This window comes from Ruegeria sp. AJ12, from assembly GCF_056536245.1.
Map to the genome: position 1 here is coordinate 2,440,409 of NZ_JBQFJJ010000001.1, position 112,010 is coordinate 2,552,418.

At 59.1% G+C, this 112,010-nt stretch carries 115 protein-coding genes, 3 tRNA genes and 2 pseudogenes (2 of these 120 running past the window's edge); 64 read left to right on the plus strand and 56 right to left on the minus strand.

Annotated elements, in window-relative coordinates:
* Both ACR3E0_RS12305 and ACR3E0_RS12310 read left to right on the plus strand, forming a co-directional pair.
* A protein-coding gene (locus tag ACR3E0_RS12305) for an alpha/beta fold hydrolase (RefSeq protein ID WP_480479109.1) crosses the window boundary here: on the plus strand, positions 1-897 show its 3' portion. Its footprint begins 39 nt before the window's first position; 897 of the gene's 936 nt are visible here — the last part of the coding sequence; the start codon falls outside the window, past its left edge; the stop codon is at positions 895-897.
* 23 nt (positions 898-920) lie between these two features.
* The gene (locus tag ACR3E0_RS12310) at positions 921-1,610 is read left to right on the plus strand and encodes a glutathione S-transferase N-terminal domain-containing protein (protein ID WP_480479110.1); all 690 of its coding nucleotides are present in this window, start codon (positions 921-923) and stop codon (positions 1,608-1,610) included.
* A 92-nt stretch (positions 1,611-1,702) separates the two neighbouring features.
* Here the strand turns inward: ACR3E0_RS12310 and ACR3E0_RS12315 are convergent, their stop codons facing one another.
* Entirely contained in the window at positions 1,703-2,524 is an 822-nt protein-coding gene (locus ACR3E0_RS12315) for a helix-turn-helix transcriptional regulator (protein WP_480479111.1), read from the minus strand.
* Positions 2,525-2,739: 215 nt separating this feature from the next.
* Here ACR3E0_RS12315 and ACR3E0_RS12320 point away from each other — a divergent pair, with 215 nt between their 5' ends.
* From ACR3E0_RS12320 to ACR3E0_RS12340, 5 genes are all read left to right on the plus strand, one after another.
* Positions 2,740-3,711 (plus strand): ABC transporter substrate-binding protein, encoded by a 972-nt coding sequence (locus tag ACR3E0_RS12320; RefSeq protein ID WP_480479112.1) that lies wholly within the window; start codon positions 2,740-2,742, stop codon positions 3,709-3,711.
* A gap of 169 nt (positions 3,712-3,880) precedes the next feature.
* On the plus strand, positions 3,881-4,912 hold the full coding sequence (locus tag ACR3E0_RS12325) for a quaternary amine ABC transporter ATP-binding protein (RefSeq protein ID WP_480479113.1): 1,032 nt from the start codon (positions 3,881-3,883) through the stop codon (positions 4,910-4,912).
* A 10-nt stretch (positions 4,913-4,922) separates the two neighbouring features.
* A complete protein-coding gene (locus ACR3E0_RS12330; RefSeq protein WP_480479114.1) occupies positions 4,923-6,905 on the plus strand; it encodes an ABC transporter permease in 1,983 nt (660 codons plus the stop codon).
* A gap of 65 nt (positions 6,906-6,970) precedes the next feature.
* Positions 6,971-8,662 (plus strand): choline dehydrogenase, encoded by a 1,692-nt coding sequence (gene betA, locus ACR3E0_RS12335; protein ID WP_480479115.1) that lies wholly within the window; start codon positions 6,971-6,973, stop codon positions 8,660-8,662.
* Between the two features lie 40 nt (positions 8,663-8,702).
* A complete protein-coding gene (locus ACR3E0_RS12340; protein WP_480479116.1) occupies positions 8,703-10,178 on the plus strand; it encodes an aldehyde dehydrogenase in 1,476 nt (491 codons plus the stop codon).
* 41 nt (positions 10,179-10,219) lie between these two features.
* On the opposite strand, the pseudogene ACR3E0_RS12345 reads toward ACR3E0_RS12340, so the two are convergent.
* Positions 10,220-10,570: pseudogene (locus ACR3E0_RS12345) on the minus strand (transposase); the annotation flags it as partial.
* A 135-nt stretch (positions 10,571-10,705) separates the two neighbouring features.
* The gene (locus ACR3E0_RS12350; RefSeq protein ID WP_480479117.1) at positions 10,706-11,077 is read right to left on the minus strand and encodes an OB-fold nucleic acid binding domain-containing protein; all 372 of its coding nucleotides are present in this window, start codon (positions 11,075-11,077) and stop codon (positions 10,706-10,708) included.
* Between the two features lie 127 nt (positions 11,078-11,204).
* Here ACR3E0_RS12350 and ACR3E0_RS12355 point away from each other — a divergent pair, with 127 nt between their 5' ends.
* Positions 11,205-11,528 (plus strand): 2Fe-2S iron-sulfur cluster-binding protein, encoded by a 324-nt coding sequence (locus ACR3E0_RS12355; RefSeq protein ID WP_480479118.1) that lies wholly within the window; start codon positions 11,205-11,207, stop codon positions 11,526-11,528.
* Entirely contained in the window at positions 11,528-12,307 is a 780-nt protein-coding gene (locus ACR3E0_RS12360; protein ID WP_480479119.1) for an FG-GAP repeat domain-containing protein, read from the plus strand. The genes ACR3E0_RS12355 and ACR3E0_RS12360 overlap by 1 nt, the downstream gene beginning before the upstream one ends.
* Positions 12,308-12,397: 90 nt before the next feature.
* Here the strand turns inward: ACR3E0_RS12360 and purD are convergent, their stop codons facing one another.
* On the minus strand, positions 12,398-13,660 hold the full coding sequence (gene purD, locus ACR3E0_RS12365; RefSeq protein ID WP_480479120.1) for a phosphoribosylamine--glycine ligase: 1,263 nt from the start codon (positions 13,658-13,660) through the stop codon (positions 12,398-12,400).
* Positions 13,661-13,734: 74 nt separating this feature from the next.
* Between purD and xseA the strand changes: the two genes are divergently transcribed.
* The 3 genes and pseudogenes from xseA (at position 13,735) to ACR3E0_RS12380 (ending at position 15,867) form a co-directional block, all read left to right on the plus strand.
* Positions 13,735-15,222 (plus strand): exodeoxyribonuclease VII large subunit, encoded by a 1,488-nt coding sequence (gene xseA / locus ACR3E0_RS12370; protein ID WP_480479121.1) that lies wholly within the window; start codon positions 13,735-13,737, stop codon positions 15,220-15,222.
* A 72-nt stretch (positions 15,223-15,294) separates the two neighbouring features.
* Positions 15,295-15,570 (plus strand): annotated as a pseudogene (locus ACR3E0_RS12375) (glutathione S-transferase family protein); the annotation flags it as partial.
* Positions 15,571-15,615: 45 nt separating this feature from the next.
* A complete protein-coding gene (locus ACR3E0_RS12380) occupies positions 15,616-15,867 on the plus strand; it encodes a glutathione binding-like protein (RefSeq protein ID WP_480479122.1) in 252 nt (83 codons plus the stop codon).
* A gap of 9 nt (positions 15,868-15,876) precedes the next feature.
* On the opposite strand, the gene ACR3E0_RS12385 is transcribed toward ACR3E0_RS12380, so the two are convergent.
* Positions 15,877-16,272, minus strand: a complete 396-nt coding sequence (locus tag ACR3E0_RS12385; RefSeq protein WP_480479123.1) for a hypothetical protein — start codon at positions 16,270-16,272, stop codon at positions 15,877-15,879.
* Between the two features lie 155 nt (positions 16,273-16,427).
* On the opposite strand from ACR3E0_RS12385, the gene ACR3E0_RS12390 reads away from it, so the two are divergent.
* The 5 genes from ACR3E0_RS12390 to ACR3E0_RS12410 all read left to right on the plus strand — a co-directional run bounded on the left by ACR3E0_RS12390 (position 16,428) and on the right by ACR3E0_RS12410 (position 20,710).
* A complete protein-coding gene (locus tag ACR3E0_RS12390) occupies positions 16,428-17,066 on the plus strand; it encodes a lysoplasmalogenase (RefSeq protein WP_480479124.1) in 639 nt (212 codons plus the stop codon).
* Between the two features lie 58 nt (positions 17,067-17,124).
* Entirely contained in the window at positions 17,125-18,264 is a 1,140-nt protein-coding gene (gene ftsY, locus ACR3E0_RS12395) for a signal recognition particle-docking protein FtsY (RefSeq protein WP_480479125.1), read from the plus strand.
* 91 nt (positions 18,265-18,355) lie between these two features.
* A complete protein-coding gene (locus tag ACR3E0_RS12400; RefSeq protein WP_480479126.1) occupies positions 18,356-19,258 on the plus strand; it encodes an EamA family transporter in 903 nt (300 codons plus the stop codon).
* 16 nt (positions 19,259-19,274) lie between these two features.
* On the plus strand, positions 19,275-19,880 hold the full coding sequence (locus ACR3E0_RS12405; protein WP_480479127.1) for an inner membrane-spanning protein YciB: 606 nt from the start codon (positions 19,275-19,277) through the stop codon (positions 19,878-19,880).
* A 161-nt stretch (positions 19,881-20,041) separates the two neighbouring features.
* Positions 20,042-20,710, plus strand: a complete 669-nt coding sequence (locus ACR3E0_RS12410; protein WP_480479128.1) for a Crp/Fnr family transcriptional regulator — start codon at positions 20,042-20,044, stop codon at positions 20,708-20,710.
* Between the two features lie 189 nt (positions 20,711-20,899).
* Here the strand turns inward: ACR3E0_RS12410 and ACR3E0_RS12415 are convergent, their stop codons facing one another.
* The 7 genes from ACR3E0_RS12415 to rpiA all read right to left on the minus strand — a co-directional run bounded on the left by ACR3E0_RS12415 (position 20,900) and on the right by rpiA (position 28,262).
* A complete protein-coding gene (locus tag ACR3E0_RS12415; RefSeq protein ID WP_480479129.1) occupies positions 20,900-21,733 on the minus strand; it encodes a transglutaminase-like domain-containing protein in 834 nt (277 codons plus the stop codon).
* A gap of 226 nt (positions 21,734-21,959) precedes the next feature.
* Positions 21,960-23,429, minus strand: a complete 1,470-nt coding sequence (locus tag ACR3E0_RS12420; RefSeq protein ID WP_480481025.1) for a Do family serine endopeptidase — start codon at positions 23,427-23,429, stop codon at positions 21,960-21,962.
* 152 nt (positions 23,430-23,581) lie between these two features.
* Positions 23,582-23,776 carry a DUF2065 domain-containing protein gene (locus ACR3E0_RS12425; protein WP_170435631.1) on the minus strand — a complete coding sequence of 65 codons (195 nt, stop codon included), beginning with the start codon at positions 23,774-23,776 and terminating at the stop codon, positions 23,582-23,584.
* The gene (gene hflC / locus ACR3E0_RS12430; RefSeq protein ID WP_480479130.1) at positions 23,776-24,672 is read right to left on the minus strand and encodes a protease modulator HflC; all 897 of its coding nucleotides are present in this window, start codon (positions 24,670-24,672) and stop codon (positions 23,776-23,778) included. The genes ACR3E0_RS12425 and hflC overlap by 1 nt, the downstream gene beginning before the upstream one ends.
* On the minus strand, positions 24,672-25,817 hold the full coding sequence (gene hflK / locus ACR3E0_RS12435; protein ID WP_480479131.1) for an FtsH protease activity modulator HflK: 1,146 nt from the start codon (positions 25,815-25,817) through the stop codon (positions 24,672-24,674). The genes hflC and hflK overlap by 1 nt, the downstream gene beginning before the upstream one ends.
* 72 nt (positions 25,818-25,889) lie before the next feature.
* The gene (locus tag ACR3E0_RS12440) at positions 25,890-27,350 is read right to left on the minus strand and encodes an FAD-dependent oxidoreductase (RefSeq protein WP_480479132.1); all 1,461 of its coding nucleotides are present in this window, start codon (positions 27,348-27,350) and stop codon (positions 25,890-25,892) included.
* A 123-nt stretch (positions 27,351-27,473) separates the two neighbouring features.
* On the minus strand, positions 27,474-28,262 hold the full coding sequence (rpiA, locus tag ACR3E0_RS12445; protein ID WP_480479133.1) for a ribose-5-phosphate isomerase RpiA: 789 nt from the start codon (positions 28,260-28,262) through the stop codon (positions 27,474-27,476).
* Positions 28,263-28,430: 168 nt separating this feature from the next.
* Here rpiA and ACR3E0_RS12450 point away from each other — a divergent pair, with 168 nt between their 5' ends.
* From ACR3E0_RS12450 to ACR3E0_RS12465, 4 genes are all read left to right on the plus strand, one after another.
* Positions 28,431-29,132: a glutathione S-transferase family protein gene (locus ACR3E0_RS12450; protein WP_480479134.1), complete on the plus strand. Its 702-nt coding sequence runs from the start codon at positions 28,431-28,433 to the stop codon at positions 29,130-29,132.
* Between the two features lies 1 nt (position 29,133).
* Positions 29,134-30,507: an L-serine ammonia-lyase gene (locus ACR3E0_RS12455; protein WP_480479135.1), complete on the plus strand. Its 1,374-nt coding sequence runs from the start codon at positions 29,134-29,136 to the stop codon at positions 30,505-30,507.
* Positions 30,508-30,590: 83 nt separating this feature from the next.
* Positions 30,591-31,007, plus strand: coding sequence for a GFA family protein (locus ACR3E0_RS12460; protein ID WP_480479136.1), 417 nt, complete (start codon positions 30,591-30,593; stop codon positions 31,005-31,007).
* A 43-nt stretch (positions 31,008-31,050) separates the two neighbouring features.
* Positions 31,051-31,965: a DMT family transporter gene (locus ACR3E0_RS12465; protein ID WP_480479137.1), complete on the plus strand. Its 915-nt coding sequence runs from the start codon at positions 31,051-31,053 to the stop codon at positions 31,963-31,965.
* Here ACR3E0_RS12465 and ACR3E0_RS12470 read toward each other — a convergent pair.
* Positions 31,910-32,617, minus strand: a complete 708-nt coding sequence (locus ACR3E0_RS12470) for a thiamine diphosphokinase (protein WP_480479138.1) — start codon at positions 32,615-32,617, stop codon at positions 31,910-31,912. The genes ACR3E0_RS12465 and ACR3E0_RS12470 overlap by 56 nt on opposite strands.
* Before the next feature lie 123 nt (positions 32,618-32,740).
* Here ACR3E0_RS12470 and ACR3E0_RS12475 point away from each other — a divergent pair, with 123 nt between their 5' ends.
* Together ACR3E0_RS12475 and ACR3E0_RS12480 are read left to right on the plus strand one after the other, a co-directional pair.
* Entirely contained in the window at positions 32,741-34,351 is a 1,611-nt protein-coding gene (locus ACR3E0_RS12475; protein WP_480479139.1) for an RNA polymerase sigma factor, read from the plus strand.
* Positions 34,352-34,546: 195 nt separating this feature from the next.
* A complete protein-coding gene (locus tag ACR3E0_RS12480; RefSeq protein ID WP_480479140.1) occupies positions 34,547-35,107 on the plus strand; it encodes an N-acetyltransferase family protein in 561 nt (186 codons plus the stop codon).
* Between the two features lie 2 nt (positions 35,108-35,109).
* On the opposite strand, the gene ACR3E0_RS12485 is transcribed toward ACR3E0_RS12480, so the two are convergent.
* The 6 genes from ACR3E0_RS12485 to nthA form a co-directional block, all read right to left on the minus strand.
* Positions 35,110-35,826 (minus strand): hypothetical protein, encoded by a 717-nt coding sequence (locus tag ACR3E0_RS12485; protein WP_480479141.1) that lies wholly within the window; start codon positions 35,824-35,826, stop codon positions 35,110-35,112.
* A gap of 92 nt (positions 35,827-35,918) precedes the next feature.
* Positions 35,919-36,155 carry a DUF2842 domain-containing protein gene (locus tag ACR3E0_RS12490; RefSeq protein ID WP_480479142.1) on the minus strand — a complete coding sequence of 79 codons (237 nt, stop codon included), beginning with the start codon at positions 36,153-36,155 and terminating at the stop codon, positions 35,919-35,921.
* The gene (locus tag ACR3E0_RS12495) at positions 36,155-37,450 is read right to left on the minus strand and encodes an adenylosuccinate synthase (RefSeq protein ID WP_480479143.1); all 1,296 of its coding nucleotides are present in this window, start codon (positions 37,448-37,450) and stop codon (positions 36,155-36,157) included. The genes ACR3E0_RS12490 and ACR3E0_RS12495 overlap by 1 nt, the downstream gene beginning before the upstream one ends.
* Before the next feature lie 219 nt (positions 37,451-37,669).
* A complete protein-coding gene (locus ACR3E0_RS12500) occupies positions 37,670-38,005 on the minus strand; it encodes a nitrile hydratase accessory protein (RefSeq protein ID WP_480479144.1) in 336 nt (111 codons plus the stop codon).
* Entirely contained in the window at positions 38,002-38,679 is a 678-nt protein-coding gene (gene nthB, locus ACR3E0_RS12505; RefSeq protein ID WP_480479145.1) for a nitrile hydratase subunit beta, read from the minus strand. Before nthB ends, ACR3E0_RS12500 begins: the two co-directional genes overlap by 4 nt.
* Positions 38,676-39,290, minus strand: a complete 615-nt coding sequence (gene nthA / locus ACR3E0_RS12510; protein WP_480479146.1) for a nitrile hydratase subunit alpha — start codon at positions 39,288-39,290, stop codon at positions 38,676-38,678. The genes nthB and nthA overlap by 4 nt, the downstream gene beginning before the upstream one ends.
* A gap of 150 nt (positions 39,291-39,440) precedes the next feature.
* Between nthA and secG the strand changes: the two genes are divergently transcribed.
* The 11 genes from secG to ACR3E0_RS12565 all read left to right on the plus strand — a co-directional run bounded on the left by secG (position 39,441) and on the right by ACR3E0_RS12565 (position 48,099).
* Positions 39,441-39,806 carry a preprotein translocase subunit SecG gene (gene secG / locus ACR3E0_RS12515; RefSeq protein ID WP_480479147.1) on the plus strand — a complete coding sequence of 122 codons (366 nt, stop codon included), beginning with the start codon at positions 39,441-39,443 and terminating at the stop codon, positions 39,804-39,806.
* A gap of 160 nt (positions 39,807-39,966) precedes the next feature.
* Positions 39,967-41,610 carry a CTP synthase gene (locus ACR3E0_RS12520; protein WP_480479148.1) on the plus strand — a complete coding sequence of 548 codons (1,644 nt, stop codon included), beginning with the start codon at positions 39,967-39,969 and terminating at the stop codon, positions 41,608-41,610.
* Positions 41,611-41,714: 104 nt separating this feature from the next.
* Positions 41,715-42,491, plus strand: coding sequence for an isocitrate lyase/PEP mutase family protein (locus ACR3E0_RS12525; protein ID WP_480479149.1), 777 nt, complete (start codon positions 41,715-41,717; stop codon positions 42,489-42,491).
* A 75-nt stretch (positions 42,492-42,566) separates the two neighbouring features.
* Complete coding sequence (locus tag ACR3E0_RS12530; protein WP_480479150.1) at positions 42,567-42,860, plus strand: DUF1330 domain-containing protein; 294 nt, start codon at positions 42,567-42,569, stop codon at positions 42,858-42,860.
* 42 nt (positions 42,861-42,902) lie between these two features.
* Entirely contained in the window at positions 42,903-43,352 is a 450-nt protein-coding gene (locus ACR3E0_RS12535) for a tellurite resistance TerB family protein (RefSeq protein WP_480479151.1), read from the plus strand.
* Between the two features lie 20 nt (positions 43,353-43,372).
* Complete coding sequence (locus ACR3E0_RS12540; protein ID WP_480479152.1) at positions 43,373-43,810, plus strand: tellurite resistance TerB family protein; 438 nt, start codon at positions 43,373-43,375, stop codon at positions 43,808-43,810.
* Positions 43,811-43,815: 5 nt separating this feature from the next.
* Positions 43,816-44,559 carry a phosphate/phosphite/phosphonate ABC transporter substrate-binding protein gene (locus ACR3E0_RS12545; RefSeq protein ID WP_480481027.1) on the plus strand — a complete coding sequence of 248 codons (744 nt, stop codon included), beginning with the start codon at positions 43,816-43,818 and terminating at the stop codon, positions 44,557-44,559.
* A gap of 125 nt (positions 44,560-44,684) precedes the next feature.
* On the plus strand, positions 44,685-45,461 hold the full coding sequence (locus ACR3E0_RS12550) for an ABC transporter ATP-binding protein (protein ID WP_480479153.1): 777 nt from the start codon (positions 44,685-44,687) through the stop codon (positions 45,459-45,461).
* 32 nt (positions 45,462-45,493) lie between these two features.
* Entirely contained in the window at positions 45,494-46,243 is a 750-nt protein-coding gene (locus ACR3E0_RS12555; protein WP_480479154.1) for a transporter substrate-binding domain-containing protein, read from the plus strand.
* 81 nt (positions 46,244-46,324) lie between these two features.
* On the plus strand, positions 46,325-47,212 hold the full coding sequence (locus ACR3E0_RS12560) for an ABC transporter permease (protein WP_480479155.1): 888 nt from the start codon (positions 46,325-46,327) through the stop codon (positions 47,210-47,212).
* Positions 47,209-48,099, plus strand: a complete 891-nt coding sequence (locus ACR3E0_RS12565) for an ABC transporter permease (RefSeq protein ID WP_480479156.1) — start codon at positions 47,209-47,211, stop codon at positions 48,097-48,099. The genes ACR3E0_RS12560 and ACR3E0_RS12565 overlap by 4 nt, the downstream gene beginning before the upstream one ends.
* A gap of 48 nt (positions 48,100-48,147) precedes the next feature.
* Here ACR3E0_RS12565 and ACR3E0_RS12570 read toward each other — a convergent pair.
* Positions 48,148-48,224, minus strand: a tRNA-His gene (locus ACR3E0_RS12570).
* A 47-nt stretch (positions 48,225-48,271) separates the two neighbouring features.
* The gene (locus ACR3E0_RS12575; RefSeq protein WP_480479157.1) at positions 48,272-48,754 is read right to left on the minus strand and encodes a GNAT family N-acetyltransferase; all 483 of its coding nucleotides are present in this window, start codon (positions 48,752-48,754) and stop codon (positions 48,272-48,274) included.
* Positions 48,755-48,831: 77 nt separating this feature from the next.
* Between ACR3E0_RS12575 and ACR3E0_RS12580 the strand changes: the two genes are divergently transcribed.
* Complete coding sequence (locus ACR3E0_RS12580; protein WP_480479158.1) at positions 48,832-49,020, plus strand: DUF6324 family protein; 189 nt, start codon at positions 48,832-48,834, stop codon at positions 49,018-49,020.
* 5 nt (positions 49,021-49,025) lie between these two features.
* On the opposite strand, the gene ACR3E0_RS12585 is transcribed toward ACR3E0_RS12580, so the two are convergent.
* Entirely contained in the window at positions 49,026-49,457 is a 432-nt protein-coding gene (locus ACR3E0_RS12585; protein WP_480479159.1) for an MmcB family DNA repair protein, read from the minus strand.
* Positions 49,458-49,571: 114 nt separating this feature from the next.
* Between ACR3E0_RS12585 and ACR3E0_RS12590 the strand changes: the two genes are divergently transcribed.
* Together ACR3E0_RS12590 and ACR3E0_RS12595 are read left to right on the plus strand one after the other, a co-directional pair.
* Positions 49,572-49,892: an ArsR/SmtB family transcription factor gene (locus tag ACR3E0_RS12590; RefSeq protein ID WP_480479160.1), complete on the plus strand. Its 321-nt coding sequence runs from the start codon at positions 49,572-49,574 to the stop codon at positions 49,890-49,892.
* Entirely contained in the window at positions 49,889-50,314 is a 426-nt protein-coding gene (locus ACR3E0_RS12595; protein ID WP_480479161.1) for an SRPBCC family protein, read from the plus strand. Before ACR3E0_RS12590 ends, ACR3E0_RS12595 begins: the two co-directional genes overlap by 4 nt.
* A 208-nt stretch (positions 50,315-50,522) precedes the next feature.
* On the opposite strand, the gene ACR3E0_RS12600 is transcribed toward ACR3E0_RS12595, so the two are convergent.
* The 6 genes from ACR3E0_RS12600 to ACR3E0_RS12625 all read right to left on the minus strand — a co-directional run bounded on the left by ACR3E0_RS12600 (position 50,523) and on the right by ACR3E0_RS12625 (position 55,273).
* Positions 50,523-51,908: a PIG-L deacetylase family protein gene (locus tag ACR3E0_RS12600; protein ID WP_480479162.1), complete on the minus strand. Its 1,386-nt coding sequence runs from the start codon at positions 51,906-51,908 to the stop codon at positions 50,523-50,525.
* 147 nt (positions 51,909-52,055) lie between these two features.
* Positions 52,056-52,352, minus strand: coding sequence for a hypothetical protein (locus ACR3E0_RS12605; protein WP_480479163.1), 297 nt, complete (start codon positions 52,350-52,352; stop codon positions 52,056-52,058).
* Between the two features lie 59 nt (positions 52,353-52,411).
* A complete protein-coding gene (gene nusB, locus ACR3E0_RS12610; protein WP_480479164.1) occupies positions 52,412-52,894 on the minus strand; it encodes a transcription antitermination factor NusB in 483 nt (160 codons plus the stop codon).
* On the minus strand, positions 52,891-53,448 hold the full coding sequence (locus tag ACR3E0_RS12615; protein ID WP_480479165.1) for a 6,7-dimethyl-8-ribityllumazine synthase: 558 nt from the start codon (positions 53,446-53,448) through the stop codon (positions 52,891-52,893). The genes nusB and ACR3E0_RS12615 overlap by 4 nt, the downstream gene beginning before the upstream one ends.
* Positions 53,445-54,566, minus strand: coding sequence for a 3,4-dihydroxy-2-butanone-4-phosphate synthase (ribB, locus tag ACR3E0_RS12620; RefSeq protein ID WP_480479166.1), 1,122 nt, complete (start codon positions 54,564-54,566; stop codon positions 53,445-53,447). The genes ACR3E0_RS12615 and ribB overlap by 4 nt, the downstream gene beginning before the upstream one ends.
* Positions 54,567-54,685: 119 nt before the next feature.
* On the minus strand, positions 54,686-55,273 hold the full coding sequence (locus tag ACR3E0_RS12625) for a riboflavin synthase (protein WP_480479167.1): 588 nt from the start codon (positions 55,271-55,273) through the stop codon (positions 54,686-54,688).
* Positions 55,274-55,414: 141 nt separating this feature from the next.
* On the opposite strand from ACR3E0_RS12625, the gene ACR3E0_RS12630 reads away from it, so the two are divergent.
* From ACR3E0_RS12630 to ACR3E0_RS12640, 3 genes are all read left to right on the plus strand, one after another.
* The gene (locus ACR3E0_RS12630) at positions 55,415-56,713 is read left to right on the plus strand and encodes a capsule biosynthesis protein (RefSeq protein ID WP_480479168.1); all 1,299 of its coding nucleotides are present in this window, start codon (positions 55,415-55,417) and stop codon (positions 56,711-56,713) included.
* Positions 56,714-56,806: 93 nt separating this feature from the next.
* Complete coding sequence (locus ACR3E0_RS12635) at positions 56,807-57,940, plus strand: polysaccharide biosynthesis/export family protein (protein WP_480479169.1); 1,134 nt, start codon at positions 56,807-56,809, stop codon at positions 57,938-57,940.
* 3 nt (positions 57,941-57,943) lie between these two features.
* A complete protein-coding gene (locus tag ACR3E0_RS12640; protein WP_480479170.1) occupies positions 57,944-59,944 on the plus strand; it encodes a capsular polysaccharide biosynthesis protein in 2,001 nt (666 codons plus the stop codon).
* Between the two features lie 8 nt (positions 59,945-59,952).
* Here ACR3E0_RS12640 and ribD read toward each other — a convergent pair whose 3' ends face one another.
* From ribD to ACR3E0_RS12690, 10 genes are all read right to left on the minus strand, one after another.
* Complete coding sequence (gene ribD / locus ACR3E0_RS12645) at positions 59,953-61,053, minus strand: bifunctional diaminohydroxyphosphoribosylaminopyrimidine deaminase/5-amino-6-(5-phosphoribosylamino)uracil reductase RibD (protein ID WP_480479171.1); 1,101 nt, start codon at positions 61,051-61,053, stop codon at positions 59,953-59,955.
* The gene (gene nrdR, locus ACR3E0_RS12650) at positions 61,050-61,520 is read right to left on the minus strand and encodes a transcriptional regulator NrdR (RefSeq protein WP_480479172.1); all 471 of its coding nucleotides are present in this window, start codon (positions 61,518-61,520) and stop codon (positions 61,050-61,052) included. The genes ribD and nrdR overlap by 4 nt, the downstream gene beginning before the upstream one ends.
* 119 nt (positions 61,521-61,639) lie before the next feature.
* Entirely contained in the window at positions 61,640-62,053 is a 414-nt protein-coding gene (locus ACR3E0_RS12655; protein WP_480479173.1) for a secondary thiamine-phosphate synthase enzyme YjbQ, read from the minus strand.
* A gap of 21 nt (positions 62,054-62,074) precedes the next feature.
* Positions 62,075-62,479, minus strand: coding sequence for a hypothetical protein (locus tag ACR3E0_RS12660; RefSeq protein WP_480479174.1), 405 nt, complete (start codon positions 62,477-62,479; stop codon positions 62,075-62,077).
* A gap of 79 nt (positions 62,480-62,558) precedes the next feature.
* Entirely contained in the window at positions 62,559-63,107 is a 549-nt protein-coding gene (locus tag ACR3E0_RS12665) for a DUF4166 domain-containing protein (protein WP_480479175.1), read from the minus strand.
* Positions 63,108-63,545 carry a thiol-disulfide oxidoreductase DCC family protein gene (locus ACR3E0_RS12670; protein WP_480479176.1) on the minus strand — a complete coding sequence of 146 codons (438 nt, stop codon included), beginning with the start codon at positions 63,543-63,545 and terminating at the stop codon, positions 63,108-63,110. It lies immediately after the preceding gene.
* 199 nt (positions 63,546-63,744) lie between these two features.
* On the minus strand, positions 63,745-65,733 hold the full coding sequence (gene rpoD / locus ACR3E0_RS12675) for an RNA polymerase sigma factor RpoD (RefSeq protein WP_480479177.1): 1,989 nt from the start codon (positions 65,731-65,733) through the stop codon (positions 63,745-63,747).
* A gap of 114 nt (positions 65,734-65,847) precedes the next feature.
* On the minus strand, positions 65,848-67,797 hold the full coding sequence (gene dnaG, locus ACR3E0_RS12680; protein ID WP_480479178.1) for a DNA primase: 1,950 nt from the start codon (positions 67,795-67,797) through the stop codon (positions 65,848-65,850).
* Positions 67,798-67,875: 78 nt separating this feature from the next.
* The gene (locus ACR3E0_RS12685) at positions 67,876-68,172 is read right to left on the minus strand and encodes a hypothetical protein (protein WP_480479179.1); all 297 of its coding nucleotides are present in this window, start codon (positions 68,170-68,172) and stop codon (positions 67,876-67,878) included.
* Between the two features lie 144 nt (positions 68,173-68,316).
* Positions 68,317-69,747: a Glu/Leu/Phe/Val family dehydrogenase gene (locus ACR3E0_RS12690; protein WP_480479180.1), complete on the minus strand. Its 1,431-nt coding sequence runs from the start codon at positions 69,745-69,747 to the stop codon at positions 68,317-68,319.
* Between the two features lie 426 nt (positions 69,748-70,173).
* Here ACR3E0_RS12690 and ACR3E0_RS12695 point away from each other — a divergent pair, with 426 nt between their 5' ends.
* From ACR3E0_RS12695 to ACR3E0_RS12705, 3 genes are all read left to right on the plus strand, one after another.
* Entirely contained in the window at positions 70,174-71,946 is a 1,773-nt protein-coding gene (locus ACR3E0_RS12695; RefSeq protein ID WP_480479181.1) for a pilus assembly protein TadG-related protein, read from the plus strand.
* A gap of 50 nt (positions 71,947-71,996) precedes the next feature.
* Positions 71,997-72,521: a TadE/TadG family type IV pilus assembly protein gene (locus tag ACR3E0_RS12700; RefSeq protein WP_480479182.1), complete on the plus strand. Its 525-nt coding sequence runs from the start codon at positions 71,997-71,999 to the stop codon at positions 72,519-72,521.
* Between the two features lie 109 nt (positions 72,522-72,630).
* Positions 72,631-73,092: a hypothetical protein gene (locus ACR3E0_RS12705; protein ID WP_480479183.1), complete on the plus strand. Its 462-nt coding sequence runs from the start codon at positions 72,631-72,633 to the stop codon at positions 73,090-73,092.
* On the opposite strand, the gene ACR3E0_RS12710 is transcribed toward ACR3E0_RS12705, so the two are convergent.
* Positions 73,089-73,565, minus strand: a complete 477-nt coding sequence (locus tag ACR3E0_RS12710; RefSeq protein WP_480479184.1) for a hypothetical protein — start codon at positions 73,563-73,565, stop codon at positions 73,089-73,091. The genes ACR3E0_RS12705 and ACR3E0_RS12710 overlap by 4 nt on opposite strands.
* Positions 73,566-73,722: 157 nt before the next feature.
* Here ACR3E0_RS12710 and ACR3E0_RS12715 point away from each other — a divergent pair, with 157 nt between their 5' ends.
* Positions 73,723-74,634, plus strand: a complete 912-nt coding sequence (locus ACR3E0_RS12715) for a pirin family protein (RefSeq protein WP_480479185.1) — start codon at positions 73,723-73,725, stop codon at positions 74,632-74,634.
* Positions 74,635-74,661: 27 nt separating this feature from the next.
* On the opposite strand, the gene ACR3E0_RS12720 is transcribed toward ACR3E0_RS12715, so the two are convergent.
* Entirely contained in the window at positions 74,662-75,249 is a 588-nt protein-coding gene (locus tag ACR3E0_RS12720) for a TetR/AcrR family transcriptional regulator (RefSeq protein ID WP_480479186.1), read from the minus strand.
* Positions 75,250-75,350: 101 nt separating this feature from the next.
* Here ACR3E0_RS12720 and ACR3E0_RS12725 point away from each other — a divergent pair, with 101 nt between their 5' ends.
* From ACR3E0_RS12725 to ACR3E0_RS12755, 7 genes are all read left to right on the plus strand, one after another.
* On the plus strand, positions 75,351-75,599 hold the full coding sequence (locus ACR3E0_RS12725; protein ID WP_480479187.1) for a hypothetical protein: 249 nt from the start codon (positions 75,351-75,353) through the stop codon (positions 75,597-75,599).
* A gap of 125 nt (positions 75,600-75,724) precedes the next feature.
* The gene (locus ACR3E0_RS12730; RefSeq protein ID WP_480479188.1) at positions 75,725-77,011 is read left to right on the plus strand and encodes a homoserine dehydrogenase; all 1,287 of its coding nucleotides are present in this window, start codon (positions 75,725-75,727) and stop codon (positions 77,009-77,011) included.
* Between the two features lie 71 nt (positions 77,012-77,082).
* Positions 77,083-78,066, plus strand: coding sequence for a class II fructose-bisphosphatase (gene glpX / locus ACR3E0_RS12735; RefSeq protein ID WP_480481029.1), 984 nt, complete (start codon positions 77,083-77,085; stop codon positions 78,064-78,066).
* Between the two features lie 92 nt (positions 78,067-78,158).
* A complete protein-coding gene (recJ, locus tag ACR3E0_RS12740) occupies positions 78,159-79,901 on the plus strand; it encodes a single-stranded-DNA-specific exonuclease RecJ (protein WP_480479189.1) in 1,743 nt (580 codons plus the stop codon).
* A gap of 109 nt (positions 79,902-80,010) precedes the next feature.
* Positions 80,011-80,085, plus strand: a tRNA-Glu gene (locus tag ACR3E0_RS12745).
* Between the two features lie 22 nt (positions 80,086-80,107).
* Positions 80,108-80,182 (plus strand) — tRNA-Glu (locus ACR3E0_RS12750).
* Positions 80,183-80,408: 226 nt separating this feature from the next.
* The gene (locus ACR3E0_RS12755) at positions 80,409-80,990 is read left to right on the plus strand and encodes a hypothetical protein (protein ID WP_480479190.1); all 582 of its coding nucleotides are present in this window, start codon (positions 80,409-80,411) and stop codon (positions 80,988-80,990) included.
* Positions 80,991-81,146: 156 nt separating this feature from the next.
* On the opposite strand, the gene ACR3E0_RS12760 is transcribed toward ACR3E0_RS12755, so the two are convergent.
* Genes ACR3E0_RS12760 through ACR3E0_RS12790 form a run of 7 tightly spaced genes read right to left on the minus strand, consistent with a single transcriptional unit; the run spans position 81,147 to position 88,533 of the window.
* Complete coding sequence (locus ACR3E0_RS12760; protein ID WP_480479191.1) at positions 81,147-82,988, minus strand: V-type ATP synthase subunit A; 1,842 nt, start codon at positions 82,986-82,988, stop codon at positions 81,147-81,149.
* A complete protein-coding gene (locus ACR3E0_RS12765; RefSeq protein WP_480479192.1) occupies positions 82,985-83,677 on the minus strand; it encodes a hypothetical protein in 693 nt (230 codons plus the stop codon). Before ACR3E0_RS12765 ends, ACR3E0_RS12760 begins: the two co-directional genes overlap by 4 nt.
* 1 nt (position 83,678) lies before the next feature.
* Complete coding sequence (locus ACR3E0_RS12770; protein WP_480479193.1) at positions 83,679-84,356, minus strand: hypothetical protein; 678 nt, start codon at positions 84,354-84,356, stop codon at positions 83,679-83,681.
* Positions 84,356-84,799, minus strand: coding sequence for an ATP synthase subunit C (locus ACR3E0_RS12775; RefSeq protein WP_480479194.1), 444 nt, complete (start codon positions 84,797-84,799; stop codon positions 84,356-84,358). The genes ACR3E0_RS12770 and ACR3E0_RS12775 overlap by 1 nt, the downstream gene beginning before the upstream one ends.
* Positions 84,796-86,592, minus strand: a complete 1,797-nt coding sequence (locus ACR3E0_RS12780) for a V-type ATP synthase subunit I (protein WP_480479195.1) — start codon at positions 86,590-86,592, stop codon at positions 84,796-84,798. Before ACR3E0_RS12780 ends, ACR3E0_RS12775 begins: the two co-directional genes overlap by 4 nt.
* The gene (locus tag ACR3E0_RS12785; protein WP_480479196.1) at positions 86,589-87,194 is read right to left on the minus strand and encodes a V-type ATP synthase subunit D; all 606 of its coding nucleotides are present in this window, start codon (positions 87,192-87,194) and stop codon (positions 86,589-86,591) included. Before ACR3E0_RS12785 ends, ACR3E0_RS12780 begins: the two co-directional genes overlap by 4 nt.
* Entirely contained in the window at positions 87,172-88,533 is a 1,362-nt protein-coding gene (locus ACR3E0_RS12790) for a V-type ATP synthase subunit B (protein ID WP_480479197.1), read from the minus strand. Before ACR3E0_RS12790 ends, ACR3E0_RS12785 begins: the two co-directional genes overlap by 23 nt.
* Positions 88,534-88,777: 244 nt before the next feature.
* On the opposite strand from ACR3E0_RS12790, the gene ACR3E0_RS12795 reads away from it, so the two are divergent.
* The 8 genes from ACR3E0_RS12795 (at position 88,778) to ACR3E0_RS12830 (ending at position 96,349) form a co-directional block, all read left to right on the plus strand.
* On the plus strand, positions 88,778-90,517 hold the full coding sequence (locus ACR3E0_RS12795; protein ID WP_480479198.1) for an ABC transporter substrate-binding protein: 1,740 nt from the start codon (positions 88,778-88,780) through the stop codon (positions 90,515-90,517).
* A gap of 86 nt (positions 90,518-90,603) precedes the next feature.
* Positions 90,604-91,653: an ABC transporter ATP-binding protein gene (locus ACR3E0_RS12800; protein WP_480479199.1), complete on the plus strand. Its 1,050-nt coding sequence runs from the start codon at positions 90,604-90,606 to the stop codon at positions 91,651-91,653.
* A 1-nt stretch (position 91,654) separates the two neighbouring features.
* On the plus strand, positions 91,655-92,731 hold the full coding sequence (locus tag ACR3E0_RS12805) for an ABC transporter ATP-binding protein (RefSeq protein WP_480479200.1): 1,077 nt from the start codon (positions 91,655-91,657) through the stop codon (positions 92,729-92,731).
* Positions 92,728-93,591 carry a carbohydrate ABC transporter permease gene (locus ACR3E0_RS12810; protein ID WP_480479201.1) on the plus strand — a complete coding sequence of 288 codons (864 nt, stop codon included), beginning with the start codon at positions 92,728-92,730 and terminating at the stop codon, positions 93,589-93,591. The genes ACR3E0_RS12805 and ACR3E0_RS12810 overlap by 4 nt, the downstream gene beginning before the upstream one ends.
* Positions 93,588-94,385: a carbohydrate ABC transporter permease gene (locus tag ACR3E0_RS12815; protein WP_480479202.1), complete on the plus strand. Its 798-nt coding sequence runs from the start codon at positions 93,588-93,590 to the stop codon at positions 94,383-94,385. The genes ACR3E0_RS12810 and ACR3E0_RS12815 overlap by 4 nt, the downstream gene beginning before the upstream one ends.
* 8 nt (positions 94,386-94,393) lie before the next feature.
* Entirely contained in the window at positions 94,394-94,801 is a 408-nt protein-coding gene (locus ACR3E0_RS12820) for a DUF2160 domain-containing protein (RefSeq protein ID WP_480479203.1), read from the plus strand.
* A 68-nt stretch (positions 94,802-94,869) separates the two neighbouring features.
* On the plus strand, positions 94,870-95,265 hold the full coding sequence (locus ACR3E0_RS12825; protein ID WP_480479204.1) for a BlaI/MecI/CopY family transcriptional regulator: 396 nt from the start codon (positions 94,870-94,872) through the stop codon (positions 95,263-95,265).
* Positions 95,252-96,349 (plus strand): M56 family metallopeptidase, encoded by a 1,098-nt coding sequence (locus ACR3E0_RS12830; protein ID WP_480479205.1) that lies wholly within the window; start codon positions 95,252-95,254, stop codon positions 96,347-96,349. Before ACR3E0_RS12825 ends, ACR3E0_RS12830 begins: the two co-directional genes overlap by 14 nt.
* 7 nt (positions 96,350-96,356) lie before the next feature.
* Here the strand turns inward: ACR3E0_RS12830 and ACR3E0_RS12835 are convergent, their stop codons facing one another.
* On the minus strand, positions 96,357-97,760 hold the full coding sequence (locus ACR3E0_RS12835) for an MATE family efflux transporter (protein WP_480481031.1): 1,404 nt from the start codon (positions 97,758-97,760) through the stop codon (positions 96,357-96,359).
* Between the two features lie 116 nt (positions 97,761-97,876).
* The gene (locus ACR3E0_RS12840) at positions 97,877-98,569 is read right to left on the minus strand and encodes a Crp/Fnr family transcriptional regulator (protein ID WP_480479206.1); all 693 of its coding nucleotides are present in this window, start codon (positions 98,567-98,569) and stop codon (positions 97,877-97,879) included.
* Between the two features lie 183 nt (positions 98,570-98,752).
* Here ACR3E0_RS12840 and hemA point away from each other — a divergent pair, with 183 nt between their 5' ends.
* The gene (gene hemA, locus ACR3E0_RS12845) at positions 98,753-99,976 is read left to right on the plus strand and encodes a 5-aminolevulinate synthase (RefSeq protein WP_480479207.1); all 1,224 of its coding nucleotides are present in this window, start codon (positions 98,753-98,755) and stop codon (positions 99,974-99,976) included.
* Positions 99,977-100,048: 72 nt separating this feature from the next.
* Here the strand turns inward: hemA and ACR3E0_RS12850 are convergent, their stop codons facing one another.
* From ACR3E0_RS12850 to ACR3E0_RS12875, 6 genes are read right to left on the minus strand one after another with little or no spacing between them, the layout of a single operon-like run.
* A complete protein-coding gene (locus ACR3E0_RS12850; protein WP_480479208.1) occupies positions 100,049-100,333 on the minus strand; it encodes a nitric oxide reductase F protein in 285 nt (94 codons plus the stop codon).
* A complete protein-coding gene (locus tag ACR3E0_RS12855) occupies positions 100,330-100,878 on the minus strand; it encodes a cytochrome c oxidase subunit 3 (RefSeq protein WP_480479209.1) in 549 nt (182 codons plus the stop codon). Before ACR3E0_RS12855 ends, ACR3E0_RS12850 begins: the two co-directional genes overlap by 4 nt.
* A complete protein-coding gene (locus tag ACR3E0_RS12860) occupies positions 100,875-102,797 on the minus strand; it encodes a nitric oxide reductase activation protein NorD (protein ID WP_480479210.1) in 1,923 nt (640 codons plus the stop codon). Before ACR3E0_RS12860 ends, ACR3E0_RS12855 begins: the two co-directional genes overlap by 4 nt.
* A 9-nt stretch (positions 102,798-102,806) precedes the next feature.
* Entirely contained in the window at positions 102,807-103,622 is an 816-nt protein-coding gene (locus ACR3E0_RS12865; RefSeq protein ID WP_480479211.1) for an AAA family ATPase, read from the minus strand.
* Positions 103,622-104,989, minus strand: coding sequence for a cbb3-type cytochrome c oxidase subunit I (locus ACR3E0_RS12870; RefSeq protein WP_480479212.1), 1,368 nt, complete (start codon positions 104,987-104,989; stop codon positions 103,622-103,624). The genes ACR3E0_RS12865 and ACR3E0_RS12870 overlap by 1 nt, the downstream gene beginning before the upstream one ends.
* A gap of 15 nt (positions 104,990-105,004) precedes the next feature.
* The gene (locus ACR3E0_RS12875) at positions 105,005-105,454 is read right to left on the minus strand and encodes a c-type cytochrome (RefSeq protein ID WP_480479213.1); all 450 of its coding nucleotides are present in this window, start codon (positions 105,452-105,454) and stop codon (positions 105,005-105,007) included.
* Positions 105,455-105,787: 333 nt separating this feature from the next.
* Between ACR3E0_RS12875 and ACR3E0_RS12880 the strand changes: the two genes are divergently transcribed.
* Positions 105,788-106,837 carry a Hint domain-containing protein gene (locus ACR3E0_RS12880; protein ID WP_480479214.1) on the plus strand — a complete coding sequence of 350 codons (1,050 nt, stop codon included), beginning with the start codon at positions 105,788-105,790 and terminating at the stop codon, positions 106,835-106,837.
* A gap of 20 nt (positions 106,838-106,857) precedes the next feature.
* Here the strand turns inward: ACR3E0_RS12880 and ACR3E0_RS12885 are convergent, their stop codons facing one another.
* Positions 106,858-108,051 (minus strand): NnrS family protein, encoded by a 1,194-nt coding sequence (locus ACR3E0_RS12885; protein ID WP_480479215.1) that lies wholly within the window; start codon positions 108,049-108,051, stop codon positions 106,858-106,860.
* A gap of 246 nt (positions 108,052-108,297) precedes the next feature.
* On the opposite strand from ACR3E0_RS12885, the gene ACR3E0_RS12890 reads away from it, so the two are divergent.
* From ACR3E0_RS12890 to ACR3E0_RS12900, 3 genes are all read left to right on the plus strand, one after another.
* Positions 108,298-109,974, plus strand: a complete 1,677-nt coding sequence (locus tag ACR3E0_RS12890) for a cytochrome D1 domain-containing protein (RefSeq protein ID WP_480479216.1) — start codon at positions 108,298-108,300, stop codon at positions 109,972-109,974.
* Between the two features lie 145 nt (positions 109,975-110,119).
* Entirely contained in the window at positions 110,120-111,907 is a 1,788-nt protein-coding gene (locus ACR3E0_RS12895) for a NapC/NirT family cytochrome c (protein ID WP_480479217.1), read from the plus strand.
* 53 nt (positions 111,908-111,960) lie between these two features.
* Positions 111,961-112,010: the 5' portion of a cupredoxin domain-containing protein gene (locus ACR3E0_RS12900; RefSeq protein WP_480479218.1), read on the plus strand. It continues 355 nt past the right edge of the window; only the first 50 of its 405 coding nucleotides appear in the window; its start codon is at positions 111,961-111,963; the stop codon falls past the right edge of the window.

A 112,010-nucleotide genomic window follows, 5' to 3' on the forward strand; every position in this document is an offset into this window, starting at 1 on the left:
GAACTGCACCGCAGTCGCCGCCCGGTTCTAAGCGCCTTGCAGCAGGCGCGCGACACCCAGGGCCCGGTCGTTATCATGACCCATGGCTACAAGTACCGCCCAAATGACAACCACGCCTGCCCACACCGCCACATCCTGTCGCTGCAACCGGGGGCAATGCCGTGGTACAGCCCAAGCTGGCCGCAACAACTGGGCTTTGGCGCAGGGTTCGAAGATGAAGGACTGGCCATCGCGTTTGGCTGGGACGCGCGCGGGCCGCTCTGGTCCGCACATCGCCGATCCGTTGCCGCCGGACGGGTCCTCGCCGAAATCATCAACGACCTGCGGCGGTTGACCCCCGACCGGCCGATCCATTTCATCGGGCATTCCATGGGGACCGAATTGGCACTGGAGGCGCTGCACCACATCTCCCCGGGATCGTTGAACCGAATCATCTCGATGACGGGTGCCGCCTATCACACCCGAACGTTGCAGGCCCTGACATCGCCCGCAGGCGAACAAGCCGAGTTCATCAATATCACCAGTCGCGAGAACGACCTGTTTGACTTCATATATGAGTGGCTGATCCAGCCGGCTGAGAAAGGCGACCTCAGCATCGGCAACGGGTTGCAGGCCGCAAATGCCGTGACCCTTCAGATCGACTGCCCCGCGACACTCGATCACCTGTCCAACCTGATTTTTCCGGTGGCCGCGCCGCAGCGCCGGGTGTGTCATTGGTCCAGCTACACCCGCCCCGGCATGCTGCGCGTCTACAACGCGCTGCTGCGCAACCCGGAGGACCTGTGTCTGGCCACCCTTCGCAGGGGGTTGCCCGCACAATCGCCGCGCCGCTGGTCACGGCTTTTTGCGCTGCCCCGTCCGCAACAACTCTTGCCGTTTGCCCAGAAAGCCTCATGATCTGCCCAACCTGAGGAGGCATCATGATCGATCTGTATTTCTGGCCCACACCCAACGGCTGGAAAGCATCCATCGCACTGGAAGAGATGGAGCTGCCTTACACCACGCACCTGATCAATATCGGCAAAGGCGACCAGTTCGACCCCGCGTTTCTCAAGATTTCACCGAACAACCGGATGCCCGCGATTGTCGATCCTGACGGACCGGACGGCGCACCGATCTCGGTCTTTGAGAGCGGCGCGATCCTGATGTATCTGGCCCGCAAGACCGGTCGGTTCTATGGCAAAACCGAGCGGGATCGTGTTGCGGTCGAAGAATGGCTGATGTGGCAGATGGGCGGCGTGGGTCCCATGGCCGGTCAGGCGCATCATTTCCTGAAATACGCGCCCCGAATGGACCCACCGCAGGACCTGCCTTATGCGAAAGACCGCTACCGCGCCGAGGTTGGGCGGCTTTATGGGGTTCTGGATCGGCGGCTGGCCGAGAATGAATACGTTGCGGGTGATTTCTATTCCATCGCCGATATGTCGATTTGGGGCTGGGCCAGCCTGTGGGAAGGTCAGCAACAGGTGTTAGACGATAAACCCCACTTCGTGCGCTGGCTGGACACTGTCAGTGCCCGCCCGGGCGTACGGGCCGGTCGCGCCCTGTACGCCGAACTGCGCGATGATCATCAAAGCAAGCAGGCGCAGGGGGTTTTGTTCAAGCGGTGATATCGGTCAGTAGCCGCTTTGAGCCCGTCACAACCGATGTGGTGAAGTTTACTGAGGTCAGCTTTGTACATTTACCTCGACTTCTGAGACATTCAGATTGCCTGAAGAAACTTGGCGAATAGCTCACCCTGAGAAGATATTCGGAGCTTGGCGTAGATGCTTCTTCGATAGGTTTTGACCGTCGCCACCGACAAGCCAAGGTGTTCCGCAACAGCATTTGAAGAATGGCCCTTGAGTATCAGCGAAACCACCTCGCTTTCTCTGGGTGTCAGTTGGTCACTCAGGAACGTGTCCATGATGTTCTCAACATCCTCTGCACCCATGTCATTCTTTTGGACGTGATCGAAACGCCCCACCACGTCATTCCAACGCTGACAGCCCAGTTGCTGAATAATGGGGTTGATTTCAACAAGGGTTCTGAAATCGGCATTTGTATAGGTTGGATTTGCAATATCCCTCATCAAGGAAATCACCACACCGACACCGGAACTCGGGTAGAGTACAAAACAGGCTTCGTCGGAAAGTTGGGCGTGTTTGTAATATGTCTTGTAGTATTCTGAGTGGCCCATTCTGACCTCAAGCAGATCTCTGATACGATACGGCCCGGGTTCGATGCCGTCCTGGCATGCTTGGTAAAAAGGATCCAGAAGATAGGATCCAAGCACATACTGATCGACCAAAATCTGGCGTTTTGCCTGATCGAAACTGTCGAACAGGCAAACAGGCAAAGTCTTTTTCTGGTAGGCCCAGATCACGCCAAAATCAAATTTGATGACTGTACCAAGCGTTTCATACAGTCTGGTTTCGAATTCCGCGTCCATGAGGCTGGCAATTGTGCGGGATAAAGCGAGATGCCATGGCCGCAACGCCTTGAGTGGACCTGCTCGGACGAGCGGTGGCTCCGTGTTCTCCATGAATACCTCCTTTTTGAGTAGTACTTAAGGTCTAGAGCAACGGTGGTCTATACACCCGGCCCTTTCTTTTGAAGGTTAAAGGAAGGAAGAACTAGTCCTAGAATCAAAATAGAACAACAAAAATACAAAAATAGGGGGCATAGCCCATCGTGTTGCGGGATCAACTGTCGCACATGAGACAAGGCTGTGACGTGCCTCGCAACCAGGAGGTGAAAATGACCAACTCCCACAATGACCATGCGCGGGTCTCTTATCGCCAGGCCTTTAAGGCAATGGTTTTTGTCGGTGCCTGCGCACTGACAACTGGATCGGCTTTGGCCGCCGACGCCGAGGACCCCATTAAGATGACCCTCAACGATTGGACGGGTCAGTTGATCAGCACCAAGATCATGGGCGGCGTGCTGGCCCATCACGGGTACAATGTGGAATTTGTGCAGGCCGATTACACCGCGCAGTTTGCCGGCCTGAAGACAGGTGATCTGCATGTCGCGATGGAGATATGGGAAACTACGTCCCGCGATCTGATCGCCGAAGCGGTTGCGACCGGCAATGTCGAAAACATGGGCGAAACCGGTATGAAGGCGATCGAGGAATGGTGGTATCCCAGCTACATGGAAGAAACCTGCCCGGGCCTGCCAAATTGGGAGGCTCTGCTGGGCTGCCCTGAGGCCTTTTCCACTCCTGAGACGGCACCAAAAGGGCGGTATCTGGGTGCGCCTCCGGGCTGGGGCGGCTTTGACGAAGAGCGCGTCAAGGCGCTTGGCCTTGAGTTCGAGGTGGTGCATGCGGGGTCGGATGGGACCATGTTTGCAGAACTCGATTCCGCCTATCGCCGCAAGGCACCAATCGTGCTTTGGGCCTGGGCTCCGCATTGGGTGCCATCGAAATATGATGGCAAGTTCGTCGAGTTCCCGCCTCATGAAGAGGCCTGCTACACAGATCCGGGCTGGGGCATTAATCCCGACTTGGCCTATGATTGCGGCAAGCCGAGGGGCGGTGTCTGGAAACTGGCCTGGAGCGGTGTCGAGGAGAAATGGCCCGAAGCGCACCAGATGATCCAGGGCTTCAATATCTCCAATGATGAAATGGCCGAACTCATCGGAAAGGTTGACCTGGATGGAGAGGATCTGGATGCCGTCGTCGCCGAGTGGCTGGAGGCCAACCAATCTTCCTGGATGACTTGGTGATCCTGCCACAGCTCAGACCGGATATCCCTCCGGTCTGATGTCAACGCAATGCTCGGCCAGCGCACGCTTTAACCCCTTTCAGTGACTTCCAATTGTCCGTCTCATGCCTGGCGCTGCGCCTGGCGGGGGTCGACGTGATGGAACACCCGGTAAAACAGAAGGCAGCGGGATGGATAACTCTCAGCCAAAACTATCATGTCACAACCTGTGGAAGCTGTACGGTCCCAATGCGGAACGTCTGTTTCAAGAGTTGGGTGGAACGCTGACCCAGGGACAGATCCGAGACCATAATCTCGTGGCAGCCGTGCGCGGCGTTGATCTGGAGGTTTATGAGGGCGAAATCCTGATCGTAATGGGGCTGTCGGGTTCTGGGAAATCGACCCTCGTGCGCCTGATGTCGCGCCTCGTCGAGCCGACAGGTGGCGGCCTGCTTTACGACGGACAAGACCTTCTGTCTGCCAGCCGCAAAGACCTGATCGACATCCGCCGTCATGAGATGGGCATGGTGTTTCAGCACTTTGCCTTGCTGCCACATTTGACGGTGCTGGACAACGTCGCCTTCCCGCTGGAAATCCAGGGCGTACCGAGATCCGAGCGCCGCAGACGGGCGTTGGACGTGGTCAACCTGGTGGGATTGGGTGGGCGCGAATCGTATTATCCGGGAGAACTGTCCGGCGGTCAGCAACAGCGCGTGGGAATCGCCCGCAGCCTTGCCGTGGAACCAAAGCTGTGGTTTCTGGATGAACCTTTCAGCGCCCTTGATCCCTTGATCCGGCGAGAGATGCAGGATGAGTTTCTGCGTCTTCAGAAGATGCTGCACAAAACCATCGTCTTCATCACCCACGATTTCGAGGAGGCCATTCGATTGGCCGACAGGGTGGCCATCATGAAGGATGGTCAGGTCGTTCAGGTGGGAACGCCGGAGGATCTGGTCGTGGCTCCGGTGAATGACTACGTCCGCAAATTCACCGAGCATGTGGTACGCGCCAAGGTCGTTACCATCGGGCACTTGATGTCCAAGCCCGATCCGGCGGCCCGGTACGATGACTCGGTCCGTTTCGCGGATACCATCGCGGATGTTGCCGACAAGGTCGAACGGTCTGCTGGCAATGTCGCCGTTCGGGATCAGGACGATATCATCGTTGGAGCGATCAACCGCCAGAAAATCATCGACGTTCTCATTGGACGCGGGGAAACATAAGGTGGTCACTTTGCAAGATCCGCGGAGGGCCGCCTTCCTCGCCATAGCAGGGGGTGTTGCCGCCCTGCTGGCCGTCAGTGGCACGTCCATTGCCGCTTCGGTCGGCCTGACCTGGCTTGCCGACTACCCGGACACGCCGGTCGTTCCCCTCAGCGAAATCATTAATGGCTTCATGGACTGGTTGATTGGTGAAGCCACTTTCGGCCCGATCTCCGTGCGCGAGGCATTCAGGTTTCTGGCTGCCGCCATGGAGTTGCCATTGGATATCGTCGCAGCCGTGATTTCCGATGGTATCACACAGGGTCAGGGCAGCTTTGCCGTTCAGGTGGTTCCGCCGCTCAGCTGGATCGCGGTCCTGACGATTGTGGTCGCGCTCGGACACTATGCCGGCGGGTGGAAGCTGGCGCTGTTGTCAGGCGCCGGGTTTCTCTATCTGCTGGTGTTCCAGCAATGGGACAGTGCGATGACAACGCTGTCTTCTATTCTGGTTGCGGTACCGTTGGGTGCGGCGGTCGGCCTGTTGATCGGTATTGCCGCCCACAAATGGGTGGTGATCGGAAAGGCAATCTCGCCGCTCCTGGACCTGATGCAGACCATCCCGACCTTTGCCTATCTGGTTCCGGTTCTCTTTCTTCTCGGCTTTGGCCCTGTGTCGGCCATGCTGGCGACAATGATCTACGCCACGCCGCCGATGGTCCGCGCCACGATCCTGGCGCTCCGGTCCGTGCCAGATGAAATCAAGGACTTCGGGCGTATGGTCGGCTGTTCCGAGCGTCAGTATCTGTTCAAGGTTCTGGTTCCCTGCGCCAAACCGACGCTGATGGTGGGCCTGAATCAAGTGATCATGCTGTCGCTGAACATGGTGATCATCGCATCGATGATTGGCGCGGGCGGTCTGGGGTACGACGTGCTTCTCGCTTTGCGCCGGCTGGACATCGGCGGTGGTCTTGAGGCCGGGCTGGCAATTGTGGTGCTGGCGATTGTACTGGACCGGCTGAGCCATGCCATCGCGACCCGCAAGACCAACGTCCACGAGGATCACCCGCGTCCGTTCCTCTGGCGTCATGCACGGGTGCTTCTGTGTTCTCTGGTCGTCGCCGTGACATATGCCGCAGGGCTGGTGTCCGATCTGACGCACAGCTTTCCTTCTGGTCTGCAAGTGTCCGCGGCTGACAGTTTGGATGCGTTCGTCATCCACGCCACGACCGAATACTATGATGTCTTTGAGACGGTGAAGTACTTTCTGCTGCTCAATTTCATGCTGCCGCTCAAGACTTTTCTTGTTCAGCTTCCCTGGATTTGGGTCGTTACGGTGATTGCAGGTCTGGCCTACTGGCTCAGGGGGCTGCCGTTTGCGGTGCTGTGTCTGGGAATGCTGGGTTTCATCCTGCTGGTCGGCCTTTGGGAAAAGGCGATGGTTACCGTCTATCTGTGTGGTTTCTCGGCCTTGATTGCCACTGTGATCGGCATCCCCCTGGGCGTTCTGGGTGCCGAGTATGACCGCCTTGGAAAGCTGCTGCTTGGGTTTGCCGATACGCTCCAGACCTTACCAAGCTTCGTCTACTTGATACCGGTCGTCATGCTTTTCCAGTCCGGGGATTTCTCGGCGATGATCGCGGTTGTTCTTTATGCGCTGGCTCCCGCTATTCGATACGCCCTGCATGGGGTCGCAAATGTCGATCCGCTGCTGATCGAAGCGGGCAAGATCTCCGGCTGTACCAACTGGCAACTGCTCAGAAAGGTCAAGCTGCCGCTGGCCATGCCCGAGATCATGCTGGGCATCAATCAGACCATCATGCTGGCCTTGTCGATGCTGGTCGTAACCGCCCTGGTCGGTACCCGCGATCTGGGTCAGGAGGTCTTCGCCGCCCTGCAAAAGGCCGACACCGGCATGGGGCTGGTTGCCGGGCTGTCCATCGCCTTCATCGCCATCATCTCAGACCGATTTGCCTCGGCTGCATCCTCCCGGATGCGACAGGGCCACCGATCCTAAACGACCGCGTCATCTGCAATGCAACGCACAGAGGCGCGTCAAAGACCAAGAAAGAGGGAAAGACCATGAACCCGGAAACGTTTGATTACATCATTGTTGGCGCAGGTTCGGCCGGCTGTGTCCTGGCGAACCGGTTGACCGAGGATTCCAGCACCACCGTGCTGCTGATCGAGGCGGGCGGAAAGGACGACAGCATCTATGTGCAGATGCCGACCGCGCTGTCTATTCCGATGAGCATGCCGCGATTCAACTGGGGGTTCACCTCGGAACCTGAAAAAGGCATCGACGGTCGCCTTGTTGACGTGTCCCGGGGCAAGGGGTTGGGAGGGTCGTCCTCGATCAACGGAATGATCTACGTGCGTGGCAACGCCTGCGATTTTGACTGGTGGGAAGAACAGGGTGCCAAGGGCTGGTCCTATCAGGATTGCCTGCCGTATTTCAGGAAGGCCGAAAGCTGTGACTATGGCGAAGACGCCTATCGCGGCGGCAGCGGGCCGCTCAACACATGTAACGGCAACAAGATGAAAAACCCGCTCTACCGTGCCTTTATCGAGGCAGGTGAGCAGGCGGGCTACGGCGTCACCGATGACTATAATGGCTACCGGCAGGAAGGCATGTCCAAGATGGATATGACCGTCAAGGGCGGGGTGCGGTGGAGTACGGCCAACGCCTATCTGAAACCGGCCATGCGCCGTCGCAATCTGACGGTTCTGACCCATGCGGTCACCCACCGGGTTCTGCTTGAGGGCAAAAAAGCAGTCGGCGTTGAATACAAGCAAGACAACCGCATGAAGACCGTGCACGCGCGGCGCGAGGTGATCCTGTCTGCCGGTGCGATCGGTTCGCCGCACATTATGCAGATGTCCGGCATCGGACCTGCCCACGTTGTGCAAAATGCCGGTGTTGAAGTGCTGCACGACCTGCCGGGTGTGGGCGAAAATCTTCAGGACCACCTGGAGTCCGTGATCGCTTATGAAACCAAAGAACCTGTGTCGCTCAACCGGCATCTGGGGCCGATCTCCAAATTCCTGATCGGCGCCCGGTGGTACTTCCTCAAGAACGGGCTGGGGGCCACCAATCATTTTGAATCCACAGGATTCATCCGCACCCGCGCGGGGATGAAATGGCCGAATGTTCAGTTCCACTTCCTGCCCGCCGTTATTCGCTATGACGGCAAAGGAACGGCCGGGCCGCATGGTTATCAGATCCACTTTGGCATCAACCGGTTGAAGAGCCGTGGCTGGGTCCGGGCCAGATCACAGGACCCGTTGCAAAGCCCCGAGATCGTCATGAACCACTTCCAGGACGAAGAGGATATCATCGACTACCGCACTGCCTTCAAACTGTCGCGCGAGATCGGCATGCAGCCTGCCTTCGACAAATACCGCCATCGCGAGATTGATCCGGGCGAGGATGTGCAGACCGATGATGAGATCGACGCCTGGGTACGGGCGAATGTCGAGACGGCGTATCATCCGACCTGCACCTGCAAAATCGGAGCCAATGACGATCCGATGGCAGTTGTCGATCCAGACTGCCGTGTGCGGGGGATCGAAAGCCTGCGGATCATCGACGCGTCGATTTTCCCGACGGTGATCAACGGCAACACCAACGCCCCGACCATCATGCTGGCCGAGAAAGCCGCCGATATCGTCCGCGGGCGCGACCCGCTGCCGCGTTCGAACGCTCCGGCCTATGTCGCCCCCGATTGGGAAACCAAGCAGCGTGTCGGCACAGCCGTGCGCCCGATGCTCTGACCAGCCAATGTCGCGAAATGAAAAGATAACCGGAGACAGTATGAACACTTATCACGACACCGCGAAAACCCTTCGCTTTCCAACCCAGGCCCTGATTGACGGCGTGTTTCGAGATGCGTTCTCGGGCGAGCGATTTGACACCGTCAACCCTGCAACGGGTGAGGTCATTGCACAGGTGGCTGCCTGCGAAAGTGCCGATGTTGACGCGGCGGTTGCCTCTGCCCGGCGCGCATTTACCGCTGGTGTCTGGTCGGGCCTGCACCCTGAAGAACGCAAGAAGGTCCTGCAAAAGCTGGGAGCGCTGATCGAGGAGAATCTGGAAGATCTGGCTATTCTCGAAAGCATGGATGCCGGCAAGCCGGTCTCGGATTGTCTTGAGGTCGACGTGCCGGAAACGGCGCGGTGCATCGTCTGGCATGGTGAAATGCAGGACAAGCTTTTTGACCAGATCGCCCCGAGCGATGCTTCGGCGGTCGGCCTGATCGTGCGCGAACCTGTCGGAGTTGTTGCTGCGGTCCTGCCATGGAACTTTCCGCTGCTGATGATGGCCTGGAAGATCGGCCCGGCGCTGGCCACCGGCAATTCGGTGATCGTAAAGCCCGCCGAACAAACCAGCCTGACCGCCTTGCGCCTCGGCGAACTGGCGCTTGAGGCGGGTGTCCCGCCGGGCGTGCTGAACGTCGTGCCGGGCATGGGGCCAACGGCCGGTGCGGCCCTCGGTGCGCATATGGATGTGGATGCACTGACCTTCACCGGCTCCACCGAGGTGGGCAAGCTGTTCCTGATGCAATCTGCGCAGAGCAACCTCAAAGAAGTCTGCCTGGAGATGGGCGGTAAAAGCGCCGCTGTTGTGCTGCAGGACGCCCGCGATCTGGATCGCATCGCAGAACTGCAGGCCAATGCTATCTTTTGGAACATGGGCGAAAACTGTACCGCCAACAGCCGTGTGATTGCCCACACGGATATCTATGACGACCTACTGGCGAAACTGGTGGCCAATGCGACCGAGTGGCAAATCGGTGACCCGCTTGACCCCGGCGTCAGGATTGGCCCACTTGTCACGGCGGAACACCGGGACAAGGTCGTCGGCCTGATCCGCAAAGGCATTGATGAGGGCGCGCGGCTGATGTGTGGGGGCGACGACCACGACGGCTTACATGTCAAACCAACGATCTTTGCCGATGTGTCCGAAGATATGACGATCTTTCAGACCGAGATTTTCGGCCCGGTTCTGACGGTCACTCGCGCGGGCAGCGACGAACATGCCATCGAGTTGGCCAATAATTCGGACTACGGCTTGGCTGCCTCGCTTTATACAGCTGATGTGGCCAAGGCCCATAGCTTCGCGCGCCGGTTGAACGCCGGTACCGTGTCAGTAAACGCCTATGCGGAGGGTGATATCAGTACTCCATTCGGAGGCTTCAAGCATTCGGGTTTCGGCGGTCGCGACAATGGAGTTGAAGCACATGATCAATACACCGAACGCAAGACAATCTGGATCGATCTGACCGGATAGTATTTCACGATCTATACTTCTGTTTCAAAATGCCTGCTGGGGTTTTGTTTATTGGTATCTGCTTCGATCAGGCTGGCATCGACCGCCAGACGCAAGCGGCTGAGCAAACCCTCGGCAATGCACCGTGCCACTGTCGTTTTAGACAAATACCGCAAGAGCTCAGTCTTGCGGAAGCGACCTTTGCGGTTCTTGGAAAAGGTCGCGTGATTTGGCACTTAATCACTCAGATTCAGGCGGCAAAACCAACGATACGTCAGGTTCAGGTACACCTCCTCGCACAAACGCCGCTCCAACCGGGTGCCGGAGCAATGCCCGGCCAGCAGCATCCGGATCAGAAGCACGAGAACAACCGAAGGACACCCGGTATGACGATAGGCCTTCGCCAGGCGGGCGCAGAGAATAGCGGCGTCCGTGCTTCCTGCTTCGACCCCATCATCAATCAACCCTCCCACCCGTGGGGGAGCTGAATAAGTTGTTTACCACTCGGTCAAGGGCGAGATTTTTACCGGACTATCCGCAAAGCAGACCTAGCCTTCCCCCCGCACCAGCAAATCCAGCATGTCTGAGATATCCTCGATCTCTTCGGCGATCACATGCGTTACCGAATGCGCACGCTGCATCCGACCCGTCACGCGCAACAGCCGCCCCGAGATCACCGCGCGGCGGAAGCGTTCGTAGATCATGCGCCACACCACCACGTTCACCACGCCGGTCTCATCCTCGAGCGTGACAAAGATCACGCCCTTGGCCGTCCCCGGCCTCTGCCGCAGGATCACCAGCCCGGCCACCGTCACAAGCGCACCCTCCGGCGGGGCCTCCAGTTGGCTGGCGGGCAGACAGGCGGGCGGGGGCGGCCAGTCCCGGGTTGGAACGACAGGACGAACAGGAGCAATAAGCATGAGAACAAAAATAGAACAAAAGCAGGGAAAGTCCAGAGGCGTCGAGATGAGTCGCAAATGAGGCTGGAAAGACCTAAATGCCTTGACTAAGGAAGAATTCGAACATCGCAAAAGGAAGACGCACGCAATGGCAAAGATCACCTATGTCGAGCATGGCGGTACCGAACACACGGTCGACGTCGCCAACGGCCTGACCGTCATGGAAGGGGCCCGTGACAACAACATTCCCGGCATCGAAGCCGATTGCGGCGGTGCCTGCGCCTGCTCGACCTGCCATGTCTATGTCCACCCCGACTGGGTCGAAAAAATCCCGGCCAAGGATGACATGGAAGAGGACATGCTGGACTTTGCCTACGAGCCCGACCCGGCGCGCTCGCGCCTGACCTGCCAGATCAAGGTCACCGACGATCTGGACGGGCTGGTGGTACAGATGCCGGAAAAACAAATCTGATGATATCCAAGGCGCCGCGCCAAACCGCAGGCCCCTGGCACCACCTGGCCCGCGGCGCGCGGTTGCTGTTGAGCTTCTGGCTGGCCGGGTCGGTCCCGGTGGCCATGGCCGACACCCTCACCTCGGCACGTTTTACCGAGCCCACCACGCGCTATGCCCATGGCGTTCTCGGGGACAATATCGAATATGGCGCGCTGGAACTCACGGTGAGCCGATCATCTTCCGGCAGCACTGAGCGCGAGTCCGCTGTCGTGACTATCCGCCTGCCCACGGATCGCGTTTTCGAAGATCTGGCGCCCCGTTTGGTCGATCTGGATCTGGACGGATCACCCGAAGTCATCGTGGTCGAGGCCCAGAAGGACACGGGCGCTCAACTGGCCGTTTATGACGCGCTGGGGCAAAAGATCACCGCCACGCCGCATATCGGAACCCGCTTCCGCTGGCTTGCCCCAGTCGGAGCGGCGGATCTGGACGGGGACGGGCACATCGAGATCGCCTATGTAGACCGTCCTCATCTGGCCAAAACCCTGCGGATCTGGCGGTTTGAGGACGGGATGCTGACCGAAATCGCCACCCTGCCCGGCCTGACCAATCACCGGATCGGAGAGGATTTCATAACGGGCGGTCTCAGGGACTGCGGATCGGGTCCGGACCTCATCCTCGCCGACGCGAACTGGCGCAACATCGTGCGTGTGCAATATGCGGACGGCTGGGTGCAGACGGACCTGGGACCTTTCACAAAAGCGGCCTTGGAACGGTACTTGACCTGCTCGGGTTGACGCCAATGAAGCCCGCAGCGGCGGGCTGCCCGGCCCAAGGCCGTTGGCGTTGCATCTTTGATGCAGCGACCGGGCGCGGGAGGCTTGCGGTCAGAGGGCCCGCCAGCCGATATCGCGCCGATAGAACCCATCCGGCCAATCGATCCCGTCAACCATGGCATAGACCCTGTCACGCGCCTCCTGCAGCGTCTCGCCGCGCGCCGTCACATTCAGTACACGTCCACCCGCAGCTGTGATCTGACCGTTCACTGCCTTGGTGCCGGCATGGAACACCATGTTGCCGCTGTCTTCAGGAGCGCTGTCCAATCCCCTGATCCGCGTTCCTTTTTCATATGAGCCCGGATACCCTTTTGCGGCCATCACCACGGTCATCGCGTGATCATCCGCCCAGTTCACCTGCGTTTCGCCCAAGCGACCCTCAGCCGCTGCGTGCATCAGATCCATCGCCTGGGCACCAAGGCGCATCATCAGAACCTGACACTCCGGATCGCCAAACCGCACATTGTATTCCACAAGTCGCGGTTGCCCGTCCTTGATCATCAAGCCTGCATACAGGACGCCCTGAAACGGCATGCCGCGCCGTTTCATCTCCGCCATCGTCGGGCGCACGATGTCATCAAGCGCTCGTGTTTCGATTTCCGCGTCCAGAACGGGTGCGGGGGAATAGGCCCCCATACCACCGGTGTTCAGCCCGGTGTCGCCCTCTCCCACGCGCTTGTGGTCCTGTGCGGTTCCGATCGACAGGATGTCCTCGCCATCACACAGGACAAACAACGAGGCTTCCTCGCCCTCCATGAACTCCTCGATCACAACCTCGGCCCCGGCACCGCCAAAAGCGCCTCCGAACATGTCGTCGATTGCGTCCAGCGCGGTTTGTTCGTCCATGGCGACGATCACGCCTTTGCCTGCGGCCAGACCATCGGCCTTCACCACAATCGGCGCCCCCTGCTCCCGAATATACGCCTTGGCCGGCTCGGCTTCGGTAAACCGGGCATAGGCGGCTGTAGGCGCACCCGACGCATCGCAGATTTCCTTGGTGAAACTCTTGGACGCCTCCAACTGCGCCGCCTTGGCGGAAGGGCCAAAAACCAGAACCCCCGCTTCGCGCAGGCGATCCGCCACGCCTGCGGCCAAAGGCGCTTCGGGGCCGACAATCACAAAATCAATCGCGTTTTCCTCGGCAAAGCTGACGACCGCGCCCCCGTTTTCGATATCCAACGCGGCGCAATCGGCAATCTGTTCGATCCCGGCATTGCCCGGCGCCACGATCAGACGGTCACATTTGGGGTTTTGCAGGACCGCCCAGGCCAGGCTGTGCTCGCGTCCACCGCTGCCGAGAATAAGGATATTCATGAAACGCTCCGATCTGCTTGGCCTTGCCTTGCGCGCGTTCTAAGCTGGGCGAGCATTTGACACAAGGCGCTGAAATGTCCGACCTGCTTGACGACCCGATCCCGGGCCAGAACACCCCCGAATACACCGTTTCGGACATCTCGGGCGAGGTGAAGCGCACGCTGGAAGGCGCGTTCGGGCGAATCCGCGTGCGCGGCGAGGTCGGTCGGGTGTTCAAGGCGCGGTCCGGGCACCTGTATTATGACATCAAGGACGACCGGAACGTGCTGGCCTGCACCACGTGGAAGGGCCAGATATCGGGATTGTCGGTTGTCCCGGAAGAAGGGTTGGAGGTCGTCGTCACCGGTCGACTGACCGCCTTTGGGGCGCAGTCGAAATACAATTTGAACGTCGATGAGGTTGCGGTTGCCGGGCAAGGCGCGCTGATGGCACTGCTGGAAAAACGCAAGAAGCAGCTTGAGGCCGAGGGGCTGTTCGCGCCGGAACGCAAGAAACCCTTGCCCTACCTGCCGCAGGTCATCGGCGTTGTCACCTCACCCTCTGGCGCGGTGATCCGGGACATCCTGCATCGTTTGCGGGACCGCTTTCCCCGCAAGGTTCTGATCTGGCCCGTCGCCGTACAGGGATCAAACTGCGCGCCCGAGGTCACAAACGCCATCAAAGGGTTCAACCAGTTCACTTCCGGAGGCGCCCTGCCCCGACCGGACCTGATCATAGTCGCACGCGGGGGTGGGTCGATCGAAGACCTCTGGGGCTTTAACGAAGAAAGTGTCACACGCGCCGCCGCCGCCTCGGAGATTCCGCTGATTTCGGCTGTCGGGCATGAGACAGACACAACCCTGATCGATTTTGTCTCGGACCGCCGCGCACCGACACCCACCGCTGCCGCTGAACTGGCCGTGCCGGTGCGCATGGAACTGCTCGCCTGGACCGGTGAACAGGGTGCCCGCCTGTCGCGGGCCACCACCGACGGCGTGCAAAGACGTTCTCAGCGGCTGCGTGATCTGTCACGCGCGTTGCCGCGAGCAGAGACGCTGTTGGACAGCCCGCGCCAACGGTTGGATCAGATCTCGGAACGGCTGCCAAACGCATTGATCCGGGGTGTACAAACCCGTCGGGTCAGGTTGCTGGATATGTCTGCACACCTGCGCCCGTCGACGCTGCGCGGCGTGGTCGAAACACGCCGCGATCGCTGGCGAAACCTGTCCTCGCGCCTGTCGTTGCGCCCAATTCAACGCGAACTCGATGCGCGTCGCGAGACACTGGACCGCCTGACAGACCGGCTCAATTCGGCTCAGACCACGCGGCTGGATCGCCTGCGCCAGCAGCTCGAAAGCACCGACCGCCTGCGCGAAACGCTCAGCTACCGCGCGACGCTGGACAGGGGTTACGCCGTCGTCCGCGCCGGAGAGCAGGTTCTGACCCGCAAGGCGGATGCGGAAAAGCACAGCGCTCTCGAGATCGAGTTCGCAGACGGCAAACTCAGCACCGGTCCGGGCGGCGCGCCCAAATCGAAGAAACCGCCAAAACCACCCGCGCCCGATCAGGGGTCGCTGTTCTAACCCATGCTGACAATCTGGGGTCGCAAAACGTCATCCAACGTCCAAGCGTTAATGTAGTGTGTTGTAGAGCTTGGCCTCACCTATCGGCGCATTGACGTGGGTCATCATTTCGGTGGACTTGATACAGAAGAGTTCCGCAATCTTAATCCAAACGGAACCATCCCGGTGCTGCAGGACGGCACTAACGCACCCCTATGGGAAACCAGTTCCATCCTCCGCTATCTCGCGGCCCGGTATGGCGATGATTGCTTTTGGCCGAGCGACCCTGTCCAACGGTCCGAGGTGGACAAATGGGCGCAATGGGCGAAACTGAACGTCGCAATGGCTTTCACCGGCCCTGTGTTCTAGCGCGTTGTTCGCACACCACCTGCCGAACAGGACCCGGTTGCCATCTTGGGCGCTGTGAAAACTCTGGAACAAAAGCTTGAGATCGCCGAAACCACACTCGCCAATAACGCCTATATCGCCGGTCCCTCATTGAGTCTTGCCGATATCCAGTTCGGGCATGTCCTGTTTCGATACTACGACATTGAAATCCAGCGCACGCCATTTCCGTATCTGCGCCAATACTACAACGCGCTCTGTGAACGACCCGCTTTTCGGGACCATGTCATGATCAGGTATGACGAACTCAGGGCGATCTGACCCGCGCCATCAGACCCCGACATCTGGCCCGTAACAGACCATTTCCTCACCCAGATCATCGGCCTCATACAGTTCGGTGGCCTGGGGATCGCCCTCGAATTGCGCAATCAGCCCGCCGCCGGACCGGGTAAAGACCCAGCATTGCGGGTCCAGTCGGTCTTCGTAGACAAAACAGATCTGTTCTTCGCGCTGGTACCAGATGCCTTCCTTGCAATCGCCATCCAGAAAGGACCAGATGACCCGGCGATTGGGCAGGTATCGTTCGACCCCGTATATCTGGCCTTCAAAGCCATAGAACAGGGTTTTGCCACGCGTATAGTCATCGAATTCCGTGGCGGACAATGGCGGCTGCGCGGCTACGGTCTGCGCCGAAAAGGTCACAAGAATCATCAGGTATCTGAGCATGGCTGCATTCTGTCAGATACAGTACCCTTCTTCCATTGAACCTTTGCCTGGACAGGTCCCGATCAGGGTAACTCAACGTCACGGCTTGTGTCATATCCGCTGCCGGAGTGACATGGCTCCAACCGGGTAATCCGCAGCAACAACAGAGGGCCGACATGACGGTTTTGGTATTTTGGGCAGCGCTGGCCTGTGCCCTGGCCTACCTGCCGCTGACTGCGCGCCCCGCTGGCGCTTTGCGGTCGGTGCTGAAAACGGCCTCTGTCGCGGCGCTGGCCTTGATTGCCATCGCCCAATCAGCGCCCTGGTTGCTGATTGTGGCCCTGACCCTGTGCGCAATTGGCGACGCGCTGCTCTCGAGAGAGACTGACGCCACATTCATGGCCGGTATCGGAGCCTTTGCCGCCGGGCACCTCGCTTATATCGGGCTGTTCCTGACCTTTCCCCTGAGCGACGTGAGCCTGATCCTGGTTTCGCCAGCCATTGTGTGGTCACTGGCCATTCTGGGCATTGTCATGGCAACCCTGCTGGCACCCCGTGCTGGTGAACTGAAGAGGCCCGTGCTGGGGTACATCCCGATTATCCTTGGTATGGGCGTCACGGTTCTTGCCGTTCCGGATACCGGCGCACTGCGATGGGCCCTGCCCGCGGCCATTGCCTTCATCGCCTCGGACCTGATCCTGGCGACCGAAAAATTTCTGCTGCCTGCAGGACATCCGGCCCTCAAGCTCACCCCATACCTTGTCTGGCCGCTCTATTGGGGTGCGCAGGCGGGTTTCCTGATCGCCTTTTCGTGACCCTTTGCAACTGCCGCCAATCCGCATTAGGTGAGTTGAACACCTGCGGAGACTGAAAATGGCGTTTTTCTCAAAGCTGAAGGACCGGCTGTTCAAATCCTCGTCACGCCTTGAACAGGGGCTTGAGGCTATCGTCGAGGATGGCGGCGAGGAATCCACCGCACCCGATCCCGTTATCCCCGATCCAGAACCCGAGCCGCAGCCGGTTCCCGAGGTTCCGCAGCCTGCACCCGTCCCGCAACCGGTCGAAACACCCACGCCCGAACCCGCTGATCCGGTACCCGCCCCGCCACCGCCCGAGGTTCCTGAATCCAAAGGATTGCTGGGCCGTCTGCTTGGCCGTGGCGACACGCGGACCGAAGTCCGCCGAACGCTGGACGATGACATGCTGGAACAGCTCGAAGAGCTGCTGATCGCCTCGGACATGGGGGTCGACACGGCCCTGCGCGTAACCGCCAACATGGCCGAAGGGCGGTATGGCCGAAAGCTCTCGACCCGAGAAATCAAACAGTTGCTGGCACAGGAAGTGGCCCGCGTGATGGACCCTGTCGCCAAACCGATGCCCCTCTATCCCAAACGCCCGCAGGTGGTTCTGGTCGTTGGCGTCAACGGGTCGGGCAAGACCACCACGATCGGAAAGCTGGCCAGCCAGTTCAAAGCGGCCGGAAAACAGGTCGTCATCGCCGCCGGAGACACGTTCCGCGCCGCTGCTGTTGAACAGTTGCATGTCTGGGGAGAGCGCGCCGGAGTTCCAGTCCTTACCGCGCCGGAAGGGTCGGATCCCGCATCTCTTGCCTTCGATGCGCTGACCAAAGCACAGGAAGACGGCGCGGACCTGTTGATGATCGACACCGCCGGCCGCCTGCAAAACCGCGCCGACCTGATGGAAGAACTGGCCAAAATCGTCCGCGTCATCCGCAAGGTCGACGAAACCGCCCCGCACAATACCCTGCTGGTGCTGGACGCCACCACCGGTCAGAACGCGCTCAGCCAGGTCGAAACCTTCCGCAATCTGGCGGACGTGTCGGGGTTGGTGATGACAAAGCTCGACGGTACTGCCAAAGGCGGCGTTCTTGTGGCGCTGGCAGACAAATTCGGCCTGCCGATTCATGCCATCGGCGTCGGGGAACAGATCGACGATCTCGCGCCTTTTGACCCCGAGGAGTTCGCCGCCGCTCTCACCGGGCTTGAGGCCTGATCCGAACCTTCATCTGGCCAAAAATACCTTCGGGGGGTGTGGGGGGCAGACAGCCCCCCACCCGCTCCACCCAGCAAAAAGGCCCTACGGATTGAGCGACTGGCTGATCTCCCTAGAAGGCACCGAAGCGGGACACACTCTGGCGTTGGGGCTCGCGCTGATGGCGGCCTTCCTGCACGCCATCTTTGGCGCGCTGCAAAAAGGCCGCCACGATCCCTGGCTGTCGCGCGGGGCAATCGATGCCAGCTACTGTCTTATGGCAGCGCCTTTTGCGCTTTTTGTGGTTCCCTGGCCCGAACCCTACATGTGGCCAATTTTTGCGACCGTCTGGCTGATCCATATCGCGTACAAAACCCTGCAGGCCATGGCCTATACCAAAGGGTCCTACACCGTGGTCTACCCGGTTGTGCGCGGGACCGGGCCGCTGTTCACCGTGATCGGAGCCTATCTGCTGTTCGGAGAAGTGTTTTCCGGGGTGCAGTGGTTCGGTGTCGCCGTGTTGCTGGCCGGTATTTTCGGACTGGCGGCATACAATCTGCGGTTTCTGGAAACCGATCGGGACACGCTGCGCATTGCGCTTGTCCTCGCCGTCACAACCGGTTTGTTCGTGGCACTCTACACCACCTATGACGCCTATGGCATTCGGGCGACGGCGGACCCTTTCACTTTCCTGGCCTGGTTTTTCATGATCGATGGGGTCGCAATGCCGATCTACGCGTTCCTGAGATGGCGCGCCATGATCCACCGGCCTGCCATCGGTCCGTTGATGCTCCGCGGATTTGCCGGAGGGATCGTCGCGCCACTATCCTTCGGTGCGATCATGCTGGCCACCCGGCTCGACAAGGTGGGCGAAGCCGCCGTTCTGAGGGAAACCTCGACCGTGTTCGCCGCCCTGATCGGTTGGCTGGTCCTCAAGGAAACCGTGGGCCCCAGACGCATTGCCCTGATGGCATTGATTGCACTCGGCGCTGTAATAGTTGAAATGGGCGGGTAAGCGGCAGGATGGAATCATGACAGGCAAGAAAGAGATCAACCCGTTTCTGAAACAGGTGCTGGAACTGGGCCCGCCGCTGGCGTTCTTCTTCATCTATCTGCGCCTGCGGGATGACAGCTTTCAATTCGGTGCCACCGAGTATTCCGGATTTATTGTAGCGACGATCATCTTTGTTCCGCTGATGCTGGGTGCAATGGCGATCCTGTGGTACCTGACCGGCAAGCTCAGCCGGATGCAAATCTTCACCGCCATCATGGTCATCTTTTTCGGCGGGCTGACGGCCTGGTTCAACGATGAGCGGTTCTTCAAGATGAAAACCACGCTTGTTTACGGGTTCTTCTCACTCATTCTCGGGATCGGCCTGCTGCAGGGCAAATCCTATCTGGCCTATGTGCTGGATGAGTTGCTGCCCATGCGCCACGAGGGCTGGATGATCCTGACACGGCGCCTGTGCGGCTGCTTTGCCGTTCTGGCGGTGGCCAACGAAGTGGTCTGGCGAAGCCTGTCCACCGATCTTTGGGTCAAGATCGAAACATTCGGCTTTCCCATCGCCCTGATGGTGTTCCTGATGCTGCAGTTCAATCTGTTGCAGAGTTACATGGACGATCCGGACAGCCAGTAGGCACGTCATCCGAGGCTGTATCGGACGGTTCGCGCAAACTGGCCTCGGGCGCTGGTCAAAATGCAGCAAAACGGGATTTCCGACAAAAACCTTGGCTTAGCGCTAAACCTGTGAAAAATTAGGACACCACTCACCATTTCCATCTGGAGAACAGTGCCAGAATGACGGCCTTCCCGACCAGCGGCTTTCTGGCCGAAGCGTCAGACAGATTGAGAGCGATGCTGTCCGCGCAAGCATCCGAGATATCTTTGGCCAAAAACGAAATTCTGTTCGAACAGGATGACGAGGGCGATGCGCTCTATGCCATTCTGGAGGGCACACTGGAGGTCTCGTTTCTGGCCATGAGCGGCAGAAAGCTGACGCTCACCCTGATGCGCCCCGGTGAAGTGTTTGGCGAAATCGCGCTGTTTGACAGTGGCCCGCGCACGGCAACGATATCAGCAGCGGAGCCCTCGCGTGTCTTGCGCGTCCGCCGCAACGACGTGATGAACCAGATCCGCCAACATCCCGACCTCGCCGAGGACATGATCCGTCTGGCCGGCCTGCGGATGCGCTGGATGGGGTCACAACTGAACGAGCAGGTGTTCCTGCCGATGCCGATTCGTCTTGCGCGCAAACTTCTGCATTTGTCCGGGCTTCAGGATGATCCGTCAGAGCGCATAACCCTGTCGCAAAGCGAACTGGCAGAATTTGTCGGGGCAACGCGCGAAGCGGTATCCAAGACAATTGCCACGTGGAAGCGCGACAACGTGGTCGAGGCATCGAGGGGCGGCCTGCTGATTCAGGATTTCGAGGCGCTGCGGGAACTCGCGGATTCCGATCTGATCTGACGGCGTGTGATCTGGTTCACATACGAGGGACAGACAATACCCTAAGTTGAACCCGTTACCGTAGGAGGTCAGAGAATCATCCCCGATATCTGTCCACTGACCTCTCCCTGTATCTGAGCCATATGCCTTTTCGGTGTATGGCTCATTTCTTTTGCACAACAGCGCACCGTCTGGGACAGGCGACGTAGCCTACAGACAGGGCACAATTCGAACCGCTATTTCAAGATCCAGCATCTCATTCTCGCGCGAAAAACCAATAGGTTCGCCAAGTATCTTGATCAGACGCGTCCCCAACAATAAGTCGTAGCGATGGCCCATCGAGTGGCTTATTCCAATGCGCTGACCCGGCCTTGGGTTCAATCCCGGTTTCGTTGCGCCCAAGCCCGCCTTGATATGATGGGCGATATCCCATTCCAACACGTCACCTTCATGGCGCGTGATGACCCAACAATGCCCGTCATCGGTAAAGCCGCCACGCTCTTCCGGGAAGAAGAAGCCGTAGATATAGCCGGCTTCGTATCCTGCCGCGCGCAGGCTGGCGACTAGGTAGGTGTTGATGTCAACGCACGACCCCGGTGTTGTCCCGCAAGACAGATAAGGCACTTCATCGGTGTTGTCATTAAAACGCCGTTTGGGATGCGCGTAGGAAAACCGGCTTTCAGCCTCCGCCACCAGCGCGTCGATACCGGGCCGGCCTCCGCCCGCTTTGTGCGCAATTTGTCGGCTCGCAAGGGCTAAATCCGCCGCTGCTGCAGTGAACCGATTTTCCCGGGGAACAAAGGCAGCCTCGGGATAGGTGGCTCCTGTTGGGGCTGTATCAACGTCATAGAGCAACGTCGTTTTTTCGCTGTCAGGTTTGATTGTGCAAGCCGTCAGCCCCAACTCAGGCTCCGACAGTATTTTGGTTATCCCGCCCCCGGTCACCTCCATCGCCGAAATGGCTTCGTAGGGCGATGCGATGCCGCAGGGGACAAGAATAGTCGAACAGGCCGAGCTCTCGATTTCCACTTTCAGTTGTCTCAAAACAACCCTCTACTGTTCTAGGCTCTTGAGCGAAGTTTCAAAGAAATCAGCATGACCGACTGTTCGTCACCTCGCAATAAATCCATTAAACTAATTATGTAAATCAATTTTGACCCCTTCAGAGCTTCATATGATGACCTTGGACCAGCTTTAAACTCACAGAAAAGGAGGCACCTTCCGGAACCTCCTTTTAGCTGTTTCAGTCTTTTGTCGTGTCGACTAGGGACTATTCTTCCAAGCTCAACGCCACAAACCGGGGATCACCTCCGCGACGAACCAGCAAGAGCAATGATTTGCGCCCTGCTTCGCGGGCTTCGTCCATACGGGCCTCGAGATCCTCAATGGACGTGACCTTTTGCTGACCGGCCTCGGTAATCAGATCACCGGCGCGCAAGCCTTTGGCATAAGCCTCAGACGCCTCATCAACATCCGAGACAACCAGCCCTTCAGCCTCGGCATCCAGACCCAAATCCTCGCGCAACGTGTCGGTCAGGGGTGAAATCGTCAGGCCCAGGATATCCGCGTTTTCGTCCGCGGGGGCGTCTGGAGTTTCCTCTTCGCCATCCTCGGCGCGCTCCGCGTCCTCACGGCGACCAAGTGTGACAAGCACGGTTTGCGTTCCGCCGTCCCGCTGCACCACAACCCGAACGGATTTGCCGACCGTTGTCTCACCCACCTGACGGACGAGACCGCGCGTGTCTTCCACCTCGACACCGTCAAAGCTGAGGATCACGTCCCCGGCTTTCAGACCGGCCTCCTTGGCCGGTCCTTCCGGCACATCGCTGATCAAGGCCCCGCCCGGCTTGTCCAGTCCCATCGCCTCGGCCATGTCCTCGGTGACATCCTGAATGCGAACGCCCAGCCAGCCGCGGCGGGTTTCGCCAAATTCTCGCAGTTGGTCGACAACTTTGACGACCACATTCGACGCCATCGAAAACCCGATCCCGATCGAACCGCCGTTTGGCGACAGGATCGCTGTGTTCACGCCAATGACCTGACCGTCCATATTGAACAACGGGCCACCGGAGTTCCCGCGGTTGATGGCGGCATCTGTCTGGATGTAATCGTCATAGGACCCGCTCAGCGCGCGATTGCGGGCGGAAACGATGCCGGCGGACACCGAGAAGCCCTGTCCCAGCGGGTTGCCCATCGCGATCACCCAGTCGCCCACCCGCGCCGTATCGCTGTCACCAAAAGTCACGTATTGCAGCGGGCTTGTCGCTTCGACCTTGAGCAGAGCGATGTCGGTCTTGTCATCGGTGCCAATGACTGTGGCCGGCAGTTCCTTTACCGGCTGCCCGTCACCGGGAAAGAATTCAACAAGGATTTCATCGGCTTCTGCAATGACGTGATTGTTAGTGACGATAAACCCGTCCTCGGAGATCACGAAACCCGACCCCAATGCGGCACTACGGCGCGGACGGTTTTCGTTATCCCCGTTGCGATCCTGAAACTCGCGAAAGAAGTCTTCAAAGGGGGATCCTTCGGGGACAATGCCCTGTGGTCCGGTTTGTCCTTCGATCAGGGTCGAAGTCGTGATGTTCACAACGGCGGGGCTGATCTGTTCGGCCAGCGGGGCAAGGCTTTCACCACGGGCCTGCGCGGCCATTGTCTGCGCCATCACCAGCACCATACCGGCAACGGCCAGCCACATAAGCCGCATGAAAACAACCACTTCGTCCTTTCGGACCAACATACTGCGCGCTTTTGCCTGCACCTGGGCTCTCCTTGTCGATACGCTTTCCGTAACCACGCTCGGGCGGTTTCGCTTGACTTCCAATGTAGTCAGTTTGATCGCTCTAGCAACTCGGGATCGCGGGGAAATCACCGGCAAGTGAGGTCATGGCCTCAAAAGCCCACCTGATATGCGCCCCACAACAGGATGAAGCCACTGACCACGCACAGCATGCCCATCAGGCGCCGGGCCGATTCCGGCAGGGCGCGCAGCGCCTCGAGCATACGTTCGATAAGCGAAGGGGCCAGCGCATAGGCCAGCCCCTCGACAATCAGCACCAGCCCGAAGGCCAGAAGGATCATACCCATTATTCAGAGGCCACAGCCGCCGGTGCCTGCCGGCCGGTTGGCGACGCCAGATAGTTGAAGAACTCGGAATCCGGGCTCAGGATCAACGAACTGTTGCTGCCTTGCAGTGCATTCTCATAGGCGGTCAGCGAGCGGTAGAATTCAAAGAACTCCGGATCAGCACCGTAGGCTGCGGCAAAGATCGCGTTGCGCTCGGCATCCGCCTCACCACGGATGATTTCCGCCTCACGGTTTGCATCCGAGACCAGTTCCACCACGGTCCGGTCGGCCTGCGCACGCACCCGCTGTGCCGCTTCGTTACCACGGGCACGTTCGTCGGTCGCCTCACGTTCCCGTTCGGCCTTCATTCGGTCAAACGTCGCTTCAAGGTTGGCCTGCGGCAGGTCAGTGGCCTTCAGACGCACGTCGATCACGTTCACGCCCAGCGCCTGTGCCTCGGCAATTGCGCTGTTGCGGATGCGCAGCATGAGCGCGGCACGATCCGAACTCAGGATATCGCGGGACGAGACCGAACCCAGCACTTCACGGGTTTCCGCGCGCAGAATGCGATCCAGACGATCCTCGGCCACCGGAATACCCCCGACGCCAACCGCCTGACGGAACTGCTCCAGATCAGAAATCCGATAGCGCGCGAAGGCATCGACGACGAGACGGCGATCATCCAACGGCGTGACTTCCAGAGGCTGCACGTCGATTGACAGGATGCGGTCGTCATAGCGAACAACTTCCTGAATGACCGGGATTTTAAACGCCAGTCCGGGCTCTTCCTTAACGTCCACGACACGACCGAACTGCAGCACCAGCGCGCGTTCGCGTTCGTCAACGATAAAGATCGACGATAGGCCGATGACGCCGAGAATGACGACGGCAATCAGAATAATGGGTGACTTACGCATCAGTTGCTCTCCGCGACAGGGTTGGAACGGCGCAGCTCGTTCAGCGGCAGATATGGCACAACGCCCTGCCCCTGACCGGTCGAGTTCTCATCCAGAATGATCTTGTCCACATCGCCCAGAACCTGCTCCATCCGCTCCAGATAGAGACGCTTGCGGGTCACATCCGGCGCTTTGGAGTATTCTTCCAGAACCGCGCTAAAACGGCTGGCTTCACCCTGTGCGCTGTTGATCTGCTGGGCGCGATAGGCTTCGGCCTCTTCCAAAACCTGAGCGGCCTCACCACGGGCCTCGGCGAGAACCCGGTTCGCGTAGGCATCCGCAACGTTCTGCAACCGGTCCCGCTCCTGCGCAGCGGCCTGAACGTCACGGAACGCGGCGATCACATCCTGCGGCGGGTCGGCCTTGTCAAAGTTGACGCGGACGATGTTCACGCCGGAATCATAGCTGTCCATCGTGGCCTGAATCAGCTCCTGCAGACGGTCTGCGATGATCCCGCGATCCCGGTTCAGGATCGGCGCCAGCTCGCTTTGCGCGATGATCTCGCGCATCGCCGATTCCGACACAGCCTGAATCGTCTGACGCGGATCGCGCAGGTTGAACAGGAACTTGGCCGGATCGTTGATGTTCCAAACGACCTGATAGTCGATATCGACCACGTTTTCGTCACCGGTCAGCATCAAACCATCATCGCTGCCGCGCGCACCGCCCATGTCTTCGTTCTGTTCGCGTGTGACCGGAATGACCTCGGCAGTCACGACCGGCCAAGGAGCGAAGTTCAGGCCGGGATTTCCGACCGCGGAAAACTCACCCAAAAACAGCTCAACGGACTGTTCTTCCGGTTTCACGGTGTAGAAGCTTGCCGCCGCCCAAAGGCCCGCCGCAACCAGCAGACCAATCACAACGGTTCCTCTGGTGAAAACAGGGCCGCCGCCGCCGGCTCCCTGACCGCCACCACGGCCCCCGCCGCCGCGACCGCCCATCAGGACGCGCAGCTGTTCCTGGCCTTTTTTCATCAGCTCATCGATCTCGGGGATCTGCGGGCCATCACCTTCGGGCGGGCGCCGCCCGTCCCCGTTGTTGCCCCGATTTCCTCCGCCTCCGGATGAGCCTCCGCCCCCCCAGGGGCCGCCGCTGTTGCCCGCCATATGTATCAGTTCCTTCGTTTAGGCCCGTGTGATCACGGGGTCCCTTGTAACTTGTGTGCGCGCGCTTGCAAATCAAGCGGTGCGCATAGGTTGCCGCATTGTGACGATTTCTTCAGACATGGTCGGATGAACCGCCACGGTCCGGTCGAAATCTTCCTTGGTTGCGCCCATCTTAATGGCTATTCCGGCCAGCTGGATCATTTCGCCAGCACCCGGTGCGACGATATGGCAGCCCAGGACCTTCCGCGACGCTTTGCTGACAACCAGCTTCATAAGAACGCGGTCGGGTTTTCCCGCAAAAGCAGACTGCATTGGTCGAAAACTGGTGCAGTAGATTTCAACTTCTTCCTGCTCACGCGCCGCTTCTTCGCTCAAGCCCACAGTGCCCATTTCGGGCTGTGTGAAAATCGCGCTTGGGATCAGCGCATGATCGACCGGAGTGGGATTGCCTTTGAAGACGGTTTCGACAAAGGCCATCCCCTCACGGATCGCGACCGGCGTCAGGTTCACGCGGTTGGTTACATCACCGATGGCATAGATTGACGGAACCGAGGTTTGACTGAACTCGTCAACAATCACCTCGCCCCGGCGCCCGATCTCCACGCCGACATCCTCCAATCCCATGTCACGCGCATTCGGGTCCCGACCGGTGGCAAACAGCACCGTATCAAAAACCTTCTCGACACCGTTGGTTGCCTTGACCCACACCGGCCCCTGGCGGTTTCCATCGTTGCTTTGCATCATGGGCTTGTCTTGCACGGCAGCACCCATCGCCGCATCTGACTGTGTGAGCGTACGGCTGATCTCGTGTTCCTCACCTGCGGCTGCCATTTCCACAATGTTGGTCCCCAGATGCAGGTCTATGCCCTTTTCACGCATCGCCTCGGCCACCAGCCCGCGGGCTTCGTCATCGAAACCGCGAAGGATTTGTGCACCCCGATAGAACTGCGTCACTTCGACACCAAGCCCGTGCATGATACAGGCAAATTCACACGCAATATAGCCACCACCGATAATCAGGATGGACTTGGGCAGCTTCGGCAGATGAAAGATGTCGTCCGATACGATCCCGAGGTCTGCGTTCGGCAGATCGGGCCGAACCGGATGACCCCCGGTTGCAACCAGAATGTGCTTTGCCGTGAACTCCTGCCCCGTGGAAAGCGTTACGGTGTGCGCATCCTTTATCGAGGCGCGGGCATCAAATGCGTCAACGCCTGAGGTCTTCAGCAAACTGCGGTAGACGTCTTCCAGCCGGTCCAGCTCAGTGTTCAGCTTGCCGGAAAACGCGGGCCAGTCGAAATCGCCGCCCGTGAAATCCCAACCGTACGAACGACCCTCGGACATCAACTCGCCGTATTCGCTGGCGAACACCATCAGCTTTTTCGGTACACAACCCCGGATGACGCAGGTGCCGCCATAGCGGTCCTCTTCGGCCAGCGCCACTTTGGCCCCGGTTTCGCCAGCCGCCACGCGGGCGGCACGAACCCCGCCCGAGCCCCCACCGATGACAAACAGATCATAGTCAAAGCTCATGCCGGGTTCCTTCGTTCAACTTCCAAAATTTCTCTGGATATCTGGGCGTGAAATGTCACTTGCCAACCCCGCGCCCTGAAAAGTCGACACGTTTGCAGGTGGTCGACTGGAAACCGCCGGCGTTCAATCTGTCAGATCCGAAAACAGGTTCTCGCCGGCTCCGTCCACCAGCTGATCCAGCTCGATCGTGCCGGCATTGATATCCCGCAGTTCGACCCGTCCATCGCCGTGACCGACCACGACCTTGTCACAGATATCGATAAACAGGCCGTTTTCGACCACGCCCGGCACCTGGTTCAGCACCAGGGCAAGTTGGCGCGCATTGCCGATACGCTGTAGATGCAGGTCAAGCACATGGTTGCCTTCATCCGTGACAAACGGCGCCTCGCCGTTCATGCGCAGTGCAGCCGAGGTGCCCAGAACATCCATCGTGTCCAACGCCTCTTCGATCAGGGTGCGTGTGGTCTGCCAGCCAAACGGGATCACCTCGACCGGCAGCGGGAAAGCGCCAAGCGTTTCCACTTCCTTGCCTGCATCTGCGATAACCACCATCTGATCACTTGCGGTTGCCACGATCTTTTCCTGCAGATGTGCGCCGCCGCCGCCCTTGATCAGGTTCAGATCGCCGTCAAACTCGTCTGCACCGTCAATGGTCAAATCCAGCCATCCGGCCTGATCCAGAGAAACCACTTCGATGCCGACCTCGCGCGCCAGTTGTGCGGTTCGGGTCGAGGTGGGCACGCCCTTAATCCGCAGACCCTCGTCCTGCACCCTTTCGCCAAGGCGGCGCACAAGCCAGGCGGCGGTCGACCCGGTGCCCAATCCAACGCGCATCCCCCCTTCGACCATCTCGGCGGCGCGGCGCGCGGCCACATACTTGGCCGTATCAATGGGCGACAATTCTCCGGTCATGGCAGCTTTCCCTGGTGTTGCTGCCGGACTTATACGGAATGCGGCCCGTAACTTCGAGACCCAAATCGCACGGCTTGCCGTCCATTATTGTCGCTCTTATACGCGTTTCCTATCGGAAACGTCGCAATCGGCGCTTCCCGTTCGCGCACCGGTATATAAATAGGCCTCATGACGACACCTTACCGCCTGCATTATGCCCCGGATAACGCCTCGCTTGTGATCAGGCTGGCGCTGGAAGAGATGGGTGTACCCTACGACACAGTTCTGGTGGACCGGAGCCGGGACCAGCAGAACGACGTCTCGTACCGGGCGCTGAACCCGAACGGATTGATCCCCGTTCTCGAAACACCCCAGGGCCCGATTTTCGAAACGGCTGCAATACTCTTGTGGCTGGCAGACACCCATGATCAGCTTGCTCCCGCGCCGGACGCCCCGGATCGCGCCGCTTTCCTGAAATGGCTGTTCTTCGCTTCGAACACGCTGCACGCCGATCTGCGCATTCTGTTCTATGCAGAGAAATACATTGATGATGCACAAGCCGATACGCTGCGTGCAGGTATCCGCCCCCGTTTGCGCCGCCATCTGAAATTTTTGGATGCCGAGGCAGCAAATGCGCCGGGCTGGCTGCACGCGGACAACCCCTCGGTCCTGACATATTACGTTGCCTGCATGATGCGGTGGATGGCTCTCTACCCGGCACGGGTGGACCGCAGCTGGTATCAACTGGCCGATACGCCCTACCTGCAAAAGATCCTGATGCAGCTTGAGCACCGCCCCGCAACGCGTGCCGCCATCGCAGCCGAGGGGCTCGGGGCCACGCCATTCACAGCTCCGATTCACCCTAACCCTCCAGAAGGCTCAGCAACCTGATATGTTCCTTTCTGTCTTTGATATGTTCAAAGTGGGCATCGGCCCGTCCTCGTCACACACCATGGGCCCGATGGTGGCCGCGGCGCGGTTTCTGGACATGATGCGGGCCTCACCCTTTGACTTTACGGGTCTGCGCGGTTCATTGCATGGATCGCTCGCCTTTACCGGCGTCGGCCATGCGACGGACCGCGCCACCATTCTGGGCCTGGCCGGATTTGTCCCGGACACCTACGACAACGACAAAGCCGAGGTGGCACTGGCGGCCATATCGAGCTCGCACACCGTGACGCCCGAAGGCCTGCCCACTCTGAAATTCGACCCCAAAACCGACCTTGTTTTTGACTATGACCACGCGCTGCCGGGCCATGCCAACGGCATGATCCTGATGGCCACCGACGCACAGGGTGACGTCATTTTGCGCCAGGTGTTTTACTCCATCGGCGGCGGCTTCGTCCTGACCGAAGAGGAACTGGCGGAAGGCAAGGCAACAGACGAAGGCGCACCGGTCCCCTTCCCCTTCAAATCAGCGGCCGAGATGCTCGACATGGCCAAAACCAGCGGCAAGACCATCGCGGGTATGAAGCGCGAAAATGAAATCGCCCGCGGGTGTGTCGACAGTTTTGCCAAAGGGTCGGCCCGGCTTTGGCAGGTGATGAATGACTGTATCGAGCGCGGCCTGACCACCGATGGTATTCTGCCGGGCGGTCTGAGCGTGCGTCGTCGCGCAAAAGGTATCTACGATGCGCTGATGGCCGAGCGCGGCATGAACCTGACGGCCCCGCACACCATCAACGACTGGATGAGTGTTTATGCCATGGCGGTCAACGAGGAAAACGCCGCTGGCGGTCAGGTCGTCACCGCCCCCACGAACGGAGCCGCCGGAGTGTTGCCGGCGGTCCTGCGCTATTACCTCGATCACGTGCCCGGTGCGTCCGAGAGCCATATCGAGGATTTCCTGCTCACCGCCGCCGCCATCGGCGGACTAGTGAAATTCAACGCCTCGATCTCCGGTGCCGAAGCAGGCTGTCAGGCCGAGGTCGGCAGCGCCGCGGCCATGGCCGCGGCGGGGTTGTGCGCCGTGATGGGGGGCACACCGGAACAGGTGGAAAATGCGGCCGAGATTGCGCTGGAACATCATCTGGGCATGACCTGCGACCCGGTTGCCGGGCTGGTTCAGGTGCCGTGTATCGAGCGCAACGGGCTGGGGGCGATCAAGGCGGTGTCCGCCGCCTCGCTGGCCCTGCGCGGGGATGGTCAGCATTTCGTCCCGCTGGATACGGTGATCGAAACCATGCGCCAGACCGGAGAGGACATGAACGAGAAGTACAAGGAAACCTCGCTCGGTGGGCTGGCGGTCAACATTCCGAACTGCTGAAACACTCTATTTACAGCGCAATTTCGCGTGGGCACGGCGCTGATTTTCTGCAAGGCTGGGCTCAGCCAGCAGAGGGGTGAGACATGCGCGGTCGGTGTTTATGTGGCAAAATCCGGTTCGAAGTTGAACCTCCGGTCCTGTCCTGCGTGACCTGCCATTGCGAAAGCTGTCGTCGGCAATGCTCCGCCCCGATGACTGCTTATTTTGGCATCCGGGACGGTCGGTGGCGGTGGACCGGAGACGCGCCAAAGATCTTTCATTCTTCCCCGGGCGTAGAACGCAGTTTCTGCCCGGATTGCGGAACACCCATGTCATTCCGGTCCACCTCGATGTCGGATGTCATGCATTTGTATGTTGCCGCTCTGGAGAACCCCGAAGCCCTCGAACCCAAGTTGCACGTCGCATACGAGGAACGCCTGAACTGGCTGAAACTGGATGACGGTCTGCCCCGCTGCATCGGCCCGGACTATACAAAATACCAACCGCTGCCAGAGGTCTGATTCCGGCCTTCCCTCTGCGATGTTACCGCGATAGCGTGCCGGCATGACCCAGGATCGCCCCGTCTTTGGCATCGTTCTGATGCTCGGCTTTTGTGTGCTTGCGCCACTGGGCGATGCACTGGCCAAACTGTTGGGCGAAACGACACCTCTGGGTCTGCTGGTGCTTGTCCGGTTCGCGATTCAGGCGCTGATCCTGATCCCGCTGGTCGCAATGACCGGACGCCCCTGGCGCATGCGGGGACGTATCCTGCGGCTGACGGTAATCCGCACGCTGCTGCACATCATCGGGATTTCAGCGATGTTCAGCGCGCTGCAGTTCCTGCCGCTTGCGGATGCGGTGGCAATTGCCTTTGTGATGCCGTTCATCATGTTGTTGCTTGGCCGATACGTACTCGGCGAAGAGGTCGGCATCCGGCGGCTGATTGCCTGCATTGTCGGGTTTGTAGGCACATTGCTGGTGATCCAGCCCAGTTTCGCCGAGGTCGGGGCGCCCGCTTTGTTACCGCTGGTGGTGGCCGTGGTCTTTGCGCTCTTCATGCTGGTTACGCGGCAGGTCGCCAAAGAAACGGACCCGATCTCTTTGCAAGCCGTGTCAGGAGCTTTCGCCACGATCCTCTTGTTGCCGATGGTTCTGATCGGCACGCAGGCCGGGATCTGGGAGCTTTCGTTGATCGTTCCGGCGGGCAATACGCACTGGCTGCTGATCGGAATTGGGCTGTTGGGCACTGTCGCGCACCTGCTGATGACATGGTCCTTGCGCTATGCACCATCGGCCACGCTGGCACCCATGCAATATCTTGAAATACCTGTCGCGACCCTGATCGGCTGGATGATTTTTCACGATTGGCCTGACGGGCTGGCGGGCCTCGGCATACTGATCACGATCGCCGCCGGCCTCTACGTCATTCTGCGCGAGCGGGCCAGCGCCCGGTCTGCCCCGACAGAAACGCCTGCATAACCTGATCCAGTGCAGGGCGCGGCGCCATCACCACAAGCCCGGGTTCATCCATCTGCAACTCGACCTCGGACACCACCCGGTTGGACGTGCCGATCTGCTTTAGCGGTTCGAACACCAGGTCTTTGATTGGCCACTCCAACCCTTGGCTTTGCCCGGTCACCCGTTTGAGCGGGAACAGCGATACGGTCTCGCCCGGAGTGACGCTGAACTCGATTTTTGGCGGGGCGTGAAAGACGATCTCGTGCTCACCCAGTAAAATGCAGGGGCGGTCAGGCCGGGTCACCAGCGTGTTCAGAGCCGCCAGTTGGTGATCCAGACGTCCCCCCAGAAACCCAACGCCCACGACCAGTGGCGCTTCGACGCTGCGCAACGCCTTGTCGAAATCCGTACTGTCCTGTTCTTTGATCGGGAAAAGGCGGTCCGACGGGATTTGTTCGCGAACCGTGCTTTCCAACGAATCGAAATCGCCAATGACGGCGTCCGGGAGACGCCCTGATTCTAGCAACACGGCCGCTCCGCTATCCACTGCGACGGCGAGTCCGACGCGAATCAGCGCATCAGCCAGGTCGTTTTTTCCGATATGCCCCCCGCCAAACAGGCCAATTGGATCATTTGCCCGCACAATCGGCGCATTTTTTCTAGGATTGATCATTTTTTCCGGTTTTGGACATATTCAGACCACAAAATGATAGGTTGATGTGAACAGTTTTGAGCCGACGGGTGTGCCCGGGCCTGGGTGAGTTGGCTGTCGTAGTTTGTAGAGGACGTGCGTCTGATGGTACAGAATAACAAGGTATTGACCGTTTCTTATGGAACCTTTTCCTGCACTTTGGAAGGATTTGACGATTCCTTTGAAACGATGAAATCCATTGCCGAATACTTTCGGGATCTTGCAGCGGACGACCGGTATTTCGGGTCCGAACCGCCGCAGCCCGATGCCGAAATGCTGACCCGTATTGCACAGCGTGACCCGTCGCAACGCGTCGAAGCCCGTCAGAGTGAAACCGGCCTGTTGTTGCGCGCCACCGATGCAGCCCCGACCCCCGCTGCCGAGCCGCAGGACGAGGCCCCCGCCCGTGCGCCGGATCTGAACGTGGTTGACACACCCGCCTCGTCAGAAGCGCCTGTAGAAAGTTCCGAGCCGTTCTTTGTCGAAGCCGAGCCGGTAGACCCTGTACCAGCCCCCCCCGCCGACAGCATCGCCGCCAAGCTGCAGCGCATCCGTGCCGTGGTGTCCCATTCCGACGACAACGCCGGTGCGTATACCGAAGACGAAGAAACCGCGTTGCTCGACAGTGCCGCCGCCCCTGTAGATGCGGTTACCGCCGCATTCGAAGCAGGTGCGCTGAGCGCCGAGGATCTGGAGCCCAAGGCACCTGACGCGGAGCCGCAAGCGAAGGCCGAGGAAAAAGCAGAAGACGAGATGCCCGCCCCGGCTCCGATCATTGAAGAAGAGCCGGAGGACGAAGCACCGTCCGATGAAGTTCTGTTTTCGGAACTCGACGACGTTGCCGAAGCAGACGTTGAAGAAGACGAAGTCGTCAACATTCTCAGCGAAGATGAAATCGGTGCGGAAGATGACGCGTCCGAAGAGATCCTCGCCAAGGACGCGCAGGACGAACCCGTTCAGGGCGCTCTGACAGCCGAAGACGAAGTCAACCTGCTGAATGAAATCTCGCAGGTCGAGGCGGAAATGTCCGACCAATCCAGCCGGATGCCGACAGAGGACGCTGCCTCGGATCAGGATGTTTCGCGCCTGATGGACATGGCTGGCGCACAAATGGACGATCCCGCGACCAGCGACACGCGCGAGACCTATTCTCATCTGCGCACGGCTGTCGCGGCCACCGAAGCCGAACGTCAGGAAGGCGATGGCACAGACAAGCCGTCTGAAGATCAGGACTACCGCGGTGATCTGGCATCGGTGGTCAGCCCACGCCGTCCGGAAATTCAGGTTACCAGCATGCGCCCCGAGTCGGATTCCTCCGCACCGCTCAAGCTGGTTGCGGAACAGCGCATCGACGACCGTGAGGAAGACGCCGGCCCGGTTACCCCGCGCCGCGTGACCGCTCAGCAGGATGAGGACGGACCCGAAGAGGGCGGATTTGCACAGTTCGCGCAGGATCAGGGCGCACAGTCGCTGCCCGATCTGCTCGAGGCCGCAGCCGCATACCTGTCCTTCATCGAAGGTCAGGCACAGTTTTCGCGTCCACAGTTGATGAACAAGGTCCGGTCGCTCAAGCAGAATGAGTTCAATCGCGAAGAAAGCCTGCGCTCTTTCGGCCAGTTGCTGCGCGACGGCAAGATCGAGAAGGCAGGCGGTGGCCGGTTCGCAGCGTCAAACCTGATCGGTTTCCGCCCCGACGACGAACGCGCGGCTGGCTAACCCTTTCGAGACATTTTCAAAAAGGGCCGAGAGCGATTCTCGGCCCTTTTTTGCTGAGCACACGTACTGACGCGCCCTGAAACCGCCTGTCCAACACGGTGTGAAAGGGTCGCAATGCTGCACCGCAGAAAATATGCTATAGTTAGGGTTAACAGAAGTTCTCGTGTGACCTTACGACCCATCGGAGACCGTAGCATGTACGATATCGCGATCCGCCGTTTGCGAAAATACGATCAATCTCAGATCGTTACACATTTCAACAACCTCGACGACGACGCCTTGGCATCGCGTTTTGGTGTGACTGTGCAACCGGGATATGTTCAGACCTATATTTCACGCATGTTCGATGATGCAGCATTGGTTTTCGGCGCGTTTCCGGATCCGTTCCTGCGTGGCGTCGGAGAACTGCGGCAGGTTCCGGGCGGCACGACCTATATTGCCGAGGCTGCATTCACCGTCGAAAACTCCTGGCAGGATCGGGGTATTGGCGACGCCTTGTTGTCCAGGATTATCGCTGCGGCCCGCAATCGGGGGATACGCGAGGTTCATATGCTGTGTCTGGCCACCAATCAGAAAATGCGGCGGCTTGCGTCCAAGCATGATGCGGATCTGACCCTTCTGACCGGCCAGGTCGAGGCCACTCTGACCACGCCCTGGCCCACACCTTTTAGTCTGGCCGAGGAAATCTCTGGTGAATACTACGCCTATGCCCGCGCCGTTCTGAGTTGGCCAAACTCTGCGCAAACCACTGATTAATATCAGAAATTAAACGCCACAGCCACGTAGGGGCCGGTCAGGATCAGGTCAATGACGTTGCCGCCTTCCTGAAAGTCCACGCTCAAGTGACGGTATCCGCCCGCGATGCTGGTGCGTTCGGTCCACTTCCAACTGGCTTGGACCACGGCCTCCCACTGAAACTTTGAGCCGTAGCCGAACCCTCCGACATTGCCCATCGCGCTGACGCCCCAGCGTTCATTGATCGCTCTGTTGTAGCGCGCTCCAACGATAGGGTCGGTCCAACTTTGATCCGTGGTCGCGGTAAACCCCAGCACCGTGGTCGCCAGATCAAGATCCCAGTGCCGCAGACCGGCAAACGCCTCAACCCGGGACTGATCGTCTTCGAGCACCGAGTACCCGGCCACCAGAGACGACATTGTGCCGTCGAGTTCCCAGTTTGCGAGGTCATTGAACGGCCCGATGGTCACATCGTCACCCAGATTGAGGTAGTTGAATTCCGCCCCGATTGCCCAGCGCCCATTTCTGGCCTCACCCGCGATCAGAAACGCGCTGTTGAGGATGTTGAAGATGGATGTGCTGCCGTCAACCGGCGGGTTCAGGCCAATGTCCAGCGAAGTTCGGAAGTCCGGCCCCCAGATGTAGGGCGCAATGGTGTACTCCCAGTCGTTCGCTTGCGCCTTGTCCGCGACCAAAGCCGCTGCGACCATGGCTGCTGCGCTCAAACCTGTTCTGTTCATGCCTCATGCCTCCCGGATCAAGGCGCGCCACCGCGCCCCTGTTCCGAAAAGCTGTCATGACGCAGCGTGACAGGCAACCGTACCTAGCGATTTCAGGGCTGATCCGGGTCTTCTTTGCCGACGCCCCGGAACACAAACCTGAAAGGCAAAGCCCAAAGAATGCCCAGAACCACGTAAACCAGAAACTCCACCCAGATCGGCGGCCGGTCCAGCCAGTTGACCACCGTCACAACAGCAACAATGTACAGCGGCAACCCGACCAAAAGGATCACCAGCGACCAGCGGCGGCGCGCCTTGTAACTCAGGCCGGGTTTTTGGTCATCGCTCATCAGTCGGCAAACGGGTCGGTCACCAGAATGGTGTCATCCCGCTCCGGACTGGTGGACAAAAGAGCGACGGGGCATTCGATCAGTTCCTCGACACGGCGCACATATTTGATCGCATTTGCCGGCAGATCCGCCCAGCTGCGCGCGCCTTCGGTGGATTCGCTCCAACCGGGTACTTCTTCGTAGATGGGCTTGCAGCGCGCCTGCTGGTCGGTGGCGGTGGGCAGATAGTCCAGATGTTCTCCGTCCAGATTATAGCCGGTGCAGATTTTCAGCGTCTCAAAGCCGTCAAGCACGTCGAGTTTGGTCAGAGAGATTCCGTTGACACCGCTGGTGGCGCAGGTCTGGCGCACCAGGCAGGCATCGAACCACCCACAACGGCGCTTGCGTCCTGTAGTGGTGCCGAATTCGTGCCCCCGCTCGCCCAGCCGCTGACCATCGTCATCATCCAGTTCGGTTGGGAAAGGCCCCTCGCCCACACGGGTCGTATAGGCTTTCACAATCCCAAGCACAAAGTCGATCGATCCCGGTCCAATACCCACACCTGTCGCAGCCTGACCGGCAATCACGTTGGACGATGTCACAAACGGATAGGTCCCGAAATCGATGTCCAGTAACGCGCCCTGAGCACCTTCGAAGAGGATACGTTTGCCTGCCTTGCGCTTTTCGTTCAGCACTTTCCAGACCGGGGCGGCAAAGGGCAGAATCTGCTGCGCGATCTCATCCAACTGCGCCAACAGCGCGTCCCGGTCGATGGGATCAATGCCCAGACCCTTGCGCAGAGGATCGTGGTGCTGCAGCGCGCGATCAACACGCGCCTCGAGCGTGGCTTTATCCGCCAGATCCGCGACGCGGACAGACCGGCGCCCCACTTTATCCTCATAGGCCGGGCCGATACCGCGACCGGTTGTCCCGATCTTGGTGCCCTTGCAGGCCGCCTCTTCCCGGGCCCGGTCCAGTTCGCCATGGATCGGCAGGATCAGCGGTGTGTTTTCGGCGATCATCAGCGTTTGAGGTGTAATTTCAACACCTTGCGCCCGGATCGTTTCAATCTCTTTGATCAGGTGCCAGGGGTCCAGAACCACTCCGTTCCCGATGACACTCAGCTTGCCACCGCGCACGACACCCGAGGGCAGCGCGTGCAGCTTGTAGACCTCGCCATCGATGACCAACGTATGACCGGCGTTGTGTCCACCCTGAAAACGCGCGATAACGTCGGCTCTCTCGCTGAGCCAGTCGACGATCTTGCCTTTTCCTTCGTCACCCCATTGGGCGCCGACAACAACCACGTTGGCCATATCCGGTCCTTTTCGTGCTGAGTAATCAAACTCGGCTCGTATAGCGAGGCACAGTCGACAGGGAAACCGCTATTTCGCCGCAGATTGAAATCGCGCGGACGCGCGATGCCTCCGGCGGAGGTATTTGTCGCCAGATGAAGATCGGATCCCCTGTTCATCTGGCTGAAAATACCTCGGGGGAGGCGCCCGGAACGGGCGGCGGGGGCAGCGCCCCCTTGTCTAGCCTTGCCGCAAACGCACCGGCTGTCCGTGGGGCGTGGTCAAATAGGCCTCTTCCCACGCCTGATGCAGGTTTTGCACGTCCGCCGGTACAGCCGCGCCCTGTTCTGCCAACAGTGCTTCGAGCGTTTCCAGCCAGGCGTTGAAGTAATCGTCGCCTCCATCCAGTTCGCGATCCAAACCGTTGCGCTTCAAAGTCTCCGAGAAACGAGATGCCCAGTCGGGCCAGTCGAACCGACCAGCCTCATTCAGAGCCACGGTGACGGCAAAGACCTGCGCGTGCCAGGGTTCTGCAAAGACCGGTTCAGGTGCTGCGTGTGACAGGCAATCGTTCATGCGGGCTCCAGATAGCTCTGCCAAAGGTCCAGCACCACGTCGTCATCGGGGTGCTCGGGCGCGGCCCAAAGCTCTGATGCGGCGAAAGCGACGGCGTAGAGCGGCTCGGGCGCTTCACCCAGACCATGCGCGTTGGAATCCGGAAGGACATGCGTCCCATGAAGGCGCACTATCCGACCGCGTGCACCAGCAGCATAGATCGGAAGGCGCGTGTGGCCCCCATCCACAAGGCGATTGGCGGCAGGGCGGGCGGTCACAACCTCTTGCCCGACGCTGAACCGTACTGCTACGTTTGACGGTCGATCCGCAGGGCCACCCTTCGCCAAAGCTGCAGAGACGGCCTCGGCCTTGAGGCGTCTGTCCGTCAACGGGTGTGGTTCGTCTCGCCCCTCTCCGCGCAGATCCTCCAAGGTCAGCACGCCTTGCTCGACAAGCAAGTCAGCGAGGCCTGACATCCATTTCTCGTAGTAAGAAAAGCGGGCGTAGTCATTCGGGAACAGACGCTCGCGCGCATGGCGCGAGACGTCAATGTTCCACTGGCCAAGAAAGCCCGAGGCCAGCGTGACCGCCAAGGCCCGTGCGTGCCAGTCTTCGGCAAAGACCGGCGCGTCCTCGCCTTCAGGGGTGATGGGGCCGTCCCCAAACCGGCCGCCCATATCGTGAACGCGGGTCATGCGGGCACCTTGGGCAAGCCCGTGCCGATCATACTGTCGCGAGTCACAAGCGCCGCCAGAGCGTCCTCACGCAGGCCGTCGGTCCCGCCCGGGCGCATGGGCAGGACGAGATACCGAACCTCTGCGGTGGAGTCCCAGACGCGAACCGGGGTGCCTTCGGGCAGGGTCACGCCAAACTCAGCCAGTACTTTACGCGGTTCACGCACCGCCCGGGCGCGGTACGCGTCGGATTTGTACCAACCGGGCGGGATACCCAGCAATGGCCACGGGTAACAGCTGCATAAGGTGCAGACGACCATGTTATGCTGCTCGGGGGTGTTTTCGACCACAACCACATGCTCACCCTGCCGACCATAGTAACCGAGTTCGGCAACAACAGACGTCGCGTCCTCCAGCAAGGCGGCTTTGAACCCGGGGTCGCTCCACGCCTTGGCCACGACATGCGCGCCGTTCTTCGGACCAACCCTGTTCTGATAGGTGTCGATGATCTCATCCAGCGCAGCCGGGTCTATCAATCCCTTTCGGGTCAGAATCGTCTCAAGCGCTTTGATCCGCAACGCGGGTTCAGGCGGCAACAGGCTGTGCGGGTGGTCAGGGTCATCATGAGGCATGGGCGCAGCCTGCGTCACCGGTCACCGCCCTGTCCAGTCCCTTTGACGTGATCTCGAACATCAAGGTCTGTGATGCCAACTCGTCCCTTGCCCCCAAGATCAAACTTGCATAAGTACCACGCGATACACGCCACCCTGTACAGGACCACCATGGAAAACGTCGTTCTCATCATCCACCTCCTCCTGGCATTGGCCCTGATTGCCGTTGTGCTGATGCAGCGATCCGAAGGGGGTGGTCTGGGCATGGGTGGTGGCGGTGGCGGTGCGATGACCGGCCGCGCGGCCGCGACGGCATTGGGCAAAGTCACGTGGGTCCTGGCGGCGTGTTTTATTGTTACGTCGATCACGCTGACGATTCTGGCTGCGCAAAAATCATCCGGCAGTTCGGTTCTCGACAGGCTGGGCGTTCCGGCCCCGGCCCCGACCGAGCAAAGCACACCTGCGGTTCCGGGGGCGGATGACCTGTTGCCGCCTACCCAGGGTGACAACGCGCCACTGATCCCGCAGGCCGACTGACCCACAAAACCTAGAAATCTGAAAGAGAACGGCAACAGCATCTTGCGGTTCTCTTGCGCCATGCGCGCGAATCCTTTATATGTGAAGTCCCGTGGTGCAGCGGTTTTTTCAAGCCGCCGGGCAGCTGATAATGACGTCTCACGGGAGCAGCCGAAAAAACATGGCGCGGTTTATTTTCATCACTGGTGGTGTGGTTTCGTCCTTGGGCAAAGGGCTGGCTTCGGCGGCCTTAGGCGCCTTGTTGCAGGCCCGGGGATATTCGGTGCGGCTGCGCAAGCTGGACCCCTATCTGAACGTCGATCCGGGTACGATGTCGCCCTTTGAGCATGGTGAGGTGTTCGTCACCGACGATGGCGCCGAGACCGATCTGGACCTTGGGCATTACGAACGGTTCACCGGAGTGGCGGCCCGCAAGACCGACTCGGTCAGTTCGGGGCGGATTTATTCCAACGTATTGGAAAAAGAACGCCGTGGCGACTACCTCGGCAAGACCATTCAGGTGATCCCGCATGTCACCAACGAGATCAAGGATTTCATCGCCATTGGCGAGGATGAGGTTGATTTCATGCTCTGCGAGATCGGCGGCACCGTGGGCGACATCGAAGGCCTGCCCTTCTTTGAAGCGATCCGCCAGTTCAGCCAGGACAAGCCGCGCGGTCAGTGTATCTTTATGCATCTGACGCTGCTGCCCTATATCAAGGCCTCCGGCGAGCTGAAAACCAAGCCGACCCAGCATTCGGTGAAAGAGCTGCGCTCGATTGGTCTGGCGCCCGACATTCTGGTCTGCCGCTCCGAAGGTCCGATCCCGACCAAGGAGCGCGAAAAGCTCGCCCTGTTCTGTAACGTCCGCCCGGACAGCGTGATCGCGGCCCAAGACCTTTCCACCATCTATGACGCCCCGCTGGCCTATCACCGTGAGGGCCTGGATCAGGCAGTTCTGGACGCGTTCCAGATCAGCCCGGCCCCCAAGCCCGATCTGGCCAAATGGGAAGACGTCAGCGACCGTATCCACAACGCCGAAGGCGAAGTGAAGGTCGCCATCGTTGGCAAATACACCCAGTTGGAAGATGCCTATAAGTCGATTGCTGAGGCGTTAACTCATGGCGGCATGGCCAACCGGGTCAAGGTCAAGATCGAATGGGTCGATGCCGAGGTATTCGACAATGAAGATGCGGCCCCGCATCTGGAAGGCTTTCACGCCATCCTCGTGCCCGGCGGCTTTGGCGAGCGTGGCACCGAGGGCAAGATCAAGGCCGCACAATACGCGCGTGAGCACAAGGTGCCCTATCTCGGTATCTGCCTTGGCATGCAGATGGCGGTGATCGAAGCGGCGCGGAATGCGGCTGGAATCACCGAAGCGGGGTCGGAGGAATTTGATCACGAGGCTGGGAAAAAGCGTTTCGAACCCGTTGTTTACCACCTCAAGGAATGGGTGCAGGGCAACCACAAGGTCGAGCGTAAAGTGGGCGATGACAAGGGCGGCACCATGCGCCTGGGCGCGTATGATGCCGTGCTGGCCGAGGGTTCGAAAGTGGCCGACGTCTATGGTGGCACCAGTATCGAGGAGCGCCATCGTCACCGGTATGAAGTGGACATCAAATACCGCGACAAGTTGGAGAAGGCCGGCCTGAACTTTTCTGGCATGTCACCGGATGGCCGCCTGCCGGAAATCGTTGAATGGTCGGATCACCCGTGGTTTATCGGGGTTCAGTATCACCCAGAACTCAAATCCAAGCCCTTTGATCCGCACCCGCTGTTTCGCGACTTTGTCCGGGCTGCGAAAGACACGTCGCGTCTGGTCTGATCTCCGCGGCGCGACACTGCAAAAACGACCGGTTCTGCGGAAAACCTCTATCCGGAATCCCGGCATAGGGTTAACTGTTAGGCACGTTCTGACAGGAGGGATTCATGACCGATCAAGTCCAACGCGCCTTGACCTTTGCCAGCCTTCACAAAAAGGGCGACCCGATCATCCTTTACAACATATGGGACCCCGGCAGCGCCCTCGCGGTCAGCGATGCCGGCGCGCAGGCTATTGCCACGGGCAGCGCACCTGTCGCAATGGCTCAGGGGTTCTCTGACGGCCAGGACGTTCCGATCGACACGGCCCTGGACAATGCCCGCCGGATCGTCGAAGCCGTAGATCTGCCTGTGACGCTGGATTTCGAGGGCGGCTATGCGGAGAAACCCTCTGATATTGCACTCAACGCCCGCAAGGCTCTGGCGACCGGTGTGATCGGCTTCAATTTCGAAGACCAGATCGTTGGAACGAATGACTTGTATGACGCGGAAATCCAGGCCGCGCGCGTCGCCGCATTGCGTGAAAGCTGTGACGCGACCGGCGTTCCGGCGTTCATCAATGCCCGCACGGACATCTTCCTGAAGGCTCAGCCGGACACACACGATCAGGCAATGCTGAACGACGCCATCGCGCGGGCCAAATCGTACGCCGATGCCGGCGCGAGCGGATTCTTTGCCCCGGGGCTGAGGGATGAAGGTATGATCGCGCAATTGTGCGAAGCGACCGCCCTGCCGGTCAACATCATTGCCCTGCCCGGCACGCCTGACACGCCAAAGCTTGCTGAACTTGGTGTTGCCCGCGTCAGCTATGGCCCGGTGCCGTATCGCAACATGATCAAATGGCTGACCGAACAGGCACGGGGTGCCATTCACTACCGCGGCTGATCGACTGCGAGAGACAGGATTGCATTTGTCGCAATTTCCCAGCACGCTGCCGGTAATTCTGAGCAGGAGGGGCACGTGACCAAAGGCTATTGGGTTGCCCATGTCGATGTGGACGACATGGAGAGGTACAAGGACTACATTGCAGCAAATGCCGAACCGTTTGCGGCGTATGGCGCGCGGTTTCTGGTGCGCGGCGGTGAACGGGAGGTGAAAGAAGGCGCCTCGCGGTCCAGAACGGTCGTCATCGAATTCCCCAGCTACGAGGATGCCCTGGCCTGTTATGAAAGCGAGGGCTATCAAAAAGCCAAAGCACTGCGCGATCCGGTGTCGATGGGCGATCTTGTGATCATTCGAGGCTATGACGGGTAGTCTGCGCTTGGCGGGCCACAAAATATGGAATAATCTTGACCCATGTTGAAAAAGTTTTTTCAGGCGTTCCGTCCGCCGAAACACGACAATCTGCCCGATCCGGACGCTGAATTGGCTCTGGGGGCTCTGATGGTGCGTGTGGCACAGGCGGATCGTGACTACAAACTGGAAGAAATCAGCTTGATCGACAGGATCCTCGCCCGACTTTATCAGCACAACGCAATCGAAGCCGCCAAGGTCCGGGCCACCTGCGAAAAACTGCATGCGGCAGCGCCTGAGACAGACACGTTCGGCAAACTGATCCGCGAAACAACCGGTCTGCAGGAGCGTCTGGCCGCATTGGACGCTCTGTGGGAGGTTGTGCTGGCCGATGGAAACTCGGATGAGGGCGAGATGAAAATTGTCGAAGAGGCCCGGGTTGCGATGGGTCTGAGCTATAATGACAGCCAGAAGGCCCGTGAACGTGTGCAATCCCGCTTGGATGCGGACTGAGCCGGGGCTATATCTGTCTCATGTTCAGCGATTTCCTAGCAAAGCTCACCCAGCCTCAACCCGATCCGATCGTAGATGAGGACGCCAGACTGGCCTTGACCGCCCTGTTGGTGCGCATTGCCCGGTCGGACAATGACTATGCCGACACCGAAATGTCCCGGATCGACCGGATATCTGCGGAACGCTACGGGTTGTCACCGTTCGAGGCCGCCGCGCTGCGGTCGCGTGCCGAAGATCTTGAGGCCGAAGCGCCGGACACGGTGCGCTTTACCCGGGCCATAAAAGAGGCGGTGGCCTACGAGGATCGGCTTGCGGTGATCCAGGCGCTCTGGTCCGTGGTTCTGGCGGACGGTCAGCGCACCGGTGAAGAGGATGCCCTGCTGCGGCTGGTTGTCAGCCTGTTGGGAGTCAGCGATGTCGATTCCGCGCTCGCCCGGCAAAAGGCGTCCAGATCTTGATCGCAATGCTGGGCATGTACGACATGCCCGCGCTTCAACCGGCAAATGACCGGTTCTGGCAATCCATTCGCGCCCGCTTGGGGTTTGGACCCGAAAGACTGATACGTGACCGGGATGTCTGGGAGGTCTGGCAAGACCCCAACCTGGTTTTTGCCCAGACCTGCGGCATGCCGTTTCGGACCCGCCTGCACGGCAAGGTGCAGTTGGTCGGCACACCGGATTACGGTCTGCCTGGGTGTCCGCCCGGGTATTACCGTTCGGTTTTCGTTGCACGCGCAGATGACCATCGCGAACTGACGCAATTGTCGCGCGGAACATTCGCTTACAACGAACCTTTGTCGCAATCAGGCTGGGCGGCGCCTATCACGCATCTGACCGAGTTGAGCCTTACCCCTGACGCGCTGCTGGAAACCGGCGGCCACGCCCAGTCGGCATGGGCGGTGGCAGATGGACGTGCGGATTTCGCATCGCTGGATGCGTTGACTTGGCTCATGCTCAAGGATCACACCGACTTGGGCTACAAGCTGCGCGACGTGGCAAGCACGGACCCAACCCCGGCGCTGCCTTACATCACCTCAATTGGGCAGAATGCTGGCCATGTCGCGACTGCTGTGCGAGCTGCCATTCGGGATCTGTCGCGCGAAGACCGTACGACGTTGCACCTCCGTGGGTTGATCGCCATTCCGGCCGACCACTATCTTGCCGTTCCAACTCCGCCTGCGCCGCAGGCAGTGCAGCGCAAGACCTGACCAAATTGGCAAGAACGTCTGGTCAATTTGGCGGTTTGATGAGCTGAATCTGTCATTTGCGCATTGCATTGCGCTGAAATATCAGCCCTAGTACCGCATCAACACCACAGACTACTGGACCGCCCGTGACAGACACCGCTCCCGTCATCGAGATCAAGAACCTGCACAAAAGCTTCGGCAATCTCGAGGTCTTGAAAGGGGTGGACATCACCGCCCATCGGGGAGACGTCGTTTCGCTGATCGGTTCGTCCGGATCGGGAAAATCCACACTTCTGCGGTGCTGCAACCTTCTGGAAGACAGCCAGCAGGGCGAAATCATCTTCAAGGGCGAACCTGTTCAGTGGACCGGCAGCGGAAATGCACGCCGACCTGCTGACCCCAACCAGGTTTTGCGTATCCGGACAAACCTGTCCATGGTGTTTCAACAGTTCAATCTGTGGGCGCACATGACCATATTGCAGAACGTTATGGAGGCGCCGGTAACCGTTCTGGGCCGCGACAGGGCCGAAGTCGAAGACAGCGCACGCGGGTATCTGGACAAGGTCGGCATCGGAGACAAATGCGATGTCTATCCTGCGCAGCTGTCCGGTGGCCAGCAGCAACGCGCAGCGATCGCCCGTGGTCTCTGCATGGAACCCGAAGCCCTTTTGTTCGATGAGCCCACCTCGGCACTGGACCCGGAACTGGAACAGGAGGTCATCCGGGTCATCAAGGATCTCGCGGCCGAGGGTCGTACCATGATCATCGTGACCCATGACATGAAAATGGCGGCTGAAATCTCCAGCCACGTTGTCTTTCTTCATCAGGGTCTGATCGAAGAAGAAGGCACAGCCGAAGATATCTTTACGTCCCCTGAATCCGAACGGCTTCAGGGCTTTCTCTCCGCCACTAAGGCGGCTTAACCTCAGGACAGAACCAAAAAGGGGAGTAACAAATGAAAAACCTGATTCTGACCACAGCAGCACTGGCCCTGACAGCCGGTTTGGCCATGGCCGACACCGTTCGCATGGGCACCGAGGGCGCCTACCCTCCGTACAACTTCATCAACGATGCGGGCGAAATCGACGGGTTCGAGCGCGAAGTCGGTGATGAACTGTGCACCCGGGCCGGTCTGGAATGCGAATGGGTCAAGAACGACTGGGATTCGATCATTCCGAACCTCGTCTCGGGTAACTACGACACCATCATTGCAGGCATGTCGATCACCGACGAGCGCGATGAAGTCATCGACTTCACCCAGGACTATTACCCGCCGACCGCGTCGGCCTATGTTGCCACATCTGACGCCGCCGACGTGACCGGTGGAATTGTCGCTGCCCAGACCGCAACCATCCAGGCAGGTCACGTGGCCGAATCCGGTGCAACTCTGGTCGAATTCGCAACACCCGAAGAAACCATCGCAGCCGTCCGTAACGGCGAGGCAGATGCGGTTCTTGCCGACCGCGACTACCTGGTTCCGCTGGTCGAGGAGTCCGGTGGCGAGTTGGTCTTCATCGGCGATCCGGTTCCGTTGGGTGGTGGTGTCGGCATGGGCCTGCGGGAAAGCGACGGTGAACTGCGCGGCAAGTTCGACGCAGCGATCACCTCGATGAAAGAAGACGGCACGCTGAACGAGATGCTGAAAAAGTGGTTCGGTGAAGACACCGCCACCTACGGCTCAGACGGCTCGGTTGTCACCAACTAAGCCATTCGTCTTTCGGTTCGGCGCCCCTTAGCGCCGAACCCATCCCGACCGTGGTCGGGAGCGACGTTCGAAAAACGCCATATGTTCTCCTTTTGCACTGATCCCGACACGCTGGGCACGTTCCGCTGGTTTTCGTGCTACCTGACCAACGGCGTCCATTGGTCGTTCTACCTGTCCTTCGTGAAAGTATTGGCGCTGCTGGCCGTGACTGCGCCCGTCGCGCTCAGCTTTGGGTTTGCCGGCGCCATGGCGGCCCGGTCGCATTTCTTGCCCCTCAGTTGGCTGGGAAAGGCCTATATCGCCATCGTCCGCGGCGTTCCGGACATCGCCTTTTTCCTGTTTTTTGTCATCGCACTGGATCAGGGGTTTGAGTGGATCCGCCACAAAGTGCTCTGCTCCGACTGGACCGATCCGATCCGTCAGGGCAATGATTTCCTGGTTTGCCAGGCTGCCAAGCTGCCACTGGGGACCGCACCGGAATGGGTGCATGAAACCTACGGGTTCTTCCTGGCAGTGATCACTTTCGCCATTGTTTTTGGTGCTTTTGCCGCAAACGTGCTGTTCGGTGGCATGCGCGCGGTGCCTTACGCACAGTTGGAAACAGCCGAAGCCTATGGCATGACGCGCCGACAGACCTTCTGGCGCATCCTCGTGCCGCAGATGTGGGTCTACGCCCTGCCCGGCCTTTCAAACCTGTGGATGGTGCTGATCAAGGCCACGCCTCTGCTGTTCCTGCTCGGCGTCGAAGACATTGTTTACTGGGCGCGCGAACTGGGCGGTACCAAAACATCCCGCTTTACCGACTATCCGCATGGCGACTGGCGCATGTGGTACTTCCTGTTTTTGCTGGCCTTCTATCTCGGCATGACCCGTGTCTCTGAAATTGGTCTGGAACGCCTGATGCGCCGCCTGTCCCATGGTCAGGCCACATCCGGCGGTGAGCTTCTCCGCAAGGAGACCACGGCATGAGCTGTTGGCAAACCATTCAGGATTATGCGTTCCGCTCGATTGCGACCAAAATCGAGCTAGCAGACTATGTGCCCGAGCGAGCACCTAAGTGGATATCGGAGTACTTTGCCGACAAGGAAATCTTCATAGATGCCGAACGTCTGCTGCCGCGGTCCGATTTCACCCTATGCGAACAATTCACCCTGATCGGGTCGGGGATGATCTGGAACGTGTATTTCGGGTTGATGGCGCTGGCGACCGGTTTTTTCTTTGCAACCGCACTCGCTGTTGGCAAGGCGTCCGCCAACAAGTGGCTGCGCAAACCCTCGGAATGGTTCATCTTTATCTTCCGGGGATCGCCGCTGTTCATTCAGTTTTTCTTTGCCTATTTCTTCTTCCTATCGCTGAAGAAATCCTACCCGATGTTCGACGCGTTCACGTCAGCGTGGCTCGGCGCGCTGATCGTGTTGTTCCTGAACACCGCCGCCTATTCGGGCGAGATCTTCTATGGCGCGCTGCGTTCCATTCCCAAGGGCGACATCGAAGCCGCCGACGCCTATGGCATGTCCGGCTGGTCCCGGTTCCGCCGGGTCGTCTGGCCCACAATGCTGCGCCTGGCCTGGCCGGCTTATACAAACGAAGCGATCTTTCTGTTCCACGCCACAACGCTGGTGTTCTTTTCCGCCTTCCCGGCCTGGCAGCAACGCGGCGATGCGCTGTATTACGCAAGCTACTTCGCGGACAAGACGTTCAACCCGTTTGTGCCCTACCCAATCCTGGCCTTTTACTTCATCCTGTTGACGCTGATGATCGTCTGGGTCTTTGGCGTCGTGAACAAACGGCTGAACCGGCATTTGCCAACCGCCAATCGCGCCAAAATGCGGTTCAGGCTCAATCTGGCCCGGTGATAACCGGTCCGTGTCTGAGCTCGCGTCGTCACGTGATCGTCCGGGAAATGGTACCGCCTCCCTGGCTTGAACAGGGGACCTCTGGATCCACAATCCAGCGCTCTAACCAACTGAGCTAAGGCGGCACTCGTGAAGGGCGATGTAGCGAACGCGCCCCGGGAATGCAAGGGGATTAAAGCTGAATTTCCCAGCTTTGTTCGACAAGATCGACGCCAAAAGAATGCACCGGTTTGCTGTCTGTCAGCTGCCATCCGTTTGCCCTGTAAAGGGCACAGGCCGCCCTGTGGCTTTCATGGGTCCACAGGGCTATCTGCCGATACCCGGACGTTCGGGCGAACTCGGTGCAGGCGGCCAGCAGTCGTTTTCCCAGACCCAGACCGCGCGCCTCCGGCACCAGCAGAAACAGTCTCAGCTTGGCTGTATCGTCATTGAGCGAGACACAAAAAATGCTGCCCAGCCGTTGCCCTGCCCGTTCGGCAATCCAGCCGCGTTCCCGCGCCGGATCGTGATTGGCGGTGAAATCCTCAAGAATCTGGGCCACAAGGGCCCCAAAACTGCTGTCGAACCCCTCGTCTTTGGCGTACAGAGTCCCGTGCTGTTCGACCAGCCAGGGCGCATCATCGGGGTGAAACGGTCTCAGAACAACATCTTCCATACCCTATCTGACCGCAAAGGTGACTTGATTCTCAACCCCGCGCGCGCTAGCACGAACGCTCAGTCCCGGAGGCACCTATGGGCATCAACACCGAACGCGACATTCAGGCAAACCTGCAGATCGGGCCGACGGATCAGGGCATGGTTCGGCTTTTTGTCGAAGCGGACAACGTCGAAGTTCCGATGGATTTCGATCCCGAAGAGGCCGAAGAAATCGCAGATGAACTTCGTGCAGCCGCACAGGCCGCTCGCGCCCTGCGCGACTGATCTCTTTAAAGTCTGGGATCTCTTAACGTCTGCAACCTGCGTGCCGCGTCCATCGCGAATTTCTGAACCATTTTTTTGCGCCGGGCCGGGGCGATCTTGTCCTCTGGCGCCATCCGTATGATTTCGGCATCATAGGCATCCGCGATGATCAGCCCTGTTTCATCGGGCAGCAGATCGGTTGGGAAGTCCGTATCCACCGCCCAGAAGAACCGGTCGCACCACTCCAGATAACCGTGCCACTTCGAATCCGACTGGTAATCAGCGCGGCTCGATTTGCACTCAATCACCCACAGCTCACCTTTCGGGCCCAGCCCCATGACATCCACCCTCAACCCGCGGGTCGGCACAAATTCTTCAACAGAGACAAAGCCATGCGCGGTGAGATGGCGCGATACACCACGCGCCAGTTTCTGTCCGGGCTGTAGATCCAGGGTCATGCGTCGAATGTGAACAATTCATGAACAAAAGTAAAGCGTGTCCACCCGCTTGACATGATACCTTATGGTATCTTATTAATGTGACACCAAATGGTATCACATCTGAGGTTACCAATGAACACACGAACCCAAAACGCGTTTCGCGCCCTTGCCGACCCCACCCGCCGCGACATCGTGCAGATGCTCGCGGGCGAGGACATGACAATCGGGCAATTGACGGACCGGTTCGACATGACCCGCGCCGCCGTCAAAAAGCATCTGACGGTGCTGTCGGACGGCGGCCTGATCACAGTCGAGGCCCGTGGCCGCGAGCGCATCAACCGACTGGAACCCAAGGGCATGGCCCCTGTGCTCGACTGGCTCAGCTATTTCGATCAATTCTGGGACGAACGCCTTAATTCTCTGAAAGAAGACATTGAAAGGAATAAGAAATGACGAATGCCGTTTTGCAAAAGACGATCTTTCTGCGGGCCACGCCTGACACCGTTTGGGCCTATCTGACGGAACCCGAACGGCTGGCGGAGTGGTTCCACAAACCAGAGCGTCCCCTGGCCGAAGGTGAAAAGCTGGAGATGTTCGGGACAACCAGTGGCGATCTGCTGATTTGGGGGGACGTGCGGGTCGCGCGACCACCTGAATATCTGGAGTACACGTTCACCGTCAAACCGATGGGACAGGCTGTCAGCGTCGTCAAATGGACCCTTGAACCGGTTGCAGGCGGCACACGCCTCGGCCTGCAGCATGAAGGCCTGCCCCAAGGCGCAGAAGCCTTTGGCCTGATCCTGTCGCTCGACAATGGTTGGGATGAGCATTTCGGCAAGATGCGCATCGCGCTGCACGAAACTGTTAATGCCTGACCCCTTGTGCGAACCCGTCAGACGCCCTAACTAAGCGCTTGGCGGGTTCTGCCCTTCTTGTGACAGGTAGCATTCTGGTGGCCTTAAGCAATTCCGAGGGGGCTGGCTCTGTTCAGGTCCTGGCCTGATTACCCGGCGCCCACCTGTACATACAGGTCCTCGGGAATCAAACCGCACGGATGACTGGCGGTCCCGCCACACTTTCACCTCAGCTTTGTTCGACTGAGGTGTCCAAGATCACAAAGCTCTCATCAGCCAAAGCAAAATCATACTTCTTCCTACCGTCCCAATAAGGCAGGTATTCGTTGAAGAGTTGGCCTTTTTCTTCCGGCAGAGATGGCACGATTAAATCAACCTCTGTCAACCCAACTCCAAAGTTCAGCAGCCGTCCCGCCTGATATCTCCGAGCTGCTTGCAACACCGCATGGTGCAGCAAGACATGCTCTATGTGGCCATATTCTCCAACGCGGTTGTGCGTGACTATCGTCGCTGGTTGAAGTTGCTCCATCAATGCAAAGGCGGACCCGCTCAATAGGTTGAACAAAGGGTGACGATGCAGCGGGCGTAAAAGTTCCGGAAAGGCTTGCCGCGGATCGGATGGCATTTGAATGAAGCGTCGCAGTCTTCGGTGGTCGCGCTCGACGGCAAAAGGAAATTGGATTCTTTGCGCTCCAAGCGAGTCGCACACGCGCTGCATCGCTGCCTCTCGCGTTTCGGTATCTCGCCGGTTCTTGGCTGGCCGAAAGAAGCTTGCGATGCTCACATCCGCATTGCTTTTCAAGTGGGACAAAGTAGATCCAGAAAAAAGTGTTTCATCATCCTGATGACAGACACAAAGCAGAATCCGATCATCTTTCAGGCTATCTAGGCTTACCTTCCCGGCTAGAACCTCTGGGCCTGTTTCCAACAAATCAAAATTCGCGCGGCCAATAGGTGGGAATCTAGAAGCCGTAATCGGTCGAGCACGCCCGTCCGCGACCAACTGCTCTGTGCTGGCGCTTACCTGACCGTTCTTGGTATCCCCTTGCAGCAAGTAACAACGCCCTGCCAGCCCGGGCCATGCCGTTTCCAGTTCAGTGATCCTGTTGTCTTTCATCGCGTCGAGGTGAAGCAAGTCTATCGGACCGAACGGGCATTCTGTCACGGCTCTTTTTAGTCCATCTAGTGCATCCGCCTGATACAGCTTTACACGACCGGGAAATTTGTCCGACAACCATTTGAACACAACTGGAACATAGACATCCACAGGCGGCCAAAATGGTCGCAATCTTTGGCCAAGATCGATTCCGATGAACTTTAGAGACGGGTTGGAGTGCAGGGCAAGCAGCGCAGCGTGCCCACCGGCGACACCGACTTCGGTAAAACACGATGCTTTCTGTGAAATCTGGTGCAGCGCCCGCCTTTTTGGCTCAAGCGCAGGTTCCATCTCGCCTAAATGAAAGTCTTGCTGCTTGTGGCCGTAACACACGTTTCCGTTTATTGCGACGGGTTCGCCTGCCTGTTTCAAACAATCCGCAATGGCTTGATTGAGCTGACCTAGATGCTCGCCAAAGGCCTGAGAGGTAACGACATCTTCGTATGAGGGTGTATTCAATGGCGTGCGCTTTCGGGTCCAAAATACGGATTGTCAGCCATCTGATGTCAATAACATTGATTTTTCAAGTGGCTGGCAGCGGCCACGCCAACGCCGCGCTCAATTTGGATCGAATTACCTCAACAACCGCCGTGATTTGGCGGAAACTCAGGTTTTGTCTGCCTTGACTGGTACTGGCTCAAGTCGCGAGATCACAGATGTCCCGCGACGCGGGCCTTGCGGCTTTTCCGCCATGCTCATGATCGCATAGGCGAACTGTACGCCCGCAAATACAATGCCGTTCATGAACCAGATCATGACCAACGCGATCAGGCCAATTTCAGAGCCCATTATCAGATGGCGCAGATTGGCGACGTTGAACGCCAACAATATCCCGACGAAGACTGCCGAGATCACAAATCCCCAAGCAACCTGAGTGATGTATAGGCGGATCAGTTTGGGCATCGCAGACCTCCTTGCGCTATGATATTCACCTTAGCGCATATCTGGTCCCGGTAAACGTGTCAGAACGCCTCGGGTTTGGCCTCGCGCGCCATGTGATCGAGAACCGCGTTGACGAATTTGGGTTCTTTTCCTTCGGGGAAAAAGGCCCGCGCCACATCCACAAATTCGGTGATAACCACTTTAGGCGGCGTCTGGCTCTGGGTCAGTTCCGCACCGGCAGCGCGAAACACGGCGCGCAGGGTCGGGTCGATACGTGCGATCGGCCATTTGGCGACCAGCGCCCGATCGGTCATCTGGTCGATGGGGGCCTGATAATTCACGGCATCCTCGACCAGTTTTCGAAACACCGGAATGTCCCCATCCAGCATCTCATCCCCCTCGTAGACGGCACCAAACCGGTGATCCAGAAACTCTGCGACAACCTGATCCGTCGTCTGGTCGGACTGCTCCATCTGGAACAGAGCCTGCACGGCATAGAGCCGGGCGGCGGATTTCATCAGGCGTTTCTGGTTGGCCGGTTTCGGCGCGTCGGTCTGGGTCATGCGGTCGTGGGTCCGTTGCTGTCGCCCGCCACTAGGATGGACTCGGACGGCGGCTTGAAACCTACGCCCTTTTGCGAAGAGCCCCACTTACGGCTGAGTGCGATCAGATGCAAGGCCGCAGCAGCCGCACCGCCGCCCTTGTTCATCTTTTTGGGGTTGGCGCGCACCTCGGCCTGATCGTCGTTCTCGACGGTCAGGATGCCATTGCCGATGCACAGACCTTGCAGACCCATCAACTGGATGGCGCGGCTCGAGTCGTTGCACACCGTCTCATAGTGGGTTGTCTCACCCCGGATCACACATCCCAGCGCCACGTAACCGTCGAAATTGCACTGTCGGTCAGCCATGGCGATCGCTGTGGGGATCTCCAGCGCGCCCGGAACCTCGACAACCTCACAGGTGCCACCCGCAGCTTCGATCTCTGCCGTGGCGCCAGAGATCAAGTCATCGGCAATTGCACGGTAAAATGGCGCCGCTACGATCAGAAGCTTCACCGGCTTGTCAAAGGCCGGCGTCGGCAGGACACCATGTTTGTCTTGTTCAGCCACGATCATCCCTCCTTGAGAATGGAACGGGTTCCAACGATGGACAGGCCAAAGGCGTCCAGACCCAGATATTTTGTTTCCGGCGAATCCGTCAGCAGGATCAGTTCCTGGATGCCCATCTTGGACAGCATCTGCGCCCCAAGACCGGTTTGCTTGATGGTGCGCGGTCCCTCATCTTCCAATGCGTAGAGCGAGTTGCGCGGCTGGCGGAACAGGCAGACGACGCCGCGACCCTCGGCCGCGATCTTCTCCATGGCGCGGGGCAGTTCCTGCGGTGATTTCGGGCCAAGGCCCAGGATATCGGGCGCTTCGTGCAGCGCATGGGTCCGGGTCAGAACCGGCTCGGGAGTGGTGATATCGCCCTTGATCATGACGACATGCTCGATGCCATGCGTCTGGTCGGTGAAAATCCGCATCTCCCACGCGCCACCATATTCCGAGGTAACGGTTTCGCGCGATGTCTCGACAACCAGATTGTCGTTGCGCGACCGGTACGCGATCAGGTCGCTGATCGTGCCGATCTTCATGCCATGCTCTCGGGCAAAGGCAACCAGATCCGGCAGACGCGCCATGGTGCCATCGGGTTTCATGATCTCGCAGATCACGCCCGAGGGGTTCAGCCCCGCCAGCCGCGAGATATCCACGGCGGCCTCGGTATGACCCGCACGCACCAGCACCCCGCCCCGCTTGGCCCGCAGCGGGAAAATATGGCCGGGCGTCGCGATATGCGCCATGGTGTTCTGTTCGTTGATAGCCGTTGCGACGGTCAGGGCCCGGTCACCCGCAGAGATGCCGGTCGACACGCCCTCGCGCGCTTCGATCGAAACCGTGAACGCCGTCTCGTGACGGGACGAGTTGTTCACCGCCATCATGGGCAAACCCAGACGGTCGATCCGCTCGGCCGTCATCGGCAGGCAGATCAGTCCACGCCCATGGGTGGCCATGAAATTGATCGCTTCGGCATCGGCAAATTCAGCCGCTATCACCAGATCGCCTTCGTTCTCGCGATCTTCATGGTCAACAAGGATATACATCCTGCCGTGACGTGCCTCGTCGATGATCTCCTCAATCGGGCTGATCGCTTCGCGCAGTTGCGCCTCGACGGGTCCGGGTGTTTCAAAGCTCATGAGGCAGCCTTTCACAAGAGCATTTCTGCAGCGCGGGATAGACCAACCTGTGCCCAAAGACCAGACCGCAAACCGCACCCGAGGGTTGCGACGCGGCGTTGCCGCAGGTTCCGGGGCCGTCAGGACATCTCGGCGAGGCGCGCGACATAACGGGCCAGTGTGTCGATCTCAAGGTTGACACGGTCGCCGGTTTTCACGTCGCCCCACGTTGTGACCTCTTTGGTGTGCGGGATGAAATTGATCCCAAAGTCACAGCCGTCCACGTCATTGACCGTCAGCGACGTACCATTCAGCGCAACCGATCCTTTCGGTGCAATGAACCGCGCAAGGTCTTTTGGAGCGCGCAATGTAACGCGGGTGCTGTCGCCTTCGTCCTGAACGGCCACGACCTCGGCCACACCGTCCACGTGACCCGAGACGATATGGCCGCCCAGTTCATCCCCGACTTTCAGCGCACGCTCCAGATTGACCCGGCTGCCCACCTGCCAGGTGTCCAGATTGGTTTTCGAGACCGTCTCGGCGCTGATCTCTACATCATACCAGTCGTCACCCAGCGCGATCACGGTCAGGCACACGCCGTCGCTGGCGATTGAGGCACCAATGTCGATGGTTTCGGTGTTATACGCGGTCGCAATCCGTGCCCGCAGATCCCCCCGTTGCTCCAGCTCGGTGACGGTACCGATGTCGGTGACAATCCCTGTAAACATTCCGTTAACCCTTAATTCCTAGGCTGTGCGATACAATTCACGCCGAGGTAAGCCCAAGTGGCGGTCCGGGCAAGCCCCACCTTGCCCGGAATGGACCAAACCGGCATAGTTTTGACAAAAAACACAACTAAAGCAGGTGAGATGCAGCAATCGCCAACGAATTCGAGCACAAAGGTTTTCCTGTTCTTACAGGGGCCACATGGGCCGTTCTTCAACGCGCTAGGACGCATGTTGCGCGCGTCTGGTGCCCAGGTCTGGCGCGTGGGGTTCAATGCCGGCGACAAGGCGTTTTGGTTCGACAAGGCGTCCTACATCCCGTTTTATGGCACACCCGAAGACTGGCCGGGGGCGCTCATCGACCTGATTGTCGGGCGCGGCGTGACCGATATTGTCCTGTACGGCGACACACGCCCGATTCACGCCCGCGCCGTTGAAATCGCAAGGTCACGGGGCGTGACCGTTCATGTGTTCGAAGAAGGGTATCTGCGACCCTGGTGGGTCACCTACGAACGGGACGGTTCGAATGGCCATTCGCGCCTGATGTCGACGGATGTCGATCAGATGCAGCGCGCGCTAGCACAGTCGGACACGCAAACACCCCCGCCGCCATCCCATTGGGGAGATATGCGGCAACATATATTCTACGGCGCGCTGTATCATTGGTTTGTTCTGTTCCTGAATGGCCGCTATCGAAACTTCCGCCGGCATCGGGAACTGCCGGTTTCGCGAGAATTCTTTTTGTATTTCAAACGGCTGGCCCTGATGCCATTGCATCGCATTCAACGCGGCTGGGCAAATGCGCGGGTTCGTAAAGGGGGTTTCCCATACCACCTTGTGCTGTTGCAACTGGGTCATGACAGTTCGGTGCAGTCCCATTCCGAGTATTCCGGGATGTGCGAATTTCTGGAGCAGGTGATCGCGGGATTTGCCAGGGGTGCGGCGCCCCATCACCGGCTGGTCATCAAGGAACACCCGCTGGAAAACCATCGTGAGCCCTTGCGCCGCAGGGCGCGTCAGTTGTCGCGGGAACATGGTATTCAGGACCGGGTCCACTATGTGCCGGGTGGCAAACTGGCCAGGTTGCTGGACGAAGCAAGCTCGGCCGTCACAATCAACTCAACGGCGGGTCAGCAGGTCTTGTGGCGCGGAATTCCCCTGCGCATCTTTGGCCGGTCCGTCTATGACAAGCCCGAATTTGTCTCGCAACAGCCGATCGAGGCGTTTTTTGCGGATCCGACCCCGCCCAACAGCGAGGCTTATCGCCACTATCGCCGTTTCCTGCTGGAAACCAGCCAGGTGCCGGGTGGATTCTATTCGCGCCGTGGCCGCCGCCAATTGCTGCGACGCGCTGCAGACATGATGCTGAAGGACAAAAACCCCTATCAATTTGTCCTGAAAGGCAACGAGGCGCAGACGCCACAGTTGAAAATCGTTAAGTAAGCAACTGCAACCGTTGCTGGAATACAGGCCTCAAAACGGATAGCCTGCGCCAAACAGAATACCAAAAACAACGACGATTGAGGATACTCGGCAGTGCAGTGCTTTCCAATCCGATGGATACGGGGGGTTTCCCTTGTGGCCGCAATTGGCGTGCTTGCCGCGTGCCAGCTTCCGAAATCCGGCCCGAACAAGACCGAAATTCTGGCGGGATCGGTCGAAAACGGCGGCAACGCCTTTGTTGTCGAGGTTGATGACCGCGTGGCAAAAGCGACCTCTGCCGTTCCGCAGTTTGGCTTTTCGTCCTCCTTCAGCAGCGCGCAGAGTCTGACAGCCGATACCGTACGTCCGGGCGACGTTCTGGGGCTGACAATCTGGGAAAACGTCGATGATGGCCTGCTGTCCGGCGAAACCGGAGTGGCCACCGTGCTGGAACAGGTTCAGGTCGACAGCGAAGGGTTTATCTTTGTGCCCTATGCCGGGCGCTTGCGGGCCGCCGGCAATACACCCGAGCAACTGCGTATCCTGATCACCAACAGATTGCAGGAACAGACGCCGGATCCTCAGGTCGAAGTACGCCGTGTCGCCGGCGACGGATCGACCGTGTCGCTGACCGGCACCATCGGGGCGCCCGGCATCTATCCGATCGAACGGCCCACCCGCACCCTGCTGGGCATGCTGTCTCAGGCCGGCGGTGTTTCCGTCGCCTCGGACATCGCGCTGGTGACGCTGATCCGCGGGGATCAGAGAGGGACCGTCTGGTACGAGGATCTGTTCCGAAACCCCAAACTGGACGTCGCGCTGCGCGGGGGTGACCGGATTCTCGTGGAAGAAGACAGCCGCTCATACATTGCGCTGGGTGCCACCGGGGGTCAGTCGCGTGTGGCCTTTGACAGCCAGGACCTGACCGCGCTGGAAGCATTGGCGCAGGTGGGCGGCCTTCTGACACTGTCGTCAGACCCGACAGGCGTGTTTATCCTGCGCGAGGAACGTCAGGATGTTGCTCGCAACGTCATGGGCCGCGCGGACCTGCAAGGGGACCAGCGGATGATCTACCTGCTGAACCTGACCGCCCCCAACGGCCTGTTCATCGCGCGTGATTTCGTCATCCGCGACGATGACACGATTTATGTGACCGAAGCACCCTATGCGCAGTGGAGCAAATCGATCTCACTCATCGCAGGTGGGCTGACACCGCTTGCAAATGTTACCACACTGACCGGAAACTGATCCGTGGCTCATGGCCCGGACACCGTGGCCAAATCTGAGCGTGCCCGGCTGTTCGTTTACAACGGCGGTTTCCTGACCAGCCGCCGCATTCGCCGCATCCTGTCGCTGGTCGGGTATGACATGCGGTTGGGTCTTCCCCAGACGGGCGATTACGTCGGCGTCTGGGGCAACAGCCCCACATCTCATCGCGGATGGCGTATCGCGGACAAACGAAAGTCTCCCGTCCTTCGCGTCGAGGACGCCCTTCTGAGATCATTGCATCCCGGGCGCAGTGGCGAGGGACCCCTCGGCCTGCTGCTGGATCGGTCCGGATTGCATTTCGACCCGGAAACGCCATCGGATCTGGAACACCTGCTGTCCACACACCCTCTGGATGACACTGCGCTCTTGAACCGGGCGCGCAGCGCAATCGAACGGCTGAAAGACCTGCATCTGAGCAAATACGCGGCCATTGATCTGGATATTGCGCCACCAGACCCCGGTTACGTTCTTGTGGTCGACCAGACACAGGGCGATGCCGCTGTGACGGCCAGCGCGGGAGACCCTGCGCGTTTCCGCGAGATGCTGGTCATCGCACAAGAGGAAAACCCCGGTGCGCGGGTGCTGATTAAGACCCACCCGGAAACACTGGCCGGTCATCGCATGGGGTATTTCTCGGATCGGGATGTGTCGGACAGGGTGGCGATTTTGCAGCACCCGATCAGCCCATGGCCACTGCTGGACGGGGCAATCGCAGTCTACACGCTGTCGTCGCAACTGGGGTTCGAGGCGATATTGGCCGGACACAAACCCCGCGTCTTTGGTCAACCGTTTTATGCTGGCTGGGGGCTGACACAGGATGAACAGCCTGTCCCGCGCCGGCAACGCAGCCTGACCCGGGCACAATTATTTGCAGCCGCAATGATCCTCTATCCGACCTGGTACGACCCGTATCGGGATCAGCTGTGTGATCTGGAAACGGTCATGGACACGCTAGAGGCGCAGACATGCGCATGGCGTCAGGATCGCAACGGGTGGACCGCGTCCGGTATGCGCCTTTGGAAACGCAAGCACCTGCAGCAGATGTTTGGTCAGCATCGAAAGGTTGAGTTCACCACAACGCCGCCTTCTGACCCAAGCAGACCGCATATGGTGTGGGCCAGCCAGGCGCGCGATACAAGCAACGCTGTTCGGGTCGAAGACGGTTTCCTGCGCTCGCGCGGGTTGGGGGCCAACCTCGTGCCTCCCTTGTCGCTCGTCACGGATGATCTGGGCATTTACTACGATCCGACACAGCCCAGCCGGTTGGAAGAGCTGATCAGACTGCGCGAGACCTTGCGTCCCGATCAGGCCCTGCGTGCTGAACGCCTGATCACCAAACTCCTGACGGAAGGTGTGAGCAAGTACAACACCGGGCAGACCTGCCCGCCCCTCCCCGACGGGTATCGCATTCTGGTGCCGGGTCAAGTCGAAGACGACGCCTCAATCCTGTTGGGCACCACTACTGTTCGCACGAACCTTGACCTGCTGCGCGCTGTGCGCGCGGCAAACCCGGATGCCGTTGTCATCTATAAACCTCATCCCGATGTCGAGGCAGGCCTGCGCGAAGGCCGGATCGAAGCCGAAGAGATGGCCGATGTTGTTGTCACCGGTACGAATCCCGCCGATCTGCTGCCACAGGTAAACGAAGTGTGGACCATGACCTCGCTGCTGGGATTCGAGGCCCTGTTGCGGGATGTCAAAGTCACCACGCTGGGCGCGCCCTTCTACGCCGGATGGGGGCTGACAACGGATCTCGGCACGGTTCCGGCGCGGCGCGGGGCCCGGCCATCGTTGGCGGGGCTGGTTCATGCATCCTTGATTGACTACCCGCGGTACATTGATCCAGTCACCGGACTGCCCTGCCCCGTCGAAGTGGCGGTGGAGCGATTGGCGAGTGGCGAGACCGCACAATCCGGTCCGGTAAATCGGATCCTGTCAAAGTTTCAGGGGGCATTGGCGACACACGCGCATCTTTGGCGCTGAGACCGGCCTTAGCGCGTCGTCCGCCGCCAGCGGTGCAGGATATCATCCCCAACCGCCTGAGTTTCGATCAGCTCGAACCGCGGCGCGGCATCCAGATTTTCCAGACCCAGCGCTCCGACGGCGGACAGCCCTTCGGCCCCGATCGTCAGACCCGCTGTGAACCCGACGAGCTCGTCCACCAGATCCTCGGCCAATAGCGATGCGGCCAACGCGGCGCCACCTTCGCAGAACACGCGCGTCAGACCCGCCTGTCCCAGTTGTTGCAACAGGTCGACTGCGTCGATGTGATGCTCCTGCAGACCACAGGGGATCAACCGTGCTCCGAGCCCTTCCCAGGCGCGCGCACGCTCTGCATCCGGGGATGGGCCATGACACAACCAGACCGGTATCTCAGCCGCTGTGCGAGCCAATTGTCCCAACAAGGGCAAATCCATATGGCGCGATACCACAACCCGAACAGGCTGATGGGCAATTCCCAGATCGCGCACCGTCAGCGACGGGTCATCCGCCCGGGCGGTTCCTGCGCCAATCATCACCGCGTCATGACGTGCGCGCATCGCATGAACGGCCCGACGCGCGCCGGGACCGGTGATCCACTGGCTGTGCCCGGTCGCCGTTGCGATCCGGCCATCGAAACTGCTGGCCAGCTTCAAAGTCACAAAAGGACGGCCCTGCTCGGTTTTCAAAAAGAACCCGGCCAGATCGCGCGCGGCCCGTTCCGCCAGGACCCCGGTCACCACCTCGATCCCCGCTTCGCGCAGCATCGCAAAGCCCTGTCCGGCCACACGCGGGTCGCTGTCTTCGATGGCAGAGACCACGCGCGCAACACCTGCGGCAATCAAGGCCTCGGCGCAGGGCGGCGTCTTGCCATGATGGGCACAGGGTTCGAGTGACACATAGGCCGTTGCGCCGCGGGCTGCGGGTCCGGCCTGTTTCAAAGCTTCGGTTTCGGCATGAGGGCGGCCACCCGGTTGCGTCCAGCCGCGACCGATGATGCGGCCGTCCCGCACGATGACACAGCCCACCGAGGGGTTGGGCCAGCACATGCCCTGTCCGCGCTGTCCCAAAGACAAGGCCAGCGCCATATATCGCTTATCTGTTTCGCTCACTCGTCCGTCGAAGGCTGCGGCGGGCGCAGCTCGTGGACAAACTCCTCGAAGTCATCGGCCGCCTGGAAATTCTTGTACACACTCGCAAAGCGAACATAGGCCACGGTGTCGATCCGCGCCAGAGCTTCCATAACAATCTCGCCGATCTTATTGGAGGGAATATCGGTCTCGCCCATGCTCTCGAGCCGGCGCACGATGCCCGAAATCATCTGGTCGATCCGATCCGGGTCTATGGGGCGTTTCTGCATCGAAATACGGATCGAGCGTTCCAGCTTGTCGCGGTCGAAATCTTCCCGTTTTCCGTTGCTCTTGATGACGACCAAGTCGCGCAACTGAACACGCTCGTAAGTGGTGAAGCGACCGCCGCAAGCCGGACAGAACCGCCGCCTGCGGATCGCGACGTGATCTTCCGCCGGGCGTGAATCCTTGACCTGAGTGTCGATATTTCCGCAAAACGGGCAGCGCATTCGCCGTCTCCTCGTCCCTAGTTCGGCCTCTTTTGTAAGCGCTGCGGCTTACTTATCCACAACTATAGGACAGCCGCTAGGGTTTGGGTAGTCGGAATTTTCCACCGCTAAATAAAGGGTCATCCCAGATGCGCCGCGACACGGCGTGTATGCGGCGCGCTGCGGTGTTCCACCAGATAAACGCCTTGCCATGTCCCCAAGACGGGCCGGCCCTTGGACACAGGTATCGACAAAGATACGGGCATCATCGCAGCCTTGATATGGGCCGGCATATCGTCCGGCCCTTCATAGGTATGACGCAGATATGCCATCGACGGATGATCGGACGGCGGCACAAGCCTATCGAAAAAGGCCTGCAGATCGGTTTGCACCTCGGGGTCCGCATTCTCCTGTATCAAAAGCGAACAGGATGTATGGCGAACGAACAGTGTCAAAACGCCATCCGCCGCCGCGTCATGCAGCCAAAGTTTCACGTCAGTTGTGAACTCGTACAGCCCTGCCCCTCGGGTCTGAATCGTGAACTCAGTTTGCATTCACCCTGTCTCAGCTTTCCATCAGTTATTGAAAAACGGTCTGTAGTTGCACCGGGCATTGGCCGCTGACACTGACATACTTGAGCCAGGGGCAAAGCTGGATGTGATAATACTGGATTGCTGCGGTGTTGCACCTGTTGGCTGCTTGATTGAAAACTGAACGGCTGTCCGGCGACCGGTTGTGACGCTGGGACCGTAGCCGCGCAACACATAGATCTGCTGCTGCCAGCCAACCCCAAGCGTGCGTCGCGCGAAATCTGCTGCCGCGCACCAGTACCCGTCAACGAACTGATCGGCTCTGGGAATGACTTCAAAATCTGTGCTGTTAATCGGCTCTGTCCGGTATCCGTTCGGAGCGGCCTCAGCAGTGGCAGGAATACCCAACGCAAATGCGGCGAGTGTGGCGGTGATCATCATCTGTTTCATCGTCAACATCTTCCTTATTTGATTGTCCAGCTTATCTTAGACCTTTGGCATCGCACGCACAGATCGCATCACAATCATTTCAGGCGCGGGCAGAGGCACCGTGATCGGGCGTGAGCCACCCGTCATACCGGATCAACACACCCAGACCCGGCGCATGTGCCGAGACATCAAACCGGAACCGGCCACGGTCGTCCATCCACTCAGCCGTCGCGGATCGCGGCAACAGGAAGGCCGGGACCGGAATACCAAACACGCTCAGACGTTTGATTTCAATCACCAACCCGCGCCTGTTTGAGACCGGCTGCAACCATACGGCAAACGGGCCGAACTGTTCCCGAACACATCCGGTTTTGCGATCAAAAGTCAGTTTGGATCGCGTTTTGTAGCCTCCGAAATTGCGCTCCCATGACCAGCGCGATCCAGTGCGTTGAATCGTGAGGCGCACGTGCACATCCTCGCCACTCGGAGGAAACCGCGCGATGCACAGCACCATTGCAACCAGCCACCCTTTGCCGCGTTCGACCCGGCATCGCCCGGTGTAGACGCCTTCCAAACTGTGCAGCGCTCTCACCGGATCGGGCAAGGGGGCCTCGGTGGGCAAGGCCTGCAAAAAAGGGTCTGGCGTCACTCAAAATCCCTCCGGGGCAAATCGTGACCGCGTGGTCTCATCAGGCACAAGACACAGGTCGGCACGCCCGAAGATGGCATATCGGTTACTGGCAATTGTGCGATACAGCGGGTCTTTGAGGAACGCGGGAAGGAAACGGCAGAGCGACAACACCGGCCACAGTCCGGGTAGACTGCGCATCGCAGCAGCAAACGCATCCAATCGCTGAAAAACAGTGCCGTTCACGATCACCAGGTTGGTCAGAAAATCATCTGTCGGAAGCCCAAGCTCGCGATACAGCCGTTGACCCAGACGGGATTGGGCTGTGGCAAACTGAAACCGTTTGTCCCGGTCATGTTTCAGCATGAACTGAAAAAAGCCCGAGCACAGGACACATTCGCCGTCAAAGACAATCAAAGACCGATCTCTGAACAGGCTGGAGCTTGCAGAACCCGGCATCATCCTCACGCAAATTATCAAAATGCTGTCGCGAAGGTGTCACGCGGGCTGAAAAACGACAATGCGACATACCGGGTCATGGCTAAAGAGGCAGCGCATATAGTGTCGGATGTCAGAGACGCCGCGATCTCATTCGCAGGTCACCAAAAATTATTTGCGGCTGTAAAAAAAGGCGCCTCAATCTGAGGCGCCTTGATCTTTACTGGTCCAGGAAGGATCGCAGCTTGCGCGATCTGCTGGGATGTTTCAGCTTGCGCAACGCTTTCGCCTCGATCTGACGAATACGCTCGCGGGTCACGCTGAACTGCTGACCGACCTCTTCCAGCGTATGGTCGGTGTTCATCCCGATACCAAAGCGCATCCGCAGCACACGCTCTTCACGCGGGGTGAGTGACGCCAGAACCCGTGTTGTAGTCTCTTTGAGGTTCTCCTGAATGGCACTGTCCAGCGGCAGCACGGCATTCTTGTCCTCGATGAAATCGCCCAGTTGGCTGTCTTCTTCATCGCCAATCGGCGTTTCGAGTGAGATCGGCTCTTTGGCGATTTTCATCACCTTGCGCACCTTCTCAAGCGGCATCTGCAGCTTTTCGGCCAGTTCTTCCGGCGTCGGCTCACGGCCGATTTCGTGCAGCATCTGACGACCCGTGCGAACCAGCTTGTTGATCGTTTCGATCATATGCACCGGAATACGGATCGTGCGGGCCTGATCCGCGATAGACCGCGTGATCGCCTGCCTGATCCACCAGGTCGCATAAGTCGAGAATTTGTAGCCGCGGCGGTATTCGAACTTGTCCACCGCCTTCATCAGGCCGATGTTGCCTTCCTGAATAAGATCAAGGAATTGCAGGCCGCGGTTCGTGTATTTCTTGGCAATCGAGATCACCAGACGCAGGTTGGCCTCGACCATTTCCTTCTTGGCCTGACGGGCTTCTTTCTCGCCCTTCTGAACCTGCTGCACGATGCGGCGGAATTCGCTGATGTCCAGACCGACATACTGACCGACCTGAGCCATGTCGTTGCGCAGTTCCTCGACCTTGTCGGTCGAGCGTTCGATGAACATCTGCCAGCCCCGGCCCGGCTTTTCCGCCATCTCGGCCAGCCAGTTCGGGTCCAGCTCGCGACCACGATACGCGTCAATGAATTCCCTCCGGTTGATGCGGGCCTGATCCGCCAGCTTCACCATCGCGCTGTCCAGCGACATGATCCGGCGGTTGATGCCGTAAAGCTGGTCGATCAGCGCCTCGATCCGGTTGTTGTGGAGATGCAGACCGTTCACCAGTTCGACAATTTCAGCCCGCAGCTTCTGATAGGTCTCTTCGTCCTTTTTGCTGAACGAGCCGTCTTCGTTCAGGGTTGCCGATATCCGGCTGTCCTGCATTTCCGACAACTGCGAAAAGTCGGTCGAGATGCGTTCCAGAGTGGTCAGAACCTGATCCTTCAGCGCCGCTTCCATCGCGGCCAAGGACATGTTGGCCTGATCGTCCTCGTCGTCATCATCATCGCTGACAATCGGATTGCCGTCGGCGTCCAATTCCGGCCCGGTGTCATTGGCAGGCTTTGCGGCCTGTACCGCCGACGTATCGACAACCGGCTCTTCGACATCGCCGTCCTCGCCCATCTGGTTCCCGAACGTGGTCTCCAGATCGATGACATCGCGCAGCAGAATATCCTCGGACAGCAATTCGTCATGCCAGATGGTGATCGCCTGGAAGGTCAGCGGGCTTTCGCACAGGCCCAGGATCATCGTATTCCGGCCAGCCTCGATCCGCTTGGCAATGGCGATCTCGCCCTCGCGGCTCAGCAGTTCGACGGACCCCATCTCGCGCAGATACATGCGCACCGGGTCGTCGGTGCGGTCCAGCTTTTCGGTTTGTCCGCTCGACAGGGCAACTTCGCGGTTGCTGTCCGTGGTGACCAGTTCGGTCGAGCCTTTGTTCTCTTCCTCTTCGGCCTCTTCATCTTCGATGATGTTGATGCCCATCTCGGACAGCATCGACATCACGTCTTCGATCTGCTCCGAGCTGACTTGGTCAGGCGGCAGGACCTGATTAAGCTGGTCGTAGGTGATGTAGCCTTTCTCGCGGGCCTCGGCGATCATCTTCTTGACCTGGGCCTGGCTCATGTCCAGCGAGATTTCCTGTTCCTGCTCGTCGGATTTGCGGTCTTCGTTCGTATCCTTGGCGGCCATTCAATGCTCCTGCAGGGATGGGTGATTCGTTAGGGGCGAATCATTAGCGCGTAGAAGTGATTCGGCCACCCGTTTACCCGTTTTTCTTTTCAAGTGCCTTACGAAAACACCAGTTTATCGGCGTTTTCGTTCGAAATTGATACCGGATGTGATTGCTTCGAACGCGTCTTTCTCGTCACGATTGATTCGCGCGCCGTTATCCGCGATGTCGAATACGGCCTTGTCCTCGTTCTTGCTGCGGCTCGCACGGTTGCGCTCTTCGGCGGCCTGAGCCAGCCGATATGTCAGCGCCTCATCGGCAAGATCGGACAACTCCTCCGCGGCTTCGGCAATCTCAGCATCCAACCCCCGGAGCGCTTTGATTTTTGCGAGTTCCTCGGCCAGTGTCATCTCGGCCTTTTCAACGTCGCCCGGTTTGAACACACAGGGGATGACTGCCACATGGCGAAGACCCAGCAGCTTTTCAAGGGCATCTGGGCCCAAAGTTGCATCGATGTGTTCTTTCAGGTTTTCGGGGTCATCAATCGCATGGCGCAGGACAACCTGCCTTAGAGCCGCGTGATCGGGATGGTGGCAGTCCATGTCTTCCAATTGATGCTCAAACTGGACGACGACTTCTGGGTTGAGAATGGCAATGGCCAGTATGGCCGCTTCCCGCAATTGGATTTCCGCGTTGTCCGAGGATGCCAAAAATGACGCGCGCGCGCCGGGCGTCGCCGGTTGTTTTGGCGGCTGCCACTTGCCGCGCGGCTGCCACGGGCGATTTGGGGACGCGCGTTGCGGACGGAATAACTGCCAGCGCAGGTCCTTGATCTCCTGACCGTAATGCGACCGGATCGACGGATCCCGGATCAGTTTGATCTTGTCGCGCAGGGATTTGTCGAGGGCAGCCTTTCTTTCGGGGCTGTCGAACACCTTGCCTTCGGTTTCCCGTTGCCAGAGCAGCCTGACCATCGGGATTGCGCCTTCCAGCACGGCCTGAACCGCGCCGGGCCCCTCGGCGCGCAGCAGATCGTCCGGGTCCTGGCCTTCGGGCATCAGCGCAAAGCGCAGGGATTTCCCCGCCTCCAGCAAAGGCAGCGCCAGATCAACCGCCCGCATCGCAGCGCGCAGACCCGCCGTATCGCCGTCCAGAGCGATGATCGGCTCGTCCGAGATACGCCAGAGCAGGTTCAACTGGTGCTCCGTAATCGCGGTACCAAGCGGGGCAACCGATGCGCCAAAACCAGCCTCGGCCAACGCGATCACATCCATGTACCCTTCGGCCACGATCAGCGGTTGGCCCTGACCCGCCGCCTGCCGGGCCGGTCCGTGGTTGTAGAGATTGCGCCCCTTGTCGAACAGTTCGGTCTCGGGCGAGTTCAGATACTTCGCATTGTCATTCGGGTCCATCGCCCGGCCGCCAAAGGCGATGCAGCGCCCGCGCGGATCGCGGATCGGGTACATGATCCGGTTGCGGAACGTGTCATAGGGGTTCTTACCCTTGTTCGACGGTTTGGCCAGACCCGCCCCGAGGATCAGATCCTCGGCCACGCTTTTGCCCTGTAGATGATCCCACAGGCCCTGCCAGCCGTCCGGAGCAAACCCGATCTCCCATCGGTCCAGCGCCTGTTCATCCAGTCCGCGCCGCATCAGATAATCGCGCGCCTCTGCCCCGCCCTGCGTCTTGAGCTGCAAGCGAAAGAACTGGACTGCCTGCTCCATCACCTCAGCCAGTTGCGACCGTCGATCCTGCTTCTCCTGCGCCTTGGGATCACGGGCGGGCATTGGCATTCCCGCTTCTCGCGCCAGAATCTCAACCGCTTCGATGAACGAGACATTCTCGGTCTCTTTCACAAAGCTGATCGCGTCGCCTTTGGCGTGGCACCCAAAGCAGTAGTAGAAGCCTTTGCGATCGTCCACGTGGAAGGAGGCTGTCTTTTCCTGATGAAACGGGCACGGCGCCCACATGTCGCCTTTGCCCTGATTGGATTTGCGCGGGTCCCAAATGACTTTGCGCCCGACGACCTGAGACAGGCTCAGCCGGGTGCGCAGCTCATCCAGAAATCCGGGGGGCAAAGACATGTGTCAAACCTGCCAGAAACAAAAACGCGCGCCAAGAGGATGGCGCGCTTTTCCACAGAGAAATAGCGAGGCTGTGGATTACTGCTGCAAACACAGCTCCAGCCAGGCCGCGCCAAGGTCCTTGTTGCGGACGTCGCGCATCTTTTGCTCATAAACCCAGGGCGTGATCAGAGGGATCGCCGCATTGTAGTTCTCGGGCCAGGCCGGGCTGCTGTCCGCAACAGCCTGCGGTACATCCCGCTCTCTGACTTTGTCCAGCCGGGCCTTCTGGATCGCAGCCACCACGTCGGCCTGATACTGACAGCTTTGCTCTTTGGTTTCGGCAGCAGCCAGAGGGGTGGCCAGTACGGCGACGGCGATGGCAATACGCAACATTGGGGACTCCCGGATTCGTTTCTTGACCGACAGCTTAGCCGGGCCCGGCAAGGCCTGCCATCATCCTTTTCCGAATTTTGAGTGGCGCCGGCTCGAAGCCGTGAGGACAACCCGGCCAGGCCGGGTTGCCGCGTCGCACATTACTCAGAGTCCTTTGGCCCGATAGCTTTTCGAAACCCGGTCAATGGCCACGATATACGCCGCCGTCCGCAGATCTTCGACGTCATCACGACTGTGCCAGACTTCGCGCATGGACTGATAGGCGATACGCATTGTGTCATCGAGACCGGACCGCACCAGTTCAAGTTCATCCGCACCCTTCAGGTATTTGGATTTGAAGTCCGGCGACATTGTCCATGCATCGCCCAGATAACGGTCCAATCGCTCCAGTTCACTGACGATCAATTCGTGCCGCGCTTCTTCCTGGCGGCGCTGCATGCGGCCAAAGCGGATATGGCTGAGGTTTTTCACCCACTCAAAGTAAGACACCGTCACACCGCCCGCATTCGCGTACATATCCGGTATGATCACCGTGCCCTTTTTGCGCAGGACTTCGTCCGCGCCCGCCGTTACGGGGCCGTTTGCGGCTTCGATGATCAGCGGCGCTTTGATGCGTTCGGCGTTTTCGAGGTTGATGACCCCTTCCAAGGCGGCCGGAACAAGAATATCGCATTCTGCTTCAAGGACAGCTGAACCTTCGGCGGAATGCGTCGCATCGGGATAGTCGCTGACACCACCATGCTTGACGATCCATTGGCGGACGGCTTCGACATCGATGCCTTCCGGATTGTACAGCGCGCCATCCCACTCAATGATGCCGACGATGATCGATCCGTCTTCTTCGCTCAGGAATTTCGCGGCATGGTAGCCCACGTTGCCGAGACCTTGCACCACGACGCGTTTGCCATCCAGCTTGCCCGACAATCCCGCCTTTTGAACATCTTCTGGATTGCGGAAGAACTCGCGCAGCGCATATTGAATTCCGCGCCCTGTGGCCTCAACCCGCCCTGCGATACCACCCGCATTCAGGGGCTTGCCGGTGACACAGGCCCGCGCGTTGATGTCGGTAGTGTTCATCCGCGCATATTGATCCGCCATCCAGGCCATTTCACGTTCGCCCGTGCCCATATCCGGGGCTGGGACATTCTGTGACGGGTTGATCAGATCCCGCTTGGCCAGCTCGTAGGCAAAGCGCCGGGTGATCTGTTCGAGTTCGTATTCTTCGTATTGCCGTGGATCAATACACAAGCCACCCTTTGAGCCACCAAACGGCGTCTCGACCAGAGCGCATTTGTAGGTCATCAGCGCGGCCAGCGCCTCAACCTCGTCCTGGTTCACCGCAGTGGCATAGCGAATACCGCCCTTGACGGGCTCCATATGCTCGGAATGGACCGACCGATACCCTGTGAACGTGTGTATCTCACCACGCAGACGGACACCGAACCGAACGGTGTAGGTTGCGTTACAGACCCGGATTTTCTGCTCCAGCCCCGGCGGCAGGTCCATCAGGGACGCTGCCCTGTTGAACATCAGATCAACACTCTCGCGGAAGCTGGGTTCTTTGATGCCGGTCATGAATTCCTCCGTGTCGGTAACTGACAAACGTCATGACGTTTTGTCGCACCACAGAACGATCCCTGCAATCTCCTATTGCGCTTTTTTTAGGCATTTCATGTAGAAGCGGTTATTGGTAAACGCGGTGAGTCGCAGGCCCGCTCGCGACCCCGATATTGTTTTCCCTGATGAAACAAAGAGGCCGAAGTTCTCAAAACTGCGGCCAATTTTCATTCAATAATAGCATCATAGTGGCGATGGTGCCCAAATCTCGCCACGATCCACGTCTAAATTATTAAAGCTGCGAACAACTGGATTCAGCGTGTCTGACCAGTAGAGGGACTCGTTATGAACAATTCTGTTTTGAAGTCGGTAATTAAAAAGTCGAAGCGTGCGGACACCACCCGACGCGCTGCGGAATCCTTTGCAGAATCCGAAGACGGCTTGATGACTCTCCTGGCTTTGGGCCTGATCATGGTCGTGTTCGCAACGGCAGGTTTTGCCGTCGACATCATGCGTTTCGACCACGAACGCGCCAGACTGCAGTATTCTCTTGACCGGGCTGTTTTGGCTGCGGCCGACCTGGAACAGGACCTTTGCCCAAAGGTCGTGATTGAGAGTTACTTGGAGAAAGAGGGCCTTAAAGAGTACCTCGTTGGTGATCCAATTGTCACGCCAGACCTCTGCGGCTCGCAGGCGGTGACGGTAAACGGGTACCGGCGCGTTGAAGCCAGCGCGCAGATGGACGTCAAAATGCACTTCATGCAGTGGTGGAACGTAGACCACATCACTACCTCTGTGGTCAGTGTCGCTGAAGAAGCGATTGGCAATGTTGAGATTTCCCTGGTCCTTGACGTGTCGGGATCAATGAATAACAACAACCGACTGACCACTCTGAAATTGGCCGCCCAGAACTTTGTACAGGAAATGGTCGATAAAACCGAGGACGGCAAGTTGTCGATCTCGATCGTCCCTTACGCGACACAGGTTGCGCTGCCGGACTATCTGATGAACGAATTGTCCACCACCGGCGTGAACGACCACGCGAACTGCATCAACTTCGACACCACAGAGTTTTCAACATCCACGTTCGACTTGAACTTGATCCGCGAGCGCACGATGCACTTTACGCCGTGGGGCGACTACGACAGACGCCCTGACGATCTGATAGTCTACAGCGAAGTTTGCGAAAACTCAGCCAACCGTGAAATCATGGTGCATCAAAAGGATGCCGAGGTCCTCAAGCAGAAAATTGCAGATTTCAGCGCGGCCGGAAACACGTCGATTGATCTTGGTGTGAAGTGGGGGCTGACCCTTCTGGATGAAAGCTTCCGACCGGTTGTTGCCGCGCTCGCTGCAAATGGCGATGTCCCAGCCGAGTTTGCGACCCGACCTGCCAATGTTGCGACGGGTGACACGATGAAGGTCATGGTCCTGATGACGGACGGGGCAAACACATCTCAGTATTGGATCAATGACCCATACCGTTCAGGTGAGTCCGGCATCTGGTGGAATGACAACTTCGAAGAATATGTATCCTACGCCCAAATTGTAGATGGTGACATCTATACGGGACTCGGCGCCAAATACTACTGGCCCAATGTCGACATTTGGGAGTGGGACAGCAATCTTTTCTTCTATTGGGCGCGTGAGCAACTTCAATCCAGCGGGTACGGCAATACCTATGTAGATCCGAGCAACATGACCGTCGTTGCGGATCCTGAAAATATAGACCCTGCAGACGGTTATGTAAGGGGATACATTCAGTATCGCTGTCTGAATTTTAGCAATGGGCTTTGCAATCAGTTCGACTACAGCACATCTCGCATTGTTGAATATGCCAATCTTGATCCCGTTGTTACGCCCTCGGTTCATCTGACATGGCCGGAACTGTGGGAACAGACGACCCGGTATGCAATCTACGACGATTTCCGCGACTACTACGGATCTTCCTTTGCATATGACTGGTACTATGACGCTGTGTCTTCTAGCGGTCGCTCAACAAAAGACCCGCGCGTCGAAGTCATGTGTGCGCAAGCAAAGGAAGATAACGGTGTCGTGATCTTTGCAATCGCATTGGAGGCGCCCACCGCCGGCAAGAACATTCTTAAGAAATGCCAGAGTGACGACGGTGCCTACTACGAGGCCACGCCGACCAATCTCCCGGATGTGTTCGCTTCAATTGGATCGAGCATCCGTAATCTGAGGCTGACCCAATGATCAGACGCCTGTCAAAGAAACTACGCCTGTTTCGGCGCGATGAAGAGGGCATGGCAACCATCGAGTTTGTTATGTGGTTCCCAATTTTCATTATGACCACCTACTCCGGTGTCGAACTGGGAATCGTCGCTTACAATCATGCGAACCTCGAACGCGCCCTGGATGAAACGATTCAGGATGTGCGCATGAACCACATCTCAAAATACACCGCTAACCCGGAGGAGGGATGGACGCACAGCTTGCTCAAGGAAATCGTGTGCGACAAAGCCGGTGCAATTCCAGACTGCTTCGAAAACCTGGCGCTTGAGATGACGTCCATCGATCCTTTCAAGGGCAACCCCATGCTGTCGGAAGAATTCATAAACCCGTTCTGCGTCGATACACCCGAAGATGTTCGCGGGAAAGACGACCAGTTGTTTTCGCCAGGGACGGCAAATCAACTGATGGTCATTCGCGCCTGTGTGGAAATCAAACCGCTGTTCAACGGCACTACATTAGGAAAACTGGCGGCGCGCGACCCGGATGGTCAGTACGAATTGCATGCAACAACGGTGTTTGTCCATGAGCCGGCTTAATCAGATATTGCCCCGGTCTATTTCGGGTTTCTTCACCCGCTTTTTCCATAGACAGGAAGGCGTTGTTAGTATTGAGGCCATCATTGTCTTTCCCCTGCTCTTTTGGTCCATGTGGACCGCGTATACCTACTTCGATGGCTACCGTCAGGGTGCGCGCAATCTAAAAGCGGCCTTTGCCATAGCTGACATTCTATCGCGAGAGAAAAAAGAAGTGAACGAGCAGTACATTACATCGATGTATGAGTTGCAGCAATTCATGATTGCGGACCGCTCAGACGTCTCGATGCGTATTTCGTTTATCCATTGGGATGAACCCGACAAACGCCACTACTGCCTCTGGTCGTTCGTGCGCGGCGAAAGCTTCGAAAAACTGAACAACGAGACCGTTCTGGACTACGCTGATCGGCTTCCGGTCATGGCCGACAATGCCCGGATGATTATGGTAGAGACCAAAGACCTGTACACGCGCCCGTTCAAAATTGGCTTTGGCGACCATCAGTTTGCGATCGACAAGTTCATTTTCACCCAACCGCGCGGATACACCAACATCAACGCGACGGAGGACTGCTAGGCCCCGTCCCTTTCCGCCAACATCGCGGACAGCATCTCTGACATGAATTTGGTTTCGGCGGCGGCTGTCATGCCGCCGACGCCAACGCGATGACCCAAGCGCCACCACAGTCCCGGCTCCCACGTGTTGGCACCTTTAGTACCTGTCCGGACCAGAAATCCATTTGACGGTTTGAACGCAAACACGCCTCGGTCGACAGCCTCAACGTCTTCAACGTACGCGATCAGGCGCCCCGATCCCGTGCGCAACTCCAGGCGTGTGAGTTCGATCCGGTCCAGGGTCGCATGCCACATGCGGTAGGCCAGCCAGAACGACGCCCCGCCAACGACAAACAGGAACACTTGCCAGACCGGTTCAGGGGGCGATGCAAGGGCGACATAGATCACCAGTGTTCCGACAATGAACAACATCCCCACCCCGGCCCACCGCCGGGGCGACGACGCCTGAACCGTCGCAAGCACTTCATCCTGCATTAATGCCTCCTGTCCGTTTCGCCCTCACTTACCGGCTTTTTTCTGGGAACAACAGAGCCGCCAATCATGATCAAATGCGCACAGTGAGGGTGTTTCTACGCAAATTGACTGCCAACATGCAGGGCTTACATCCCGTCCAAGAAGTCAGGAGGCCATCATGTCCCTAAGACCCACACTTGAGACCCGCCAAGCCATGCCCACGATGGAAGGCGCCGGCGTCAAGCTTCACCGCGCATTCGGATTTCAGGATCCGTCCGAACTCGACCCGTTTCTGCTGTTCGACGACTTCAGGAACGAACGCCCGCAGGATTATCAGGCCGGGTTCCCCTGGCATCCCCATCGCGGGATCGAAACCATCACCTATGTTCTGGCCGGAACCGTCGAACATTCGGACTCGCTGGGGAACAGTGGCACCCTGGGGGCCGGAGACGTTCAATGGATGACCGCCGGGTCCGGAATTCTGCATCAGGAGATGCCACACGGCAACGCATCCGGTCAGATGCACGGGTTCCAGTTATGGGGCAACCTGCCCTCGGATCAGAAAATGACGGCCCCGCGTTATCAGGACGTGCAAGGCAAGGATATTCCCGAAATCATCGATGACGACGGGACATCCGTGCGCGTCATCGTTGGTGAGTTTTGGGGTAAAACTGGCCCGGTCGACGGGATCGCGGCAGATCCGCAATATCTGGACATTCATGTCCCTGCCGGCGTGAAAAAGACGTTTCGTGTCGACACCTACCGGCGCGCCTTTGCCTATGTGTTTCAGGGCGAGGCCGCTTTTGCCGATGCCTCTGCGCCAACCGGCGTGTTGTTGGAGAAAGAAGTGGCCGGGCAAGAAGTCAACATTCGGGATATGTCCGGTGATCGCACGCTTGTCCGGTTCGGAACGGGGGATGAGATCACCGTGCAGGCCGGTCCGGACGGCGTCCGTTTCCTGCTGATCTCGGGCGCGCCGATTGACGAACCCGTAGCCTGGCATGGCCCGATCGTTATGAACACCAGATCAGAACTGGAACAGGCCTTCCGGGAATTGCGCAACGGGACTTTCATTCGTCCTGCGCATTGAGCGCAGTGCGGCCTGGCGCGGATAGCGTCAGGCCGTCACCGCCCGGCGCACCATGTCCCAGTAGATCTGCTCGACTTCGTCCAACGACAACCGCCCCCCCGCCCGATACCAGGTCATCACGCCATTCAGCATGGCAATCACAGCCAGCGTTGCAATCTTGGTATCCGTGATCGAAAACAACCCTGCCTTCTGTCCATCATTCAATATGGATTCGAGCGAGTCTTCGTACCTGCGTCGCAGGCCTTCAATCTCGGTGAAATTCTCGGGCGTCAGGTTTCGCAACTCCATATAGGCAATGAAAACCTCGTCCGGACGCTGAAGATGGAACCGGATGTGAAACCCGACAAACCGGCGCAGGTTCTCCTGAGCATCTGCGCTGTCTTCCAGCGATGCATAGGCTTCCAGCAGCTCTTGCATGTGGTCGCGCATCAAACGGTACAGAAGGCTCTGTTTATCTGGGGTGTAGTTATACAGCGCACCGGCCTGAACGCCGACGTCAGACGCGATCTGCCGCATGGACACGGCTGCATAGCCCTGCCGTGCAAACAGCCTCAATGCGGCCTTGCGAATACGCGGCCCCGTGATATCCGAATGTGAACCCTGTGTACGTGCCATGAACTCACCGTATATGAACAATTGTTCATATAGAACCCTGCTTGAACCGGTATCGTAAAAGGTGCATCACGGACGTGCAGTTGCCCGTGAAAAGGTTCGCCATGAAGCCCCTGACCGTGTTGATGTTGATCTTGACCTGCGCCGGATGCACCGACTTCCCGGAACTGGACGGCAGTGAACCCCCTTCGGTCCAGGCCGCGCCCTACCCACGCCTCATCCCATTGCAGGACACGCTTGGGCCCCCCATCGACCCCATTAATGAAGCCGCTGAGGTCGAAGACGAGCTGACAGCGCGCAGCAAAGCGCTCGCGGCCAAAGCACAGGCGCTGCAAAACGCACAAACCAACTGAGCGATTGCGCCTTTGGCCTTTGTTGGGCCTTGACGGATTGCACCATCGGCCTGAACCGGCTAAGGCAGCGCTGAACGGACAAGACGTTCGAAAACAGGCAGGTCGAGCGGAAAGGAACCCACGGAATGACACAGGCGTTGCGGCTGGGAATTGCAGGCTTGGGCACTGTTGGCGTGGGCGTTGTAAAGATTGTCCGCCGTCACGCAGACCTGCTGCAGGCGCGCACAGGGCGCCCGGTCGTGATCACGGCGGTTTCGGCGCGGGATGCTCACAAGGACCGCGGCGTAAACCTGTCGGACTATGCGTGGGAAACTGATCCTGTGGCCTTGGCACAGCGGGATGATATCGACGTTTTTGTGGAACTGATGGGTGGCGAAAACGGCCCGGCCAAAGCATCGGTCGAAGCGGCGCTGGCCAGCGGCAAGGATGTTGTCACCGCCAATAAGGCGTTGCTGGCGATCCATGGTCAGGAGTTGGCGGAGCAAGCCGAAGCGGCAGGCCGTGCCATCCGCTTTGAGGCCGCAGTCGCGGGCGGAATCCCGGTGATCAAATCTCTGACCGAAGGTTTGGCCGGAAACGAAATCACCCGTGTGATGGGCGTTATGAACGGCACCTGCAACTACATCCTGACCCGGATGCAATCGCAGGAACTGGGCTACAATGCCCTGTTTGAGGAGTGCGCGCAGCTTGGTTACCTCGAAGCTGATCCGAACCTCGACGTGGGCGGCATCGACGCGGCGCACAAGCTGGCCCTGTTGTCCTCAATTGCGTTTGGCACGAAACCGAATTTTGACGGGATCGAGATTGAAGGCATCCAGCAGATCAGCCTGGACGACATCCATCAGGCGAGCGACATGGGATACCGCATCAAACTGCTGGGTGTCGCGCAACGCACACCGCGCGGCCTTGAACAGCGCATGCAGCCGTGTCTGGTGCCAAGCGACTCGCCGCTGGGGCAGCTTGAGGGCGGCACCAACATGGTTGTGATTGAGGGAGACGCGGTCGAACAGGTTATTCTGCGTGGACCCGGTGCCGGCGAGGGTCCAACCGCCAGCGCCGTCATGGGAGACATCTGCGATCTGGCGCGCGGCCTTCAGATTCCCACTTTCGGGCGCCCCGCTGCGTCCCTGCAAGAAGCGAGACCGGCCCGCACAGGTCTGCCCGCGCCCTATTACCTGCGCCTCGCTCTGCTCGACAAACCCGGCGCGCTGGCCAAGGTCGCGGCCATTCTGGGCGACGCCGGCGTCTCCATCGACAGGATGCGCCAGTATGCGCACCCCGAAAGCACGGCCCCGGTTCTGATCGTGACGCACAAGACCACCCGCACAACGCTGGACCACGCTCTGGATGGGTTGCGCACAACCGATGTGGTATCGGGTGACCCGGTCGCCCTTAGGATCGAACAGGTCTGACCCCTTGCGGCCTGCGTCGCGGGCAGGCTATGCCAGACACAACGTCTTTGCTGACCAAAGGATTGCATCTCATGACAGCCGCCAAGATCGACTTTAACGACCGCTTGCTCTCGCTTGGCCTCGCGCGGGTTGCGGAACAGGCCGCCCTTGCCTCGGCTTCGCTGGTTGGGCGCGGAGACGAAAAAGCCGCCGATCAGGCTGCTGTCAACGCGATGCGGGAACAGCTGAACCTGCTGGATATCGCTGGTGTTGTCGTGATCGGTGAAGGCGAGCGGGACGAGGCACCGATGCTGTATATCGGCGAAGAGGTTGGCACCGGCAACGGCCCCGGCGTGGACATCGCTCTGGACCCTCTGGAAGGCACCACGCTGACCGCCAAGGACATGCCCAACGCGCTGACCGTGATCGCCATGGGCCCGCGCGGCTCGATGCTGCACGCACCGGACGTCTACATGGACAAGCTGGCCGTTGGTCCGGGATACGCCGAAGGCGTGGTCACGCTGGACATGAGCCCCCGCGAACGGGTCGAGGCGCTGGCCAAAGCCAGAAATTGTGCCCCGGCCGATATCACGGTCTGCATCCTGGAACGTCCGCGTCACGAGGCGATGATTGCCGAAGTGCGTGAAACCGGCGCGGCGATCCGCCTGATCACCGATGGAGATGTGGCCGGTGTGATGCATTGTGCCGAAAGCGAAGTGACCGGCATCGACATGTATATGGGCCAGGGCGGCGCACCCGAAGGTGTGCTGGCTGCCGCAGCCCTGAAATGCATGGGTGGTCAGATCTTTGGTCGCCTGATGTTCCGCAACGATGACGAACGCGGCCGCGCCGCCAAGGCAGGCATCGCCGATCTGGACCGTGTCTATGCCCGGGACGAGATGGTCACTGCGGATGTGATCTTTGCCGCAACTGGCGTCACCGGAGGCTCGCTGTTGCCGCGTATCAAGCGAGAGCCGGGCTGGGTCGAGACCACGACGCTGCTGATGCGTTCGAAAACCGGGTCCGTGCGCCGCATGTCCTATCGGACGCCGATGTGGCCGCACAATGCCGGATAGCGGCTTGCGCGGCGGTCTTCGGCGAAAGTATCTGTAGTAGATAAAAAGGCCGGGTCCGATGGGGTCCGGCCTTGACCGTAAAGGGGAACAGGTTGAGCTTTCTGGGAGTCGAGCAATCCCTTACGGGGCGGCGCTGGGTCGGGCCCACGCCCGAGGTCGAACGCGCGGCCGCGATGCTGGCCCAACAGGTCGACCTGCCCCCAGCCCTTTGTCAGGTTCTGGCCCGGCGCGGCGTGCCACCTGTGGAAGCCCAAAGCTTTCTGGACCCCAAGCTGAAAGAGCTGTTGCCTGACCCGCGCACTCTGAAAGACATGGAAACAGCCGCTGCGCGGTTTCTGACCGCCGTACGCCAAAAGCAACGCATAGCCGTTTTTGCGGATTACGATGTCGACGGCGGCAGTTCCGCCGCATTGCTGATCGTCTGGCTGCGTCACATGGGTCTTGAGGCGACGCTCTACGTGCCTGATCGCATCGATGAAGGGTACGGGCCGAATGTGCCGGCCATGAGGGACCTGGCGCAAACCCATGATCTGATCCTGTGCGTGGATTGCGGAACGCTCAGCCACGAGCCCATCGCCGCCGCCAGCGGTGCGGATGTGATTGTTCTGGATCACCACCTAGGTGAGGAAACCCTGCCCGATTGCGTGGCTGTGGTGAACCCGAACCGTCAGGATGAAAGCGGCGATCTGGGCCATCTCTGCGCGGCCGGTGTGGTTTTCTTGATGCTGGTCGAGGCCGGGCGGCAATTGCGTGAGGCCGGAACCAAAGGCCCCGATCTGATCTCTCTGCTGGATCTCGTCGCATTGGCCACGGTCGCTGACGTCGCCCCCCTGATCGGCGTCAACCGGGCACTGGTGCGGCAGGGCCTTAAGGTGATGAGGGCCCGACAGCGCCCCGGTTTGGTGGCCCTGTCGGATGTGTCGCGGCTCGATACTGCACCCTCCAGCTATCACCTCGGCTACGTGTTGGGTCCGCGGGTGAACGCAGGCGGGCGGATCGGTCAGGCTGATTTGGGCGCGCGTCTGCTCAGCACCGAGTCTGCGACCGAGGCCGCCGCCCTGTCGCAACGGCTGGACGCGTTGAATACAGAGCGCCGGGACATCGAAAACACCGTGCGGGCGGCGGCGCTGCAACAGGCCGAAGGCCGCGGTCTGGACGCCCCGCTGGTCTGGGCCGCTGGCGACGGCTGGCATCCGGGCGTGGTTGGTATCGTGGCCGCGCGCCTGAAGGAAGCCGCGAACCGCCCGGCCATTGTCATCGGCTTTGATGAGGATGAAGGAAAAGGCTCTGGCCGGTCCGTATCCGGTGTGGATCTGGGGGCTTCGATCCAACGCCTGGTAACCGAGGGGTTGCTGGCCAAGGGCGGCGGTCACAAAATGGCGGCAGGTCTGACCGTCATGCGGGATCAGTTGGAGCCCGCAATGGCGCGTTTGAGCGAGTTGCTGGCCAAACAGGGCGCAGGACAAAGGGGCCCCGCGGACCTCAAGCTGGACGGCACACTGATGCCCGGCGCAGCGACCGTTGGCCTGATCGAACAGATCGAACAGGCGGGCCCGTTCGGGGCCAGCGCCCCTGCCCCGCGCTATGCCTTGCCGGACCTGCAGGTCCGCTTCGCCAAGCGCGTCGGCGAGACACATCTGAAACTATCGCTGTCCGATGGGCTGAACGGTGGCCTGGATGCCATTGCCTTTGGCGCATTCGACGGTCCGATGGGGGAGCGTCTGTCCAATCACGGCGGCGCGCGGTTTCATTTTGCCGGCCGCCTCGAGGTCAATTCCTGGGGGGGTCGCCAGAGCGTCCAGTTGCGCCTGGAGGATGCGGCAGAGGCGAAATAGACCGTGTTTCATCACGGCTTGACAGACGCCAAAAAACTTTAACACCGCTGCATTTTTCGGCTTGCGGGGGTCCCGGCGAAACCGTAAAAGGCCCTCCACAAGCCAGCGTGGCCCGTTCGTCTATCGGTTAGGACGCCAGGTTTTCAACCTGGAAAGAGGGGTTCGATTCCCCTACGGGCTACCACTTGTGCTTGATTGGTCCAGTTGGCCCGTTCGTCTATCGGTTAGGACGCCAGGTTTTCAACCTGGAAAGAGGGGTTCGATTCCCCTACGGGCTACCATTCGTTCATGATTTTCAAATAAAATCATATACTTAGAGAATAGGCGCCTTCTCCACCTAAGTATTGCCTTGGAAAGCGAAGGCCCACAAACGGCCCCAAAGGCACGCGCAACCGCTCACGAAGGTGTGGTTGAATATTTCGGAACATCCGATCAACTGATGTGCTTCGGCAGTGATTGCGGTAGGAATAGGTTATGAGAACCGGCAACATACCCTTTCGCTTTGACATGACGGACCTGCTGGCGCGCGCGCGTCGCAGGTATACGAAGCACGTAGGCAACTTAACTATCAAATTGCCATTCGTGAGCATTGCGGTTGATCCAACCGACATAGAGCAACGGGTTGCGCGTGAACTCGTTATTCGGCTGGCAGATCGCCGCGTTCTATCTGCATGGGAATGCTGTGACAATTGTATCGACAACGCGTTGACGTCCCTGCGTGAGATACGCTCGATACTCGTGGATAAACAGGTCGAACTTTCAAACCTGCGTGACGGATCATTGTATCTTCTCATGGAAGCTATGGCATTGGGAATTCGTCAGTTCTTGACCTACGAAGAACTCTTGAACCGATCCGACGATGCGCCGCGGAATCCGCAGTTTGGCGAGTTCTACAGGCCATCGGACACGCGACAAGCCTACTTCGACGCCTTGGAAGTGTTGCGCGGCCATCTAAGCCGGTGCTTGGGCCAAGTCGCCGCTATCGGTGCGATGGACTTGCCACAAGAAGGGTTGGTGAAAGAGTATCAAGGCAAGTGGCAGATAGAAGCATACGAAGGTTTACCCGTCGAACATCAAGACAAGACGTAGCAAGGCCACGGCTCCGTTGGACGCGGCCTCGGCGCGGTCGATGCGATGGGGCAATTGCCGCAGAGAAACACCGCCTCGATTGGAACCAAACCCAAAGGCGAAAACGGCACGCCACAAGTGCGCAGGGCATGGCCCAGACCGATGGGGCGCAAAGGGTCAGAAACTGAATGTCTTACGGCACAGATCCTCGATCTGTTGCCAGATCGACTTGTATTCCGGCGTGTTTTCAGCCGCGTAGTGGAAGTTCTTCATCAAACCCGTCAGCTGTGTGAATACCTGCCGCACCTCGGCCTTGTCTGCAAATTCGGCTGTAGATTGTGACACGCCATAGACCAGTTTAAAGGTCATCTTCTGCCGCTCCAGCGGCACGGTGGCGTCCACCTTGTCGAACGCGTCCTGCTGAAGATAAACCATATCGACAAACAGCGCCTTCTGCTGCGTCACGAAATCCTCGATCGTGACACCTTCCTCCCCGGTCACCTGCATCATCTGGTCGACCTGTTCCCCTTTTTCGATCAGGGCCAGCAGATCGCGCACCTTGCCCGTCCAACCGGGTTCGGCATTCTTGTCGTACCAGTCCGACAGTTGGTCCAGATAGCGCGACCAGCTGAGCATCGGATCGACCGCGGGATAAAACCGCTTGTAGGCGCGTTCGGACGACAGCCCGAGAAAGCACTTTACCGTCGAAAGCGTCGATTGCGTGACCGGTTCGTCAAAGTTGCCGCCGGCAGGTGATACCGTACCGATCAGCGTCAGGCTGCCGAGATCTCCGTCATTGGTCTTTAACGCCCCGGCGCGCTCGTAAAGACCCTTGATGGAACTTTCCAGATAGGCTGGAAACCCTTCCTCTCCCGGTATTTCTTCCAGCTTACCAGATGTTTCGCGCATGGCCTGCGCCCAGCGGCTGGTGCTGTCAGCGATCAGCAGAACGTCGAACCCCATCTGTCGGTAATACTCACCCAGCGTGATGCCCGTGAAGATCGAAGCCTCGCGGGCGGCGACCGGCATGGACGAGGTATTGCAGATGATGATCGTTCGATCCATCAGGCTGCCGCCGGTGGTCGGGTCGGTCATCTTGGGAAACTCGGAAATGGTTTCAACGACTTCCCCGGCCCGCTCGCCACAGGCCACAACGATCACGATGTCCACCTTGGCGTTTCGTGCGATCAGGTTCTGCAGCACGGTTTTGCCGGCGCCAAACGGCCCGGGGATACAAGCGGTGCCCCCGCGCGCAATGGGAAAGAATGTGTCGATCAACCGTTGCGATGTCAGCACTGGCTCGGTCGGATACAGACGTTCAGACAGGGCTCGCTTGAGGATGCTTTCAGGCAATGGCCGCCGGACCGGCCATTTCTGTAACAGGGTCAGGGTGTGTTCGCCGCCCTGTTCGTCCTCGAGCCGGGCGATGATGTCGTGGATCGTGGCTGCACCTTTCTGCACCCAAACCACCTTGTAGTCCCCGGACCAGTTGAACGGCAGCATGATCTTGTGGGTAAAATGCCCCTCGGGCACCGTTCCGATAATGTCGCCCGCGGTGACCGTGTCTCCGACCTTGACCGCAGGGGAAAACGACCACTTGGCCTGATCGTCGAGCGGTGCAACATCAGCACCGCGGGGCAGAAAGGTCCCGAACTCTGCCGCAACCTTCGGCAAAGGCGACTGCAGGCCGTCGAAGACCTGACCCAGCAGACCCGGTCCCAGTTCGACAGAGAGGAGCTGCCCCGATTGCTCGACCGGATCGCCAACCGCAATACCGTTGGTGCTTTCGTAGACCTGCACATCAGCGATGTCGCCGCGAACCCTAAGAACTTCGGCTTTCAGACGTTCTTGCCGACCGCCAGGGCCCGGGCGCGTCGGCAGAATGAAGACGACTTCGTTCTTGACCAGCTGCCCGGGATGGCCGGACGCGTCCTTGTCCGCCTGTATCTGCACAAGCCCTTCCTGAACGGAAACCACGCGCGCGGTGGCGGTGGAAGAGGATGACGTTGGGGCGGTCATGCGCTTGCTCCCTCAAAATCGATATCGGCGACATCGGCCATCGCCTGCCGGGCCAGTTTTTCAAATCTGAGCGCGGCGTCCTGCGCGTTGCTTTGCGCCCAGCGGTCGAAGATGCTCCAGATCAGGACGTAGATGGCGACCGCCTCGAAATCGAACATGTGACGGGCCGCATGCCGCTTTAGCTGTCTGTGGCTTACCGACAGAAGGAGACGTTCAAGCCCCAAGGGGTCATCGTTGTCCAGTAATTGATGTGCCTCTTTCACCCAGGGCATTGCGCGCTCAAGTCCGAAGCCGGGATCGGACCATTTGGCCGGGATATGGCGGTTCCACCGACCCATTCCGAACGACCCGGCCGGCGGCCCCTCTCCACGGTTGCGCAGACGCATTGCAGCCATCACCGAACGCAACTCCATCCGTTCCATGAACAGCTTTTGCAGGGTCGGTTGCGGGATATCGCGCAAGGCCTGTTTGCAACGCTGGATCGCCTGTGCGTCGGTGACATCCATGTCATAGGCGCTCCAGCTCAGGGCATGTTCCAACACACTCAGAACGCACGCGTCTTCGGTCCGCAACGCTTTGAGGCGGCGATCCAGCCTGAGGCGGGACAGCGGGGGTTGCTTGGCGACAAACAACCGTTCAGACCCGGGTAAGCTACAGATCAGCGCGATATAGGCGTTGGGGTCCGACATCTCAGCGGATCACCCCTTCCAATACCGCGCGAAAGCGGGGCTGCAGATGCTGCATCAGCAACGAGGCCACAGCCTTGTCGGTCAGATCCAGAACGACGCCCTGATCCTCGGCCCGTACACGGATACCAACCTGCGTGTCGTCAGAGGCGTGCAGTTCGACATTCTCGCGCAGCATTTTGGCCGTCAGACCCAGCACGTATTTCGTCAGCTTCCCGGACTGGATGTCATCGGCGTTCTGTTTGATGTCTTCCTGGGTGGCCACCTTTGCCGGCAGGATGACTTGCACCTTGCCATCCAGATTGGCACCCGTGGCGGCGCGGCCAACAACCTCAAGGATCATCTGTTTCAGCAGCTCTGGATCCGCCATGTCCTTGGTGACAAGGCGCTCCACATCCTCGCGGAACCTGCCGGTCAAGCCAGCCTTCATCGTCAGAACCGCGTCGCGCATCGCGGTGTTCAACGCCTCTTCGCCTGCCGCGCGATAGTTGTCGGCCTCGGTGCGCGCCTTTTTGAGGTAATCATCGGCTTCGCGCCTGGCATCGGACAATATGCGGGCCGCCTCGGCCTTGGCATCGGCGCGCAGTTTTTCAGCCTCTGCCTGACCAGCCGCAACCCCGTCGTTGCGCAGCTTGTCGATCAGGGCATCGACACCGTGAGAGATTGTGCGATCCTGCGCCATCAACTGATCCCCGCGCTGATAACCAGGGCGAAAACAAAGGCAAAGACGCCAAAACCTTCGATAATCGCGGCAGGCGCAAGAGCCAGGCCAAAGATCTCGGGCTTTTCCTTGGTCGCGTTGATCGCCGCAGCACAGGCCCGGCCCTGCCAGATCCCGCAATACATCAGCGCGATACCGGACAGGATACCGATCCCGAACAGCCCGCCCGCGTTGTCCGGCGTGACCTCCCGGTTCAATGTGAACATGATGACGATGCCATAGATCACCATTGTCGAGGGAAAGGCCGACACCCCGACAAACCGCCCATAGCCGCCTTCGGTCTCGGTCATGGCACCGATGCTGGCCTGCCCTGCGATGGCGCATCCAACGGCACTGGCCGCGGCGCCCAGCGCCATAGGTGCGTATATGCCCAGCCAGCCTAATGTGAGTACAAGCTCATTCATTCCTGAACCTCCTTGCGGGCGAACGGACGAAAGACGATGCCTTCGTCCGGCAAACCCCATTTAAAGAATTCGATGTAATTCAGACGCAGACCGTGCACGACGCCGCTCATCATCGCGAGGGCAAAGTTCAGAACGTGGCCAATGATCAGGATCAGCAACCCAAACAGGATACCCGGCCCCTTGAGCGCCTGCATCACGGACCCGGCCAGATCGTTGAAGGTGATTGCCAGCGACGCAGAGGCGAGACCCAGCGCAAACAGGCGCATATAGCTTAGGACATCACCAAATGCGCCCATTGCGCCTGCCAGGCTTTGCAAGCCGCCGATCAGCCGCCAGACCCAGTCCATGGGCGTCGTGATCACACGTTCGCTGGAAAACAGCACGATCGCCAACACACCGGCACCCATCATTACCGCGCCCGGCATCATCGACGCGCCGCTCATATAGCTCAGCCACAGAACAAGACCGCCAATCAAGGCCGCGATCCAGCCCAGGTTGGCGATCGCCTTGCGCTGCCCCCAGGCCGCGCGAGCCGCCAGCGCGTTCGCAAGCACAAGATGCAAAACGCCCACTACGATGGACACCATCATCATTGTGTTGAAATTGTTCAGATCCAGCAGCTTGAGCCTGCCCCAAACCGACCCAACCGGCGGCGACACACCAAAATAGCTTCCGACCATGACGCCGTAGACAATTGTTGCCCCGGAAATAATCAGCCCAAACCGCCGCCACGAGCGTTGAGCCGCCGTTCCATCTAATCGCCTCCAAAACGCCAGCAAGCCCAGCAGGATGACCGCGCCGTATCCCGCATCTGCCACGATCATCGCGAAGAATACCGCAAATGACACCGATACGATGACGCTGGGATCCCAGTCCCGATAGCCGGGCACCTGGTAAAACAATGCAAGATCGACCGCAGCGCTGCGTTTCTCGGGCTGTTCCAGCAATGTGGGCGGCGTATCGTCCGCCCCGGGGTCCTCGATCAGCACCGCAGCACCCTTGTCACCAGCCATGTCCAGAACCGCGTCCACACGATCCTCGGGCACCCAGCCCTGCAGCGCAAACACCGCCTCGTCATCCCGCACCTTTTGCCGGGCATGGGCCAGTTCAGCGGCGCTTTCCGCAGCAGAAAGGTTTCGGCGCATCAGCGTGAGGTATCGCGTCTGCGCCACCCGTTCGGCATCCAATGCCTCCAGCGCAATCTCGGCCTCTTCCAGCTGCGCTTCGAGCTCGTGAACCGGCAACGAACCCGTATGCGTTCTGGGGATCGGCAGAATGTCATCAGCGGGCTCGTCCGGTGAAATCAGAACGGCGTAAAGATACCGATGATCCTCCTCCAGCACTGCCCATGGCAGGTCGATCCCGGACAGGGCGTCCCGATGTTTGAGAGGGAGCCTGTAGAACCACAACCGGTTTCCGGCCAAAACATCCGTCGGAGGAAAATCCAGATCCCCCCACGGCCGCACCTGCGCGATGCGATGCGCCAGAAAATCCCGCCGGTCCATCATGTCCCGGCTGCGCTGCATCAGATCGCGGATGTCTTTGACGAACTGGTCCATGTCGAAATCCGGATCGCGCTGGATCTGGCGGCGCGGATCGGGAACTTCGGCCAGAAAACGCAGGGCCTTGTAAGCGTCCCTCGCCCCTCGCTCGCTGATTTTCTCGGGCTCGTTCGGCGGCTGCACCAACGGCAGAACGTGCATGCAGCCCAGCCCCTGCAACGCTTCGAGCGTTTCGGTCTTCTGCGCAGCGGGACCTACCAGCGACAGTTTTTTCAGTCTGGCAACCGTCATGCCGAAACATCCTGCGCATGCTTGCGTTTGGAGATTTTCGAACGGACGACCGCCTGCATCTGTTCGTCGCTCAGGTAAATGCGGATTTTCTTGATGTTGGCTTTTGCCCGGGGGATCAAAACCTTTTCGAACAAATTGACCCGTTGGGTAATGGTCGCGACCGCCTTGTCAAAGAGCCTTACACGTTCCTCAGCCACTTTGACCCGTAACCGCGCCTCGATCATATCGTGTAACAGCCGCGCCGTTGTATCGACCCAATGCGGTTTGGCGAGCACTGAATAAGGGCGGACCGCAACCTCTATCCGGTCAAGCGCGGGCATTTTCACACCCACGACGTTGATCTGTTTGATCTTGTAATCCTTCAGCGTAACCAACCCGTCCAGATCGATCTTCTGCTGGGCCAGCATGGGCAGTTTCTCACCGACCTGCCGGGCCAGTTCCTGCACCTCGTCCTGCAACTGCCGGACGTCGCCGCGGGCTTTGGCCCGTTCCGCCATCAATTGCTGGCGCTTGAGATCCAGAGACGGCAGAAACCGCTCATAGCTTTTCAGCTGGGTCTGTTCGCGGGCAAGCGACGATTTATTCAGCTGCAACCGTGCCATCGGCGTCCTTTGGGAAATACTTGTCTATCAAGGCCTGTTTCATCAGCAACTGCTCGGGCGCGAAGCATTCGGCCAGTGTTTTCCATCCCAGATCCAGTGCAGCTTCCAGCGGGATCGATACGTTGATGTCCATGAACCGGGCGCGAAACAAGGCCCCGAACTTGAGCAACTGATGATCATAGTCGGACAGATCAAAGGCCATGGCCTGCTTTTGCGCCGCGTCGCGGCTTTCGGAATAAAAGCGGATCATCGTGTTCATGATCTGCCCGTGATCTTCGCGCGTGGTTTTACCAATCACGTTCTGCTTGAGGCGCGACAGGCTGCCGAACGGATCAATCACCCCGGAATGCATATAGAATTGCCCTTCGGTGATGTAGCCCGTGTTGTCCGGTACCGGATGGGTCACATCGTTGCCGGGCATCGTCGTGACTGTCAGAACAGTCACCGAGCCCCCTTTGGCATAATCACAGGCTTTCTCGTAGCGCCGCGCCAGTTGCGAATAGAGATCGCCCATATAGCCGCGTTGGGACGGCACACGTTCCTGACTGATGCCCACCTCTTTCATCGCATCGGCATAAGCCGTCATGTCGGTCAGCAGGACCAGCACGCGCTTGCCCTCTTCCACTGCAAATTTCTCGGCCACCGCCAGCGCCATGTCCGGGACAAGAAGCCGTTCGACCAGAGGATCCATCGCCTGATTGACGAACATGACCGTCCGCGAGAACACGCCCGCATCCTCAAACGACGTGCGGAACGTGTGATAGTCGTCAAAGATCAGACCAAGCCCGCCAAAGACCACGATATCCGCATCCGCCTGAATGCCGATTCGGCTCAGGAAGGCGTTGAACGGCTCGCCCGAGACGGAAAAGATCGGAATCTTCTGGCTTTCGACCAGCGTGTTGAACACGTCGATCATCGGAACATCGGTGCGGATCATCTTGTTGGGCACCGCGCGCTCGGCCGGGTTCACCGTGGGCCCACCTATCTCAATCCTGGGCTCGGAAGACAGATCCGGCCCACCATCGATCGCCTCGCCGGAACCATCAAAGACGCGCCCCAGAATATTGGCCGAATACGGGGTCTGCATCGGATGCCCGAGAAACGTTGCGGTCGCCTCGGTCGAGACACCCTTGGTGCCGGAAAACACCTCAAGCGTCACCACATCCCGGTCGATAAAGATCACCTGCGCCAGAGTTTTGCGACCGTCCACTGTTTCGATCACAGCGAGATCGTTGAAGCGCACCGCAGAGTCGCCGGAACGCTCTGTCGGCACCCGAACCTTGATGGTATCGCCAACAATTTCCAGAACGCGTGTGTACTTCAGCAGACTTTGGGACATTACAAATCCTCATGCGTCCAAGTGATTATCAGTGTTCAGTGTCGCGGCGTCCAACGGCAATTTTTTGCAATCATGATCACAGCTTACAACGAATCCGCAGATTGACAAATTAGGACAAACTTAAGTCGCGAAACCTGTGATGGATCATTTACTAAAAATTTAGTTTGACACACAGGCAGAAAATCGCTGATGCTGTCCGGCATCCGGTCTGCGCCGGATAACCATAATTCTTGGGAGGAGACAGATGCGGAGACATCTACTTTCCGCAGTGGCGGCGGCTGCCGTCATTGCGGGGCATGGTCCTGCTTGGGCCGACGAAGCCGCAGCACAACGTTGGATTGACGACGAATTCCAGCCATCGACCTTGTCGAAAGACGAACAGATGGGTGAGATGCAGTGGTTCATCGAAGCTGCACAACCTTACGCTGGCATGGAAATCAACGTCCTGTCCGAAGGCATCCCCACGCACTCGTATGAATCCGAGGTTCTGACCAAGGCGTTCGAGGAAATCACCGGTATCAAGGTCAACCACCAGATCCTTGGTGAGGGCGAGGTGGTTCAGGCCGTTCAGACCCAGATGCAAACGGGTCGGAACCTGTATGACGGCTATGTCAACGACAGCGACCTGATCGGTACGCACTCGCGCCTGCAGCTGGCCTATAACCTGACCGAGCAGATGGGCGGTGACTGGTCCGCGACCACGTCGCCGACACTGGACCTGGATGACTTCATGGGCATTCAGTTCACCACCGGTCCGGACGGTAACCTGTATCAACTGCCCGACCAGCAGTTTGCGAACCTCTATTGGTTCCGCAAGGACTGGTTCGATGACGAGGACAACAAGGCCGCGTTCAAAGAGAAATACGGCTATGATCTGGGTGTCCCGGTCAACTGGTCGGCCTATGAAGACATCGCCGAGTTCTTCACCAACGACGTGAAGGAAGTTGATGGTGTCGCGATCTATGGCCACATGGACTACGGCAAGCGCGCACCCGACCTGGGCTGGCGTATGACCGACGCATGGCTCTCGATGGCGGGCGCCGGTGATGTGGGTGAGCCAAACGGCGTCCCGGTTGATGAATGGGGCATCCGCATGGAAGCGGGCACCTGTAACCCGGTCGGCGCTTCGGTGTCACGCGGGGGTGCTGCAAATGGTCCGGCTGCGGTCTATGCGATCCGCAAGTGGGATGAGTGGCTGCGGAACTATGCGCCGCCGGGGGCTGCGTCCTATGACTTCTACCAGTCGCTGCCAGCACTCAGCCAAGGCAACGTGGCCCAGCAGATCTTCTGGTACACCGCCTTTACCGCCGACATGGTGAAGCCGAAGTCCGAAGGCAACAATACCGTGGATGACGAAGGCACGCCGCTGTGGCGGATGGCGCCCAGCCCGCATGGCCCCTACTGGGAAGACGGCCAGAAGGTCGGCTATCAGGACGTGGGGTCCTGGACCTTCCTGAAATCGACCCCCTCGGATCGTGCTCAGGCGGCCTGGCTTTATGCTCAGTTCGTGACGTCCAAGACGGTTGATGTGAAGAAGTCCCATGTGGGTCTCACCTTCATCCGCGATAGCTCGGTCAATCACGAGTCGTTCACCGAACGCGCACCCAAGCTGGGGGGTCTGGTCGAGTTCTATCGCTCGCCTGATCGTGTGGCATGGTCGCCGACCGGCATCAACGTGCCGGACTATCCCAAGCTGGCCCAGATCTGGTGGCAGCAGATCGGTGATGTGAACTCGGGTGCCTTCACTCCGCAAGAGGCGATGGACCGTCTGGCCGAAGAGATGGACATCACCATGGCCCGGATGCAGGCCGCAGATGAAAGCGCCGGTGTCTACGGTGGCTGTGGCCCGCGCCTGAACGAACCGCAGGACGCTGCCTTCTGGCTTGAAAAGCCGGGCTCGCCCAAAGCCAAGCTGGAGAACGAAAAGCCACAGGGCCAGACCGTCAACTACGACGAACTGGTTCAGCGCTGGCAGTCCCAGTAAGCCACAAAAACAGGGGATGCCGCCTTAGGCATCCCCACCCAAGACCAATAACAGCGCCTGGCGCTGCGGGATCGGAACCCACGGACATGATCGAATTACAAGACGCGACCAAACGGGTCGGCAACGTCATCCATATCAAACCCACATCCCTGACTTTGCACACGGGTCACTTCAATGTGCTGCTGGGCGCGACCGGATCGGGCAAGACTTCTCTGATCAAGATGATGGCCGGGCTCGACCCCATCGCCTCGGGCAAGGTCCTGATGGATGGGCAGGACGTGACGCGGCTGAACACGCAAAAGCGCAAAATCAGCCTCGTGCACCAGTTCTTTGTGAACTATCCGCACATGACCGTTTTCGACAACATCGCCTCGCCGCTGCGTGTGGCCGGCATGGCGCAATCCGAAATCGAAGGCCGTGTGGAAGAGGCCGCAGACCTGCTGCAATTGCGCCCGATGCTGAACCGTCGCCCGCATGAGTTGTCGGGTGGACAACAACAACGCACCGCGCTGGCCCGGGCTATTGCGAAAGAGAGCCGCGCCGTGTTCCTCGATGAACCGCTGGCCAACCTTGATTACAAGCTGCGCGAAGAACTGCGCGAGCAACTGCCCGATCTGTTTGCCGGGCGCGGGGCTGTCGTGGTTTACGCGACGTCGGAACCCGAAGAAGCGTTGCTGCTTGGCGGTCAAACCACGCTGATGGAAGATGGTCGCGTCACCCAGTTCGGCCCCACCGCCGACATTTATCGGAACCCTGAAAACATTGCCGCAGCGCGGGTCTTCTCGGACCCACCGATCAATGTGGCGCGCATCACTGTCTCAGGCACGCAGGCGCAATTGGCCGGGGGTGGTGGCTGGCAGGTCTCTGACTTGGCTGATGGGGATTATATGGTCGCGGTTCGCCCGCATCGGGTGACGCCATTTCGCACCTCGGAAGCCGATGTCGAACTGACAGGCCGCGTAATCGTGACCGAGCTTTCCGGTTCGGATTCCAGCGCGCATTTTCGGCACGGTTCCGATGACTGGGTGTCTCTGGCCGCTGGTGTGCATCCATACCAAGTAGGCGAAGATCACAGTTTCTACATGAACCCGGCCCATTGCCGGTATTTCGGCCAAGACGGCAAAAGGGTGGCCTGACATGGCACAGATCAAGCTTTCAAACCTTCGCCACAGCTATTTCCCGACGCCCAAGGAGCCCGAAGACTATGCGCTGAAGGAAATCGACGTGACCTGGCGCGATGGCGGGGCGTACGCACTGTTGGGGCCGTCAGGGTGTGGCAAGTCCACGCTGCTGAACATCATCTCGGGTCTGTTGACGCCGTCCGAAGGGAAGATCCTGTTCGATGATCGCGATGTGACCGCCCTGACCCCAGATCAGCGCAACATCGCGCAGGTATTCCAGTTCCCGGTCATCTACGACACGATGACCGTCGGCGAAAACCTGGCCTTTCCGCTGAAGAACCGGGGGGTTGATGCCGCCACGATCAAGCGCCGCGTTGATGAGATCGCCGAGATGCTGGATGTGACAGACATGCTGGGTACCAGAGCGGCAGGTCTGAGCCCGGACAACAAGCAGAAAATCTCGATGGGCCGCGGTCTGGTGCGCGATGACGTGAACGCGGTGATGTTTGATGAGCCGCTGACGGTGATCGACCCGCATCTCAAGTGGAAGCTGCGATCAAAGCTCAAAGAACTGCACCAGCGGGTCAAAGCGACAATGATCTACGTGACCCACGACCAGACCGAAGCACTGACTTTTGCCGATGAGGTCGTGGTGATGCAGGAAGGCGAAGTCGTACAGATCGGCACGCCGGTCGAATTGTTCGAACGTCCTCAGCACACATTTGTCGGCCATTTCATCGGCTCGCCCGGCATGAACGTTCTGCCCTGCGAGGCCAAAGGCGACCGCGCCATCTTTGAAGGGCACGAGGTTGCGCTGGAAGGCCCAACCCACGGCGACGGCGGCAAAACCGATCTGGGCATCCGCCCGGAATATGTGGGCTTTGGCGACACGGGCATTCCGGCGCAGGTCACCAAGGTGTCAGACATTGGCCGCCACTATGTGGTCAGCGCAATGGTCGGCAATACCGCCCTCAAGGCTGTGACCGAACATGGCGCACCAGAACCGGGATCAAAGGTCTTTCTGCAGTTCAAACCAGAACAATCGCGCGTGTATCGCGACGGCTGGATCGCAACCGAGGAGCGCAGCAGATGAGAACAGAAAACCAAAAAGCATGGTTCTTTGTCCTGCCGGTGCTGGCACTGGTTGCGTTCAACGCGCTGGTGCCGATGATGACAGTGGTCAACTACTCGGTGCAGGAAACCTTTGGCAACAACCAGTTCTTCTGGGAAGGGCTTGGGTGGTTCGAACAGATCCTGAGGTCCGACCGGTTTCAGGCGGCACTGGGGCGGCAGTTCCTGTTTACCTTCATGATCCTGATCATCGAAGTGCCTCTGGGCATTATCGTCGCCCTGTCGATGCCGCGCAAAGGCTTCTGGGTGCCGGTCTGTCTGGTGCTGATGGCCCTGCCGATGCTGATCCCGTGGAACGTGGTGGGATCGATGTGGAACATCTTCACCCTGCCCAAGATCGGCCTCATGGGCTACTTCCTGAATGACGTTCTGGGCATCAACTATGACATGACGCAACAGCCGCTGTCGGCCTGGATCACGGTCATCGTCATGGATGTCTGGCACTGGACCTCGCTGGTGGTGCTGCTGTGCTATGCGGGCCTCGTGTCGATCCCGGACGCCTATTATCAGGCCGCCAAGATCGACGGTGCAAGCCCGTGGTCCGTATTCCGCTATATCCAGTTGCCAAAGATGAAGACGGTTCTGACCATCGCAATCCTGCTGCGGTTCATGGACAGTTTCAACATCTACACCGAGCCCTTCGTTCTGACCGGCGGCGGCCCCGGCAACTCGACCACCCTGCTGTCGATCGACCTTGTGAAGATCGCGCTGGGACAGTTCGACCTTGGCCCGGCGGCGGCGATGAGCCTGATCTATTTCGCCATCACGCTACTGGTCAGCTGGGTCTTCTACACTCTGATGACAAAGGATGACACGCAATGAAGAAGCGGTCCCTTATCCCGATCCTCTATATCGCCTTCCTGATGCTGCCGATCTACTGGCTGGTGGCGATGTCTTTCAAGACCACGAACGAGATTCTGTCGGGCTTTTCCCTGTTTCCCCAGACCTTTACGCTGGAGAATTACATCACCATCTTCACCGATCCGACCTGGTACTGGGGTTACATCAACTCGATCATCTATGTGACGATGAACACGGTGCTTTCCGTTTGCGTTGCCCTGCCTGCGGCTTATGCGTTCTCGCGCTACCGCTTTCTGGGCGACAAGCAGTTGTTCTTCTGGCTGCTGACCAACCGGATGGCCCCGGCGGCGGTTTTTGCTCTGCCATTCTTTCAGCTCTATTCGTCGATCCACCTGTTCGACACCTATCTGGCCGTGGCACTGGCGCATACGCTGTTCAACGTGCCGCTGGCGGTGTGGATTCTGGAAGGCTTCATGCGGGGCATTCCCAAGGAACTGGACGAAACCGCATACGTGGACGGCTATTCCTTCCCGCGCTTCTTCGTGACCATCTTCCTGCCGAACATCAAAGCGGGTGTGGGTGTGGCGGCGTTTTTCTGCTTCATGTTCTCATGGGTGGAAATGCTGTTGGCCAAAACCCTGACGGCGGTCGAGGCCAAGCCCATTGCCGCTGTCATGACCCGCACCGCCTCCAGCGCGGGGTATGAACTGGGTCTGCTGGCCGCTGCCGGCACGCTGACCATCATCCCCGGCGCCATCGTCATCTGGTTTGTCCGCAACTACATCGCGCGCGGCTTCGCGATGGGACGTGTATGAGGTTCGAAATGCAAAAGCTTCTATACACTCTTCCGCTTCTCATCCCCTCCTCTGCAATGGCGCAGGCCACAGCCGGTTGGGGCAATGTCGGACAGGAAGATGACAAAGGGTTTTCCTGGACCGCTCCGCTGTGGCCGGACTTCTGGATGGCGTGGACGCCGGCCACGCTTGCCGTGTTTATCGGGATTTTCTCGGCCATTGCCCTAATTGGCATTCTGGAAGTCACCCGGTTTCGGGACGGGATCGAACGGCGCGGTGTACTGGGTCTGACCACAACATTGGGCGACCGCTTGTTCATCACCCTGCTGGGGTCGGTCTACATCTTCCTGGCCTGGCTTGGCCTTGTCGGGCAGCCGATCTGGACCCCGCTTTTCCTCTCAATCGGCTGGGGCGTTTTTGTTTTCTGGAAAGTTTAGGCTTTGCGTAACCGTGAAAGGATGCTTGTTTAGCGGGCATACTAACCAAAATGGCGACACAAAAACCGATGCGTAAGAAAAAAACGACAAATCTGCTGACCGAGGTTGAGCTCGAGTTCATGAACGAACTCTGGGCGCTGGGTCAGGGCTCGGTTCGTGACGTCCTTGATCGCCTGCCACCAGAACGCAACCTGGCCTATACATCCGGCGCCACGATCCTGCGGATTCTCGACGAAAAGGGTTTTGTCGACAGCCGCAAGGACGGAAAGACGCTGATCTATCGGCCCCTTCTCGAAAAAGACAGGTATCAGGCACGATCGCTTCAGAACCTGTCCCGCACGTTGTTCGATGACACGCCCGCCACGCTGGTGGCGCGATTGGTGGACGACGCGGGGCTGAGTGAGGATGATCTTGAGGAAATTCGGGCACTGGTAGAGAGGAGACTGCAAAATGACAGCGGTTAAACCGGTTCTCGATGCGTATCTCGAATTGAACATTGTAATGGGCCTGTCAGCGGTGATCTGGCTGGTCGCACGCGCCGCGCTGGCCCGCACATCCCTGCGCCATGGCTTTGTGGCGCAACTTCGCACGCTGAAAGCCCTGTGTCTTTGCGTGTTGATCAGCCCCCTGCTCGCCCTCGGAGTATCCGCACTCGCCGCGCTCGCGTGGCCCAACCGTGGCGTCGCGCTGGGCGATATCGCGGTGGCGGCTTATCTGCGCGGCGATATTGCAATGCCGGCCACGCAGTTCGAGGCTTTGCTGAACACGAGGGAGCGATGGGTCGACCTTGTATTGTCCGGGCAATATGCCGTCGTGACGGTGATACTGGTCCTGTTGGCGGTTGTCGCTTGTCTGTTTGCGGCCCGCACCCTGCGGGATGCTCTTGCGATCCGGCAAACGGTCAATTCCAGCTTTCTCTGGCGGCATTCGGACAAGGTGGACATCCGGTTGTCAGACCGCATCTCGGTCCCGTTTGCGGTCCGAGGTCTACGTCGCCGCCATGTGGTTCTGCCCAGCCATCTTCTGGACACGCCACGCGAGTTGCGGTTCGCGCTGGCCCATGAATTCCAGCACATCCGTGCCGGCGACGTGGAATGGGAGATTGGTTTTGAACTTCTCAGACCATTGCTGTTCTGGAACCCTGCCTATTTGATGCTCAAGTATCAGTTCGGTCGCTTGCGCGAACTGGCCTGCGACCAGTCCGTGGTGGCCCGAAAACGGATTGATGCGCGGGACTATACAACTTGCCTGCTGGATTATTGCGCCCGCACCGTCTCGATGGGACGCCCGCGCGTTCTGAACGTCGCTCTGGTCACCGGCGGCAAAGCCAAGCGGGTGCTGCGACAGCGTGTGATTGCCCTGACCGATGCCCCGTCAGTTTCCACGCCTCTGCCGGTTGTGTTTCTGGGGCTTACGCTGACTTTTGCCACACTGCTGGCGCTGGGTTCGGCTGCGCTGCAGCAAACGCATGACTGGAGCCATGACCGGCTGATGCTGTCAACGGTGGTAAATCTGGAGCGGCTGCAAGCCCGCAATCAGGGAAACTGATTTCGGGTCACCACCCGCGGCGGCCAAACAGGGAATGAAGCCGGTTCTGATCCGCGAACGGCTCGATATCTTGTGACCGTTTCAGATGTGAGACGACGCGCTCGACCATGATCCAACTGACCCCTGCAAAAATAACGCCGCCAAAGGCCTGTCCCAATAACACGCCCGAGGCCCCCGCCAGATAAGACCCGATGGACGCAAACACCCAGGTGCCAAGGGTGTGACGGCCCCAGTTGATCCATGTCGAGTAAACCGGATGCCCCAGGTTGTTGAAGCTGGCATTTGCAACGAAGATAACTCCGTTAAAAAAGGCCGCCAGGGCCAGCGGGCCGCAGAACAGGTAGATCAGAATGCGGGTTTCCCCCTGGGCTGCGAACAGATCCGCGATGGGCGCACGCAGCAGGAACAGGATGGTGGCCATGCCCAGCACGTAAACGGCGGTGAACTTGATCCCGGCGAAAAAGGCGTCCCGGACCCGATCAAACTTTTCGGCACCGAAATTCTGCCCGATGATCGGCCCGATTGCACCCGAGAGCGCAAAGATCACCGAAAACGCGACGGGTAACAGCCGTCCGATGACAGCCATTCCCGCAACAGCGTCGGTTCCGTATTCGGCGATCTCGCGCACCACGATTGCGTTGCCGATGGGAGTGGCGACATTTGTCAGAACGGCCGGGATCGCGATGGCGCGCACCGGGCGCAGATCGCGCGCTACCTGTCTCAGCGACGGACGTGCAAAGCCGAGATGCACCCGAACCGCCGGCCACAGCGTCGTCGCCAAAATGCACAGCCGCGCCAGAACCGACGCCAGCGCCGCACCGTCCAGCCCCAGTCCAACGCCAAAGATGAGGATCGGATCAAGAACGGCATTCACCACACCGCCGTAGATCGTTGCCAGCATCGCTCTGCGCGCATCGCCATGCGCGCGCAAAACGGCCATGGCCACCATCGCGATCGACATGACCCACATAGTTGGCAGGATGATCGAAACATACCGCATGGCCAGCCGCAAAACCTCGCCTTCAGCACCCAGCAGGGACAGCAGAAAACCCAGGTTCAGCATCACAAGCGCAGGTGTGATCAACCCGACAATCAAACCCAGAACCGCGACGCTGGAGGCATAGTGCCGGGCCTGATCCGGCCTGCCCGCGCCCAGTTCACGCGCGACAAGCGCGCCGGCGGCAATCGATAATCCGATATTGATCGCGTTGGTGAAAAACAGCAGCGTGCCCGCGTACCCAACCGCTGCCGCCAGCGCATCGTTGCCCAGCATGGAAATGAAAACCATGTCGACAAAATCGACGGCGAAGATTGCCATCAGACCGATACTGGTGGTCAGTGACATGCGTGTCACGTGGCGCATCAAGCTGCCGCTCAGGAACACTGCTTCGTTGCTTGACTGACCGGCCATGGCGTGCCTGTAGGTTACCGCGACCCGCGCGGTCACACCGTACGCCACCACAGCAAACGGGTAACCGTCAAGGCTACGGTGTTGCAAAGCCTCTTATTTTGCCCAATGGCCCGCGATCAGGTCTCAGCCGGATCGCTTATGGAGTAGTCCCGCAATACCGCGATGTCCGAAATCTCCGCGTGGTTGCGATTGATCTTCACACCAACGGTTTTGAGGCGGGAAAACGCGCGGCTCAGGCTTTCTGGTTTCATTCCCAGACGCCCGGCAATCAGCATTTTGTCATAAGGCAGAACCACCTCGCAGCCGCCTGTGTCGCAGTCACACAGGTTGAGCAGGAATTCCGCAACCCGTTGTGCACCGGTCTGCGCCTTCAACTGCTCCAACTGCGAAACCAGCGAGTGCAGATGCGCAAACGTCGCCGCCAGAATCGAAATGCCGATTTCGGGATCTTCTTTCATCAGGGAAATCAGGACCGGGATCGGAATGTGCATCAACTCGCAGGTGGACACGGCTTCGGCCGAGACCGGATAGGGCACGTTGCGTAGCGCAACGGCCTCGCCAAAGCTTTCGCCCCGGGTAAAGACGCTGACCACGGCCTCCGCGCCGGATGGGGACATGCGAAACAGCTTGACCCAACCGGCCAGAACCACATGAACCGCCTGCGCCTTTTCTTCCTGCAGGAAAATCGTCTCGCCGCGCTGGTATTCCCGCCAGATCGCATGGCTCAGCAATGTGTCCACGTGCTGTTCCGGCAGGCTCTTGAGCAAGAGTGACTGACGTGCGATCGCTTTTTGATGTTCATGCGCCACAAAGGCACCCCCTGTCCCCTGTCGGTCTGTGCAACCGACATATCCATCCCAAGTCAGGCTATGCCAAACGATCCCCGAACGCACCACCCTTTTTCCCGTCTGGGAACTTGACAATAGTCATGTCCTGTGACGGCCGTAACGCCTAACCTCGCCGCAAAGCCAGTATTCCCGGGAGTACACAAGATGGACTACGAGCGATTTTTTACCCAGAGCCTGGATGCGTTGCGGGATGAGGGCAACTACCGCGTCTTCATCGACCTGCAGCGGCGTTGCGGAGCGTTTCCGAATGCGCGCCAAACCGATGGGCAGACGCAGCGCGACGTGAGAATTTGGTGTTCGAACGACTATCTTGGCATGGGACAGCATCCCTCGGTCATCGGCGCCATGCACGATGCGCTTGACCGGTGCGGTGCAGGCGCGGGCGGAACGCGCAATATTTCAGGCACAACGCACGATCACGTGTTGCTCGAAGCCGAACTGGCCGATCTGCACGGGAAAGAGGACGCTCTGCTGTTCACCTCGGGCTACGTGTCCAACTGGGCGGCCCTGGGAACGCTTGCGGCAAAGATCCCCGGACTGATCGTGTTCTCGGACTCGTTGAACCACGCGTCGATGATCGAAGGCATTCGCCACTCGCGCGCGCAAAAGGTGATCTGGAAGCACAACGATCTCGACGACCTTGAGGTGAAACTTGCTGCCGCCGATCCGGATGCGCCCAAGATGATCGCATTCGAGTCGGTCTATTCGATGGACGGCGACATCGCCCCAATCAGGGAAATCTGTGATTTGGCCGACAAATACGGTGCCATGACTTATCTGGATGAGGTCCACGCCGTTGGTCTATACGGTCCGCGCGGCGGCGGTATCGCCGAGCGCGAAGGCCTGATGGATCGCCTGACCGTGATCGAAGGCACGCTGGGCAAAGCATTTGGCGTGGTAGGCGGCTATATCGCAGCCTCGGCAGCACTCTGCGATTTCGTGCGCAGCTTTGCGAGCGGGTTCATCTTTACGACCGCCCTGCCCCCGGCGATCGCCGCCGGTGCGGCCGCTTCGATCCGCCATCTCAAACAGTCCGGCATCGAACGCGATCTGCAGAAAGCCCGTGTGGACCAAGTTCGGGACAGGCTGGACGCCGAAGGTATTCCTCACCTGCCCAACCCCAGCCATATCATTCCGGTGATGGTGGGCGATCCGGTGAAGTGCAAATTCATCTCCGACACGCTTTTGGAGGAATTTGGAATCTACATCCAGCCGATCAATTACCCTACGGTTCCCAAAGGCACCGAGCGTCTGCGGATCACACCGTCACCCGTTCATACCGACGAGGACATCGACCACCTGGTCGGCGCTTTGTCGACCCTGTGGCAGCGCTGCCAGATCGCGCGGATGCCGATGGCTGCACAATAACCTGAGCCGTGTTGCACACCGGCCCGAGAAACCGCCGCGCTTTCAGCGGCGGTTTTTTTACGCGGAAAACCATCAAATCAGATAGAGGCCAAACACAATTGCTGCGAAGGCGGACAAGACCAGGGTAAACCCCGCCAGCCAGCCCGGACATGTGTCGAGATCGAGATACCGCGCCAGGATTATCCGTGCTTTGACAAGGGCCAGAAACAGGACGCCGCCGGCGCCGACTTCGGACGGAACGGGGAGCATTGTCAAAACGGCCGATAAAAAGCTCAAGACCAACAGGATAAACCACGCAAAAACAATGCGCTCAGACGTGACTTTGAAGTGAAATGACTTGTCCTGCACGTTGGTCACCCCAGCAAATAGATAACGGGAAACAGCATGATCCAGACCAGATCGACCATGTGCCAGAACTGCGCGCCGGCTTCGATGTTTCGGGGTGAATCCTTCCAGGCAACCAGCAACAATATCCCGACGCCTGCCAGCACATGCGCCGCGTGAAAGCCGGTCAGTAAATAGTAGAACATGAAAAACGGATGCGTCTCGTAGGTGATACCCTGCTCTGCTTTGCCGATGTATTCCGCACCTTTGATGATCAGAAACACAATGCCCAAAAGCGCCGCTCCTATCAGCGCCCGGCGGGCCGCAATGCGTCGGGTTGCGCGACGCCAGTGAAGAGCCTGCGCCGCAAGAAACCCCGAAGTGACCAGAACCGCAGTATTGAGTGCGGCGCCCGTTCGAAAAAGGTGCGATTGCGCTTCGGCAAAACCTGCGGGATCGGTGAGACGGACAGCCATGAAGGCGATCAGACCCGCGCCGAAGACCAGCAGTTCCGAGATGATGAGCACCCACATCAGCAACTCGCCCGGCAGTTCGTCGATGTGGGACACTTCGCTCATGCGCCGACGAGTTGGCGGTAGATTTGCGGCAGCGCCATGGTCAGACGTTGAGGGTCGGGGATGACGGAGAATCCACCTTGACCGAACATACGCGGGAACCAGCTTTTGCCGGTTTTGTCGATGGTGACGCCAAAGACCGATTGCCCGGCCCGGCGCGCCTCGCGGACTGCCATACAGGTGTCTTCGATGCCGTGGCGGCCTTCGTAGTGGTCCAGATCGTTGGGTTTTCCGTCGGTTATGACCAGAAGCAACCGGCGTTTGCGCGATTGGGTGGACAGATCAGTTGAACAATGACGGATGGCCGCGCCAAGCCGTGTGTAGTGGCCGGGGCGCAGCGAGGCGATGCGTTGCTCGACCAATCCGCCCATCGGTTCATCGAACCGTTTGCAGCGCTGCACATAGACGCGCTGGCGCTTCAGCGAACTGAAGGCGTGGATCGCGAAATCATCTCCGCAGGCGTTTAGACCCCAGGCAAGTGCAGCCAGCGCCTCGCGCTCAATGTCGATCACCGCACGGCCTGTTACGGCGCTTTCAGTCGAGCGGCTGACATCCAGCAGGATCGAGACCGCCAGATCGCGCGCCTCGGGGCGGGATTGCTGCCAGATACGTTCGGTCCCCTCACCATTGGCGCTGCGGTCAACCTGAGCCCGAACGGCGGCCTCGATATCCAGTTGGTCGCCATCCAGATGACCGCGCGTCATCACACGGCCCGGGCGCAGCGCTTCGAACTGACGTTTGACAGCGCGAATGCGGCGGGCGGTTGCAGGGTCCTTGCCAAACGCAGCGGCATCGTCGCGGATATCGGCATCCGAGAGCAGAACGTTCACGTGGTCGGGCAGGTATTGCCCCGTCCGCACGTCCCATTCTGGATAGAGGATGCGTCCTGACAGGCGTTCGCGATTCACATCCTCAGGTGCAAGGTCCAGATGCAGTTTCAGTTTGGTCGGCGGAGCTTTTGAGATTTGCCCAAGGCCGATCTCTTCCTGATCATCAGCTGCTTTCTTGGCATTGTCGGGATCGTCATCGTCGATGCGACGGTTGATATTCAGGAACTCGGCCCAGCTGAGGATCGCTTCGAACTTGTGCAGGATGAAACTGTCGCTGCGCTCGGCCTGATCCGACTTGCGGCGACGCGCCCGGTGGGTTTTTTCGGTGGATTCTTCAGGTGGACCTTCGGTTTCGGGGTTTTCGACCTCGTTGTGTTCGGAAAAGCTAACCGCACGCAGTTCGGGCCACAGGGGAACCGGGCGCATCGGCTGATAACCACGCGGGGCGATCACGTCCTCATCCAGTGTGAGAAGCTGTTCAGCTTTTTCCGATAGCGGCTGAGGGTCACCCAGCCTGTGTCGGATCAGCTCTTCGATTGCTGCCTCGACGGGCGGCAGGCCGGGGATGTCGCGTTGATGCAGAACACCCTTGCAGAGCTCGGTGTAAAGCGGGCGCAGGCCGGGGGCGTCGTCCAAGGTCGCCTCAACCATGCTCTGTGCCGCAATCAGCGCGCGTAGGTCAGCGCGCAGGGGGTCTTCTTCGTCAATTCGGGGTCCGGCGTGGGCCGCTGCAGCGGCAAGCCAGACATACAGCGCGCCATTGGCCTCGCGTGCCGGAAACATAGCCAGACTGTCGGGCAGGCGCAGAACCTCGCCATCAAACGATGCGCGCGGCATCAACTCAATCTCGGTTGCCAGACGGCGACGCCAGCCTAGTCGGTGGCGTGAAACCTCGGGTGAGACCGGGCGCAATTCAACGCCCGGGCTACCCCCAAGCCCTCGGAAGAGGACAGCCAGCCGCCCCGCGACCTCGGAAAGGTCGACCGCGGCTCCAACATGCACCTGGGGTGCATCGAGGCGGCTGGCAAGGGTGTGCCACAGTTTCCCGATCGTTTCTTCGGGTTCCCATGGCTCGAAATCGATCTTGACCATCGGACGGCCTCACCCAAAGACGGCCGTGACAAGATCGAGGAGCCCGCGTTTGATATCCTCATCATCGGTCAGAGGTTCGATCATGGCAGCAAGGATGGCGCGGTCGGTCGACATGCCCTGAGCGATCAGTGTCGCGGCATAGACGACCAGACGGGTGGACACGCCTTCCTCAAGATCCTGCCCCTTGAGCCCGCGCAGCTTGTTCGCCAGGCGGATCAGCGGTTTGCAGCGGTCCAGCGGCAGCCCGCTTTCCTGCGCAACAACTTCGGCCTCCATCTCGGGCGACGGGAAGTCAAACTCCAGCGAGATGAACCGCTGCCGGGTCGAGGGTTTCAGGGTTTTCAGGATGTTCTGGTAGCCGGGGTTGTACGAGGCCACCAGCATGAAGCCGGGGGCAGCCTCAAGCTCTTCGCCAGTGCGGTCGATCGGCAGGATGCGCCGGTCATCGGTCAGCGGGTGCAGCACGACGGTGACGTCCTTGCGGGCCTCGACCACCTCATCAAGGTAGCAGATCGCGCCTTCACGCACCGCCCGGGTCAGGGGGCCATCGACCCAGACGGTTTCTCCACCCTTCAGCAGGTAACGACCGATCAGATCGGCAGCGGCCAGATCATCATGGCAGGCCACAGTATAAAGCGGGCGGCCAAGGCTGGCGGCCATATGGGCCACAAAACGTGTCTTGCCGCAGCCCGTCGGCCCCTTCAGCAGGACCGGCAGGTTGTTGGTATAGGCGGCGGCGAATACATCGCATTCATCGCCCTGGGCCAGGTAGAAGGGGGCGTCAGCCGCCCCCGTTCCCATTTGCAAGGAGCCGTCCATATCCATCACTCCGCAGGGGTTTCAGCTGAACCCGGTTCGATGATCTCTTTCCGGGGCACCCAGATGGCGTACATGAACAACAGCGCTCCAAGAACCACGACCAGACCAGAGCCAAAGCGCATCCAGTAGAAGATCGCGATCTGATCCTGCACATCCATGAAGTAGTCACCGATCACGCGCTGCATATGCGTCTGCACGGTTCCGCCAAAGGTCAGCACGAAGGTCATGAAGACCATGCCGCTGGTCATCAGCCAGAACGAGCCCATGTTGAGCACCTGATTATACGGATCACGGTTTTTCAGGATCGGCATCGCGTAGCTGAAGATCGCCAGGTTGAGGCAGACATAGGCACCGTAGAAGGCCAGGTGGCCGTGCGCCGCTGTGATCTGCGTGCCGTGGGTGTAGTAGTTCACCCCATGCAGCGTGTGCAGGAAGCCCCAGACACCGGCACCGAAGAAGGCGAGCGTGGCACAGCCCAGCGACCACAACAAAGCCGCCTTGTTGGGATGGTCCCGACGTCCCTTCCAGACCATGACAAAGGCAAAGGCCATCATCGCGAAGAACGGGATCACCTCAAGGCTTGAGAAAATCGACCCGATCCACTGCCAGTACGCAGGGGTACCGATCCAGTAGTAGTGGTGGCCGGTTCCCAGGATGCCCGAGAACAGGGCAGCAGCGACAATGACATAGAGCCATTTCTCGACGATCTCACGGTCCACACCCGTCAGCTTGAGCATCAGGTACGCCAGGATCGAGGCCATGATCAGTTCCCATACGCCTTCGACCCACAGGTGGACAACATACCACCAGTATTGCTTGTCCAAGGACAGGTTGCCGGGGTTGTAGAAGGCAAACAGGAACAGCAGCGCCAGACCCCAGAGACCCAGAAGCAGGATGTTGCTGATCGCGGTTTTCTTGCCTTTCAGCACTGTCATCGAGATGTTGTAGAGGAAGATCAGCGCGGCAACGACAATGCCCGCCTTGACCCATTTGGGCTGCTCAAGGAACTCGCGTCCCTCCTTGCCCAGCAGCCAGTTTCCTTCGAACAGGTTGAAGGTGTAGGTCACAACCACGCCCAGTGTTCCGACCACGAGGATCAGAAGCTGCAGATAGGCCAGCTTGGTCGAGTGTATCTCGCGTTCAGCTTCTTCCGGGATCAGAAAGTAAGCCGCGCCGAAGAAGCCGAGGATCAGCCAGACGATCAACGCGTTGGTGTGCAGCATGCGCACGATGTTGAACGGCAGCAGCTCGCTCAGGAAATTGGGTGACACATAGATCCAGCCTGCCAGCAGACCGCCCAGCACCTGGATCACGAACAGGCCCATTGCCACGGCAAAGTAGGCATAGGCGATTTTTTGGGATTCGTACTTCATTTCTCCGTTCCCTTCTCAGCCCGCCTCATTGGGCGGCCAGTCCTGAGCGTCGATATTGTCTGTCCAGATCAGGAAGTTCGCCAGATCGCGGATCTCTTCGTCGCTGAGGTTGAAATTGGGCATCTGCCGGCGACCGGGAATTTCGGTGGGCTGCGCCTCCATCCAGCCTTTAAGGGTCTCAAAGGCCGATTCCGGGTCATCCAGGACGCCCCACCGGGTCATCACATTGCCGACCTCGGGGGCGTAGTAGGCCCCTTCGCCGAGGATCGTGTGACAGTTGATGCAGGCGTGTTTTTCCCAGATATGTTTGCCCCGGACCACACTCTCATCCAGCTTCGCCGCATTCTCGGAATTGACGATATACAGGTGGGAATGGGCCGACAGGGCCAGAAAGATTAGGATGAAGAACACTGACCCGCCATAGAATATGTTACGAGCCATGCTCTTTGTCATGACGTCTCGCATTGCGCTCTCCTTTGCGCCGCTTTGCTGGTGCACAGAGCATGTCGGGCCGCCGACCCGAGCGCCTTAACGAAAGTCAAGCTCGCTGCGTTTCGGTCTTTTCGGATACGGGATGGAGGTCATGCCGATGTTTTCTGGGTAGGTTCCCTACCCGGACCTGTCCGGGCGCGGTGCCAATCACGAACTGAGGTCCAATCGCCTGTTCAATGGAAATGCCAAACTTTTGCCTTGAAATCCTGATTTGCCGCACGCAAGACCTTGGGTGAGTTCCCGACACAAGGCGTGTTGCCGTCCGGTATCAAAAGCGCGCTTTGAAACGATTGGTTTGAGGTAAACATGGCGATTAACATTTATGGTGCGTTTCGCTCCGACACCAACCTGTCAGACAATGCGGTGACGTTTGCCACTGCAGGAACGACTTTTCAGATCACGCAATACAGTCAGATCACAATAACGGACGGCGCGGACGGTACGGTGATCGACGGCGACAATATCACCAACGAAGTTCCCAACGACCCCACCCAGACCTATTTGGGGCAAGCGATTGACTGGGATTACACGATCCAGATCAACGATGGCGTCAACACTTACGAAATGGGCGTCATGGACTGGGATGCGAACGGCGATGGGGATTTCGACTTTCCCACGTCAGAGCAAGGTTTTTTTCTGGCTTTTATCGGCGACATACCGCCGCTCAACACTACTCTGACGTTTGGACCGGTAACAGACAACGGGCCGAACATCCCGGTTGATACGGTCGTTCCCTGTTTTGTCCGAGGAACTCGAATTGAAACCCCGGAAGGCCCCAGACGGATCGAGAAACTGTCGGTGGGGGACCGGGTTGTCACGGCCGACCATGGCCCACAGCGTATTCGCTGGATCGGCGCGCGCCAGATGCAAGCCTCTGACCTCATGGCGAAACCCAGACTACGTCCGATCCTCATTCGAGCCGGAGCTCTGGGTAGCGATCTGCCGAATCGCGACCTGCGGGTTTCACCGCAGCACCGGATGCTGGTGCGGTCGCCGATCGCCGTACGCATGTTCGATGCCAGTGAAGTTCTGGTGCCCGCGCGTGCTTTGGTCGGCACGCCGGGTGTCACCGTCGAGGAGGCGGCGGACTCGGTCACGTATTTCCATATGCTGTTTGACCGCCATGAAATTGTGTTTGCCGAAGGCGCCCCGTCTGAAAGTCTGTTCACGGGCCCTCAGGCGCTCAAGAGCCTGCCGGCGGCCGCGCGCGCTGAGATTCTGGCGTTGTTCCCGGAACTGGAGAACCCTGCACACAAGCCTGTCTCGGCACGGCAAATCCCCGACAAGGGAACTCGGGTTCGCAACATGGTCCAGCGGCACCTCAAGAACCATCGTCCTTTGATCGACAGCTTATGAACAAGCGCGGACACCGGCCCTCAGGTGCGCGCGATTCTGGGGCTCACCAGCGCTGACCACATCGCGATCAGGTAAAGGCCCATCGCGACCACCCAAAAGGTGTCAGCGATCAGCATCGCGGTCATGTAGCCCTCACCCAGACCCGAACCCAGCCACCGGATCACGGCCGCAAGAACCATTGCACCATAGGCCAGAGTTGCCGCCGGTGGCGCCACAAGCTCCCGTCCGCTATGTCCCAATGCGGCCCGGCTCATGACGGCCAGTGTCATGCCACCAACGCACCCGATGCCCAAAACATGCAGGGCGGCAACCTCGCTGCCCATGCCCAGCTCAGCCAACCCCCAAAGGACAAGACCAAAGCTCAGCATGGCCAGGGCCAGATGCAATGCAAACAACAAGGGCTGTTGAAATGCCCAGCCCCCACGCCAGCGCGACAGGCGGACCGCCTGAACCACCCCCAGAAAAACCGCAAGACTACCGACCAGTGCGCCGCTGAAACTCAACAGAACGACAACCGGCAGCAATAGAGCGGCACCAAGGCTCACCCGCTCCAAGGCGGGACTGCTGACAGGCCACTCGTCTTCTGCCAGACCTGCGCGGATCATTGCATTTCGCGTAAAGGCCGGCGTTACACGCCCGCCCAGGATCGCAATCATGCTGCACAGTGTCAGCAGACCGGCCCGCAAACCGGTTTGCAACGTGTCGTCTGTGACACCACTCCATTCCAGATGTGTCATCAGGTTGGCCACCCAGATGAAGCTGAGCAAAAGCAGGAAAACCATGTTCTGCGGTTTTGGACGGCGGATCAGCAATGTGGCGATTTTGGCCGCCAGAATTGGAACAAAAGCCAGGTCCACAACGGCGACAAACCAGGCGGGCAATGACGCTGAAAACCAGATCGCGGCCCGTCCGGCGAGCCACGTGACCGCCGCCATGGTGATGAAACGCGCGCGCGCATCGGGCGCACCGGTCCAGTTGGGGACCGCAGTCAGAAAGAACCCTCCCAACGCCGCGGTGGCATACCCGAATATCATCTCGTGCGCATGCCACATCGGCGGTGCCATTGCGTAAGGCATCCCCTCAAAGGCAACCAGGCCGTTTTGCTGCATCAACCAAAGTCCCCAAGCGCCGCCCGCGAATACTCCGTAGAGACCCGCGGACAGAAAAAAGACCCGAAACCCCTCACCGAAAATACGCCTGATAACGACCCGCATGCCTGCTCTCCTCGGCGGTTGGAAATGCGTCCCCAAGACCTAGCAGCACACGCGCGCGCGCTACTTAACCAAAATCAAGCCCCACCCAAACATGCCTTTTAAACTCATGTTTTTTGGCGGATTTTTTCCGACCTGATAGCTCTGTTTCGACAGGAAATGGGCCCTCACCGTTGACTTTGGTCAAGGAGAGCGCCCGCGCAATGTCTCAGTCTCCGCCGTGCCTCACCACGCAAATGGAGAGTGATCATGTCACTTGGAATCAGCTACAACAAAACTGGCCGCGCCTTCGGGGTCGGTTTGGCGATGCTGCTCGGCAGCGTTGCCGCACCAGCCATTGCCGAAGAGCCAACATTAAGCGACGAGGCCTTCGAGGCCTCAAAGCAGCTCTACTTTGAACAATGCGCCGGTTGCCACGGCGTTCTACGTAAAGGCGCCACCGGCAAGGGGCTCGAGCCCCAATGGAAGAAAACCGCAGCCGACGGCACGGTCACCGAAGGTGGCACCCTGAAACTTGGACAAGAGCGTCTTGAAAAGATTATCGCCTGGGGAACCGAGGGCGGTATGAACAACTTCTCGGACATCATGACCGAGGACGAGATCCGCGACATGGCGACCTACATCATGATGGAGCCGCCGAAACCACCAGAAATGTCGCTGGACCAGATGAAGGCCACCCGCAAGGTCTATGTGGAAGAAGCCGACTACCCAACCGAGCCGTTGCATGGCCGCAATTGGGAAAACTTCTTTGTCGTCATCGAACGTGACGTGGGCAAGGTTGCCATCATCGACGGTGACACAAAAGAGGTTCTGGTCCACATCCCGACCGGCTATGCCGTGCACGTCATCAAGGCCTCCGAACACCACAAGCTGGACGAGCCGGAGAACCCGGGCCGCTTCTGGTACACGATGGGCCGCGACGGCAAGATGACCAAGATCGACCTCTGGCAGACGCCGGACAAGATGCTGGTCTCGGAAGTCAAGATCGCCTACGACGCACGTGACGTGGCCATTTCCGGCGACGGCAAATACGTGATCGGTGGCGGGTACTGGCCGCCGCACTTTGCGATCGTCGACGCCGTCACCATGGAACCGCTGAAGGTCGTATCGACCCGCGGCGTAAACGTGGATGGCGATTATGTCGAAGAAAGCCGCGTGGCTGCGATCTACACCACCCCGAACGAGCCAAGCTGGCTGGTCGCGGTGAAAGAGCTGGGTCAGATGTGGCAGGTCGATTATTCCGACATCGATAACCTGCGCATCGACAAGATCGACAGTGCCAAGTTCCTGCATGACGGGTTCTTTGACCCGACGGGCCGGTACTTCCAGATCGCCGCAAACGCGTCGAACAAGATGGTTGTTGTCGACACCAAAGACCGCAAGCTTGAGTCGATGATCGACGTTGCCGCCCTGCCGCACCCCGGCCCCGGCGCCAACTGGATCGACCCGAACTGCGGTCCCGTTGCCGGTACGACTCACCTTGGCGTGGGCACCGTGACCGTCTGGGGCAACGACCCCGAAGGTCGCCCGGACGAAGCGTGGAAGACCTGCTATGAGGTCGAAACCGACGGACCGGGCCTGTTCATCCGGACCCACCCGAACTCCAAATACTTCTGGGCGGATCAGACCAAGCACCCCGAGCCTGAAATTCAGCAATCGGTGCAGGTCATCTCGAAAGAGACCGGTGAAATCGTGAAAACGATCCAACTGACCGAACGCGAAGGCAATGCCGCTGTGCATTTCGAGTTCAACGCAGACGGCACCGAGGTCTGGGTATCGAACTGGAACCTCGGAGACTCGAAAGAGCCGAACGGTGAGATCGTGATCTACGACGCTGAAACGTTGGAAGAAAAGGCCCGGATCAAAGGTCTGTTTGCTCCGACCGGCAAATTCAACGTCTACAACCGGTCGAACCACGTCACCTGACGCTTTGTTCATAACACCGGAAAGGGCGGGCTCCTCGCCCGCCCTTTTCTCCAATGTCCGGGAACGGTCTTCCCGGTGATCCATCAGCCGAATTCAACGGCCTGAGACTCCAGGCCAGACAAGATAGCCAAAACGGAGCCTGGATATGACCCAGTCCGAACCGGAAAAGAAAAAACCGATCTGGCGCCGGTATTTCCTGTGGGGAATGCCTGTTGCCGGCATTGCCGTGGCCTTTGCCGGCGGCATCATCTTCTGGGGCGGATTCAACACCGTCGTGGAAGCCACCAACACAGAACCCTTCTGTTTGTCGTGCCACGAGATGCGGGACTATGTCTACGAGGAATACAAGGGCACGATTCACGACGTGAACCGTTCCGGCGTGGGCGCAGTCTGTTCCGATTGCCATGTGCCAAAGGACTGGACCCACAAGATGATCCGCAAGGTCAAGGCGACCCGAGAGCTCTATGGCAAGGCGGTGGGGTCCATCAGCACGCCCGAGAAGTTCGAGGCCAAACGCGTCCATCTGGCGATGAACGAATGGGAGCGGATGAAAGCGAACGACTCGCGCGAATGCCGCAACTGCCACGATTTTGAATCCATGATGCCCGAGTTCCAGAAACCGCGGGCACGACAACAGCACCTCAACGCGATGGAAATCGGCCAGACCTGTATCGACTGCCACAAGGGGATCGCACACTCGGATCTCCGCGACCGCGCGGGCGACGAGTATCTGGAAGAGCTTGAGGCCCCAAACCCGGACTTCATCCGCGCAATCCCACCCAAATACATGGCAAGTCTAGCCCGCGTGGAAGCCAAGGAAGCCGCCGAAGCCGAGGCCGACAGGGCCGCCAAGAAAGCGCAGCAAGACGCGGTGCAGGCGCAGATTGCGGCCGCGGTAGAAGCCGCTGTGGCGGAAGAGCGCGCCAATGCCGCAGGCGAAGCGTCGGCAACCCCGGCAGGAGGCGGCAGTGATGTCGGTGCAGACATCGACTGGAACGCGGTCTCCAGCGCGGATCTCAAACTGTTCTACCCCGGCCAGGCCTCGTTTGAATGGGTACAGAACGGCAAGTTCCACGGGGGCGCGCGCCCGCTGACCAAGGGCGGCGACAAATGCACGACCTGCCACGCCAAGGAACTGGACATGATCGGTAACAAGATTGTTGCCGGTGGGGATCTCGAGCCCACGCCCATTCCCGGCAAACGCGGCGTGATCGACGCAACCGTGCAGGCGGCCCATGACGATGAGAACCTCTATATCCGTCTGCAATGGCCGGACGCCGGGCACAACCCTGCCCCGTTTGTCGATGGCGGCAAAATGGACCCGGACAACCAGATCAAGGTTGCCATGATGATCACCGGGACCGGCATCGAAATGGGCGATCAGGTGGGATGCTGGGCGTCGTGCCACGCGGACAACACCTATATGCCCTTTGCACCCGAAGCCGACGTCATCGCCGGAAACGGAGATTTCGCAGCGCGCATGTCCCAACAGGACGCTGTCACGAAGTACATCAGTGAAAGTCGGACCGAGGTTGAGGTCAAAGGCCGCCGCGGCAAAGCTCTGGGCGGCTGGGACAAGCTGAAGGCAGAGGAAGAGATCGCACAATACCTGAGCGACGGCACGTACCTTGACCTGATGCGGGTTTACGCGGACGGCAGCGCCTCGAACGGGTATCTGCTGGAACAGCGTGTGGTCAACGATGGCGAGATCGCGGCCTCGGCCAACCTGGCGGGCGGGATGTGGACGGTTGTCTTCTCGCGTCCTCTGAACTCGGGCGCACCCGGCGACATTCCGTTGGAGCCCGGCCAGACCTACACGGTTGGCTTTGCGATCCACGACGATTTTGCGGATGCCAGGTTCCACCATGTCACGCTGGACACCAGCCTGGCACTGGATGGCGACACAGCCGCCATCAATGTCGTGAAGCAATAGCGGATGGGGGCCGGGTTATCCGGCCCCTGCTTTTTGGTAGGGAGATATGCACCATGAAACCCAAGTATCTCGCCCCGGCGATTGTGCTGCTTTTGGCCTCGCC

What these genes read in the sequence shown, in the direction of transcription:
- ACR3E0_RS12310 (WP_480479110.1), top strand. Translation starts at nt 921, where the DNA reads ATGATCGATCTGTATTTCTGGCCCACACCCAACGGCTGGAAAGCATCC.
- ribB (WP_480479166.1), bottom strand. Translation starts at nt 54,566, where the DNA reads ATGAGCTTTGAAACACCCGGACCCGTCGAGGCGCAACTGCGCGAAGCG.
- ACR3E0_RS12325 (WP_480479113.1), top strand. Translation starts at nt 3,881, where the DNA reads ATGGATAACTCTCAGCCAAAACTATCATGTCACAACCTGTGGAAGCTG.
- ACR3E0_RS12465 (WP_480479137.1), top strand. Translation starts at nt 31,051, where the DNA reads ATGACCCAGGATCGCCCCGTCTTTGGCATCGTTCTGATGCTCGGCTTT.
- ACR3E0_RS12690 (WP_480479180.1), bottom strand. Translation starts at nt 69,747, where the DNA reads ATGACCGGCATCAAAGAACCCAGCTTCCGCGAGAGTGTTGATCTGATG.
- ACR3E0_RS12520 (WP_480479148.1), top strand. Translation starts at nt 39,967, where the DNA reads ATGGCGCGGTTTATTTTCATCACTGGTGGTGTGGTTTCGTCCTTGGGC.
- ACR3E0_RS12885 (WP_480479215.1), bottom strand. Translation starts at nt 108,051, where the DNA reads ATGCGGGTCGTTATCAGGCGTATTTTCGGTGAGGGGTTTCGGGTCTTT.
- ACR3E0_RS12800 (WP_480479199.1), top strand. Translation starts at nt 90,604, where the DNA reads ATGATCGAATTACAAGACGCGACCAAACGGGTCGGCAACGTCATCCAT.
- ftsY (WP_480479125.1), top strand. Translation starts at nt 17,125, where the DNA reads ATGGCGTTTTTCTCAAAGCTGAAGGACCGGCTGTTCAAATCCTCGTCA.
- ACR3E0_RS12820 (WP_480479203.1), top strand. Translation starts at nt 94,394, where the DNA reads ATGCAAAAGCTTCTATACACTCTTCCGCTTCTCATCCCCTCCTCTGCA.
- ACR3E0_RS12460 (WP_480479136.1), top strand. Translation starts at nt 30,591, where the DNA reads ATGCGCGGTCGGTGTTTATGTGGCAAAATCCGGTTCGAAGTTGAACCT.
- secG (WP_480479147.1), top strand. Translation starts at nt 39,441, where the DNA reads ATGGAAAACGTCGTTCTCATCATCCACCTCCTCCTGGCATTGGCCCTG.
- glpX (WP_480481029.1), top strand. Translation starts at nt 77,083, where the DNA reads ATGACAGCCGCCAAGATCGACTTTAACGACCGCTTGCTCTCGCTTGGC.
- ACR3E0_RS12500 (WP_480479144.1), bottom strand. Translation starts at nt 38,005, where the DNA reads ATGAACGATTGCCTGTCACACGCAGCACCTGAACCGGTCTTTGCAGAA.
- ACR3E0_RS12405 (WP_480479127.1), top strand. Translation starts at nt 19,275, where the DNA reads ATGACAGGCAAGAAAGAGATCAACCCGTTTCTGAAACAGGTGCTGGAA.
- ACR3E0_RS12870 (WP_480479212.1), bottom strand. Translation starts at nt 104,989, where the DNA reads ATGAAGTACGAATCCCAAAAAATCGCCTATGCCTACTTTGCCGTGGCA.
- ACR3E0_RS12775 (WP_480479194.1), bottom strand. Translation starts at nt 84,799, where the DNA reads ATGAATGAGCTTGTACTCACATTAGGCTGGCTGGGCATATACGCACCT.
- ACR3E0_RS12785 (WP_480479196.1), bottom strand. Translation starts at nt 87,194, where the DNA reads ATGGCACGGTTGCAGCTGAATAAATCGTCGCTTGCCCGCGAACAGACC.
- ACR3E0_RS12535 (WP_480479151.1), top strand. Translation starts at nt 42,903, where the DNA reads ATGTTGAAAAAGTTTTTTCAGGCGTTCCGTCCGCCGAAACACGACAAT.
- ACR3E0_RS12860 (WP_480479210.1), bottom strand. Translation starts at nt 102,797, where the DNA reads ATGGTCAAGATCGATTTCGAGCCATGGGAACCCGAAGAAACGATCGGG.
- ACR3E0_RS12825 (WP_480479204.1), top strand. Translation starts at nt 94,870, where the DNA reads ATGCGTAAGAAAAAAACGACAAATCTGCTGACCGAGGTTGAGCTCGAG.
- ACR3E0_RS12350 (WP_480479117.1), bottom strand. Translation starts at nt 11,077, where the DNA reads ATGCTTATTGCTCCTGTTCGTCCTGTCGTTCCAACCCGGGACTGGCCG.
- ACR3E0_RS12855 (WP_480479209.1), bottom strand. Translation starts at nt 100,878, where the DNA reads ATGAGCGAAGTGTCCCACATCGACGAACTGCCGGGCGAGTTGCTGATG.
- ACR3E0_RS12875 (WP_480479213.1), bottom strand. Translation starts at nt 105,454, where the DNA reads ATGCGAGACGTCATGACAAAGAGCATGGCTCGTAACATATTCTATGGC.
- ACR3E0_RS12495 (WP_480479143.1), bottom strand. Translation starts at nt 37,450, where the DNA reads ATGGCCAACGTGGTTGTTGTCGGCGCCCAATGGGGTGACGAAGGAAAA.
- nthA (WP_480479146.1), bottom strand. Translation starts at nt 39,290, where the DNA reads ATGCCTCATGATGACCCTGACCACCCGCACAGCCTGTTGCCGCCTGAA.
- ACR3E0_RS12340 (WP_480479116.1), top strand. Translation starts at nt 8,703, where the DNA reads ATGAACACTTATCACGACACCGCGAAAACCCTTCGCTTTCCAACCCAG.
- ACR3E0_RS12895 (WP_480479217.1), top strand. Translation starts at nt 110,120, where the DNA reads ATGACCCAGTCCGAACCGGAAAAGAAAAAACCGATCTGGCGCCGGTAT.
- ACR3E0_RS12755 (WP_480479190.1), top strand. Translation starts at nt 80,409, where the DNA reads ATGACGGACCTGCTGGCGCGCGCGCGTCGCAGGTATACGAAGCACGTA.
- ACR3E0_RS12655 (WP_480479173.1), bottom strand. Translation starts at nt 62,053, where the DNA reads ATGCAAACTGAGTTCACGATTCAGACCCGAGGGGCAGGGCTGTACGAG.
- ACR3E0_RS12590 (WP_480479160.1), top strand. Translation starts at nt 49,572, where the DNA reads ATGAACACACGAACCCAAAACGCGTTTCGCGCCCTTGCCGACCCCACC.
- ACR3E0_RS12475 (WP_480479139.1), top strand. Translation starts at nt 32,741, where the DNA reads ATGGTACAGAATAACAAGGTATTGACCGTTTCTTATGGAACCTTTTCC.
- ACR3E0_RS12480 (WP_480479140.1), top strand. Translation starts at nt 34,547, where the DNA reads ATGTACGATATCGCGATCCGCCGTTTGCGAAAATACGATCAATCTCAG.
- ACR3E0_RS12580 (WP_480479158.1), top strand. Translation starts at nt 48,832, where the DNA reads ATGGGCATCAACACCGAACGCGACATTCAGGCAAACCTGCAGATCGGG.
- ACR3E0_RS12385 (WP_480479123.1), bottom strand. Translation starts at nt 16,272, where the DNA reads ATGCTCAGATACCTGATGATTCTTGTGACCTTTTCGGCGCAGACCGTA.
- ACR3E0_RS12890 (WP_480479216.1), top strand. Translation starts at nt 108,298, where the DNA reads ATGTCACTTGGAATCAGCTACAACAAAACTGGCCGCGCCTTCGGGGTC.
- betA (WP_480479115.1), top strand. Translation starts at nt 6,971, where the DNA reads ATGAACCCGGAAACGTTTGATTACATCATTGTTGGCGCAGGTTCGGCC.
- ACR3E0_RS12615 (WP_480479165.1), bottom strand. Translation starts at nt 53,448, where the DNA reads ATGATCGTGGCTGAACAAGACAAACATGGTGTCCTGCCGACGCCGGCC.
- ACR3E0_RS12770 (WP_480479193.1), bottom strand. Translation starts at nt 84,356, where the DNA reads ATGGCGCAGGATCGCACAATCTCTCACGGTGTCGATGCCCTGATCGAC.
- ACR3E0_RS12795 (WP_480479198.1), top strand. Translation starts at nt 88,778, where the DNA reads ATGCGGAGACATCTACTTTCCGCAGTGGCGGCGGCTGCCGTCATTGCG.
- nrdR (WP_480479172.1), bottom strand. Translation starts at nt 61,520, where the DNA reads ATGCGCTGCCCGTTTTGCGGAAATATCGACACTCAGGTCAAGGATTCA.
- ACR3E0_RS12730 (WP_480479188.1), top strand. Translation starts at nt 75,725, where the DNA reads ATGACACAGGCGTTGCGGCTGGGAATTGCAGGCTTGGGCACTGTTGGC.
- ACR3E0_RS12705 (WP_480479183.1), top strand. Translation starts at nt 72,631, where the DNA reads ATGTGGACCGCGTATACCTACTTCGATGGCTACCGTCAGGGTGCGCGC.
- ACR3E0_RS12605 (WP_480479163.1), bottom strand. Translation starts at nt 52,352, where the DNA reads ATGCCCAAACTGATCCGCCTATACATCACTCAGGTTGCTTGGGGATTT.
- ACR3E0_RS12560 (WP_480479155.1), top strand. Translation starts at nt 46,325, where the DNA reads ATGTTCTCCTTTTGCACTGATCCCGACACGCTGGGCACGTTCCGCTGG.
- ACR3E0_RS12595 (WP_480479161.1), top strand. Translation starts at nt 49,889, where the DNA reads ATGACGAATGCCGTTTTGCAAAAGACGATCTTTCTGCGGGCCACGCCT.
- ACR3E0_RS12715 (WP_480479185.1), top strand. Translation starts at nt 73,723, where the DNA reads ATGTCCCTAAGACCCACACTTGAGACCCGCCAAGCCATGCCCACGATG.
- nusB (WP_480479164.1), bottom strand. Translation starts at nt 52,894, where the DNA reads ATGACCCAGACCGACGCGCCGAAACCGGCCAACCAGAAACGCCTGATG.
- ACR3E0_RS12625 (WP_480479167.1), bottom strand. Translation starts at nt 55,273, where the DNA reads ATGTTTACAGGGATTGTCACCGACATCGGTACCGTCACCGAGCTGGAG.
- ACR3E0_RS12315 (WP_480479111.1), bottom strand. Translation starts at nt 2,524, where the DNA reads ATGGAGAACACGGAGCCACCGCTCGTCCGAGCAGGTCCACTCAAGGCG.
- ACR3E0_RS12685 (WP_480479179.1), bottom strand. Translation starts at nt 68,172, where the DNA reads ATGTTGCGTATTGCCATCGCCGTCGCCGTACTGGCCACCCCTCTGGCT.
- ACR3E0_RS12565 (WP_480479156.1), top strand. Translation starts at nt 47,209, where the DNA reads ATGAGCTGTTGGCAAACCATTCAGGATTATGCGTTCCGCTCGATTGCG.
- ACR3E0_RS12700 (WP_480479182.1), top strand. Translation starts at nt 71,997, where the DNA reads ATGGCAACCATCGAGTTTGTTATGTGGTTCCCAATTTTCATTATGACC.
- ACR3E0_RS12695 (WP_480479181.1), top strand. Translation starts at nt 70,174, where the DNA reads ATGACTCTCCTGGCTTTGGGCCTGATCATGGTCGTGTTCGCAACGGCA.
- ACR3E0_RS12450 (WP_480479134.1), top strand. Translation starts at nt 28,431, where the DNA reads ATGACGACACCTTACCGCCTGCATTATGCCCCGGATAACGCCTCGCTT.
- ACR3E0_RS12545 (WP_480481027.1), top strand. Translation starts at nt 43,816, where the DNA reads ATGCTGGGCATGTACGACATGCCCGCGCTTCAACCGGCAAATGACCGG.
- ACR3E0_RS12485 (WP_480479141.1), bottom strand. Translation starts at nt 35,826, where the DNA reads ATGAACAGAACAGGTTTGAGCGCAGCAGCCATGGTCGCAGCGGCTTTG.
- ACR3E0_RS12815 (WP_480479202.1), top strand. Translation starts at nt 93,588, where the DNA reads ATGAAGAAGCGGTCCCTTATCCCGATCCTCTATATCGCCTTCCTGATG.
- ACR3E0_RS12725 (WP_480479187.1), top strand. Translation starts at nt 75,351, where the DNA reads ATGAAGCCCCTGACCGTGTTGATGTTGATCTTGACCTGCGCCGGATGC.
- ACR3E0_RS12420 (WP_480481025.1), bottom strand. Translation starts at nt 23,429, where the DNA reads ATGTTGGTCCGAAAGGACGAAGTGGTTGTTTTCATGCGGCTTATGTGG.
- ACR3E0_RS12865 (WP_480479211.1), bottom strand. Translation starts at nt 103,622, where the DNA reads ATGGATATGGACGGCTCCTTGCAAATGGGAACGGGGGCGGCTGACGCC.
- ACR3E0_RS12835 (WP_480481031.1), bottom strand. Translation starts at nt 97,760, where the DNA reads ATGGCCGGTCAGTCAAGCAACGAAGCAGTGTTCCTGAGCGGCAGCTTG.
- ACR3E0_RS12780 (WP_480479195.1), bottom strand. Translation starts at nt 86,592, where the DNA reads ATGACGGTTGCCAGACTGAAAAAACTGTCGCTGGTAGGTCCCGCTGCG.
- ACR3E0_RS12830 (WP_480479205.1), top strand. Translation starts at nt 95,252, where the DNA reads ATGACAGCGGTTAAACCGGTTCTCGATGCGTATCTCGAATTGAACATT.
- ACR3E0_RS12540 (WP_480479152.1), top strand. Translation starts at nt 43,373, where the DNA reads ATGTTCAGCGATTTCCTAGCAAAGCTCACCCAGCCTCAACCCGATCCG.
- ACR3E0_RS12880 (WP_480479214.1), top strand. Translation starts at nt 105,788, where the DNA reads ATGGCGATTAACATTTATGGTGCGTTTCGCTCCGACACCAACCTGTCA.
- hflK (WP_480479131.1), bottom strand. Translation starts at nt 25,817, where the DNA reads ATGGCGGGCAACAGCGGCGGCCCCTGGGGGGGCGGAGGCTCATCCGGA.
- ACR3E0_RS12810 (WP_480479201.1), top strand. Translation starts at nt 92,728, where the DNA reads ATGAGAACAGAAAACCAAAAAGCATGGTTCTTTGTCCTGCCGGTGCTG.
- nthB (WP_480479145.1), bottom strand. Translation starts at nt 38,679, where the DNA reads ATGACCCGCGTTCACGATATGGGCGGCCGGTTTGGGGACGGCCCCATC.
- ACR3E0_RS12585 (WP_480479159.1), bottom strand. Translation starts at nt 49,457, where the DNA reads ATGACCCTGGATCTACAGCCCGGACAGAAACTGGCGCGTGGTGTATCG.
- ACR3E0_RS12765 (WP_480479192.1), bottom strand. Translation starts at nt 83,677, where the DNA reads ATGTCGGACCCCAACGCCTATATCGCGCTGATCTGTAGCTTACCCGGG.
- xseA (WP_480479121.1), top strand. Translation starts at nt 13,735, where the DNA reads ATGTCCGACCTGCTTGACGACCCGATCCCGGGCCAGAACACCCCCGAA.
- ACR3E0_RS12720 (WP_480479186.1), bottom strand. Translation starts at nt 75,249, where the DNA reads ATGGCACGTACACAGGGTTCACATTCGGATATCACGGGGCCGCGTATT.
- ACR3E0_RS12320 (WP_480479112.1), top strand. Translation starts at nt 2,740, where the DNA reads ATGACCAACTCCCACAATGACCATGCGCGGGTCTCTTATCGCCAGGCC.
- ACR3E0_RS12710 (WP_480479184.1), bottom strand. Translation starts at nt 73,565, where the DNA reads ATGCAGGATGAAGTGCTTGCGACGGTTCAGGCGTCGTCGCCCCGGCGG.
- ACR3E0_RS12760 (WP_480479191.1), bottom strand. Translation starts at nt 82,988, where the DNA reads ATGACCGCCCCAACGTCATCCTCTTCCACCGCCACCGCGCGCGTGGTT.
- hemA (WP_480479207.1), top strand. Translation starts at nt 98,753, where the DNA reads ATGGACTACGAGCGATTTTTTACCCAGAGCCTGGATGCGTTGCGGGAT.
- ACR3E0_RS12440 (WP_480479132.1), bottom strand. Translation starts at nt 27,350, where the DNA reads ATGAGCTTTGACTATGATCTGTTTGTCATCGGTGGGGGCTCGGGCGGG.
- ACR3E0_RS12455 (WP_480479135.1), top strand. Translation starts at nt 29,134, where the DNA reads ATGTTCCTTTCTGTCTTTGATATGTTCAAAGTGGGCATCGGCCCGTCC.
- ACR3E0_RS12360 (WP_480479119.1), top strand. Translation starts at nt 11,528, where the DNA reads ATGATATCCAAGGCGCCGCGCCAAACCGCAGGCCCCTGGCACCACCTG.
- ACR3E0_RS12790 (WP_480479197.1), bottom strand. Translation starts at nt 88,533, where the DNA reads ATGTCCCAAAGTCTGCTGAAGTACACACGCGTTCTGGAAATTGTTGGC.
- ACR3E0_RS12660 (WP_480479174.1), bottom strand. Translation starts at nt 62,479, where the DNA reads ATGAAACAGATGATGATCACCGCCACACTCGCCGCATTTGCGTTGGGT.
- purD (WP_480479120.1), bottom strand. Translation starts at nt 13,660, where the DNA reads ATGAATATCCTTATTCTCGGCAGCGGTGGACGCGAGCACAGCCTGGCC.
- ACR3E0_RS12390 (WP_480479124.1), top strand. Translation starts at nt 16,428, where the DNA reads ATGACGGTTTTGGTATTTTGGGCAGCGCTGGCCTGTGCCCTGGCCTAC.
- ACR3E0_RS12425 (WP_170435631.1), bottom strand. Translation starts at nt 23,776, where the DNA reads ATGGGTATGATCCTTCTGGCCTTCGGGCTGGTGCTGATTGTCGAGGGG.
- ACR3E0_RS12575 (WP_480479157.1), bottom strand. Translation starts at nt 48,754, where the DNA reads ATGGAAGATGTTGTTCTGAGACCGTTTCACCCCGATGATGCGCCCTGG.
- ACR3E0_RS12805 (WP_480479200.1), top strand. Translation starts at nt 91,655, where the DNA reads ATGGCACAGATCAAGCTTTCAAACCTTCGCCACAGCTATTTCCCGACG.
- ACR3E0_RS12525 (WP_480479149.1), top strand. Translation starts at nt 41,715, where the DNA reads ATGACCGATCAAGTCCAACGCGCCTTGACCTTTGCCAGCCTTCACAAA.
- rpiA (WP_480479133.1), bottom strand. Translation starts at nt 28,262, where the DNA reads ATGACCGGAGAATTGTCGCCCATTGATACGGCCAAGTATGTGGCCGCG.
- ACR3E0_RS12410 (WP_480479128.1), top strand. Translation starts at nt 20,042, where the DNA reads ATGACGGCCTTCCCGACCAGCGGCTTTCTGGCCGAAGCGTCAGACAGA.
- ACR3E0_RS12490 (WP_480479142.1), bottom strand. Translation starts at nt 36,155, where the DNA reads ATGAGCGATGACCAAAAACCCGGCCTGAGTTACAAGGCGCGCCGCCGC.
- ACR3E0_RS12555 (WP_480479154.1), top strand. Translation starts at nt 45,494, where the DNA reads ATGAAAAACCTGATTCTGACCACAGCAGCACTGGCCCTGACAGCCGGT.
- hflC (WP_480479130.1), bottom strand. Translation starts at nt 24,672, where the DNA reads ATGCGTAAGTCACCCATTATTCTGATTGCCGTCGTCATTCTCGGCGTC.
- rpoD (WP_480479177.1), bottom strand. Translation starts at nt 65,733, where the DNA reads ATGGCCGCCAAGGATACGAACGAAGACCGCAAATCCGACGAGCAGGAA.
- ACR3E0_RS12355 (WP_480479118.1), top strand. Translation starts at nt 11,205, where the DNA reads ATGGCAAAGATCACCTATGTCGAGCATGGCGGTACCGAACACACGGTC.
- ACR3E0_RS12670 (WP_480479176.1), bottom strand. Translation starts at nt 63,545, where the DNA reads ATGCCGGGTTCTGCAAGCTCCAGCCTGTTCAGAGATCGGTCTTTGATT.
- ACR3E0_RS12630 (WP_480479168.1), top strand. Translation starts at nt 55,415, where the DNA reads ATGCAGCAATCGCCAACGAATTCGAGCACAAAGGTTTTCCTGTTCTTA.
- dnaG (WP_480479178.1), bottom strand. Translation starts at nt 67,797, where the DNA reads ATGTCTTTGCCCCCCGGATTTCTGGATGAGCTGCGCACCCGGCTGAGC.
- ACR3E0_RS12470 (WP_480479138.1), bottom strand. Translation starts at nt 32,617, where the DNA reads ATGATCAATCCTAGAAAAAATGCGCCGATTGTGCGGGCAAATGATCCA.